The following is a 115,343-nucleotide window of genomic DNA, read 5'->3' as shown; positions in this document are numbered from 1 at the left end:
TTTTCATGTAACGAGGCTTTTTGAGAATCTGATGTAAATTGTTGATTATCTTTCATAAACTAGTACTCAGCAAAAGTTTGTAGCTTATCAGGATTAATAAATTCATGAGCCTGAGTCATTCGATTATCGTCTTGTTTGCTCTCGATAGCAGATAATTGATTATCACTTGATTCACCGTAAGGATTAATATTTGGTAAACCACCATTTATCACGCTGATAACTTCAAGTGCTTGTGAGTCCTTTAAGCGTTGTGCAAGCAAACATTCTTCTGCTTCTGTACTAGCCATAAATTGTGCTAATTGTAAAGAGCGAATTTTGTTATTACTACCATGATTTTGTTGCTGTTTTTTTAATTCAGTAGTTGCAATAATTATTTCTTTTTCAGAATGTCCTCTAAATAAAGGATAATATTCACTAATGCATTCAACCCAAATTCCTTGGACATAAGCATAGGCAATCCCAGCATTAAAAGGGTCATATCTAACATTAACTAAAGTTTTTTCTATTTGCGGGTCACGAAATGCGCTATGCCAATAGTATTTATTATCTATTTTTATTCCCTTTCCAATTTGAACTTTTGCTTTACCCTTTTTTGTTGTTGGTAAAGTGAGAATCCGGAAGTTCTCATCAAATGGAATCATTCGTCCATTACGGCAACCAAATTGCTTTATCCCGTAAGTAAAAGCTTCATCAGGGCTTTGACCTTGCAATGCTGGATGCTCAGTTGTATCGTAAATTGAGTAAGCCCATTCTGTTAAATGCATATATAAGAGTCCTAAAGTCCAAACAGAAAGATTTTTAGGATTTACAGATTTAGTCATTAATCTGACTTTTTTGGTAATTTGAGTATTACCTGCTAAGTTATACAAAAACTGAGTATTTGTTGTTCCAAATAATCTCTCACAAACACTACTAAATCGAGGCTTTGCTGGGGGTCGTCTTTTCAAAGTACATTCAAACATTGCTAGTAATGTTTCAAAGTAAGTACTGTAAAACTCCTTGCCATTATCAGTTACAATTGTTTGAGGTAGTCTTGAATGGCGTTGAACACAAATTCGCAATACCATCATGCAAGAACGATAAGATGGAGGGTCATAGCTGATATAAATTGCTAAAATTCTCCTTGTAAATGCATCTACTAATAAACTTAGCCAAGGCTTCCCTAGAACTTTTCCTGTTTTAGAGCATCTTAGTTCAATGTCCAACTCTGTATGGTCAATGTGAGCAATGTGAAAAGGGAAATCGCCATGTCTAGGTGTAGATAATTCTAGTTCCCAATAAAATTCTTCACTTTCATACGCTGCACGAGTCCCTGAACGTTTTTCTAATCTTGAATAAGTAGGACGTTTTTTTATTTCTGTTATAAAAGTTTTATAACTGGGAATTTGAGTATCACTAATTCCAGATTTTAAGCAAGTATTAACAAATGAAGAATAAACGGCTTGTTTACTTTTCTGCTTTTTATTTTCATACTCATCACTGATAAATTTTTCTAACAGTTCTATAATATGTTTGGGCAGTTTTCTATCTCGATTGCCTTTACGTTTGTCTAACGATATTAATCCCAAATAGCCATAACCGTACTTCTGTTCTGCTTGCCAGTAATTATGGAGCCAACGCCTCAAAGACCTTTCTTTTGGCGTACCAGTTGCTACTGATTGTTCATCTAAATAAGGTTTTAATAGACTAAAACGACGATTGGCTCCTATTAAATCATCAGTCGAAGCCTGTTTCAATATTTCTAATGCTTTTGCTCTTATTTGTGATTGATTTTTGATTTTATTTATTTTGATTTTACCGGAGTTTATCAAATCTGAGAACTCCGATATTTTGAGTTCTATAGTCTCAAACTCTTTCGCACTAAGTAAAAGATAATCTTGACCCACTAAGATAATATTTAAGCTTCTACCATCATAAAAGACTGACGTACCTGGCATTAAATCAATTACCGTGTCCGCAATTTTATCTAAATTTTCCGTCCTTTCAATTGCCTTCACAGAGTTTTCTATCACACGAGATTTAAAAACTCGACATTTCTCAGCTTCTACTAAGGTGTGTATGGTTAAATTTACATAGATCTCTTCTGCCGCTATTAGATTATAAATGTCATCTGCGTTCACACCTTTATAGTCCAATAACTCAGCTATGGAAATTCCTGGGTGCGCTTCTACTAGTGAAGTAATTATATTGTCGCGTTTTGGAATTATTAACGATAAATTACTTTTATAGTAATCTTCTAGAAATTCTAGATTCCGCTGTAATGTCCAGTTAATTCTTGCACTCGACCATAGTCGGAAGTAAAAACCAAACTGTTTGGCATATTCTGACCCTGGTGGTGATTGCCATTTATTATCATTACCAAATTGGTAACGATGAGGACTTTTTTGTGCCAACTTCTCTAATTCTGTTTCTGTTTTACACTCGACCCAGCCTGCACTTTGTGAGCTAATTACAAAAAAATCTGGAGTAATTATTACACCTAAATTACGCCCGGATGCCGAAAGATATTGAATTTTAAAAGGAGGTGGCTGGTCGTAATACTCTAAAACATCTTCTGAATGCTCTAACTGATAAATAAAAGGAAGCTCAACTTTATGCGATTCAAATTGAATTGTGGCACCCATCTTACGGCTTGGATAACGCCCTGAAACGTTTTTACAACGACTTCCAACGCTGCGAGATGGTAGAGTTTTGCGAATTCTTTCAATTTCCTGTCGAGCAGATGCACTCAGGCTCTGACTTATGCACCATTGGTTAAATTCTTCTTGTGTCATCATGGTTGCACCCCATCATTACACATATCAATTACAATAAGTCTATTTGCTCTACTATCTTGTATACATCCGTAGTGATGTAAATATGATGTAACTTATATAAAGTTAACCTTGCTGATAAACTGGTCAGCAGTTGATTTATAGATACTGGTAAACTGATAACGTGAGTAAAAGAATTAACGTTACTTTGCCCGACAGTGTTTTAGAGGATTTAGAAGCGTGGGCTGAATTTCAAGGACGCCCCACTGCCAATCTTGCAGCGTTTCTGATTGAAATGTCCATCAAATTAGCCAAACACAATGGGGAATTTCCTCAAAAGTCATCAATACGCACTTTCCCAGAGCAGTAAAAACCTTCCCGATTTTTACATAATCTTTCCTTAACCTTCTCCGCTCATCAATTACCCGTTTTTGATTGTAAATTCCTGTAAAAATGCGTGAAAATTTTTGATGACCAGGATAAAACCTTAACATATGCCTTTTCTATGCCAGTCAGTACTTTGTCTTAAAAGAAACTTAGGCATCACTGAATAAGGAAAAAATCTTTGCACTTGCGGACTCTTTATGGTTCCATTTTGCATTTAAGGACAAGTTATCCTTCTAAGGTTAGCAATTGAGAACGAAGCAGCAACGTAATGATAAGGGTTTTAGACATTTAAAGACTCAGTTATGCTTCCAGACCCAGACAAATTTTGGGTCTAGTGACATTACTTAACAATAAAATTGATTTTTTATACTTGAATGACCGTAATAGAACGTACCGCTTACCCTCGCTTTAAGTCACATCCCTCTGCGAAAGAGCTAGCTGAACTTTATACACCAACGGAATCAGAAATCAAGTTTGTTAAGTCTCGTGTTCGCACACCCGAAGGGTTACTTTGCTTCATGGTAATGTTTAAATCCTTCCAAAGGCTTGGGTATTTCCCGCATCCAGAGTACGTACCTGAAATAATTATTAGACATTTACGTTCGTATTTAAAGTTACGTGAATCGGTAAAAACCATTCCAACAGAACGCCAGCGACGTAATTACCAACAAGCAATACTTACGTATTTGGGAGTAAAAGCTTACGATAAGAAAGCTCAAAAATTAATAGCTATTGTTGTGGCTTCTGGCACTCTGAGATTAGATCACCCTGCTGATTTGATTAATATAGCTATCGAGGAATTAGTAAAAGAGCGGTATGAGTTACCATCATTTAATGCTCTTGACCGTTTGGTATGTCATGTACGTTCAGTTACTAACAATAGATTATTTTTAAAAGTCTCTAAAAGTTTATCTAGTGTTGAGCAAGCTTATTTAGACTCTTTGTTATTAGGAGAGACACCTGAATCAACGGCAACGCTTAACTTACTTAAATCTCCTCCTAAACGTGAGCAATTACTGTCAGAGCAGGAATGTTTGCAGGAACTTGATGATTATTGTAAACAATTAGGATTTCCTTCAAACAGTAGCGATTTTATTGAATATTTATGTAACGAATTAACGTCTGTAGCTAATTCAGCTGATAAATTGCTGTCTGATGGTAAGCAAGTAACCATTAGTAAAAACGGTGAACCTGTACTCAAAAAAATTCCACCTCTAGATAAACCAAAAGGAGTTGAGGAATTAGAAGAAGCAATCCGTCAAAAAATGCCAGAACGCGGTATTTTAGAAATTTTATGTAATGTTGAGCATTGGTTAAATTGGACGAGACATTTTGGACATTTGTCTGGAAGCGAAGCCAAGATGAAACAAGCAACAGAGCGTTATATTCTAACTACTTTTGGTTATGGATGTAATTTAGGACCAAATCAAACTGCCCGTCATACCAAAGGGGCCGTAACTTCTCACATGATTTCCTATACGAACCGTCGTCACATTACTTCCCAAACCTTGGAAGCAGGGGTTCGTGATATCATTAATGCTTACAACTTATTCAGTTTACCATCGATTTGGGGTACTGGTAAGAAAGCCGCTGCTGACGGTAGTAAGTTCGAGATTTACGAAAATAATTTAAATAGTGAGTACCACATTCGTTATGGTGGCTATGGTGGTATTGCATATCATCTTGTATCTGATAAATATATAGCTTTATTTACCCACTTTATTACTTGTGGCGTGTGGGAAGGTATATATTTTTTAGATGCGCTGGAGAAAAACACATCGGATATTCAACCTGATACTATAAGTGCAGATACTCAAGGACAGTCTACACCTATTTTTGGCTTATCTTTTCTTCTTGGTATAAACCTTAGACCAAGAATACGTAACTGGAAAGACTGTGCTTTCTTACGTCCAAGTAAAGATGCAACCTACAAATATATTGACCCTTTATTCAAAGGTGTAGTGAATTGGAATTTAATTAAAACCCATTGGCACGATATGATGCGAGTAGTGCTATCAATTTATAAAGGAAAGGTAATGCCTTCTGTATTGCTGCGGAGATTAAACAGCAGCAGTCGTAAAAATCGTCTTTATCAAGCATTTAAAGAATTAGGAATGGTAATAAGGACAATCTTTTTACTACATTATATTTCCGATATACCAATGCGTCGAGAGATAACTGCCTGCACAAATATTGTCGAAGAATATCATAGTTTCGTGAAGTGGTTATTTTTTGGGAAAGATGGGATAATAACAGAGAATGACCCTATTGAACAAGAAAAACGACTTAAATACCTTGATTTAATTGCTAGCGCTGTAATTTTACAAAATACCGTTGATATGTCATTGGCGATTCAAGCATTGATTACAGAAGGATACCCTGTAAATCATAGACTTGTCGCAGCCTTAAGTCCTTTTGGTACTCGGAATATCAAGCGTTACGGAGATTATGTAGTAAATCTACAAAACATTCCCCAACCATTGCAGCTTGCAATTAACTTACCTCCTGAAATCTTTAAAATTTAGACATAAAGCGCGGCTTTGAAGAACTCGCGCATCAATTCGCTTGACCCTATGTTTTTTCTAATAGCCGAAGTACTGGCTTTTACTAAAGAATTGAATCTCGGAAAACTGGGCATCTTTGAAGCTGTCAAAATCAGGGGAAATGCACTCGACGAAACTTGTTTGCCACAAATTGGCTTTACTCCAAGTAGTGTTGCTGAAATCGCAATTAATGAAGGTGCATCCCACGATATTGTTCATCCCTGTGAAATCGGAACCAGTAAGGTAAACATCTTCCCATTTAATAAAACGCCATTTCGTATGTCGGAAACTAGCGTTTTTCATCCGGGCACCACTAAAGTCAATATCAATACGGGAACCTTCTAGATTAATGCCACTGAGGTCAACACCTTTAAAAAAACCTTCATGCCTATCCTTGATGATATCAGTAGTAAAATCTCTCCGTCCAGCAGCATACAAGCTTAATAATTCCTCAGCATTTATACTCATTTATTAACCCTCTCATCTAATAGCACTGATATTACTCAATACTCTTGTCTACCTTGTTTACCCGTTCTGCCAAGATGTGCAAATGTTCTATAAAAGTCCCTAATTACTAAAACTTAAGCATAGCAAGGGTTTCAAGCCACTATTTCCGTTTTCGCGCGGATCTCGGCTCAACCTCCTGTAGAGCTTGGTGATAAAAATCAGCCTAATGAAGGGAAATATAAAGATGTTACCTTTGTCAATACTTGGGAGGAATTAGAGCCAATGCCTGAAGGTGAAGCTAGAGTTATGACCCGTCAATTCTTATATGTGGATGGTGTAGAAATAGAGGTATGTTTTAATACAAATGGTAAGCATTTTGTCAGGCACAATGTTTATTGGTGGATAATGCACGGCAGTAAAAATCCCGACCCACGTTATAACAACTTAGTAAAAAACTTACAGGATGCGGTAGATAGACTACCGACTATCAAATGGTCTGGCTATAGATTTAGATGTGAAACCATTGTTTTTAGCGAGGATGATGTAGAAGTTGAGAGCATACTACTCCCACTAGGAATGTTTGAAGATTTTATAAGGGAACTTATATCTTGCACCTGTAAGGGTAACCCGCAGAGCGGCAAATAAAGAGGTAAAAGTGTAACAAGGAGAAATGAAATAGGCTTAAGTACTATATTGTTATTAAATTATCTCAAAGTACTAGTGTTATTCCTAGTAACTGCTCAGAGAGCTATCAACTAATCTCTTTGAAAATACAAATGATAATCAACGAGAGGGGTAGAGGCAGCTCCCGACGGGAGCTGCCTCTACCCTCATCTTTGTGTTTAGCAATTACATAGGGGGAAAGTGGTCGCCGACGGCGACCACTTTCCCCCTGTTGGCGATTATCATTCTTTTTGAAAGGCTAACTTTTAATTTTTAGGAAAAGCGGTTGCATTTGCAATCTGCCACCAGAATATGAGAAAAAGGGCGTTGAAATCCATATAAATCAAGCAAGAACAATGGAAAAAATTCTTGCCCACGCCCAAAATTTAGTGTACACCCTATTGTCTTTGATGCCCTTCGGGTTCGCAGTCGCCTACGGAGGGAAACCCTCCTGCAGCGCTGTCTCACCGACCCAATACCAAAAAGACAATCTTGAAGCGATGTTTGGATTGTTTTTAGAAGCACAAGGCAATCCTTTGCCTGAACATTGTCAAACCAAATCTGCAAGTGCTTTAAGCCGTTTTTTGAATCAATACCGTTGGTCAACACGTACTGTCATTCGCACAGTTCGTCAGTACGTACTTCAACAAGTCTTATCCCATGTTTCCAAGGGTCGCAGACCTTGTTTACAGGTGATTATTGACCTGACCACCCTTGAAAAATGTGGCTTCTTTAAAGAACTTGAGCCTTTAATCTCTGTATATAACGGGAAACGTGGGTTACATTTGGTCGTGCTGTATTTGGTTGTTGGACAGTGGCGTATCCCTTGGAGTTTTCGTGTTTGGAGAGGTAAGGACACTACTTCCCCCGCACAACTAGGATTAAAGCTAGTCAAATGCTTGCCATTGAAATTAACCAGACACAATAGAAGTGATGATTTTAGCTGATACGGCCTTTGGAAGTGCAGAATTTCTCCATGCGATCCGCAGGCTGAAATATCATGCTATCACAGGTGTACGTGGCGATCGCCAATTAACCGATGGACGAACTTTGGCACGTCTACATCAAAAGGGTCAACAAGTGTGCTTTGTTGGTTTGAGATTTCCTGTCTCTGTTACGTGGTATTACCTCAAACGCGATAACGGCAAGCTTGAAAAACGCTTTGTCCTATCTACCAAACCCTTGAAAGCCAGCACTATCAGTTGGTGGGGTAAACGACGTTGGCAAATAGAGGGTTGGTTTAAAACTGCAAAACACCGTTTCGGTCTTCACCGTTTTGGTCAAGGTACTTTACTTGGTGTATATCGCTGGTTGGTGCTTTCGTTAATTGCCTACATTTTAGCCCATTGGGCTTACTTATCATTTGACGATCCCGATCTTCCCGATTGGGGACAAGCGGCTCAAACTGCACTTGAATTTATCTTTCCACAAATACTTGTGTCTCTACTTTTACTTGATATCGAACGTTTGGCTCCTCTTGCACGTAGTCATGGTTTTAACATCCATATTTCCAGGTGCAAGATATAAGTAGCCGTACAATTGGGAAGTTTTTTGAGTTCGGATAAATGAACTGAAGGTAACTCTAAGGGATTAATCGATGTCATTACACAAAATTCAAGAACGCTCGGGTTGCTACACCATGACAAATGACTGGTAGTCACTCTTACCTTATTGTTCCCAGCGCTCGGATGCGATCGCCAAGACGGTTTATTGTTTACTTCGCTCCAAGCAACGGGAACACGCTAGTTGAGGGAGTGAAGCTACTTGGAGCAAGTATGGGATGGTTGAGCGATGGCACGAAGTACCCGAAGGGGCGATCGCGGAGCTTATCGCCCGACTAAAGTTGAGTTCCAACAGAAATAATTGCAGTTGTGTACCAAACGTCATAGGGTATTGAAAAGGAAGCAGCCAAGTTGGTGGGGAGTGCCCACTTATGTACAACTGCTTTTTTCGTACTTGACTTTTGGCTATGACGCAACTGAGGATACTTGAAGCATATGAGTTTTACAGAAAGTTTATCTACAACGAAGAACTTATTAATTTATTGAGAGAATATAACATACGGATACCTGGAAGCATTTCGCCACAGATCTGGGAGTTGTTTGGTGCAATACTGACTGGAGATAGAGGTACTGGCACCTATGGAGCCGACCTTAGCAATTACGAGGTAAAATCTAGTATTGATGGTAACTCATTTGAGTACCAGTATCATTTGAGAACAGGTCGCGATAAGCTGTTGAAGGATATGACTGTAGATCATTTATTTGTGTCTTACAGTCGAGACTACAGAAACGTTACAGTTCGCCAACTTAGAGGAGATTTTCTGTCAGAAATTTTCCGAAGTTGGTTACCTGGTTTAGAAGAACGCTATGGCGCTCAAGAATCCAATCGACGATACCGCAAAAATATCAGCAACAGTACAGTGAAAACACACGGTCAAGTCGTTATGAGTATTCAAGATGGTGTGCTGATATTTCCCCAAGAGCAATTAAGCAGATCTTAATGAAGCTTTTATCGTATTATTTAATTCATCAAATAATGGATTTAGATAATTTGCAGCAATCCATTCAATGACCGGAACGCAAACAGCATCACCAAAGCCAAAGAGTATATTATTGAGTGAAATATTTTGAGGAATCAAATATTCGGATGCTCCCATAAGACGAGCGCTTTCACAAGCATTGATTAACCTAGCATCAAAACATCCAAAACCTGCCCTTACAATAATCTGACGAGCACTTCCTCCCTTGGGCGTTCGCAAACATCCAGCAATCCCATCAGTTCTTAGTTCTGCAGTTGATTGTTTAATCCCGGAGCGCACTCTCATGCGTCGAAAGACGGTTCCGTAAGACCAATTTTCGTTTTGCATCATGAAACGAATTTGGGCTTGATGACGCTCAAACATCTGATTGAACAAATACTCTGTTCGTTCTTTTACCCACCATTCCTCAGTTTCATCAACAATATCAGCTAGGTTGATTGTTCTTTGGGGTAAGTCTGGAAGATTGCGAAGGCTCCATTTAATTGTCGGATTAGAAGCAATAAAATCTTTGACTTTTTGAGGTCTTGCACCGTTTGACTTATTCATAATGTGCGACAACTCATCGCGAGTTTGTGATAAACCAAACAGATTACCTATGATAAATAAACGTACCCTGCTTTGCGGAACAAAATGGGCAGCATCGATGGCTAGGAGATCGACTGTATAACCAAGATTATTCAAAGCTTTTAACGCAAGGACTAAATCTTCTCCATGCCCAGAAGTTAGTAAACCTTCCACATTTTCAATAAGAATAAAAGGAGGAAGACCTATTGCCTGAAGTTTCCCCATTTCACCCAGGACTCGGACAAAGTCCCAGAATGTAGAAGATTCTCCAGAATGCAGCCCGTTCCTAGAACCTGCAACAGAGATGTTAGCACATGGGAAAGAGGCATGAGCTAAAGTTACTTTGGGGACTTCAGTTCCACTTATTTTTCTGATGTCTTTACAGTGATAGTGTCCGACTCCAAAATGCCCCTCGTACAAAAGGCGCTTCTCGTCGCTGCAGTCAAGGGCATATTTCACAAGCCATCCTTGGTTCATTAAACCCATTGTGACGAGACCAATTCCTGCAAAAAAGTCTGCTGCTGTTTTCTCAAGCTTCATTTGCTCTAGTCATCTAAAGAATTTTGAATGTAGAAAAAAGGTTATTTCGATGCTTTTGTGCCCAATTACCTTAACTAATTTAATTCCAATATCGGCATACTTACTACTTTTTCCTTGTTCTACTGCACTTACATTTGTTGGCTTAAACGAATGAATTGAGCAGCTTCGCTTGGCTTAAGCCACTAAGGTAGACATTGTCCAAGTCAGTTTTCCCAATTGCTTATTGTTTATATGACTCATTTGTTAGGGTCACAATTATAGTCATTTTGGCTGGAAAATCAAGAAAAGTCAAGGGTTGTCTTGTCTTCATACAATCGCATAATAAAATTTTCAAAAGCCAACATTATTTTTTAGGTAACGGTTATTTGAACAGGCACCGTAACGAAAACTTTCACGATCGCTTCCAATAATTTGACTTTTCGGTATATATCTCTTTCAAAGTGCTTTCTTACCTATTTGGTTATACTTCAATTTTTTTCACTTTCTATAGGCTAACGTGCTTGCATTCTCTACAGGCAGTATGTAACCTGGCAAATGTGAAGTTGAATTGGAGATTCGCTGAGCTTGATTTGTGTTTTAGTTAAACTAAACCTGTACTAAAGTCATAGAACTGGTGAATTAAAAAATAATTCACACTATCTTTAGCAAGGACTTAGTTTGATTGTCTTTCAATTGATGTTCTCTTTCAGTTGGAATTGAGATTGATAAATGGTATGTGACAACGTTATTTACACCCAGAAAACTCTTGCCGAAAGGTATGGTATATCGATCGCGGCTTTGCAGCGCTGGTATCCCTACGCGGGGATAGTGAAACCTCGCAAACGAGGCGGGTATTTTGATGCAGCGACAGTTGAAATTGCTGATATTTTCTATGTCGCTACAAAAATTAGACGGTTGACGTGCAAAGAGTATTTGCAACAGGTTATTCCTGCGGGTGGCTTGGATGCTTACTTGCAAAAAGTGAATGGGGTAACCCTGTATGACTTTTTGACCAAGCACATCGCCGAGTCAGAAAAAAACAACGTAATTGTTCGGGCGGTTATTAAGAGGATTGAGCGTAATGAAACATCTAAATCAACTAGCACAACAGTTGCAGGTGTCGCATGATGTCGTGCGGAATGTTTGTCAAATTTTGAATTTAGAAATTCAAGGTGACACGGTTGGCGAACAAGTGGAACAACAATTGCTTCAGTTAAAAACTGCTGCAACTTCTGAGGGGATGACCCTTGAAGAGGCTGCCCGTCATTTACTGGAGATGCGCTCCAGGCAAACCAGTGAAGGTGGAGAACATCGTTTTGATAAGCGCGAGTATATCAAACAGAGGTTCGGTGTAGACCCCGAACAAGCGGCGGCTGATAGCTTTGTCGGGATGCTTTACCGAGATGTTGATAAAGGTATTCAACTTGGAAACTTGCGTCATAAAGTTGTGCTGGAATCTTCCACTCTCGCTCTGGAAGAACTCATTTTCCACGGCGGTTGTGATGTAGAAAGTGGCTCAAATAAGGAGATTGCCGGTTACGACCAAGCGCAGGAGCGAATTCAGACTCGGATTGATAACGATTTTTTCGGCAAAATCAACTGGGGGGAACAGACTCATCCCCTACTAGTCGGTACATCGACACCGCAGCCGAAACGGTTGAAGTCCTCGCAGCAGAAAACCGAGCCATCTCCGAAGAAGTAGTGTCTCAAATGCTTGCAGTTTCTTACCGACTGCGTGACGAGAGCTTGCTCAATGCTCGTAAGACATCGACTTTAGCGGTTGGTATAAATTGTTTGAGTTTGGTAACTGGTACGGTAGTGGGGACATGGATAGCAGTTCCGCCAACTCAAGAAAAACAGCAGGTTTTGAGTATTCAACCTATCTTAATTGGTGTAGCTTTGGGTGAGTTTGTGGGTTTGGTTTTGGCACTAGTCATCATTTGGTTTAGCAAGGAGCAAACATGAGTGCAGCATTCGATTTTTTGATAAATACAGCCGGTGGATTGTTAATGAACCTGGGCGTGTGTAATCTCATAGCTTAGTCAAACGGAGTCAACCATAGCTACTTGTTTCCTCTCTCCTCTGTGAGCGCTCGACCTAGAATCAAGAACCGTAGGTTCAACCGGGTAGGCGTAGGATGGTAAGAGAGACAACGAGGCACTTACACAGCACCTGTAATAAGATTGGAGTACGGTTAGCCGCCGACCTTGCTTGCAATCTTATTACACCCCACCCTTAAGAGTTTGGCTTTTCCGACGGGTGCCAGCCTTCTCTACTGCGAGTGCTGGCTGTACAAATCTACGGGATAAAAATCTCAGCCCAATATTTCTGGCGGCGTTCAAAGCTGAACTTCCTCTGCGTCCTAGTATGGTAGCAAAGCACTTTCCACCACATTGGTAGGGCTGGCAGAATTCTAGGAGGCTGGGCTGGTAGTGATTGCCTCTCCATACTTCCACTCCATCGACAGCACAATGCCTACTTGTGTTTTTGGGGTTGACTCTCGCGGTCAAGATTGCATAGCGCTGATATGCAATACGACGCACATTATCAACTATCTTGCCCTTGAGCCAATAGGCACGTTTTTGATTGGAACGCTTTGAATACTTGCCGCGCTTAGGTCGGAGATTGCCAAGATGCTCAAACACGATGACTTTACAGCCATGACGATGTGCGAACTCGATTATCTCCGACGCTATCCTAAAGCCCTCGTTGCGTTCTCGACGAGATATTTTGGCAAATCTGGTACTAGCAAAGCCTTTTTCAACTCTGCCTGTTTGGTTCATCCTACGTGCAATCCTTCCCAAATCTCGCTTCCTACGACTGACATGGCTTACGTGACCTTTTACGGTCATACGGCTAACTTCGTGTACAACCCCGTTATCGTCGGACTCAAGAATGCTGCAAGTAGCGATGTGACCGTCTAAATCCAAATCAACAGAACAGATACGCAAATCTGACTGTTGAATGACGTTTTTCAGCCCTCCTGTTGCTGGTACGTACTTTTCTACAGTGAAGTCTAGATATGCCTTGCCATCCTTTAAAGTGACAGTTGGCGATGCCTTCTCCCATCCCGCTCCAAAGTCGTAGCCAAGATATTGGAACTTAATCCAAATCCAGGCATTATCTCTACGAACTTTAAGCATAATGCTATCGCCCGTATCTTCTTTCCACATACCAGCATAAAATACTGGGTTGAAGTTAAAAGAGCGCGGTTGTACAGGAGGACGATGGAAGAAGTGCCGTGGTGGTCTTGCTTTCCACTTATCATAATTGGTTTTCCACGACTTGTATGCACCGATTGCCTTCTTAATAGCAGCACGGCGAAAGTCGCATGGAGCATCAAAAGGTAGAGGATATTTAGCTTTTTCGCCTAATGTAAATCCTTCATACACTTTGTAATACTCGTTTACCATTACTGTACCTTCTGGATGGGTGGCGACAACAGCGAAGTAGAAGGAGACTAATTCGTTGAAAGCTACTTTTGTTTCATCCAAGTCAATGCCATCTCTGAGCAAGGTAAACCTAGCTGTTTTGGATTCAATTGAATAACCCTTCTTCCGTTTTAGCGCCATACTTTACTCTGCTGTTTCGACCTGCTAGCATAGTCTTAGTATACGATGGTATTCTATATTATGTCAACAAGTAAAGGCAAAAAAAGAACAAGAAATATACCAGTACTACATGAACAAGTAAAAGAGCAGCACTCTATAATGGTTACACCAGCAACTTGGAAAAAACTCCAAGCTTTAGCAATTGATGCTGACAAGAGTGTGAGTGAATACTTGGAAACCTTGATTAGAACAATTGACGGTGATTGACTCCGTTGTACTCCAAGATTTAGTTATCTGGTGTTATGTCGGGGATGGTAGGACAGTTAATGGGAGTGGGAGCGAGTCTTGCCTTACACCCAGTGCTGTTACTAACCGGGATAGTTGTGGGTGGTGCGGGAATTGCAATGGCACGACAAATTAACAAACGGCCTTGCTTATACGTAATTGTAGATAATACATAGGGGTGGGTTATGTTTACTCCTACTCCCGTGGGTCATAGAAAGCCGAGTCGAAAGAAAAAGTTAAATGCCACTTTGTGGACGGTTTGTTCGACTGTTGGAGCGCTCTCTGTCATTGCTTCAGTTGCTCTGATGGTAGGGTGGAGGCAGCAAATTCCCGGTAATTCTGTATCCGAGGTACAACAGGCAAAGGCGCAAGTGAGCCAAATACGCTTCTCGAATTTGGAAAAGCTGTCTCGGACTGACTACAACATGGACTATCTTTCAAGTTATACCTCAGTGGAGGGTATGCCCACACTCACGGGATGGCGACAGCTGGCGGCGGCGTTGTGGGGACAGCAGCTGCGAAGTGAGGTCTCCAAGATGCAGGCAGATGAGCGTTCGGGATTTTACCGCTTGCACTATATGCCAGCGCTGGAGATAGTGAAGTTTAATTCGCTAGATGTTTTACTAGAAGCAGCTTCTGGGAATAATACTTTCACTTTTGGTTACCGCAGAACTGACGGGACAAAAATTGAGGAAAAGATACCTTCTGGTGCGGCGGCTGTGTTGATTTTGGGCAAGCTTGAAGCCATTGATTATGCCCAGAACTTAGAATCTCAGCCCTCGGTGGATTTGAATCAAATGCTCGTTCAGATTAGAAATGCTCAAGAGCCTTATTCTTTAGCACAGGCGCAGTTATTGCGGGCGCGGGGATATCTAGATCCAGTCGAGCAGATGGCGCAAGTCGCAGAAATCCGAGAAAGGATAAAGCAACGGGAGGAGGAAAGGCGGATATACCTCCAGCAAATGAAGAAAAACCAAAGTAAACCAGTTCTCAATAAACAATCTGCCGACAAATCAAGGGGGTGATGTTATGTACGTTAAATTTGCTGCTGCAATAGTTTGTATAGCCTTGTGTTCGCTCAATGTTGTAGCGGCAGTCAAACGTACCCCCATTCGTACTACCCTTGAGGGTTCATCTCGCACCACTGTTGAGATGATGGCATCCCCCAATTCAGGCGTGCATTGGTCAAGTGCGGTTGTTTTTTTGGTCGGTTTTGCTTGTTTTTTAAGTTGGGGTATTAATGAGTACAACCAGCTCCTTGATGAGGAGAGTTTACCTGTCAATCCCTCTGTTGCACCGACTACTGATAGTGTTCGCCGATCGCCAACAGATGATGTCCTTGTCCCTCCAAGGGTTCCCTCATCTGCGAACAATCCTTCTAATGTTGTACAATTCCGTTCTCCCTCTGGAGCGCCGCTTTCTATAAGTTCTGAGTCAATTCCAGTTTCTGACACTGCATCTTCTGAAAAACCAGAATTATCTCCGGAAGAATTCTATTCTTACCTTCAAGGAGAAGATGTGTGGTCGGATGATACCAACCAATCCATGAGTTAATTCAAATTAAAACTATGAGCAATAACAAGCGCAGAGATTTTCATGTGGATTCTTCGGAAGGTGGAGCAATTGTTCCTGTTAACCGCCTTCAATCCATGCTTCAGCAAGTTCAACAACAAGGAGGTGTCACTCCATCTCAGCCATATTCCCCCCCAATGACGGTTGATTACACCAATACTCAGCCTGTTGAAGTTAGATATGTGAATGCTCCTACAAGCTATAAACCAAGGATTCCTCAAATTGAGATTCCTTATATAGAGACTTGGAAGGCGCACCGCTTGCACCCACAAAACCCTTGGAGGTTTGTTTGGTATCCAGTTTATTTTTTATCTGATGTTATTAAATCTCCTGTTGGAGTGGGTGCTGTAGGATTGTGGTTATTTGTGATGCTCCTTAACTTCTTGCTCAACGGGAGTTACACGGGACCGGGGTATGCGTCGGGCAAAAAGATAGAGGTAGTGCCGAAGGAAGCCCCACAGTTTGCACTTCCGGTTGTCAAGCAACTGGAATAATATGTGGGTACGAGTTATCTTCTGGTCGGTTTTTTTAATATGGATTGCTGATATCTTGCAACCGGGATATTTGCAATTCTACGATTTGCGGACAGCAGTAGGCTTAGTTCAGAAAGTCAAATTACCAGTTCATCCTACTGCTTTACCTGCTGTGACTCCCAGCACCGTTCCTACTGCAACTCCAACGGCTTGTCCGGAAGCTGGTAATGATTTTGAGGCAGTTCTCAGTGCAAAGAATGTTGGTTGCTGGCAGGATAAACTTTTCAATCAAACTCAGACTTTTAGGACGAAAAAAACTCGTGAAGGTGGCTAAATGCGTTTTGTGATTGAGTTTGACTCACAAAAGGAGGATGATAATCAAACAGTAGAATTACCTGTTGAGGCTGAAAGCACATCAGTTGATAATAGATCGCTCGTTAGAAAATATGCCGTTGTCACGAGTTTGCTTGTTGTTTGTATCGTTGTACAGCCAATATCTGTATTGATTGAATCGCAATCTGTGGTGCAGTCTATCCAAACTTTGGTCAATCGACGTTCTAGCAGTGGTGATTTGGCATCGCGGGTGTACCAAGCAATGCAGCGTAAAGGCTACCAAGTATCCCAAAACCCGGAAGAAGTTAATATTATCTATATTCGCGGTGCTGACGAATCTGGCAAACCAAATGGGAATCGCATTAACTCTTGGAGCGATCGCCGTCTAGTATTGCAGTTCCGTAATGGAAATCCAGCGATTGTCGGCAATTGGGCGGCGACAGTGAAGCCAGGACTGCCAGCGATTAAGAATCCTTTGAGGAAAACAGGCGCGGCGTTTATAGAACCCGGTCAATATCGAGCTTGGCGGTTTGGTACCCACTACGGGATATTTGGGCGAGTTGAGGAGGGATTAGTTCAGGTTGCTCCGGTGAAGTTTCGCCGGGATACCAATCGAGATGGTGATGTGAGTGGCGAACCGATACAGTCTGGAAGCATTGGGCTGAACCAGCATTCGGGAAGCAATCAGCCCTGGGTTGATAAGGCTTCCTATGCCTGTCTTGCAGGACAGTCGGAAAACGGACATCTTCGCGAGTTTATGCCTCAGGTGAAGTCTGACCGTCGTTACCGTCAGAATCCCAATCATATCTTTACAACAACAATTCTGGATGTCAGTGACTTGTAATGCGGTTGGTTATTGATTTTCGCGGTGGAGGGAATCACGGTGGAAAGCGGGTAAAGCCTCCTATTAATCGGAATTGGGGTTATGCGATCGCAACTTCGGTCTTAGTTGCAGCTATGGTGATTCCCCAGGTTTCTCAATGGGTTGAATCGCAGCAGTTGGTTAAATCTCTCTTAGGTGCTTTGCACAAACCAACTCAAACAAATGGCGATAACAAGGCTGTTTCTACCGATAGGTTTGTTTTTCCAACCGTGGCTGGTAGTCCCGTTACCTCAGAGTTTGGTTGGCGAGAGCGAAGCGCTGCGGCGAAGCGCCGAACGCATCCAATCACGGGACGGCGTAGTTTTCATGAGGGTATCGATTTTGGTGCGCCAATGGGTACGCCCATTTATGCAGCAGATTCGGGTCGGGTGGTGAGGGTAGGTGACAGGGGAGAGGGTTATGGAAATGCGGTTGTTATCCAACATCAAGGAAATATTTCCACTCTCTACGCTCATGCCAGCAAATTGTACGTGGTTGAAGGGCAACAGGTTGTGCGGGGACAGGCGATCGCAGCAGTAGGCAGTACGGGTTTTTCAACAGGACCACACTTGCACTTTGAAGTTCGGGTTAATGGCGTAGAACGGAACCCCCGCCCCTATTTGCAGAAGTATCTAGCAAAGCGTTGAGGAGAATCCAGAATTCAGAATTCAAAATTTAGAGCTTCTGCAAACTGAATTCTGACTCCTGAATTCTGACTACTTTCTTGGTAATCTTTCTATGCTCGGACGCATTTTGATTTCAGGTTCAATTGGTGCTGTTGGGTGTGTAGTTGTTTCTTATGGAGTGGCGTCATTACCATGTGAGTTAGCCTTTAAAGGTAAGGTTTGCCAAGTAAGTCATGTTAACAAGGCGCTTGATAGCTGGAAATTTGGATTTGTTGTTGGTGGTTTAGTGGGTTTGATTTGGAATCCTCGCTATCAATTGATATCCGGTTTTCAGCCAGTTCATGTGTCAGTTGCTTCTTTGATGACGTTGAGTTTTTATTTTTCAATTTCTCAAGGGACTGGTGTTTCTTCAGTCTCGTCAAAAGTCAGAGTTAGTACAAGTTCTTATTCACCAAGGTTGAGTGCTTTTTTAGCAACTATTCGCTGGGCAGAAACAGGAACGAGCGAGCCTGAAAGTTATCGCAAATTAGTCTTTAATGGAACTTTTGATGATTTTTCCACACATCCGCAAAAGAAACAGTGCGCTCCTATTAATGGGAAACGGGTTTGTTCAACGGCAGCTGGTGCATATCAAATGTTAAATAGAAGTTGGCAAGACTTGGCACCAAAGTTAAACTTGAAAGATTTTAGTCCAGCTTCTCAGGACAAGATGGCAATTGAGTATATTCGTCGTAATAACGCCTTAAATGATGTCGAAGCAGGAAGGTTTGATAGTGCTGTTTATAAAGTCAGAAAAGTTTGGGCATCGCTACCTAATAATAATTACGGACAAAATCCAAAATCAATTGACCAGTTAAGAAGTTACTATCAGCAACAACTGCAAAAGTATGAAAATAAAAGGAGTGAAAGCTGAAAGCTTATTATAACAGTCCTGTTTGATAGATTAAACTTATGAACCGCAAAGACGCAAAGAGCACGAAGAGAAGAGAGAAGAGAGAATTTTACAAATAATTTAGGACTGCTATATGACCACCCACTTAATTGAATCGTGAAAATCTCCGCTCTCTCTTTCCTCTGCGTTCTCTGCGTCCTCTGCGGTTCAAAAAAATTCATTTTGCCAAATATACAGGATTACTCTCATGTTAGTGCCATATAATGGTAACGATAATATTGAATATCAAAAACAACAGGTTTTGACGGCAATTGTACAAGCCAAACAAGATGGTTTGAGCAATGAAGAATTGGGTTTGAAAGTTGCGCCCATGGTGAGTGTAGTCCCTGGAGGGGTGGTATTTGACATCCCCAGATTGGACAGACAGTTTGCTTATTTCCGCAATTACGTTAGGTTTGACGGCGAAGCTGACATTTATTCCGTATCCATTCCCGGTGGTGTTGATGTGGATGGTACTTATGTTGAAATTCCTTTGTATAGCGATAACGTCACCCATATTCTTGGGGGAGGGCGAACTCGGGGAGGGAAGTCTCAGTTTGAGAAAGCAGCCATTTTGTATTTGGTACGGCGCTATCCACCATCGGTCGTGCGGTTGGCGCTTTCGGATGTCAAGCGCGTGACCTTTGGTAAATTTGATGGACTACCTCATCTTATTGCTCCAGTTGCACGAGATGCTGAGGCTACTGCCAACTTACTCGATTACTTGGTTGAAGAGATGGAATTGCGCTACCAAGAGTTTGAGCGCCACAGCAGTATCGAAACCATCGCTCAGTATAACTTGCGGTTTGCACCTGATATTGTCATGCCGCGATTGGTTTGTCTGATTGACGAGTGTTTTGACTTGCTTTCAGATGACAACTACTGCTCGCGCATTGAGAACGCGCTGATGAAGTTGCTGGCAAAAGCTGGTGGTGCGGGGATTCATGTCCTGTTGTACACGCAGCGACCTGACAAGAACGTCATCGACCCTTTGATTCGTTCAAACTTCCCAACCAAAACGGCTTTTGTAACAACCCGACCTGAAGATAGCTGTATTATCCTTGGAGACGACAAAGACAAGCGTGCTGTTTACTTGCTCGGATACGGGGATTTCTTGTATAAGACGACTGAGGTAGTACGACTTCAAGCATTGTATGTTGCTGATGATGAAGACCCCGAATACTTTCAGGAGTTACTTTTGTCAGCGAAAAACCAGAACGATCCTTATACTGCATGGGAGTCTCGACTGGATTTTGATGAATTTGTCGCTAGTTTGTATGGCGAGGGCAGCAGCCATGATAACGACAAGTCTAAGCCAACTGCTAGTTCTAAAACCAAGCAATCTCAGACGGATTTTGAGGGAAGTTTTAGTTTTAAGGTACAACTTGATGAGTCAGCAAGAAATTCAATTGTGAATTTGCATCGCAAAGGTTATCAACTCGATGAAATTGTCAAAGCTGTCTTTAATTTATCACGCCATGATGGGCGATCGTATAAGAAATTGAGAAACATTGTTGAGGAGTTTTTGAATAGATTGAAAGGAGGTGACGATAGTGATATATGAACTCAGAATGCCTTTACCTGCTACCATGAATGAAATTATCAATCGAGCGCGTTCCGGGTGGCAGGCAAGCAATCAACTGAAGAAGTATTGGACAAATTTAATTGGAAAATTTGTTTTTGAATGTGGATTTTGTCTGGATAGTGCCGTGTGGATTGAGTTTCATTGGTATCTCAAGAATTTTGGGCGAGATAGCGATAATGTAGCAGCGGCTGCCAAATTCATTATGGATGGGTTGGTTGCAGGACGGGCAATTCGTAACGACAACCTGACAGTTATCCAATCTCCTGTCATCCATTACTATCATCGCAGCCGTAATGATAGCGTGCTCTTGAGACTTTCACAATCCCCTGATTTTTTATTAGATAATTTGATTTTATCTAATCAGTTTTCTCAAAAGAGTTTGGAAAATTGCTGTCAAACGATTACAAAATTATTATCAAGTTAACGGGAGATTTACCCTTGAATAAGGCCGTTACTAGCGATAAGATGGAATTGTGCGGTAAACATTGGATTTTCATAAAGCGATCGCCTGATTTATGTGCAAGTTCGACCCTTGCTACCGCTCTTGGAAACTGAACTGTTTCCGAACCCGAAAACTAGCTTGTACAAAACTTATCAATTTTGAAAAAAGCTAAAAGAGTAGGGCAGTAGGTCAATAGTTTAGCTTCCAAAAATCCCTAAGAAGCCGGGACAATGCGTCGTCAAAGTGCATTGTTTATGGAGGGGTTATGTTAAAGAAACTGGTACATTTTTTGAAGAAAACTAACTTATTTTTTGGATGCCTGTCCTTAGTTGTTGTAGCTGGTGGTAGTCTCGTCACTGTCACAGGTTTTGGAGTATCGCATTTAGCAAAGGCTGGTGTTCCTGCCGACCGAGAATTTTGGGAACGGGTAACACACGCTGGTGTTGGAAGTATTGTTCTGGGACTTGTTGGTACAGTTACAACAACTGCAGTTGGTGCTTCTTTGAACAGTTTTGATGGGGAGAACAAGGAGGAGAAAAATCAAGAGTCGAGTCAGGTGACAGTCAGTCAGCTTTTGTCAGAATCTTCTGAAGATAGCCAGTCGATAAGTGAGGATACATCGGATAGTCGTAGGATTTACAGCTATCACATCATGAAGATTAATGGTCATCCTAACTTTTTGGAGGATGGGTTGGTACTTTGCCGAGTTGAAGCTCAAGAGCAGCAACTGCTTTATAACTTTATATCGCCTAGCCAACTAGACCAGCTTGCCACTATTTACGGCGAAATTTATGATGTGATTTCCAGACTTGTCGGCAAATGTTTCTCATCGTATCAACCTTTTCCTAAAGAGGCGTTGGATGAATACTTACAAATTCACCATCGTTATATCGAGGCGGTAGAAAGCAGTCATATAGGAGCTGAGTATTTGCAATCTTGCAAGGGTTGCTCTTATTTGTTTGCTGAAAATCACGTTGTCTGTGCGCCACAGCCTCTCGGTTGGTATGGAGTTGATTGTCCGGATAAGCGTTGGGTATCGCAAAGGGCATTACGTCCTTATGAGGATGATGCTGTTGTTGCAAAACTTAATTCCCGATTGGAGTTGTGTAATGTGATCAAACGCGATTGCACGATTTTAGTTCGCGATGAGTATACGAGCCGATGCTTTTCTTTCAACTTTGATGGTGTTTTGTACCCATCATCTGACAAGCTTACAGAACTTGATGATATGGCAAGTCTTGCGACTTACGTTGACTATTTTCGCCATCGAAAAATTGTTGAGTGCGATTATTCAACTTCAGATTACATTGACTGCTGGCGCTACGAATTGGCAAATACTAACGTGACGATTGATGTCACGGACAATCGGATTATTGTTCGTGAGGGTAAGTCATTAGGTAGTAAATTCCACGAGTTTCGACTGAATGGACAGCCGTTTAATGCGTATTCTTATGCGTGTCCACGTGATTTGAGGAATAACTACAACCTCGTTTCTTTGGTTGATTATTTGAAGCGTCGTTCTCACAAAAAAGAGGTGTCGTAATGTTGCGTAAGCTGTAGGATTTTGAAACATCTAATTGTATGACTGATTTCGGCTCTGAATATTTTAGAAGTGCTTTTCGCATAACGGTGGCAACAACCTCGCCTTTGTAAACCAATTCAAAAATTACTGGTTTCAAACAATCTAGTTGATTTAATTCACTGGGGCAATCTCACCTCCATCTCCATTTTTACTGGGGTGACGTAGAAAATTCATTCAGCACGGGGGCAATGTGCCCCCACTACTGGGTGGATTCTCTACAAAAACCACCCAATAGTAATTATTGGAGTCACCACAATGTTAGTCACATCTGATTTGATTTCTACTATCAACGATTTACTCTTTCCTGTTTTGTTGTTTGTGCTGAGTTTTTGTACGTTCTGCTACTTTTACAGTCCTGAAAGTTTTGATAAACCCGTTCCATATCATGATGCGAACTGTGTTGATAACTCTCTTCAGGATTTGGCTCAATTAGCAGATTTAGAAAATTCTGTTGCTACTGAACCACCTACTTTTATTTCTGATTCAATTGAGATGAGTACCTCAGAGTTGGAAACTAAAAATATCTGGGAAGAATCAACAGTACCTACAGTAAAATCGGAACAAACCAAAACAGTAGTCTTAGTCGATGTTGGCAGAGAAAAACAGTTGCTAACTGAATTAGGCACTCGCAAGCTGCGCTCTTTCTGTAAAGAGCGAAAGTTAAAGGGTTACTCTGTTGTTTACAACAAACACAGCCTGGATGGTTTGGTTGATTTTTTACTAGCCCGTGGGTTTACCTATTCACAAATTGTGGTTGATGTTGCATAGGGCTTAACCGATCCTTGTCCCGGCTCAATAAGGGATTTTCCATTGGAGGAAAGATAATGATATTGAGATACCAATACTATCGTGAGTTAATTGATAAATTGACTGACAGCAAGAATATTAACTTATATGGAAAAGAAGGAATTGGAAAGACTTACACTGTTAAGGAATGCCTGCTAAAAGATATTAAGTTACAAGCCGTGTATCTAAGTTTGGAGTATCCCTTTTATTTGGATAATCTTTTTGAAGCGATCGCCATGAGTTTTGGATTCTACTACTCTTTACAATGGAGTCAAGTGGTGAATTGTTTATCGCAAGGAACAAGCAGGCTTTTGGTACTGGATAATTTTGACAGATTGCACGAGACAAGTGAAAATTTTGCAGAGGACTTATCCAGGCTGAGGATGCTTGCTGAGCTTGAGAACTTCAGCTTACTAACGATTTCTCGCTTGCCTTTAAAATATTTTCACTTTGCCAGCTTTACTAACTGCTTTGAGGATTTTATAATGGATGGCTCAAACTGTTGGGTATTCTGATTGGTTGCGACTGGCACAGTTGCAAGTCAAGTTCTGCAATCTTTTTGTTATTCTCGACTATGGATTTTGTCAAATGAATAGTGGTGGGTTTTGTAGTACGGTATGGGCGATCGCAATCCGTTGCGTAGTCAAGTCTCCCCTCTGAAAATAAACCGTTTCGGTCGGGCAGAAATTTTAACTCCCGACCAAATTAATCTCTTATTTACAGAGGGCTTTGTCAAGCGACGCAATCGCGCATTATTTGGAATGTGCCTTTACACCGGTTGTCGCATTAACGGAGCTTGCACCTTGCACCTACATGATGTGTTTGGGGCAAGAGGCGTAAGGAAAGTGATAGTGTTCCAAGCGCCTAAGTAATGCGGATAATTGCTCTGCAATGACTTCGTCTTCTACCATCGGTCTATGAGTTTTTTTAGCATGGTCTCGATTTGTCTTTCGGTTACCTCCTAAGATGCACATTTTATAACCTTTATATAACAAGGATTTCAGTCAGTGAAGAAAAATGTGCATCTTTCATTTGTTGCTAGTGGCGATCGCCGCTAGTCGGAGGCTCAGATCTTGCACCTCTCCGTAGAAGCCTAGATTTAGTCAAAAGCAGCGCAATAAAGTTACATCACTTTTTTTGGCTTTTATCGGTAAAACAAGGGCTTTAGGCTTAGTACTGAGTATATAAATAATTTCAATTTTTCTTGGTGCAAGATATCAGTTACCGCTCATCGTAAATCACCCACAATCCCTTAATTACCCATCTTTCCTGAGTTTCACATGATTTCTCCTCAAGGCAAATATTACTTGAAAAGTTCTAAATAATTCTTTCTACATTTAGAGGTATTGACAAAATTGCCTTGCTTTTAATTTGTCACCAATAGCCACTAACTCTCGCGAACCACTTTGACTTTTCCCCATCCCATGAAAAGTCAGAATCTTTGTAACGAGTTACACTTGTAAGAGACAGTCAATTCAGAATTAGTAGTTATTCACAATATTTCTAAGAAATATGCCTAAACTTTTCAAAGATTATCTACTACCTCTGCTATTAGTATTTAGCAATGGTCTTTTAGCTTGGTTGATAAATCAATTACCTAGCAAACAAGATTTAAAAATTGAAAACCCCGTAATTCTTTTGCTGACAGGTACGTGTATAGTTGCCTGTTTCATACTGACTTTATTATCGGCTCAACCGCAAAATAACGCTTCGCAAACAAATTATAATTGGGTTGAAAGTCTTTTACCATTATTAGGAGGCTTTATCTTATACGGACTACTTAAAAATAAATTATTGTCCCAAGAACTTAGTACTATTGTTTCCTATATTGCCCTGTTTTTGGTCATTTTAGGAACTGTTATACCACCTATTATAGTATTACCAAAAAAATATAAAAAAAAATTAATATGGGTTCCTGCTTGCCTAAGTTTATTAATAACAGTTATTTTTTTAATTAGGCGCGAATTGCTAGCTTCAGTATTATGGTTATTTTTGACATTAACATTAACAATTTTTGCTTTTTTTGGTTCATTTGTTTATAATATAACTCATAAAGTTTTCCAAAAGTTATATAAAGAAATGAAAGCTAGTGAACAGTCATTGGCTAACTATATTTCCAGAAAAATGTTGATTAATACTTCTACATTTAAGCAAGAATACTATCAAAATTTAATTTATATCTGTCGTGATTTTCAAACACAAGGGTTAGATAAAGATCGTATTTTAAAATTGCATAAAGTCTTTGTGCCACTCAAGATAGCGGCTAAAGAAACTGCTAATATACGTAGTGCAATAATTTTAGAAGAGCAGATAAAAACCAGTAACTCTAGTCACAAGGAAATATGGAATTTTTTAGCGGCGAAAGGTAAGGATAACAAGCTAGTGTATCCTCGTATGGCAGTGCTAGGAGTACCAGGTTCAGGGAAAACTACACTTTTACGGCATTTAACTCTTTGTTTGGCAACAAACGAACAGCGAAAATTAGATCCTAAGATACCAAAACTAATTCCTGTGTTGTTGTATTTGAGAGATGTACGTCAGGAAATTGTAAAAAACCAACCACCTCTGGCAGATTTAATTACCCAACAAGTAAAGCAACAACGAAAAATTCAACCTCTTAATCCACCAGATAACTGGTTTAGCGAAAAATTAGGTGAAAATAAATGTTTGGTAATGCTGGATGGGTTGGATGAAGTGGCAGATGAAACCGAGCGCAGACTTGTTAGCACTTGGGTAGATGAACAAATGCGAGCATACCCTGATACGCCTTTTATACTAACTTCTCGACCATTTGGCTATAAAACTGCCCAGCTACAACAAGAGGTAATAGTCTTAGAGGTGCAGCCTTTCAGCCTCAAGCAAATGGAAGACTTTATTCATAACTGGTATTGTGAAACAGAAATTATGGCTCGTGCAGGAGAAAAAGACTTAGGAGTGCGGGAAGAAGCGAAAAAAAATGCTGATGATTTAATTAAGCGGATTAAGGATAGTAATTCCTTAGTATCGATGGCGCTAAATCCTTTGTTATTAACTATGATTGCCACTGTTCACCGTCGCGGTAGCGCTCTCCCAGGAAAAAGAGTTGAGCTTTACAAAGAAATTTGCCAGGTTTTACTAGAAAGGCGACAGAGATCTAAGAATATGCCTGATACACTCACAGCTTCTCAGAAGCAAGCTGTATTACAAGTACTGGCTTTGGGGTTAATGCAACAAAAAACCCGTGAGTTTAAGCTATCTGAGGGAATTGAACGTATAAAACACAAGTTGGCAGAAGTAGCAGGTCGTGGAGTAAATCCAGAAGATTTTATCAAAAAAATTTGCGATTTTAGTGCTTTATTAGTAGAAAAAGAGCTAAATATTTATGAATTTGCTCATTTAAGTTTTCAAGAATATCTAGCAGCATCTCAGATTAAAGAATTGAATATAGAACCTTTATTAATTAGAAATATTAATAATTCTTGGTGGTCTGAAACCATCCGTCTATATTCTGCTCAAACTAATGCTAGTAATTTGATTAGCCAAATTCTAGAAATGCCGGATTCATCAGTTGAAGCTATAGCACTTGCTTATGATTGCGTGAAAGAAGGATTAAGCGTAGATCCAGATGTTCGGCGAAAACTAGAAGATAAAATTGAAGCAGGTTTGGTATCTGATATTTCGGAAATTTTTAACTTAGCAGCTAGAGTTAAACTCTCATTGCGATTAAAGAAACTGCTACGTATTAATGATGGTGTGGAAATTGATAGCAGCTTGATAACTTGTGCAGAATATCAAATTCCTATTGCTGAGAGATGGGTAAAAATCATCGACTACGGTGAAAATGAGGGTATTTTAGAATGTCAAGTTTTACCTCCCAGTGATTGGTTAAGATTAGGTTTACCACAAAGAGATGTACGAAAAAAGATTATCATAACGCAAGCAAATAATGCACAAGCATTTTGTGAATGGTTAAATGATAAATATTCTTTATCAGGATTTAAATATAGATTACCAACCCAATCTGAAATACAGAATTACCCTACTAAAGAACCACTTGACAATTACTGGTACCAAGACTCAGCTCACAACCGTATTGTGAGCTTAATAGAAACAGAAGTTTTGGCAGGGATTAGGATTGTTAGAGAAAATTTGAAAGACAAAAATAATATAGAAGAATAGTACCAATTTGGCATCACACCTAATGCCCCAGGCACTCATCTATCTCACGGCTCAGAGGAGCGATCACCTCCCTCACTACCTCTGCCTCTGTCCTGCCAACTGGGCGATGCTTTTGATTTTCTCTGCCCACTCAATGGGGTATCCAAAAACGCAGTGCGATCTCTAAATTAAGCTTTTAAGGGCGAGCGCACCTATCTGTAAACAAATATTAAACACTGTGTAAATGTAATCTTATACTACATTTACAATGCTTATTTTTTCGTTGGACTTGTAGCACGAAAACACCCTGCTAGCGTATTTAACAATGTGCCAGTTGAAAGTGTGGGTTTATTTGCTTATATGTACTTGAAAACATATAAATCACCAAAAAGCTTATAGACTGTACGTTCGCTCATTTTGAAAGGAAGAGAGGAATTATAAAGTGCGACCACTTGGCATTTTTGCGATTTTTAGGAAATTCGTTGAAGTCCAGGATGAGAAAATTGTTGAGAAACTGAACAGCTGAGCGCAAACCAACATAAGCCCAAGTTAAGCGTTTCTGCTGTCCTAGTTGCGAAGCCTGACGAATCGCATTGATGACACTGAAAAAAAAGTATAAAATAAAATCGTAATTTATGAGTTTTTACTAGAGGGAAATATACTTATGGTTACAAACGCCTACAATGTGACAGGTAGTTTTGGTGAATTTACAACAGCGATTCAGAGCAGGTGGAATGAAGGATACGATCTAGTTGATGTTGAATACGGCGATGGTACTTGGTTTGGCGTTTTTCAAAACAAACCAGGTGGTAACGGTTATGACATCTCAGGTAGTCTTGGTGAATTTACAACAGCGATTCAGAACAGGTGGAGTCAAGGATATCACTTGGTTGATGTTGAATATGGCAATGGTACCTGGTTTGGCGTTTTTCAACAAGATTCTGGTGCTAATGCTTTTAACCCTGCAAGTAGTCTTAACGAACTTACAACAGCGATTCAGAGCAGGTGGAATGAAGGATACGATTTAGTTGATGTTGAATACGGCGATGGTACTTGGTTTGGCGTTTTTCAAAACAAACCAGGTGGTAACGGTTATGACATCTCAGGTAGTCTTGGTGAATTTACAACAGATATTAAGACTATGTGGGATCGAGGATCTGACTTAGTTGGTGTTGAATACGGTAATGGTAACTGGTTTGGGGTTTTTCAGGACACACCAAGTACTAATGCTTATTCCTCTGCACGTAACATTAATGACTTTACAACTGCTATTAAAAACCGTTGGGATGAAGGATATGAGTTAGTTGATGTCGGATATGGCGATGGTCTTTGGTTTGGGGTTTTTCTAGGAAGTACATCTTCTAATCTCCAATCTTCAGCAGTCAACTTGGTTACGACTCAACTTGAATTAGAAAGTTTAAAAAGTATAGTTTTAGCTTCACAGGATGTTTTAAAGGTGTGAAATTAATTCCCACTTTTTCCAAGTTAAATTGAATCTGGAACACTTAAGTCAATTGAAATTTGCAACACAGACCTGCAAAACAATTCAGAAACACAATTCTTCAACGTTAAAACTTAGACATCCCCAATCCCCAACCCTATACCTCTAAATCAGCCCCCATGCTTACCCACTGTACGTTCGCTCCCGAGCTCAGGGTGAGAGGAATTAATGCCTGACAGGGTAAGGTTTCAATACGATTGTGGATTTGCTAAAACCCAACCCGTGTATTACAGGGAAAAAGCTGAGTCAGCCTAACCGTGTACTACATGGGAGAAGGGAAATTAAGAGTTTCCATGTAATACACGGGCGGGATTGGTCGTAAACATCCCCTGAGTGTAATCCGCAAGTTACATTCTCTCCGTATTACACCGGAGATTCAATTTGAAATAGTGCTGTCGTACCCTGTATTACACAAAATTCCCTGTCTTGTGTATTGAGACAATAAAGTCTTACACTGGCGTAGCCCCCAAGCCTTAATCTTACGTTAGCCAAAAAAATGTACAAAGAAAATGATTAGCTGAACTGGAGAATAATTAGTTGAACTAGAGAATAATTAGCTGAACGAGAGCAGAGGTACGCGCTCGCGCTACAATATGACGGTTGTGTTTGCTACAGCCACAATCCACAAAGTTTTGCTGTAACACCAGTTCAAGTTTTTATTCTCCTAGCTCAAACTTATGTATGTAGAATAAAACTGCCGAGTCTAGGTAATTATTTTTGAGTGTGTCCTGAACTAGGGACGTAAAATTCGCGCTTTGGGAGCATCTTAAGTTCAGCTAACTATTCTCGTTGTACAAAAAACTGGATTGACAATAAAGTTTTACCAAGGGACGCTTGCCCATTCCTTTTTTGAGGAGCGAGCGTGACAATAAAGTTTTACACCAAGTTTTTGAAAATACTTTAATTGAAGGCCCATCATACAAAATCCAGTTGCAAACGTACCAAAGTATGGATGGTTTCAGTGTAGGACTTTATTGTCTTGTGTACGACTTTATTGTCTTGTGTAGAACTTTTTTGTTCTCATACATCTTGGTGTAACACCCGCACTGTAGAATTCCTTTTCCATGTATTACACGGAACACTTCATTTCCCTTTTTCCATGTATTACACCGTCACTCCCCTTCCCCCTTTCCCCACGTATTACACGGGTGGGGTTTTAGCCGATCCATAATTCCTTTGAAACCTTACCCAGTCAGACGTTAATTCTTCTCTCCCTGAGCTCGGGAGCGAACGTACAGTAAAGACGCCTTCGTTACCAAAGACCGATCGCACGCCCATCGGTCTCTACCCACAACTGGCATACGCCTTCGTCAAAGTCTTTTGTAGTACTAGTTCGTGTTGAGTCCAAACAACACAACCTATAAATAAATTCAATGCTCAACCATGTATTACACCGAAGAACTCGACGGCGCAAGTCCATGTAATACACCGTTAATCTCTGACCTCTTTTCGTGCGTATTACATGGTGTCACTACCATCAGATCCAGAATTAAGTTTTTGCCTTACCCAGTCAGGCTTTAATTCCTCTCACCCTTTAAAAATGAGCGAACGTACAGACATTAACCTGATGTTCTGCCGATTCATTCTCCACTTTGCACCCCCCCCCACTTCAGCAACAAAGTGTTCAAATTTGAATTATTTGTTAGATGACACTAATTCTCATAACTCTAGGAAATTGTCAGTCCTTAAAGAGTTTGCCAAGAAGGTAAAGCTGAGTGTTGGTAGCTACCACAAAGGGGAAAAAGCACATGAGGTAATTTCTCAATTAAAAGATGAAAGCAAACTACGATCGCTTACAGCATTACAACAAAAACTTAACCCCAGTATCGACACAGCTTACAAGTTTACGCGTTCTGGAGCGTCGGGAAAAGTATTAGATGCGATTCGCGCTTGTAGGTGACAACTCTCTCGATTAATCTTGTTTTATCTATTGGGGTTGCGCTTCCAAAATGCGTCCTATGCTTCTGGGTGACAGCACTGGTAACCCTCTTTTAGTAGCTTCCTCAGCTATTTGCATGTGGTAATGGTGCTTGGAACGGCTGAGTTTTCGGTTCTTGCTCCATTCACTGATTTCGACTATTTTGCTTACCTCTGTACTTTTGCACTTCTTTGGTCTGCCACTGTTTACCCCTAAAATCTCATTCGCTTTTGCGATCGCTGAATCCCAGTTTTCTGCCGTAATGGTACTGGATGTCCACTTTTTCTTCCAATTTGTTACTGTTTGCTGCGCTGTACCAAGTTTTTTTACTATATTTCTTTGATTTTCGCCATTATTAAGCTCTAGCAAGATTTTTGCTCTCTTGCTAATTTCATCGCTCCTACTGGCTGCTATATGCTCTAATGCCTGTTTTTCAATAGAATTTAATATTTGAAGGTGAGGCATTTCACTATTGACCCTTCTTTGCTCTATAATTTTGCCAAATAGAAAAAAGCATGATATGCTTTTTTCTAGTGTAATATGTTTCGGAAAATTACTCAAAGCCCTATTGTGAGTAGGACTTTGAGGGAAAAACAAGTCCACCCGTTACTTGAACGGGGCGGAGTCTTGTTTTGTCCATTCAATCAACTCAATACATCATACCATGACTACACCCAATTTCACACATCTTTCCACAGGTAGATGCTTTTTTTCTAGATACCAATATCTTATCTACCTCTTCAGTAGCATTAGCTTTCGATGCGTTAGTAATAATACTTTTCGTCGCCGGAAAATTCCGTCAATTGTTTTTCTGTCGTAGATAATTCTTCATCATCACAAAACTCAATTATTCTTTCGTGCTTTGATTTTTACTCATAGCTAAGAGCACTGTAAGTCTTATTGCCTAAGCATTCCTGTTTCTTAAGATGGATTTTCAAGACCTAAATTCATCTTTTTCAAATGATTGATACCCCGGCGTGTAAATATGTCTGAAACACCTAATCCGGAAACTATATATATCTCTCCCTCAGAATTGGTTGTTCATCCAAAGCTAATAGAAATATATGGTGAAAATGAAAATCGCCCTGCTTTAGAAAAAAGTATTTCTGAAAAAGGAATTCTTGAATCTTTAAAGGTTTCTGCACGTACTGGTGTAAATATTGTCTTGGCGGGTAAGTGTCGGTTGCAAATAGCTCGCCAGCTAGGATTTCCCGTTGTGAAGGTGGAATTTGTCAAGTCTAGTTCGCCTGAAGAAGATTTGAAGCTAGTACTTGATTTTAATCTTCACCGGGAAGGCGGGAAGACTCACTTCCAGAAATTTCATGAAGGACAGTACTGGGAGAACGTACTTCGTCCCCAGGCTAAAGAAAGACAACGGGAGAGAGGTCGTTGTTTGAATCAGTCAAAGTATTCAAATTTGAATACTTTGATAGATGCCAATAAATCTCAATTAAAAAAGGGTAAATCTGTGATTCAAGAGGTTTCGGAAAATCTAAATATAAGTGTTGGCAGTTATCATAAGGGGAAGAAAGTTTTTGATTTTATTTCTCAATTACGAAAACAGGAAAAATTTAAAGCGGCTGTTGCACTGGAGGGGGAGTTAAACCGGAGTATTGATGCTGCGTATAAGTTTGTTTGCGATGAAGACACCTGTAACCAAGTCATAAATCTGATTGAGGCGGATAGTTGTTGTAGTGTTGCAGACGGTATTGCTTGGGTACTCTGTGGGGAACGCAATTCCTTTAGAGGTTTTGATGTTGGACAGGTGGTGTTGCTCGCTACACCACCTGTCTCATTGAAGGCAAGCGTTATTTGCTACCTTGAAGCTGCCGTTCCCTTTTCATACTGTTCCAGCAAGCGCCCTATGCTTCTTGGCGATATACCTGAAACGATTCCTTTACGTACTGCTTCGGAAGCAATGAGCTCGTTTTTGGCATGTCGCGAGCGACAACTTCTCTCGTTCCACTTACTAATTTCGATAATTTTAGCAACTTCAGCCTCTTTGCACTTTCTGGGTCTCCCCGTACCCGTCCCCAGAATTTTTTCAACTTTGTCAAGTGCCTCTTCCCAAGTTTCTGCTTTTATGGTGCTTGAACTCCACTTCTTTTTCCATCCTACTATTGAGCCAAGACTGACTTCTAATTCCTTGCTTATTGCTGTAGTCGTTTCTCCAGCTTCCACTTTTAACAAGACTTTGGCTTTAGTGCTAATATGTCCGTTTCCTGTGGCTGCTATGTGTATAAGCGCCTCTCTCTCTATATCTGTTATTACTAGTGCTACTTTGGGAAGAGGCATTATCTTACCTACTCCATTTTTTTTCAAATTTTTGCCAAAAAATTAGAATCATGATATACTTTTTGAAAATGTTTACCACTTTGTATACTCAAGAGCTTGCACTAGCAAGCCCTCGAGCTACTAAACCACCCAACCTGTTCCAAGCAGGCTGGACAATTTTTTGGCATATAAAACAAACTGCTCCAATAATATCATGAATTTACCTACTTGTGTACGCTCTCTCTTTAATAGCTGCTTTCTACCCCCCTGTTGGTACTTAGCAAATCGTCCAAGTATACTCAGCCAGTTCGGAATCGATCTACATACATCTTTACAAAAGTTTGTTGATTTTTACGGTATTTGCGTAACAAGCAGATTATTTTTTGAACAAACTTAATACTTTCTTACGATTCTTAAGCTTTTCGTTTGACTTCAATTATCAAATGCTTGGCAGTAGGCACTTTGAGCATTTGATACATTAAGTTGCGATCTAAAGCAGAAGTTCATTTGTACTCAAGATTTGTCTTTAAGTATGCTTGTGCAAAAATATGCGTTGTCTAGATAATCGACAAATTTTACATATCCCTCCAAGTGAGTTGGTTGTTCATCAGAAGCTTATAGAAATTTATGGCGAAAATGAAAATCGCCCTAAATTGGAAGAGAGTATTAAGAAAGAGGGAATCATTACACCTCTTGAGGTTTCAATACGCACTCTTGTAAAAGTTGTACTTTCTGGTAAGTGTCGGTTGCAGATAGCCCTGTTGCTTGGTTTACCTACAGTTCCAGTTACGATTGGGGATTATGCTTCCTCAGAAGAGGAGATTGATATATTGTTCGCGTTGAATCTTCACCGTGAGGAAAAAACTCATTTTCAGAAGTTTGTTGAGGGTCAATATTTTGAGTCCGTACTGCGTCCCCAAGCAAAAGCTCGTCAAATTGAAGGTGCAAGTTATGCCCGTCAGGCTCTGCTTTTGTCAAATTTGACAAAAGCAGATGATGCAAATAATTCTCAAGAAGCAGGGCGGATAAATGTACGGGCTATTGTTGCTGATAATTTGCAAATCAGTACTGGAAGCTATTCTAAGGGCAAAAAAGTATTTGAGTTTATTTCTCAACTAACGGAAGAAGGCAAATTACGTTCAGCTTCAGCATTACAAAAAGAATTCAACCGTAGCATTGATGCAGCGTATAAATTTATTTGCGACGAGCGTCGGGGTGAAGTGTTAAAGGTCATTGAAAGTGGTGAGGTTTCGACGATTCGAGACGGTTTGGGTTTAGTTCGTCAAGGATTTCGCAATCCTTTTAGGGGGTTTGAAGTTGGGCAAGTATACCAATTTCAGAAGGAACAGCGATCGGGTCTGGGAAGGTTTGGTAGAGTGATCAAAATTACTAACGAGTTTATTGAGTTCGGTTTTCGGAATTTTAAAACTAACGATTTGGAGACTATCAGTCTCAGACCTCAAAACGTTGATGCCATATTACAGGAGGAACCCTCGACGCAAGAGAGAGAAAGAATATTTCAGTTGTTGCAAAAGTTCAAATCGATTTACCCGGTGCGAGTTGCACTCACTGAAATGCTAAATTTTCCTCATTTGATGCTGGAGGAGGAGCGGTATCTAGCATTTCTAGAAACTGGTCAGCTTGAAGAGATGATTGACCAGCGCAAAATTGAATTTGACATCTTATCTAAAAATGAATTGGCAGGGGATTTTTGTGCTGCATAGGAATGCTTTGTTAACCAAAGACGAATACAACTGGTGGCGTGGGGGTGCGCGGTGAGCAAGTTTATCCGCACCAACCTTGTTAATCCCTGTCCTGTGTGTGGGGATACTCGCGGGCGCTGCCGTCATCTGCCGAATAGCCCCGATACTGTATTGTGCATGACGGCGACAGATGCATATTCAGCACCCAAGGGCTGGAAATTTGTCAAACTTACCCGTGATGGGTTGTGGGGAATTGTACGGCGCGATACTGGTGATACTAATGAAGCTTCGAGACGCGAGTGGGCAGAACGTTGGCGTTTGTTACGAAGCGATCGCTTGCGACAAGAAAAAGCTCGCCATGCTGCAAGTCTGAGCGAAGAGGAGCGCGATCGCCACATTCGAGATGTTCTCGGACAACTACAGTTATGTCAAAAGCATGAATTCGATTTAAAACGCCGGGGACTGAGTGAAGAGTTAATCGTTGCAGGACAATTTAAATCTGTCAAGCAATGGCAAAAACTCGATAGGGAAGTTTCTCACCGCTTGGCAGGTGTTTCTCTTGGGGGACGTTCTTTGATTACCCCTCAATCTGGCTATCTTTGTCCTGTATGGAATCCAGAAGGACAAATTATTAGCTGGCAGTTGCGGGTTGGCAATATTGAAGTTGATGTCCCTAAATATTTTTGGGCATCCTCTCGGACAAAAAAACGCCCCACCGGACCAACGGCTCACTTGCCTAATGGCGAGTTACCTCTGACTTTTTGTACTCCTGTGATTCAGAATGAGTACACTCTCAACGAAAACGCTCCTATATCCTTTGCTTACATTGGATTGGCTGAAGGTATCCTCAAACCTTGGATTATTGCCCAAAAAAGAAATCAAATTACCATTGGTGCTGCCGGTGGTCACTTTGCCTCAAGCCCTGAAACTTTCAAGCGGTATCTAACTGCTGCAACCGAAAAGTTGGGCGGTACAAAAGATTTGCTCTTGTGGGCTGATGCAGGTGCCGTTCTCAATAAAAATGTGATGCGCCAATACCGAAGGACTCACGAGTTAATCAGGAGTTGGGGGTACACTCTGCTCGTGGCTTGGTGGGGTCAAGTTGATAAATATTGCGCTGATGGGGATGAGTACACAGGTGAATTTGAAATTTTGAGTTGGATGGAGTTTGAAAGTTTATCGCGCCATCCCCAACGCGTTTGGGATGATGTGAAAATTCAGTTAGCCCAAATCGAAAAGCTTTTACGCCCAAAGAGAGGTTTTCAGCGACGGGTCAAGAAATCGATTAGCAAGAAAGCTCCACAAGAAATATTAGTATACACGCACTCGGATTTACCAACTCCCGAAGAATACAAAAGATTGTTTTGCCCCAAGATTGTATATCTGGGAGATGAACGGGTCAGCCTTTGGCTGGAAGCTGTTGCAAAAGGTTGGCAACACATCTTAGATAAATCAACTCCAGGGTTGGGGAAATCTCATACAGCCGGAAGCATGACGCCACAGGAGTTTGGCAGCCGTCAACTTTGGTATCTTGCCATCGATCATCGCAATCCAACGACCATCGCGGTTGAAGCTAATTTTGTCGATTTACCCCCTCGCCATAGTGGTTTGAAGAGCGATCCGACTCGACTAACTCCCCTTGGACAGCCCTTTTTAGTCCACCCAAATGGAACTGAAAATGTGACTGCCCCTGGTAATTGTCATCGAGCAGGTACCTTCCGCGCATTGGCTGCAAAAAATCTTAACCATATTGAAGAATCTAACAACCCAATTTGTCTCTCGTGTCACCTGCTGAATGCCTGTCGTCACAGTACCGGTGAGGGGTTTGGCTATCGCTTTCGACGGCATTCTGTTCTTCAACAGAGCCAAGTTAGAGCGCATCCAGATAGTCTCCCGAACCCAGATGATTACCAATTTTCTGATTGTGGCATGATTTGGGATGAGGCTTCTGTTATAATGCGATCGCGTAAAAAAATTGAAGTTCGTCTGGGCGATTTCAATCGAACAGTGGGTGAGTTAGCTCTGAAAGCACCGGAGTTGTTTGCCAAACTCCACCCTCTTTTTGAGCGATTGAAGTTTCTTTTTTGTGGTGGGGAGTCGAAATCAAAAACTCCATCGTTCGCATCAGATATTCAACTCCCAAGTTGTAGTCGTTATGGTTATGATGATACGGCGATTCATCAACTCCTCGGTCAACCAGAAGATGATATTGCCCTACTTATTGATGAACTGGCGAGGGTCCTTGCTCCTGACTTGACGTTTTTAGCTCAAGGTGCAGACAGTATAGATACGACTGTCGGTACTGCAAGCGAACGTGCCACTTCCAGGCGAATCAATAAACTATTGCGCTCAACTGCTTACCAAGAGTCTCAACAAGCTCTCGAAGCAATCGCTCTGAATTGGTTGATTCCACTGCTGTCAGTATGGGGGAGACATATCCGTGGAGCATTACATTTTCATAAAGGAATATTGACGGTACATTTGGAAGAAACCCGCCATCGGGATGTCGCAAACGCAGCGCAGTTCAATATCTACTTGGACGCTACTATTGATGTCAGGTACCTTGCTCTGAAGTTAGGAATGGGGGTTGAAGATGTACTTGTTGTCGAGCAAGTGACCCCAAGCCATGAAAATTTGAAGGTGGTGCAGATCGCTAACATGGGTGTTTTGGGACGCGACAGGCGATCGTCTATGCACCACCGCCTAGATGCACTGCGCTCTGAGATTGAAGCCATGTCCCCTGGTGTGGCTTTTATCGAGCGCAAAAGTTTTGCTCTAGAAGGTGATGGTTACCATTTTCGCGATAGTAGAGGCGTGAATCGTTTTGCAAATGCTCCCGCTCTTTGTTCGATTGGTATACCTTATCCTAATATTGGCGATCTAGCAGCAGAGTATCAAGTTCTCACAGGTCATTCCGTTAATTTTAATTTACCTAGAGCGCTCGCAAAACTGAGTGATTCAACAACTCCTTCCCTGCTAGAAGATGACTCTAAGGTGTACCCAGAAGCAGGAGAACTTTGGAATTCTGGAGAAGAAATGACACCACTCGTCTTACACTCCCAACAGAGCCAGACTATAACCTTTGAAGAGTTTGTTGATAGCTTTGTGAGAGCAGAAATTATTCAAGAAGCGGGACGGTTGCGATCGCATTTACGTCCACTTAAGCAATTAGTTTACTATTTTGTAGGAGATTATGACTTAGAATTTTTATCCGAGGCAATGCCCGGTATAGCCTTGGAGCAAATCTCATCAGTAGAAGTTTCCCCCCAAGCAGGAACAAAAAATCAGCGAGCCATCTGGTTAGTTTCTCATTTATTTTCTACCTTGTTCAAACAGGGCAATAAGAAACCAAAGCAAAAAGAAATTGAAAACCTCTCGCTCTTAGAGAGCGAAGAAGGAGGAATTACTCAAGGAAGGGTGAGCCAAATAGGCAGACTATTTGGCGGTTGGTCAATTTTCGCCAAGTTAATTACCGAATTATTATCAATTTTTCTGGAATCTCATGAATCAGATATTACCGAATTTGATGAAGATGAACATTGGATAAAAGATGTTTATTTACCACTTCTTGTTCATGCAGGTGAAATTCCCAAAGTTGAAGCCGTCAAAGAAGTCATCGAACTTGTATCAGTTTATGGTTGGGAGACTTTTCGGAAAATACTAAAATCAGTTGCTTTCGATATTCAAGTCAAGATTTTTGAATATGTAGCATCAATGATTCCTGAGGATATCCTTTCAATTTTTGTTCGCCTAGGTCAAGAACTTCATTTAGATTCTTCTTAACAAAAAGAACTCTGGTGTCAGTCGCCAGAATTCAGAAATGTTGGTTAAGCGACTGGCGGACTCGTCTTGGGGTTTAAATCCCCACCCTACGGGTTCGCCAGTCGCCTACGGAGGGAGACCCTCCTGCAGCGCTGGCTCACCGTCTACACGGGAGCCAGTACTGTAGCCCGGTTTACCAACATAGGTATCTAGCGTTGTCTACAATTGCGCCAGGTAGGAATCCACATACTCAAGATTGCTGATTCCTGAATTCTGAATTCTTCTTCAATACCAAACTTAATCTAACAGCTAGTTGTTTGAAATTTTCAACATAAATATACAGTCAATACGATTCGGTTGATATCATCACCCACGTATGGTGACGCTACACAAGCTTGGTTCGTATGGTTCTGGGCTATCTTCGGCAAGAGTTTAACCGAACCGTATTGAGTGTATAGCCATGCAGCATTTATTTTTATATCTGCTGGTTATTTGTGTTGCCTGAAATTATATAAAAATATTATTCTTTTCAAGAAATATTTGTTTTTTTTCATTGATTATTTTTGATATTCAATTAAAGACAAAAAAATCAATTTTTATTACCAATAACATGAATAGTTTGGCTTTTCCAGCACCTATCTTATCTAAAGATTTCAGATTTGTTGTTTCAAAAATTTATCTCTCTAGAGTTTTTATTTGGATTTTGAACCTACATTGATATGCAAAAGCTTATACAGCAAGCTTAAAGCTCTAAAAACCCATTCAGAAATCAAACCGGGTTTTTATATTAGTTTTGTATTGATAAACTAAATTAACTAAATTAATATTTGAAAAATCAATTTTTCTTGAGGTTTTTGTACTCAAAACTCACAATGTAACGAGTTAGAAAAACACTAGGTATATGTCCTAAGTACAGCAGCTACCAACTGAGAACCGCTATATCTAGGCAAGGGGAGTTGCAAGCGATTGCCTCCCGGACACTATGCGACGCTGTACTGGTAAAACAAATACATATCAGCTCAATATTGGAATATAGGGGTATAAGTAGTATCGGAACAGAAAACCGGGTGAAGACGTATTACATGAAAATTACAGAAGTGTTCAAGCGCTGAAACTTTTGAATTCTCGTTAAGATATGACGAATGCGATTTCATGCATTGAGCTACTACACCCCTCAATAAAACCCTTATTGCATAAGGGTTTTAAGCTAAACACGGTTTTCTGTTCTAATGATACTTATACCCCAAAATCAAGTATTTCGGAGTCGGTCGCTCTAAACCTTGATAACTTCGTTGCCTAAATTTTTAATCAACCATGAAATAACTTGATGAAATTCTTTGGCTAACAGGCTTAACCGGATGTATTCGAGTAGGCTGGAGGAATCGTTTTTTCAACCTGACAAAGAGATTGACGATCGCTCAAATCTGGATGCGATCGCAAATAATCTTTTATCCACATACAACCAGAGTGCAATATCTGGTTACTATCTAAAACGCGATCGAGTTGCCAAAGAATCACAACATCATCTAACCCGGCAGATGCTAGGATTGCTCCTTGGTTCTGGGTAACGGGGTAAAAGGCAACATTCAATGCTCGTTGTTCGTGTCCTTCTAGAGTAGCGTGCAAGATGCCATCTAGCGACCAAAGTTTTACTTTATTATCCCAACCAGCAGAGGCTAAGACGGTGCCCCAGTTGTCGGGGAGTCCAGAATGGGGGGGAATGAAGGTGATACCATTTACCCGATCTGTGTGGGCGGGAATGGTGCGAATTAATTTACCGTCTAACGACCACAGTTTTATTGTCGTGTCTTCGCTGGCTGTAGCAACAAACTTTCCATCAGGACTAAAGGCGACATCCCAAATAGTCTCGTTATGACTTTTCAGGGTAAATTGCGGCTGAGATAGAAACTTCCCGTTTGCATTCCTGTGCCAGAGGCGAAGAAACGTATCTCGACCGCCGATCGCTAACCATTGGTTATCATGGCTAAATGTTCCAGCATTGAGGCGATCGCGGTTTTTAGGTAGGGACTCACTCAGGGTTTGGATGAAAGTGCCATCCTGCTTCCAGAGTTTGGCTGTGCCGTCCCAACTGATGGAAGCTATTTCTAGCCCGTCGGGACTAAACACCACATCCCGCACTGTTGCGTTATGGGCTGAGATCGTTTTTAAGGGTTTTCCCTGCATCGTCCATAAAGTCAAGGAACCATCATCGCTACCGGCGGCGATCGCTTTCCCATCTGGGCTGATATCCACTGACCAAACCTGTCCCGGTGGCGGGGTTAAGGTCTTGAGCAGTTGTCCGGCTCGATTCCACAGCTTAATGGTGCCATCAGCACTAGAGGAAACAATTGTTTGCCCATCAGGGCTAATCGGCGTGTGCCAAACAGAGGCACGATGACCCCGCAATACAGTGAGAATATCGCTTTGCCGCTGCCACAGCCGCACCAAGTTGTCTTCACCACCGGAAATCAAACGACGACCATCGGCACTGAAAGCTACTTCCCATGTACCGTTAATATGGGCATACAGGGTTTGATTGACAGTTCGATCGCTGTTCCAAAACTTAATTGTGTTATCCCAACCAGCTGAAGCGAGGGTTTGTCCATCGGGGCTAAAGGCGAGAGTCACCACGCTGCTGTCGTGTTCTGTGGCAGTTTCCAATAAAGCGCCAGTGACAGTCCACCAGATAACATTACCAATCCAGTCTCCAGCTACCAGAGTTTGTCCGTCAGGGCTGAAGGTGACGCTCATCAGACGGTTTTTACCTTTTTTGGATGCGATGGGATTATTCAGTGTCCGAATTTTCTTACCCTCTAGATTCCAGAGAATGAGAGTATTATCATCACTGACCGAGGCTAGGATGTTAGCATCAACAGGACTAAACGCCACCTTTGAAACTGCATGGCTGTGTCCCTTAAAAGTACGAATCAAGCTGCCGTCGATGCGCCAAAGTTTTACTGTCTTGTCGTTACTAGCCGAGGCAATCCATTGTCCGTTGGCACTGACGGCGAGCGATCGCACCCAATCTTGATGTCCGTTGAGTGTTTTAACCAGTGTACCGTCCAGCTTCCACAGTCGCACAGTGCCATCTTGCCCAGCCGAAATTAGTTTATCGCCTTTGGGAGTAAAGGTGACATCAAAGACTTCTCCTTTGTGACCACTAAGTACTTTTACCAATGTGCCATCGCTTTTCCACAAAGTAATCTTACCGTGTTGGTGAGCAGCAGCGATTGTCTGTCCGTCGGCAGTGATGGCAATACCCCGCACTTTTCCCTGTTTACCGTTTAGGCGGTTGCGTTCAATGACTTGAAAGGTGGCACGGCGCAATTCTCGATCTACCTTGGTAAGTAACTCAGCAGGCACATCCGCTAATTTGCTCAATCGAGTCTGGGCTTTGATGGCACTGACTAAAGCATCTAATCGATTCCCAGAGGCAAACTGAGCTTCCGAGACGTTAGCGATCGCTTCAATTTCTCGGAGAGTGGCTTGATGTCTTTGAGCGAAGGCATACATTCCCAAGAAACTGGCGACGACGAAAGCAATACTAACAGTCCCCAGTAACCACTTTTGCAAGCGACTGGCACGTTTTTCTTGTTGCAGTCGCTTTTCAACTTCTTGCAGTCGCCGGAATTCTTCTTGTCGTTTCAAATCATCTAAGTCGGTGCTGGTGCCAAACCACTTGACTACCTGTCCGCTTCCATCCTTGATGGGAATCGCCCGATTGAGAAACCAGCGATAGTTTCCCGCGACATCTTGTATTCTCAGTTGCACTTCATAGGGTGAGTTGGTTTCTAGGGAATGTTTCCAAGCGATAAGGCTATTGGGGCGATCTTCAGGATGAACCAAATCCAAGCTTTTCCAGTCCGTCACCGTTGAATGCGATCGCCCCAAAAAGGTACTTAAGTGCTGGTTAGTATAAGATAGTCTACCATCTGGCTCTACAATCCATACCATCTGGGGCATTGCTTCTGCTAGTTGCCGAAAGAACCTTTCGCTTTCTTGCTGCGCCGCAAATTGCCGCCGGATTTCTTGCTGTTCTGCATCCTGACTAGCGGCCAGAAATTGGTAATCTAAATCGCTGAGGCTTTTATTTTGCGCCCACTTTTGGGCATCAATTAGAGCTTGTCCCCGTAAAAGCCGGGATGTATCCTGTTTTTGAGAAGCAATCCAAGCTGATACTGTTTCATAGTAGGGACATAGTTGATTTAATTGTGCTTCTACCCATTCCCGATTAAAAACGTCTTGATATATGCGATTGCGGATTTGCAAATATCCTTGATATTTAACTACCAAACCAGAGAGCAGCAGTTCTATCTGTTCGCGACTGTCGTCGGCTGCTACGGGAATAGCTTGTAAAAGTTGCTGATAGATTCCGAGTAATCTACTAATGCGTTGAGTATTGTAAAGCAGGCGATTGCGAATTGTGCGTAAATGCTCTGGTTCGTCTTGAGATTCCCAATTGTTAATGATTTGCGATCGCACTAAACACTCTATCCAATCTGCTTCTTTACCTGGTGCAATTTCCAAAGGTAGGCTAGTTTTGCCGTTGTTACTTTCTAGATTCATCCCTTGGCTGTAATGCTGTTGCTTGGTTATTACCACCAACTGACATAATTTTTGCGTTAGAAATGGCTGTCCATTAGTCCAAGCAATAATTTCTTTAAATACCCTTTGGGGATTGTTCACAACTTGCTCTAATCCCACTACCAGAGGTTGAGCCTCTGCTAATGTAAACCCTTCTAAATTAATAGCAACACCAATATTAAAAGGTGTTTTGAGTTTATTTTGAATTAAATCAGAGGGAGTTGCAACTCCAAATAAAGCAAAACCCAGTCGTTCGTATTCAGGATTATGAACTCTTTGTTGATAACAAGCCCGAATCCACGCATAGAAATCATCTATGCCAAAGCTTAATTGCAGCAAGCTATCAATTTCATCAATGAAAATAAAAATCCGATTGTTACTCAGATTGACTAGCAAAATATCTTCAATAAAATTGCCCAAGCGTTGTATGAGTGAAAACTCAGTTTGTTCTTGCCACCAAGCTGCAAAATCGATTTTCTTAGCTAATCCAAAACTATGCAGCAAGCGGACAATTATCCCTTTATAAAATTGTGTTTGGGTGAGTTCTTGGCTATATATTTGCGTAATATCAATGTAAGCACAACTAAAGCCTTCATTTTGTAATCGTTGCTTGGTATGTACCAGTAGTGAAGATTTGCCTATTTGACGACAGTTAAATACATAGCAAAATTCCCCCGCTTTCAGGGCTGTATAAAGCTCAATATCTGCTTGTCTATTAACATAGTTAGCAGCATTAGCATTTAGACAACCACCAACTTTATAAATGCTTTTGTTCATAATAGCAAATCATAATTAGCTGAACTTTGTTTAATTACGACATCAGATATTTTTTAAAGAAGTATCGATATAATTGGCAACTAATTACCCATTTTTGTTGTTGCAATTGAATTAACCCCATATTTTCTAATTGGTAGGCAGTTAACATATCTAAATCGATATTTTTATCTTTTGTTAAAAAGATTTTCATAGTATCTAATAATTGGGTATTTTTTTGTAATTTATTTAATAAATTTTGTAAATGTTGACGATAAATTCCTACTTCTGTGATTGCTGTTTGCAAAATCTCTTCTAAGGTTAATTTATGATAGAGCAGGTGATAAAGAGTAATATTTAGTAATGCTGGATGTCCCCCGATTAATTCCATTAATTGCTGCATTTGCTTGTTTTGTTGCCAATCAATTCCATAGCGGTTGGCTAACTCAATTACTTGCTCAGAAGTAAATTCTGATAATTTCAATGGTAGCCCAATGTTAAAAGGAGATTGATTAATTTCAATAGAAAGATAAACATCTGTTGAATACACAATCACCAAACGCAGCTTTGTCCATACTTCATCCTGTTGCGCTTCTTCTTGCCACGAACGTAACAGAGGTAAAAATTCATTGGCTAGATCGGGATATTCAAAAATACACTGAACTTCGTCTAATACTAATAGTAAAGGTTTTTCTAAAGGTGCAAGCAAACATTCTTTTAGATAAAGAGTGCAGCTGAGTTTACTACCTATTTCTTCGTCCCAATGTTTATCGGCATTAAATTCTCTGCCTAATTGACGAGCAATACTAGCAGCTAACCATTGCATGAATAATTGAGGTTTTCGCAAAACATCAATATCAACTTGAGCGATATTGATTTTTGCAGTTTCATACCCTAACATTCTGGTATGAGCTACAATCCGCAACATTAGAGAAGTTTTACCCATGCCTCGACAACCTTGAATGCGAATGACGCATCCAGGTTGCGTAATTTCTTGATATGCTAGTTCTTCTAATGGAGGACGAGGAACATAGAATTTAGAATCTAAAGATAAAGGAGCGCAGGGATATTTTATATATTCACTAATCTTTGCTCCATCGTTGTAATCGCTCTGTTTGTTAAGTGTCATTTCACTCTTAATTTTTTCTTCACCGAGAAAGACGGAAACAATTTGAGATGGTGCAGTATTTGGTGTGATTGTTTGTTGTTCCCCCGACAATTCACTTTCTGGTAATAAATCTGCATTAACTGAATTTTCAGATAAATCTCGATCTATCAGTTGTCTATCTTCTGGCGAATATTCCCGCAGAAAATCCATATCATTGGCATCATAGAGGGTGTAGTCATCTTCATGCAACACTAAATCAAAAGCACTAAAGCAGATTCGCAGGGTACGCGGATCTATCCTCGAATTCAAAGACCATAAACGGCTTAAACTAGAGGTAGAAATTCCAATGCGATCGCCTAATTCTACTTGTGTAAAACGTTTACCTCCTCTTTTTTGTCTCTCTTCTTCCAAAATTGCAGTTTGCAATCTCTTCATCCCGACAGCAGTTAGAACTACTCCTCTTTTTCGCAGTGATTTATTTTTGTCTTCTTTCATTTCTAAATGAAAATTTTAACTTGTTTTCATATTAATTTTGCTTAAAAGTGGTTTCCAGCCTTAAGTGACGTATATGATGTTTTAATGGATGTAATCTAAATATTACCAGATATCTGCCACAGCTTAACTGATGTAAGTGAAGTTTTTGAACTGGGAAAAAATCAATTGATTTTTTAAGTAGGTCAACCAAAAAAAACGTAAAATAGATAGACTATAAAAATTAAGTGATAAGTGATGCCTAGCGCGTTAAAAATAATACTAACTGCGGAAGAAGACCTGACACTCAAAGAACTCAGCTATGCAGATAAAGTACCAGGGGGTAAATGAGCAATCGAACAGAAACTTACGCTAAGGAATTGATGAGCCGCTTTCAATACTGCGATAGCGTAAGCGCTAACGGCTGAAGCCGTATCGCCACGGATAACACTGTACCAATTGAAGTCTCTGAAATTTAGGAGCTTCAAACCCTTGCTGTACCGTATTAAATTGTTGCACCAAATAACTTAGACTTCAATTGGTACAGCTAAAACAAGCTTTTTCTCCGGATTTTAGTGAATGAGAGCGATTTTATTTCTGTAACTCTCTCACAGCAAGGTTTTCAAGCTGTGCGTGGCGGCAAAATCTCTCTTCGCTACTTTTACCCCTAAATGCCTATGTAAGTAAAAACAAGATTTGTATATAAAAATACAAAAAAAAATTAGCAAATGAAGTATTATATTGCACAATCCTGAGATTACCAAAACTACAGCCTATATAAGAGTGTTTTCAGGTAATTTGCCTGGAAGTAAGTTAACTGATTTATCTGCACTTGAGGTAAATAAGAAAACATGGGAAATTTGAAGCTGTCTAAAATATTGGCGTTGCTCAATCAGAACTATGAAATTCTAAAATTACTTTTTTTTCCTTCGTAACGATGTCTAAACTATGATTCGCCGTTAGCCAAACCCCAATTTACTAAACAAGCGTCTTGGTGTTGGTAAGTGCGCCCCTTGAAATTAGCCAGAATCTCAATGCAACCAATAAAAAGCTTGCGAATATTAGCCCCTACTATTGTGGGTTTATTAACTCTTACAGTCACTCATCCTGTTAACGCTCAAGCAGTGATTGACACTTTAGACAACGGTAATCTGAGTGTGACTGGTATGAGATCGGGAAGTGGCTGCACAGTCCTTTTTAACCCTCAAGGAGAGATCCTGCAACAAGGACGATCCTGTAGTTCAACAGAAATCCGTAAAGCCCAGGCCGCGATCGATAGCTACCTGCGGGAACAAGGCACATCTGACAGTGACAATGGCAGCTCGTCGGGCCAAAATCTGACGTTGATCTGCTATGGTGAAGGTCGCAAACCGACTGTCGCAAATCGCTATGGATATGAATGGAACGACCGCCGCCATCGCTATGAAGCAAGTAATCGCGTAGAGTTAACCACTGGCGACTTCGATTCCGAGGTTCAGGTCGAAATCCGTGGTTCACAGGGAAAAATCCATCTGACCGGAAAGCTTATCGCGCCGATCCATTCGGGCGGTGACAATGGATGGTGGCCGCTCTACGACCTTCAGGTCGCGCCCGATCGCATTACGGGAAAATACCGGATGAACGAGCTAAATAAACCGCGTGTCAATATCGACCGGCGCAGCGGCAGGATCGCCATAGATGGGATTGAAAAGTTTCGGGGCGAGTGCAACTCAGGCGATTGGGGCGGCAGCAGAACCCGATTCTAGCCTAGTACGCTATTGGGTTTGTAACAAACTTACCATCTTTTGAAGATGCAGCGGTGTTGGAGTTTTTCGAGAAGTCGTCCCGGAATCTGCTTCACCCCTGTTTAGCACCGCAAAAAGGAAAATTGTATGTCCCCCCTAAGACATGAAGCCCCTGTACCGGTTGAATATCGACTGTTTGGACTCGATCGTCGGCTCATTTGGCCGACGATGAGCGTTTATTTTGTGGTGTTTTTATGGTCGGGAGTCATGCCAGCTATCAACGAGGCTGTTCACAACAAGGAGGTTTTAGCAGGGACAGCTTATAATGTCGGCCCTGTAAGTTTTACGCCGACCCAAGGCTGGGTGATCGCTAAGACCCCATCCCCTGTCGGGAGGTCATCAAACGCAGTGGTCTTCAAAGATGGCGTCACGTTTAGCGTCAAAAGGGGTATCCGCCGAGGTATGTGCAAAATGGGACACGTTGTCAATAAATATTGCAGAGAATACTTAATGTCAACCGTCACTTTGTTAACTGTCAGCATCCCGCTATTAAGAGAGGGGGCTTTGGTTTCCACGCTTCCAGAGGTTTTTCGATGAAAATGTATTACAAACGAATTCTTGCTATCCTACCAATATTTGCATCTTTCGGATATTTAGGAACACCTGAATTGCTTGTTTCAGCACAGAACGTGCAATCTATTGCAAATCCTTTACTAATCTCTCAAAGAGAACGACGCTCTATACGAGCAGTATCAGGACCGGACGAGCAAGGACGTTGGCGGTTTAATAAACCAAGTGGTATCTCTGATGATGCTATGCGAGAACAGGGATGTGTTGATGTCGGGAGAAATAATGCCCAACGTTGGCGTTGTCCCAGTCAAAGAATTAAAGTATATACGAATGATAGAGACAGATATAATACATACGATCGAGGATGGAGTAGAAACAGACGCTCTATACAAGCAGTGTCAGGACCCGATGACCGAGGACGTTGGCGGTTTAATAAGCCAAATGGTATTTCTGATGATGCTATGCGAGAACAGGGATGTGTTGATGTCGGGAGAAATAATGCTCAGCGTTGGCGTTGTCCCAGTCAAAGAATTCGTGTGAGAGAAGGTCGATAGTCAAATTTATGCCTTCGGCACGCTTCGCGAACGGACGAGCCTACTCGTTCGCGGCTTTATTGACTCCTGCCTTGTTTCTTAACGACAAAACGATTTCTAGGAGCAATGTTGGCAAGTGCTATGGCATTTTCATTACTCCATGATGTTAATGTTTTCGGTGGTGTAACTCTACCCAGTATGTGTATTCAGCTCGTCTTAACCTTCTTGTTTGAATTCTTGTTTGCGCTACTCATGATTAAGCTTAACAATATTTTACCCCTAATCATTTTCCATTAAATACAGATCGTGGATAAAATTCAGCAATTACAACAATTTGTACGGTGGTTTTGGGAAGTAGCTAAACGCTACTGGGGATCTCAGGAGCGGTTTCGAGCATGGGGATTGTTAGCAGCAGCCGTTCTTTTTATCATCCTCGCTAACAACGTCGGTGCCTTACTGAATCGCTATCAGGGAGAGTTTACCACTGCCCTAACCAATAAGCAATTAGAGAATTTCCAGCATTCTCTGCTCCTATTCGGGGGAACGTTACTGGCGTTAATTATATTCTCGTTTTTTGAGAATTTTATTCAAATTAAACTGCAACTCTACTGGCGAGAGTGGTTGACCAAAGATTTCCTCGATCGCTATTTTGCCGATCGGGCTTTTTATCAAATTAATGGCAATAAGGCGATCGACAACCCAGATCAGCGTATTTCCGAAGATATCGAGTCTTTTATAAGCAGTTCCCTCACATATTCTCTTTCCCTCGGCAGTAATGCTCTGAATGGTTTTCTCTTTATCAATATTCTCTGGAGTATCAACCAAAACCTCGTTTTTGTCGCTATTCTAACGGCACTGGCTCAAACGTTGGTTAGTTTTTTCATCGGTCGGATTCTCACGCCGCTAAACTTCAAAAACCTGCAATATCAAGCTGACTTTCGCTATAGTTTAGTCCATGTGCGTAATAATAGCGAATCAATCGCTTTTTACAAAGGAGAGGAAGAGGAAGAAGAAATGGTTCAATCGAAGTTCTTCCGATTACTTGCCGTTCTCCATGCCAAAATCCTTCCTAGTAGTCTCTTAGATGCAATCAATACTAGTTTAAATTTTACTGTTTTGATTATTGCCTATCTCATTCTTGCCCCACAATATTTCGCAGGGCAGGTTACCTTTGGCGATGTGACTCGTTGTGTTCCCGCTTTTTTAACAATCGTGAGTGTTTTTAGTTGGTTCGCAAGATCTTTTGAAGGATTAACTCTTTTCGCTGCCGTCATCAAACGATTAGGAACTTTTTCCGATTATTTACACCAAAATCAACAACCTGCTCCTTCGCAATGTGTTATCGATACCTTAATCGAACCTCGTTTTGCCCTCAGTCACGTCACGGTAAAAACTCCCGATCAAAAACGGGTGCTAGTAAAAGATTTATCAGTAGAAGTTCCTAATAGTGAGGGAATTTTAGTGATGGGGGCTTCTGGTTCAGGGAAAAGCTCAATTTTGCGAGCAGTTGCGGGTTTATGGAATATGGGCGAAGGCTATATTTACCGTCCCAACACCGCCGAGATTTTATTTATTCCCCAACGTCCTTATATGGTTTTAGGTTCACTGAGAAATCAAATTCTCTATCCCCATACCAAGCGAGAAGTGAGTGATACAAAGCTACAGGAGGTTCTAGAACAGGTAAATTTGACTGATTTAGTTGCCCGTGTGGAGGGTCTTGACGTAGAACTCAATTGGGCAGATGTTTTGTCCTTAGGGGAACAGCAACGATTGGGGTTTGCTCGACTTTTCTTACATAATCCTCACTATGCAGTGTTAGATGAATCTACCAGTGCTTTAGATGTAGCCAATGAAAAACATCTTTATCATCAATTACGAGAGTCGAATATTACTTATATTAGTGTCGGTCATCGTCCTACTTTAATTCCTTATCATCAATTAATTGTGGAGATATTAGGACAGGGAAAATGGCGGTTTTTATCCCCCCATTTTCAAGAATTGTTCTAACAAGTATATGGTAGAGACTTTTGGGTAACGCATACTTAATTTCTGGAGATGTCTATTGGTTAATTCAACCCGTCTGTAGCACCTCTTTTAGGAGGAACTGACTGAAGTTGTGCTTTTGCCAAATCCGTGTTGGGGTATAAGTATCATTAGAACAGAAAACCGTGTTTAGCTTAAAACCCTTATGCAATAAGGATTTTATTGAGGGGTGTAGTAGCTCAATGCATGAAATCGCATTCGTCATATCTTAACGAGAATTCAAAAGTTTCAGCGCTTGAACACTTCTGTAATTTTCATGTAATACGTCTTCACCCGGTTTTCTGTTCCGATACTACTTATACCCCATTTTAGATGCATGGATTTTGCACTAATCTCTAATCCCTAGAGGGACAAAACGAAATAGTTTAAAAATATTTTGTAAGTGTTAACTAGCAAACGCACATTTCTGAAATAATATCAAATGTCATATTCTTTGTCATAACTTAGGAGTTTTATGGGAATGAAATCTTCAAATTCGTTTTTAGCGGTAGCACTGGCGATCGCTTCTTTAAGTTTTCCCGTATCCGTCAAAGCCGATACCGTGAATGCCCGTTGTGATGTGTTCCCAAAAGGAGAAGATCGCGCCACATCCTCTGGTCGGTGTACCTTTTCCCAACGTCAGGGTGCGGTTAGCATTCAACTGGAAAATGGTCGTAGCTATGACTTGCTCCCTGTGGGTAATCGACCCGGCAATTATCGCGATCGAAATGGTGATGCTGCCTATCGACAAGCTGGACTTGGCGATCGAGGACAGATTTATCGTCTCGCCAATGAGTCAATTTTTGTCTATTGGGATACATCTGCCAATCGACAAAACTCAGGGAACAGAAATGGTAGGGCTGCTGCTGGGCGTCAGCCTGAAGCGGGTACTACCGTCCCTCGGTTGAGTGATTTAGTGGGGGCAAGGGCAGGACAGGCAGAAAACGCAGTGAAAAAACGGGGCTATCGATGGGTCAAGAGTGATGATTCGGGCTACAGCTACTGGCTAGAAGGCAAAACCAACTACTGTGTAACAATCCAAACAGACCAAGGACGCTACCAATCGATTGTTTATACGGGCGGCCCAGAGGATTGTCAGAATTAGTTGTTATATATCTGGACAAACAATCCAATTTAGAGACTCATAGAAAATAAATTATCCCATTTCACGCCCATTAAAACGACTTTCTTTCCCCCTGCCCTCTAAGCGATGGAATATTTTTTAATAGGAAGTCCCTTAGAGGGCACTGAGAGGATGTATTAAGCTGAGAAAGCTGAAACCCTCATTCCTTGATTAAGGCACAATCAGTAGACCGAAAACTTTAGCCTCAATAATCACGATACATTTTTAACATGAAGCTTCAAAATTTGCTTTTAGCAGTCGCCACCGCGATCGCAAAATCGTAAAAAGCAGCATTCCTACTCTTGTGAGGAGCGATCGCAGTTTCAAGATGAAGGCACACTTTAACCCGTCGTCATGAAAAAATATCCAACACAGTGGATTGGCATCTCTGTGAGGACTAATTCACTGCTTCTCCCTATCATCATCAAGTACCTATGTTGTTAACCAATCGAGCCAGACTTTTCTATGGATCGCCCTTAAGCCACCCCCGCAACGCTGTGATAATCAGCATTTTTTTGGCTGTATTAATTGCCATCAGCGCGTCATCCCTTATCAAAGAATTCTCACCCGTTACCCCGGTTGGTTTCCAGGTCTTTTTCATGGCTCTGGCAGCGGCAATCTTACTGGCGCTTTTTCCCCTGGCAATTTTGTGGTTTCTCGACCGCCGCGAACCAGAGTCAAGATGGCTTTACTCGATCGCGGTGCTGTGGGGCGCTCTGATTGCCACCGGGTTAGCCCTTCCGCTTAACAACTACATATTCGCTGCTGTAGCTGGCTTTGTGAAAGTGCATCCTGATGTCCAGGCAATTTTTGGGGCGAAAGCCGGACTAATTTTGGGTGCTCCCATCGCAGGTCCGCTGGTGGAAGAAACCTCGAAAGGGCTGGGGGTGTTGCTGTTGTTCTGGCTGCTGCGGGCTGAATTTGATGATGTTCGAGATGGCTTTATCTACGGTGCGCTAGTAGGGCTTGGCTTCGACTTGTTTGAAGCCCCTTTGTACGTCCTAATAGGATACGTCCAAACTGGGGATGCACCCCTGTCTTTCCAGCTAGCGGATCGGTTTGCTCTGTTTGGGCTAGCAGGACATACGCTCTATACAGGGATGTTTGGCATGGGACTGGGGCTAGCTCGGCAAACCACCCGCCCCTGGTTGCGCTATGCGGCTCCTGTGGGGGGTTGGCTGTTGGGGTTTTCGGCACATTTTCTCAATAATAGTTTAGGTTTATTATTTTACCTGTACACCTTTCTAACAACTGGGAAGCCATTTCATGACGAATCCACTCCCGAAGCGGTTTCCAAGGTGACTGAACCCTTCTTCAGCTTGTGGGTCAGTCATAGTGCCTTGAGATTACTTGGCTTTTTCCCATTTTTTCTGGTTGTCGGGGTGATGCTGTGGCAGAGCGGCATTTGGGAACGGCAGGTGATTCGGGAAGAGTTGGCAGATGAGACTGAACCTGTGATTACAAGGGAAGAATACAAAGCGGTGAAGTCCGATCGCATTTTCAAAACTCGTCGCATTCAACATACAAATCGGCGCATCTCAGTAGCGATCGTCAAAGCCCAAAACGAACTTGCAATTCGTAAATGGAGGGTGAAGCAATCTGGACAACCTGTGGAGACCGATCCATTGGTCGTCTCTTGGCGAAACGAACTTGTGCGATTGCGAGGTTAGTGCATTGTTGATTCATTGCATGAGGTGGAATGGCACTCAAAATGAAATCAATGAACATAAAGGAATGGATTTCTCAAGTCACTCTGGCGAACGTGGCGCTATTATCAATTCCTTAGAGAGATGTGTTGAAGACAGATAAGTTTTTTATATTTATGTTTTTATTCCATCGATTCCGCCGATTAATCATTCGGTTTGTGCCGCTCGGTTTAACGACGATCTTGCTGGTGCTTGGCTCTTGTGCGATCGCCCAGAGCCAACTCCCCTCACTATCAGCATCGACTGCCAATGATTCCCTGAATCCTCCATCTACAGTTAGCCGCTATGGGGAGTATGAAACAGCTCCGATCCAATCGCCTTTAGATAAAAACAAATTGTTTGATGTCACTTCTCCCACGATTTTTAATCGCGATAAAGTCCCGTCCGGGAAACTCCCTGTTGAAGTCCGGGCACAAGAGGTGAATGAGCGGTTGTGGAGGGTTCTCAATCGAACCATCCGTGCTAAACAGACACCAATTGTCACCGTTGCTACCTTGAATAACCGACCCATCCTTGAAATTCGTAATGATAAATCCACCCGTCCTATTCGTTTGGTAACCGTAACAGAACCAGATGCCGACTTTAATGGCAAAACCCTGGACAATTTAGCCCAGGAATGGCAAAAGATTCTTCAAGATGAAATGGTTCGGTTCCAGCAGTTAGCGTCACCGAAAGCCATTGCTCAGCGTGTAGGACAGGCATTTCAAATCTTGCTGGGCTTGTTGATTGCTAGCGCTACGATCTGGTTTCTGAGACGAATGTTAACCCGTCAGCAACAAATCCTAGAAGCTCGTTATCAACAGCAACTAGCGGTGCTTGCAGAAGCGGAAAAAGCACAGAAATCAGAAGCAATCGCCTCATCAGAAACTACGGAAAGAGAAGAAATGAAAGCACGAGAAATTGCGGATTTGCGAGCGCAATTTTTGACAACTTTGCAACACCAATTTACTCTGAAGCGTCGATTAGACATTAACAAATTTATCAAATGGGCACTGTTTTGGATTTTCATTTTGATGTGGTACATCGGCATTGCTCGCATCATATCCACAGTCCCCCTATTGATGCGATGGACTCTTTACGTATGGGCAACACCACTCGAATTGATTGCGATTTGGTTTGGCATTAGTTTAGCCCTCCGCATCAGCACCAGTGCAATCGAGATCTTAATGCATTCGGTGAAAGCAAATCCCCTCCTCCCGTTTGGAGAAGTACAACGAATTGCTCTAAGAACTACAACGATCGCGTCCGCTTTAAAGGGATTCGTTAGTTTTGTTTTGGTGATAGTAGGAATTATTTGGACTCTCAGTTTATTCAATGTTCCAACCAGCTCAATTTTTGCGGGAGGCGCAATCATTGGTTTTGCGATTTCCTTTGGTTCCCAGAGCTTAGTGAAAGATCTCATCAACGGATGCTTGATTTTGGTGGAGGATCAGTTTGCCGTGGGCGATGTGATTCAAATTGGGGACAAGAGCGGACTGGTAGAAAATCTCAACCTACGAGTAACTCAGTTGCGGAATAACGAAGGTCAATTAATTACCATTCCTAATAGCAACATCACGAATGTCAGCAATCTAACCCGCCTCTGGTCACGGATAGACTTTTCTATTGTAGTTGCTTATGAAAATGACCCATTGTATGTCCTCGATGTTTTGCGGCAAATATCCAAGCAGCTGTATAGCGAACCTGAATGGCGCGAGATCCTGCCAGAGCTACCAGAAGTCCTGGGCATTGATGACCTCTCCCATACAGGAATGCTAGTGCGCGTTTGGATAAAAACGGCCCCAATGGAACAATGGCGCGTTGGACGAGAATTCCGTCTACGTGTTCGACAAGCTTTTGAAGCAAACAATATTCAGATTGGCATCCAATGAATTACTTACAACACGGGTTTGGCTGTCACCCAGTAGTTTGACCGGGTCTTTGCTGTTCTAAGTTGCTGTTGCGCTCAGGTGCGCCTTGCTCCTGGAGATAGGTATCGATCGCAGTTTGAGCTTTACCAATTTCTCTTGAACTAGGATGTAACATAAGCGTGGCGGAATTCCTTTTCCATGTATTACACCGTCACTCTCCCTCCATCCTTTACCGCGTATTACACGGGTTGGGTTTTAGCCGATCCATAATTCCTTTGAAACCTTACCCAGTCCGGTATTAATTCCTCTCTCCCTTCAATCAGGAGCAAACGTACAGTTAATACTTAATTTAATGAAAAAGTCAACTGTAATTTTCTTGTTCAGAAAGTAGCCATCTCTGAAAAAATGCCCGAAAGCTAGACACAGCTAGCTTTTTTAGACCATCTTGCTGGAAATTACACACAACTGGGCTCAACGTCGTAACTAACTCACTTTCGTTTCTTGGTAAGTTCTTGGAAACCAATAGTCATCTTTGCAGGAATAGTCGTAGTTTTTGTTGATGATTCTGACGACTTTTTCTCTTGTATCAGTGCTATCAAATAACTCTTTGGCTATTTTATACAAGGGATTGGTGATTATTCCCCGACAAAGTTTGATAGCAGTCCAATTGCCCAGTACAGCCCATTGCAGCCAGTAAAGTGTGGCAGTTTCAATAGTGACGGGTTTTATTCCCGACGGCTCATTTTTCTCTATCAGAAACTCGATATCGTGGTATGAAACTGGTTCTCCGCGTTTTTCTTCTGCCCTTATAAAGCTCAAAATTGTACTGAAGTTCTTACCAATGACTCCACATACCTGGTTGGCATCTAGAAAAAAATGATTTTTGGTTTGATACCATCTTGTATTTTTCTTATGTCGATAAATCTTGAGATTAATTCCGTTAATATTTATTGTTTTGTAGTTCTTGTCCATATATTCAGGTACTTCTTAGAGCAATGATGTATTTGATTTTAAATTTAGCTATTCTCATCATTTATGTCTAGTTAAATTTGTTGTTACTAATCAAGTAAATTTAACAAAAATTCTGTTAAAAATTATTGTTAATCATCTTGAATATAATTTTACATAATTTATCTGGATACTTGCAACCGCTAGAAAATAGATTGATGTTTTATCTTTCAACTAATGTTGATAAACATGAATTTTTGTTGATTGATTTTTAGACGGAGAAAGTTCATACTAGAAACCATCTAGCGAACAAACTAGTCAGGCTTGGATTGTAATGGATAAATACTGGCTACCTCGAAAGGTTATTTTTCAAGGTAACCCTATGAGGTTTTTAGATATCGATACGGGTATTGAGTTCCTAGCAGAAGATATATGCAATCTTGTTTGTCCTGGAATTATTGATAAAGGAACTAAATCTTTTATCGAAGCACTACCACTAAAACTACGCCGCTATCGTCCAATTATTGATGAGAATGGCACATTAAAGGAGGTTGATACTTTATGCTGGTTAGCACTTAAGTTTGTTTTTAATCTATTTGGTTATGAAAAACATCGGGAATTTGTGCGCTGGTTGCGTAAGGATGTTGTTTCTAGCGCTACTGCAGGTACAATCCTAACCGCTTCTAAAGCTCACATTGAGGATGGCATCATCTCTCCTGGAGAGAAAGTAGGTACTATTCGTCAGTCTTTAAACCAAACCATTGGTTTGAAAGATACTGAAGATTTTTCAGTTAAGAATGTGCCAGTTGCATCACGGTTACCAGCTTCTGAATTAATTGTAGCCAAGCTAAATTCCCTTCACTGGTTCAATGTTATTAACAATTGTCAGTTAGTTTCATTGTCAGAAATGTATTATGAGTCTCGGTTTTCTTTGGTAGGTGCTCCTCCGACGCTTGTACCTGCTATTCAAGATTATTCTTTGCGGGATGATTCTTTCAGTGCTGCACTTTTAGAAGCCACATATCTCAGTTTTTTGTACAAGCAAGTTTCTGTACCTTTATTTCATTCTGGAATTGATTTACAAAATCACTTGTTACGCAGGCGTTATCTAGATTGTTGTCAGTTAGCACTGGAAAATGACAACATATCTTACTCAGATTTATACTTCGCTTTTGTGACTGATGCTGACAACTTGTTTCTAGCGCAAGAACTGGATATTGCTCTCATATTTTCCTACCTTAAAAAGCATTTGAGTTTTCCCATTTTACGAATTTTGGAAGGAGGTATTTTTTTGCAAGCACTTGATTTATGCGGTTCTATAGGAACCCTAGATAGCCAAATAGTTTCATCTTTAAGGTTAGCTTACCTCAATTGGCTATCGATACTTTTGGAAGAAATCAACTCTTCTCATTAATATTCCATCCATTTGAAAATCTCATTTGACTGGCAAAGTGTATTGACTTTGCAAAGGTTTTTATGTCTCGTAGCAAGAATAATAAGGCTAAGAAAGTTATGTCTGACAACAACAATGCTTCAGCTAATACCAATGATAAAGCTCAAAGACGTTTAGTAATTATTACAGGTGATAAAGGGGGAGTGGGAAAAAGTACCTTTGCACGAGGTTTGTTACAGCTTTATGTGGATAAAGATATCAAATGCCTTGCTTATGAAGCCGATCAGCGAAACCCTCAGGTATCAAGACACTTTGGCAATAAATACGGTCCATTAGTTGACTATATAGACATCTTTCGCAGGGGAGGTGCAGATCGGTTACTTATTACAATAGAGAAGAAGCAAGATTATTCAAATTTCTTGTTGGATTTACCAGCCCAGTCTGGTGGCTTCTTTGAAGAGTTTGTGAAAGAAGTAGCTTTTTTTGAAACGTTAAAAGATATTAATTGTCGGGTGACTATGGTTTCAGTTATCAGTAGGGTACTTGATTCAGTTAATGTGTTGGAGAAGTTGTATCACTTTTGTCAAAAGCAAGTTGACTATGTTGTTGTAAAAAATCTGTTTCATGGTGAGGATCACAAGTTTGAACGTTATAATGATTCCGACTTTCGTCGCGACCACAAGGAGATATTAAATGAAATTGTTATGCCGGATTTGTTTTACATACCGTATGATTTTATTGATGTTCATGCCTTAACATTTGCTGATGCACAGACTCATCCCGGTTCCAATATTGCAATTAGAGCGAGAGTGAAATTTTGGTTGGCTGAATTTGAGGAAAAGGTAAAACCTCTCTCTAATTTATTCAATCTTGATATTCCGCCAACTCCAGGTATTTATAAAGAGATGGCTGAAGCAACCGAAAAACTCAGAAAAGAGCAGGAATCTCAAGCTGCTAAGGTTAAAGAAAGAATTCAGGAATCAGAACTCAGAAGCCAGGATGAATCTGAGCTTCCTGAATGTTGAATTGGTGATAAGCTTTTCTGTAGTTGCTGCACCAGTGGTAATCAGAGCAAGGCTTTGGTCACCGGATTTATACGTGGATAAAGCATAAGTTTCTACTAATTTACTGAGTTCATTCAAAGAAACATTCTGACTTCTGAATTCTGACTTCTGAATACTCCTTAAATGTTGAGAAAGCGTTTTGTGATTACAGTCGGGGATGCTCGTGTTGGTAAGTCTACTGCTTCCCGACTTTTACTCGATTTGTATGCCAAGTATAAACTGAACGTGCGGGCTTTTTATCACGGATATCGTAACAAGCTGTCAATGTATCAGACAGAAAATTTTAAAATTGACCGTTTGGGTTTTTCTAGGGGTGATTCTGATAGGTTGTTACTTGACTTAGAAATGTTCCCAAATACTGAAGTGCTTTTGACTGATATGCCAGGTCAAAACTTTCCTGAATTTAAAGCTTTTGAGAAGGATATTTCTCTCATAGAAAATCTTAACTGTTTGGGATATCGCGTTACGTTTCTCCATCCCATATCCCACCGGAAAGACTGCGTTGAAGATTATCTGAAGGAATTGTGTGACTATTTTGGTAATGAAGTTGATTATGCGATCGCCAAGAATCATTATTTTGGCGACCAATTTCCTTATTATGAGGGTAGCCAAATTCAAGCCAAAATCAAAAACCTAAACGGTTTGGAATTAGTTTTGTCTAATTTACATACCCAGTGCTATCAAAAAGTTGAAGATGCAGCTTTGCCTTACTCTAAAGCCGTGTTACCCGAATCTTCTCTTAATGTTATTGACCGTTCGATTGTATTTAACTGGATGGAGAATTTTTTAACTTCAATTACTTCTAACGACACGGCTTCTAATTATTTTGGCTTAAATATAAAACAGCTTCATTTCAAGCAGTTGAAATCTGCTTCAGCTTCTGTTAGCGTTTCAGAAACTCTTCAAACCAATTCTTTTAATCAACTGCCTTTTTCTCCTAACGAATCAGAAACAGAAAAATGGTAATTAGTATTTTTTGATACTTAAATTTGTTTGAGCTTGTTATTGTCTTATGGCTAATAATGATGTCGCAAAAAATGTCGAAAATGTTTTTTCAAACCTTGATGAAGCGAAAAAAGCAGAAATTATTAACTATGTGCTCCAACTGGGTATTCGACGTGATGACCCCTTGTTTAACCTTTATGCCGAGTTGGGTACTACCCAAATTATCTTAGAGAAATTACTGAGTAGGTTTAATGACATTGTTAACCAATGGACGAATATGGTAGACAATAAACTTAGGGATGCTTGTAGTATGGCTATTCAGCAACAAAAGACTGCGATCGCCGAAGTTGCAAAAGAGTTGCTCGAAAAAACTGACGGCGGTGGAAGGGCTTTACCTCAACTAGGGTTTGGTCTTAACAATTGGAATTTGGCTCAAATTGGGGGTGTATTGGGCTTTGTTCTGGCTTTGGGAACTGGGATTGGCATCTTCACTTACAAAACTGTTGCTGATACTGCTTTTTCTCAAGCTGTTGTCCAAACTCTGATTTTGAAGCCTGAAGACCAAAATCTATTAAATTGGGCTAAGTCTCAGGAAGGTCAACTAGCTCGTAAAATCTATCAGAAGAATGCTCCCATTATTAAGACGTGTCTTCAGAAAAAAGACGAAGGTTGCACAATTCTAGTTAATTAACTCGTTAAGCAGCTCGGCCAAGGTGGATAAAATTTTTCTTTCCTCTGTGCTCTCTGTGCCTCTGCGGTTAAATAAATGACTTTTTAACCACAGAGACGCAGAGAGCGCAGAGAGAAAAGCAGAGATTTTATCACTATGACACTAAGATTTATGAGTCACTTTGGTAGAACTACCTACTAAGCAGCCCAACCGTTGTAACTCGGATAACTTTTGTCTTGACTCTTTTGAGCCTGACGGTTTTGATTTTGTTGGTCATCCTTGCTGCTTCTGGTTTTCTTGCTTCTTCTGTAAGTAGGCTCTTGCTCAATTTTCAGATCTGCAAAAGTTAGGATTCCCAGACGGATAGCCTCGCGAATGGCGTTGAGCTTGTTATTGACTCCTAACTTAATAAATGAATTGTGCAGGTATGACCTAACCGTACCTTCTGAAACATACATGACGTTAGCGACTTCATCGTTCCTCATCCCAGCAGCAACGAGTCTGAGGGTTGTGAGTTCTTTGTCGGAGAATTCGCTTAACAGATTCATCTGCTTCTCTTGTGTCTCTTTCGACCTGAAGCTATCTACTAGGATGCGGTTGATGGTGGGGTCAATCCACGATTCATGGTTGTATGCTGCAAATATTGCTTCGAGGAATCTTTCTCCTACCTCTTCTTTGGGACTGTTTTTACAGTAGTAGCAGTCTGCGCCGTTAGCAATTGCAGCCTTAATCGAGTCGCGATCGCTCTTGGCAGTCATGACCACGATTCTTGCTGAGGAGTGAGTACGCTTGATAGCGCTAATTGCCTCTAGCCCACAAATATCAGGTAGTTCAATATTGAGAACTACCACATCTGGTTTTTGAGATGCGATTATGTCTAATCCCTCTTTTCCGTATTTGGCTCCCCATACTTGAAATTTCTGATTTTTAGACAAGATAGCGGTGGCACCAATTCTAGACATATTATCGTTCTCAATGATGACAACACTAATCATTTGCATCATCCTTAATCTGTCTTAGTTATTAGTAATCATACTTATAACATTTCTGTTTTGAAATGTTTGTACTTCTTTACATTACCTACATATTAGACTTCTAAATTAATGATTTTTTTATATTTAAAGAAAATTTTTAAAATCTCTCTAATTTTTATATTTATAATGAAGGACTAAAGTATGTAGGTGTTTTTTACTGTAGAGTTTATTTTAATAAAAATAAGTAAAATTATGGAGCTAAAGATAAATCTTTATGAAGATGGATAAAATTCTTGACTGGATAGAAAAAATCGTTGTTTGGGCATTGACAGGGCTATTAATATTTGTCGGGCTAGGTAGATTTCCACTTAGCCCGACAAGTCTTTTGGATTTTGCTGATTCGCTTTATTATTTTGCAGTAGCGATCGTTGTTTGTCCCAAGACTCCAATTGGTTTTTATAAACGGCTGTTACTCTGTTTTTTATCCTTTTTATACGGAGTCTGGATGAAACTAATTTAATGACAAGTAGTCAGAATTCAGGAGTCAGGAGTCAGAATGTCTAAGCAAAATTTAATAAGAATTCAGGAGTTATAAATCAGAATTGAATTAAAGAGTTTAAGTTTCGCATAAAACTTTAAATCTATAACTCCTGAATTCTGAATCCTGAATTCTGAATTCTTCCATCTAATCGAGTTCGCTATCCAACTCCTGATTTTGTACTTGTTGTTGGCTCTGTTCTCTGTAGACGCTAGTTCTCTCAAGTTGAGAAACCTGCCCGCGTGACTGGCTCTGGAATAGAGCTTTAAAACGTTCAAATTCTTCTTTTGTGAGGTTATTGACAATAATAGAATATTCTTTAGAGCTATTATCTTTTGATGCCAATAGCGCCTCTTCGTTTTCCTCTAGTTTGGAATAGTTTCTATCTAGGCTTAGTGTTTGGGTATCTTTTTCTAATTTGAGACTAGCTGTATACTCTTCTCCCTGATAAACAATTTTCTGGGACTCTTTATCTTGTTTACCAAAAGTGGTTATTCTATCTATAATTAACGGAATGACAAATTGCTGAATCTGAGGCTCGGTTACTAACGATTGTTTTTGATTCTCTATAGTTTCTTCTGCACTATTATTAGTACTATCATCATTTTTGTTAGATGAAGTATTTAGAATTTTTGGTTCAAAGGTTTTTTCTACAGTTGGAATAAGCTCATTGGTAGAGGATGGGTATTGATACTCTTGCTCCATAAAACTAATAGGTTCAATTTCTTGTGGGGTGACTTTTGCTTCTTCTTGTGTGACTTTGGCTACTTCACCTACTATCGAGCTAAGACCTGAAGCTGCTTCTGCTTGAGTTTCTTCGGCGATTTCCCGTTTTCCGTACTCTTCAATTTGCTCGTCAGTTACTTTTAGATAATCCATTATTTCTCTGACGACAGCGGCTTTTTGAGCTATACTCATTCCTTCTACTTCAATTGCGCCTAATTTTTCAATTAAGTCTTTCATTTGAGTTACCTCTCTACTAAATCCTGTTTAACCTTATGAAGTGAATTATCGATGCGGAAATTCATGAATTTAAAATCTTGCATCATTTCATCATTGATTTTATTGACTTGGGTTTTTCCTTCTCTAACATACAACAGTACATTGTCTTCCTTGTCCTTGATTAAGTAAGTTTTATCTTGAGCTTTGGTAGCAATTTGATATTTTTGAGTTTCTACAGACATGATGCCATTGACATCTTCTCGCCCGATTGTTTTAACAACACGTTGGGCAAGGCTTGTGATTTCGTTAATTTGTTCGAGTGCCTTGAGGTCTTTTTCCATCGCTGGAAAAATATTTTCAAGGCTAATGTTTTCTTTTACATATAGTTCAGTTACCTCCTGAATTCTCTTGAGATAATTTTCACCTTTACCGAGTTGTTCTGCAGCAATATACCAATCCTGAAGGTTCTGGACTGTATTAGCCTTCATTCGCTCGATAATTCTTTCCATTGCTCCAACCTGTTGTTTGGGGTTACTGGTTGGAGCATTAAGTACTGGTTCAATTGCTTCGACGGGCGATCGCTCTTCAACTCGATCTTTCTCCATCACCTTTGTATAGGCTTGTGCGAGCGCACGAATGTATGGTGATTGTAGTCCTTCTCCCTCCCAGAAGTTAGCTTTGGAACCCTCTGGGCTAACCTTGTAGCTACAATTTTCCAACCATTTGACCCCTCCCCGTTTTGTAACTGCCTCGACAAGCTTGGGATGTTGTTCAAACCGTGCTGTCAAGATTTCAGCCATTAACTGAACTCTGGGTTCCCCTAACGGTAAAGTTTCTTTATATGCGAAAAAGGCTTGTTCTGCCGATAAAAATGGCTGACCTTCTGGTTTTGATTGGGTGTAGGTTTCCAGTCCGTAGTTGCCGACTGGCATTGCTTTGTTATCGCGGAACGATACGGGATATTCCCCCTCGATAGTTCCTACCTGCTTGGATTTAACAGTCGTGCTGGTGAGCACAGCACCTAGTGGGTCGTTTCCTTGTGAGTTGAAGTTGATACCGGGAGCAACCCCTTTTGTTGTTTGAACCTTCTGTGAAGTAACAGCTGCATGACTGACGGGAATTTCTGTTACTTTAGTATTAATTGTATCACTTAAGTAGCTTTTTTTCCCTTGGTTTTGCTGATAAGCAAGTCCTATTTGTACAATTTCGGCAACAGCAGCTTGCAGTCCTGGTGCTTTGCTTTCTCGGTTACCAGCAACGTTAAGAACTTTAATGTGATTTGTTTCAACGAAATCACGCAATAATTGAGCTGCTGTAGGACGAGCATTGAGCGCAGTATCGAGCGGCACCTGTAAAACTGGCTTACCCATATTTTGGGCAGTTTGTACTGTGAAACGACTGCCAGGGCTATTTATATCGCCAAAGATGGCAGTACCATCAGCGTTGCGAATGTTTTCAACTGTTCGCTTGTTGTAAGATTCAACTGTGGTATTTCCTTTTTCCCCTTCGACAAGCCCATATTCTTGCAGGTTGGGATTTACGCCATTCTCAGTCATCCATCCGGCGGCGGCTGTACCTCCGGTAGGTAGTCCTAATGCTTTCGCGCCTTGGAGTCCTCCCATGTCAGCGCCAGTTTGCCCACCGCTAATAACTTTGATTGGTTGGGTTTGGACTTGTGGTGATGGGGGATTTGAAATAGTTGCTTGTTGTGATTTTTCGACTACATTGGTATAGGCTTCAGTGAGGGCGCGGATAAATGCTGATTCTTTACCTTTACCTTCCCACTGTTTGTCCTGGGCGTTGGTTATGTTAGTGCAGTTCTCTAACCACTCAGTTCCTCCTCGTTTGGCGATGGCATCAACTAACCGGGGATGCTGTTCGAGTTTAGCGTGAAGGACTTGTACCATCAGTTTGTATTCATTAGCTGATGGGTTTAGTGTAATCGCATAGCGTAGTCAAACGGAGTCAACCATAGCTACTTGTTTCTTCTCTCCTCTGTGAGCGCGTTGCCCAGAATCAAGAGTCTTTGACTCAACCAGGCAGGCGTAGGATGGTAGGAAAGATAGGAGGTACTTACACAGCACCTTTGGTAAGGTTGGAGTACAGTTAGCCACTGACTTTGCTTGCAACGTTACCAAACCCAACCCTTACGGGTAGAAGGCTTTTTCTTGAGGCTGCCTTGCGCTCTAAAACGAGCTTGGGCTGTACAAACTTACGGGCTAAGAACTTGAGCCCAATGTTACGTGCGGCGTTTAATCCCGAACTTCCGCGTTGACCTGTAACTGTGGCAAAGCATTTGCCACCATATTGGTAAGGTTGACAAAACTCTAATAGAGTAGGCAAGTAATGGTTGCCTCTCCAGACTTCTACTGAGTTGACAGCACACAACCGAGAAGTATCTTTAGGATTGACTCTGGCTGTGAGAATAGCGTACCGTTGGTAAGCAATTCGACGCACGTTCTCGACAATCTTTCCTTTGAGCCAGTAAGCACGTTTTTGGTTGGAACGACGTGAGTAAGAGCCGCGCTTGGGCAAGAGGCTTCCTAAGTGTTCAAACACAATGACTTTGCATCCATGACGGTTGGCAAACTCAATAATTTCGTTTGAGACTCGCAGTCCCTCGTGACGTTCTCGTCGAGATATCTTCTGGAATCTGTGAGAAGCAAAACCTTTGTCAACGCGGACAGTCTTTTTCATCGCACGCGCAACTTTTCCTAAATCACGCTTCCTAAGACGGACGTGCTTGGCGTGACCTTTTACAGTCATACGGCTAATTTCTGTCACCGAGCCGTTATCTTTGCTTTCTAGGATAGTGCAAGTAGCGATGTTTCCGTCTAAATCTAGGTCAACAGAGCAGATACGTAAATCTGAGTGTTGAATGACTGTTTTTAATCCTCCTGTTGCTGGTACGTATTTTTCTATAGTGAAATCTAGGTATACCTTGCCACCTTTTAAAGTGACTGTTGGTGATGCTTTTTCCCACAGATCTCCTATGTCATAGCTTTGATACTGGAACTTAATCCAGACCCAAGTGTTATTTCTACGTACTTTGAGCATGATGCTATCGCCCGTATCTTCCTTCCACATGCCAGCGTAAAAGACTGGGTTGAAGTTGAAAGAACGTGGTTGCACTGGGGGTCGGTGTTTTCTGTGCCGAGTATGTCTAGATTCCCACTTGTCGTAATGGGTTTTCCATGACTTGTAAGCACCAATAGCTTTTTTGATGGCAGCACGACGGAACACGCAGGGTGCATCCATTGGTATCGGGTATTGAGCAGAATGTCCTACCGTCAACCCTTCGTACACTTTGTAGTGTTCTTTTGTCTTGGATGTTCCTTCTGGGTGGGTGCAAACAACAGCGAAATAGAATGACACTAAATCGTTAAAGGCAGTCTTAGTTTCATCCAAATCAATACCGTCTCTCAGTAAGGTAAACCTAGCTGTCTTGGACTCAATTGAATAACCTTTTTTGCGTTCTAATGCCATAACTTAACTACGCTGTTTCGACCTATTACTATTATACACTCTTTCACTCCGGTTTTTCGCAGTCATTTAAAATTTTTTCCTTGTATTTTCTAAGAAAATAGAGCTTTGAGCTAAAGCAGTGCATGATAGCCATAAAGTCTTGCATTAATTCTTGGTGAGGACTTAACTCTGTTTTTCCCAGTACTGTAATCTTGCACCCATTGAGCTTGCAGAACCATTCCACGAAATCAAACCCAAACCTACACAACCTGTCTTTATGTCCTACAACTATCTGCGAGACTTCACCTTCATGCACTCTGTGCATCAATGCCATGAACTTTTTGCGTTTAAAGTTCATTCCTGAGCCTACCTCCCTAATTACTTCAGAATCTGGTGCGCGTCTAGATAACTCGATAACTTGAGTATCCAAATCATCTTTTTGAGATTGGGTGGATACCCGGCAATAAAGAACGGTCTTTTCTTGAGGTTTAGCCTGTACTCTGGATTCTAAGGAGGACACTAAATATCGTCTTTGTCCCCCTGGAGTACGGATATACTCTATTTTTCCTTCATCCGCCCAATTGGCAAGAGTTTTGGGATGATAGCCGTAAAGTTTTTGTGCTTGAATTGGTGAAAGATACTTCATGGAATAAAACATCGGTTTACTCCATGATACTCCAAGATTCAGCTATCTAATGTTACGTCCCTTTTGGTGGTGGAATGCGTGTTCGGCAGATGCATATGCTACACCTTCAGGTTTGACTGCATGGGTTTCTACTCCATACCTTCCTTTTGCTGCAACTGGGTTGTCATTAATTGAAACTTGGTAATCGTTCTGTAACTTGCCTTGTTCTTTAGCAAGTGCAGTGGCATTAGCAAGTGCTGCTCCCAACCCGTCTTTGGAGTCGGGGCTAATATTAATAGATGTGGCAGTTTCTTTTTGTACGGATGGGAACGGAACAATCTTGCCGTTGACGTAATCGCCTAGGGGTTCCATGAATAACCCATAGACTTTATTCTTATTCGCTTGGGTTTGGGTCAGTTCTTTAGGTGAATGCTTCTCCCAGTTTGCCCAGGCTTGCTGGTAAGATGGGTCTTGGATCGTTTGAGGAGTTATTTCGTACTGCTTACCCACCCGGAAAGCGACCTGTTCGCCATTCTTACCGACTGCGATGGCGCTGTCGCGCCCGCCTTCGGCTAACGCAATATCTCCCTCTTTGATGCCATAAGTTTTTTGGTAGTCTACACCCCTGGTGGTATGTACCCTACCGTACCCGCGCATGGCATCAATAGTTGTATTGACTGGTACTTTCGGAGGTTCGCCATGCAGATGTAGCGAGTAAACCATTGGTACTGGTTTTCCAGATATAGTAGGATTTTCTGGAATCTGGGGGTTTTGAGCACGGACAGTAGTCTGATTCCCAATAGAGATGATTTCTTGGACGCTTAGTTGCTCTGCAAGATGTGAAGATGTGTTGCGGGTAGCTTCTTTGAGGTTGGCGTAACTCCGATCTACTTTAATCTCTCCCCCCGGTGTCCACTCGTCAGCCTTAATGGTAAGGTCATCATTGGTATTGACTACTGCACGGGGGGGTTGGTTTGAGACGAGGAAGTTCTCAAACTTTTGACGAATGCTATTTTCTTTGCCCAAATCATTTTTAACCGACCAGATGTTAATCGACCATCTTCCGGCTTCAGTATTGATAGCAGCGTGTTCGTTCTTGCAGTTAAACCGCGTTACCGTACCCGACTCAAGTTTAAACTCCTGATAGGTTGCTGCCGTATTTTCTTCCTTGGTCCATATCATTTGTTCCTTAGCAGCACGGTATCCCCAATCAGAATTACCGATGTTAATGCTGCGGGCTTCAAAGGCGGCATAGGAATCATCGCGATGGTAGTTGATGCCAACACCGGGTTGTTCTGAGTAGGTTACTAAAACTATATCCGCATCAGGATATACCCGCTTGACCAGTTTCATCAATGCATCGTCCCGTACCGCTAATTTAAATCTAGAGAAATCTGGATAAATGAAGTTTGTCTACATCTACGAGTTTTTCTAGACCCAGACACAGCAACGGTTACTGCATCTTTTCCCATTGGAATCTCACCAATCTCGAATAGCTCCAGTTGAACTGGATTGAGCAAAAGTCCATCCCCACCTACAGAGTAAGTAGGGTGACAATTACTCGTAACCACTCGTGTCCTGTAAGGACGGGCATTAAAATATTGGTGCCTTTGAGTGCCTTTGACACTCTTGGCGATCTTACTCCATTGCGACCAAACGTGCTTTCCAATTGGATAGGCGGACTTGGAATGAAGTAAGTGATGAAGTTTTGGAAGCCTTTCTGAAAATCTTCTACCTCGACGTGCGATCGTAAATGCTGCTGATGATGCTGAATTCATACCATATTGGCTCATGAATTTGAGCATTCCGATCGTGCTGCTAAAAGCAGGATTTACTTTCTTATGATATATGCCAGATTTTGAGCAAGCTGCGTCCAAAGCTTCATTCCATTGGGAATAAGCAAATGATGAAAGCATTCGTGCATATTTTTTTCCTTTCTCTTTGAGTTGTTTCTTCTTTTCGGAAAAATCCAATTTCTCAGATGCAACTGGAAAATTATATTCAAGAGCTTTGAGTGCAATAAATGTGGCTGCATCTCGAAGAATAGCTTCTCTTTGATTTGAAGTTTTGGAATGTAAATCTAATTTGTAGTCGCCATATTCTAATAAATTACCTTGGACATCACATACTGCCCATCCAATGGAGTCAGCATTTAAGTCAACGCCAACATAACCAGATAGATATTCAGATGTGATTTCTGGAAGATTAATATCTGTGCTAGCGGCAACATACCAACAATTATCTTTCCAATAGAATCGAATAGTGACAGCACTACAACCAATCGCCCACTTCTCGGTTCCGTCTTTGGTCTTTACTTTATAGCAACGTTCTGAGATAGATTCAACCAGATCGTGTTTCCCATGTTTGAAGTTTAATCCGTCAATCCGAATGTAGTCGCCGCCCAATCTTTCTTCTAGCGCATAGGGAGTGCGGATAGAGAGAACAAAGCTATCCGTTTCTTCAAGATAATCAAATTGCGCTAGTTGGTTACCTCTTGACTCGTCCTTGCTGCCAACCAATACAAAGCTGTCAATGTCTGGTAATGTATACTTTGGCGATGTGGACTTCAAATGAACCAATTGTGATTGAAGTACATACAAACGTCGTTTCTTTTGATGTAAACCAAATTTCGCGTCTTGGAGTTGCGTTGTTTGACGCTGCTTGGCGTAAATGCTACACGCTTTTTTGATTTTGGTTTTACTGGTTTTAAATCCCTTTTTCGCGCTCCTACTCTTACTTATTAGCATATGTTCTTGTTTGGCAAAATCTTTAATTTGCTTAGAGCGTTTCTTGATGTCAGATTTTATCGACTTAATCTGACCTTCTAGGATTTTGATATGGTTGGCTCTGTTTTTGTTGGCATTAGTAACAATTCCTTGTACTTCAGTATAGATGGAATTGCTGTATCGCTTGTTTATATTGAATAAGCGTTGTAATTCTTTGTTGCAATCAAGCTGGCTTTTCTCAGCCAGAATCATTTCCAGGCAGTGATGGCGGGCAGAGTCAATTAGATTGGAGATAGCAAATAACTCTCCCCAATGCCAAAAGTCTATTTGGTCTGTATAGGTTTTAGTTTGCTCTGTTTTAATTAACTCTGCCACGCTTATCACCTCCTTACTTTGCTAAATGCGTCCTTAAATTGGATCACAGTTATCGCTATATTCAACGACTAAGTCACCAGAATTCACTTGAATATTTTGTCAAGATATCTCGTGCAGTTCTCTCATTAACTTAAGGTTTTTTCTACTACGGGAACCATAAAAATAATTCGTAATTCGTAATTCGTAATTGAAATTCATAATTACGAACTCCGAATTACGAATTATTCGGTTATGTCCTCCCTCTGTCGTCACAAACTCTAATTTTCCTGAATTCGTCCAATCCCTAACAGTTTCTACTCTTACTCCCTTAATTTTTGCGACTTCTCCTATCGCTAAATATTTTTTCATTTTCTAGAGATTTTGTTGTAGCTTCTATAGAATTATACAGCTTTCCCGGTATTTGTGTTTAGCTGATTCAAACCCCTGGCTTGAAGTCTTTTTCCTTCAAGTCCCATTTTGCCCCTACCCAAGCTACTTGCCTAAGAGGGGCGTAGTTGGATTTGTCTGACTCCAAGACTGGTTTGATATAATTTTCAAGGTGTTGACGCAGTTGTTCAACTTTTTCCGAGCTAATTTTACCCAGGATTTCGATCGCTTTGGTTTGGTCAGCTTGGCGTGAGTTGGGTAGTGATATTGGTTGGTTATGAATCTGTGCTTCTTCTAAATTTTGTTGATTTGGTTGGCTTTCGTTAAGAATTTTTGCACCTACTTGCGATTGAGAGACCGATGTGCTTATAAAGTCGTTGGGAAGAACTTTTTCCTCTCGTAAGGGTTTAGCAGGAGCTATCGGTACTGGTGTTTCTTCTCGATATAGTTCTCTTGGACGGGTTAGTAGTGCTTTTAGCGCTTGCTTGTACTCGCTATCCTCTGGAGTTTGATTTGATGGGAGCAGGCTCCTTTGAGTTTCGAGTTTTTGATTGAGTTCTGCGCTGAGTTGTTCGTAACGGTCAAAACCATCAATTTCACCAATGTTGATAGTTTCCCCAAGTAAAGTATTTAATTGTTCATTGAGTTCTTCTGGAATTTGGTCTTTACTGATGATAAACGTCCCTACATTTTTTTCAATGAAGTAGTGATTGTCTATTCCCTTTGATTCTAGCCAGGTATTTACAGCGATCGCATCTTGTGCGGGTACGACTAGTCCGATAGCTTCTTTCGTTTCTACTTGTGACCCATCTGCGGAACTATACTGTTGGTTTGGGTTATAGAAATATACAGTTTGTCCGGGAATAATTGGAATTAGTTGTGAAGGAGTGTCTGCACTTTTGATTTGACCACCAGCACGCTCAATGAACGTTTGTTTAAGTTCATGGCTCATGGTACTTTCATCAAGTATAAATATAGCCATCCCCTTTTTGGCTTCTAACCGAGTTTGTGACGCAGGAAGCTGCTCGTATGATACTCCTACTTTTTCAAGATAGTTTTTAGTTCTTTCCGCTAACTTTTCATCAACAGCCAATCCAATTAGCCCTACTAATTGTTGTTCCCTGTCTTGGAACATAATGGCAGGACGTTCGTTAATTTTATCGAGAATTTTATGACTTTTTTCCTCTTGCTCTCTCCTAAGAGGTTGTTCGCTACTGAAAAGCTGACTGCGTTTAATCCAGCGATCGGGATATTGTACGGTTTCTGGATTAATGGAGATTTTAGCAGTACTTTCATTACTGGTAATTTGTACTGGTAAAGTTGTTCTTTGTTGATTTTCGCGGATAATCTTTGCATCAATTAGTTTTTGTACCGTACTTTTTTCTTTTCTCACCCACTGCTTGGATATTTTACCCCTATTTAATTCAGCTTCGACTTGTTCGGTGTGTTGACCAATAACACCGAGCGATTGGTCGCCAATTTTGGCAATATAAACGTGCTTTTTGTCAAATGCTCTAACTAAAGTTTCTCTAAAATCCTGGTCGTTAATTTCTTGTTGTTTGTACCTTTGATTGGTAATATTGATTCGGAATAAATGACCATCAGTTGTTTTTGCTATGGCATAGGCATTTTGTCCGGTAGCGATCGCTTGAATTTTTAGCTGTAGTTGTTGTCCGTTTCCAGGTTTTTCTGCCAACCAACCTTGGGCGATACCTTCCTTGACAGATTCCTTATCGATATTACCTAATTTTTCTTGTTTGTTACCATTTTGAATATAAATACTGTAATCTTCTCGAATTAAGTTAACCCTTTCAATTGTTAACATAACAGGCTCATTGTTGAACCTTGGTGTGTTGCCAAACTTATTAACTTCACCGACTTTAAAGGTAAGTTCTGGTAATCCTGGTACTTTAGTGGTCACAGAAACTGTATAGACTTCCCCTTTTTCAATATTAGCAGCAGATGTAGTACCAATTGGTAGTCGGGCGTTATTCTGTTCGATATTACCGAATGTTTCGTAATGACCATCCTGGTTCTGTATTTCAATGACGCTTTTTCCATCTTCAGTTATATTAAACCGAATGTTTTGAGGGTTACTTTCATTGAATACTTCACTGTTACGGTTGAATGCTGTAATACTAAATCCGGTAAACTTAAGTGTATCTAACTGACTAATAATTTCTTGAGAAAATGCAGCAAATGCAAAATTAGAAACCTTATTTTGGCGATCGCTACCTTTTTCATGACTGCTTTCACGGGTTGTTGATACAGCCCAGGTAGCAGCAGCCATTGCCAGTTTCTGGTCTGAAGGAATCGAATTATAAAACTCTTCTGCTACTTGATAAGCTTTTTGGTAAAGAAGTTTAATCTGACCCTCACTCAGTTCTGGCTGGAAGGATATTTTGTGAGAAGTAAATTCCTGTCTGAGAGTAATTCCTATCTCTTCTAGTTTGTTTTCCTGCTCCTTAGCAAGCGTTCCTAATGCTCTAAATTTGGGTTTACCATTCTCTGTTTCATCGTTGATTTGAGCAGAGACAATATACTTGTGCGGGCGATTGCTGTTGCGCTTTTCTTCAGGTATGTCTGATAATTTCAGCGTGATTTTATTAGCTTTCCAAATCAATTCGTTATTATATTGAAGAAGGTTAGTGACACTGACGCGATCGCCATTAGTAAGGGTAATATTTGCTGACGGTCCTTTTTCTGTCTCTTTTTGTCTGGATAGCTGATTGGCTCGGTTAAAAAATTCATCAAATTCTTTTTTGGCAAGAGTTGCTTGCAAGCGCTGCTGGTTAGAAAATTCAACCCCCTTAAATAAATCTTGAAACTGGACGAGTTCCCGTGATTCGAGACGGGCTTTCTCAAAGTATTGGTTGGTTTTAGCAATGAGTAATTCAACAGGCGAATATCCCGTCGGTTGGATGGTGCTATCAACATAAACATCCTTCTTCTTGTCCCGAATGTAGTTGACTTCTCGGTGAAGAATCCGACTGTTGTTGCGGATAATCTCCATCTCTGGTTTTTTAGCACTTTTGAAGAGGTCAACCGCAATTTGGTTTTGAAATGCTGCCTCGGCAATCATTTCCCGGTACATCTTGGTGTTGACGCTCATTGCTTTGAAAGCGGTTTCTTGGTCAAGAGGTTCTTGTCCTGTGGTTTGGAGAAATTCCTCCATGTAGCCGCGATACTTGTCGGGGACTTCTTTACCTTCTATACCCTTGGACTTTGCCCAGGCTTCTGTCTCGAACAAATCTTCGTAGTGTTTGGCTACTGCTTGTACGTACTGAATTTGGTCTTTCTCACTGCCAAAGTTTTTCAGGATGGTAATTTCTGACTCTAGCGCCTCAATGGATGTCAGGTGATTGTTGATAACACCAACACTAATACCATCGCTCATGTGGATGGCGATTTCTTCAAACTCAGGCTGGCTACCATCTTCCCGATAAAAAGACTGTTTCTTGAGTTTGACGGTTGGGTCGTAAGTGTTTTCGGGTAAATTGCGTTCAAGAGCCTCTGCTGTAAGATTGGGGTACTTGCTCGCTGCAAGGAATCCAATGCAGTCACCGTCGTAGTCGCGTGCTTGGCGTTCCTGTTCGGACTCTTGGGGAAGGAGTTCTAGTTGGTAGCCGACTGACTGAAGTTCTTTAATATACTCATTAAGTTTGTTGGTAAAGTTGATTTTGTCTTTAGTTTCGAGCTTGCTAATATTTTTGTTTAGGTAATTTTCAATACCTTCTAATTGGAGATTTTTTCCTTGGACTTCGGGAAGGATAGATACAAGTTGTTTGTTGAGGCGGTTGTAGATGCGATCGCTTGTTTCGTCGGAGACAGCGATCGCACCTAAAAGGGGTTTGCCATCCGGTCCGAGTATATCTTCTACAAGTTTGTTTGTAGAGACACACAAACCGTTGGAGTTAAGGAAGGGGGAGCGGAAGTTGAGGACTTCTTCGGAATCTTGGTAATGAGGAATGCAAATTTCACCATTTTGCAGGTCTTTGGAGGGAATGACCATCGCCCGCTCAAATGTGAGGGTTTTACCGATAGCAATTTCCTTCCACTCATTTTGAACGAACCGGGCGAGTTCCCTCTGTACTTTCTCAGTTTCGAGAAGCTGTCCAACTCCTTGCAGGTCAGCTTTGATAAGTTTGTAAATGAACGAGTCAGTAGTTAGGCGATCTCGTAGTGTTTCTAGCTCTTCCGCTACTGTTGGGTCTTCTGCTGCTTGTTCTTCGAGTGTAGTTGCTTGTTCTTCTAGAAAAGCTTTGCGCTTCTCGTACTTTTCACAATAAAGTTGGGCAAGTCGCCTGGGGTCGTCTTGCGCTTCCTTAAGTTTTTTGGCTTCGAGTTCTAGCTGTTCGGTAAAATCCTGCAATCCATTGGGAAAAGAAGCAAGTAACTGTGAGATAGCTGTTTTACCCAGTTCGGACTGTGATTTCTCTCCCAACCATATATTTTGCCCGTACAGTCCGGGTTGAATTTGGGGCTTGGTTGGACCATTGGGGTTGTCCTTATCGGTTCCTTTAAATGCAGATAAGGGAAGAATGAGGTCAATTTTAGTTTGGTTACTGGGGTCTTGGTAGTTGAGAATCTGGTCGAGGTTGGCGGGGCGCAACGTACCTTTGCCAAAGCGGTACTTTGTATCATCTCCGTCTCGGTCAGTCCAGCCGAAGCGGTGCTGGATGACACGGTATCTCTCACCTTCCTGATGTCCGGTTAACTCGTGATATAACTGGGTTGAGATTTGTCCGTAGCAGTCCCCGGTGAGGCGATAAGCTTGGTCGTTATTGATAATGCCGCCATTTTCACCATTGCTATCATCAACAACGAGAACGTTTAACTCTTGGTTGATAGCATTTTTACACGAACCAAGGAAGATAGACCCGTAAGCGCCTCTATCTTTGTTATCGGGACAAAGTTGTCTAATTGTGTTAAGGCATTCTTCTGGGCCATAGAGTAATCGAGTCTTTGATGATAGTAATAACTTGTGTCCTTCAGGATGATTTTTTAGTTGAAGGGGCGTAGACTTTTCGTCCATATGCCCGAACGAAAAGTTGACTCCGGGAAAGAAATGTTCTAGTAGAGTGTTATTAAGTTCTTCTTTTAGTAATGAATCAGCGTTATTAGTATTACCATCTGTATGAATCCATTGATTTAATCTAGTATCAAAATGTTTAGCTTGAATTGTCATATATAAGAGTTCAACTTATAAATTTAAAATAAAATTTGGTATATTCACGCTAAAATTCCCTAGAATTAGATTATAGTTTTTCAGTTTTAATAATTGATTCAACAATTTTCCATTTTCTGCTAGCAAAAATTATGTATTATAAAGTACCTGTATATAAGCACAAGTCTTCAGCCAATCTCCTGTGTCATTGATTTTTTGCTCAGTTTGGATGAATAGAACGTATTTAAATATACTTTAATAGGAATTATTCTAGTTCTGAATAAAACAGAGCAGGTTTTGTTGATATTTATGAATTTATAAGCAGCTGCAGCGTGCCTTTCTCGTGCATATGTTCTAAAATATGTGAAAATATAACACCTCGGTTGCCACGTGAGTCACCGTAGTGATGGATTGCGACCAAGTTCCAGTCACTGTTGAAGCATGGTGCTCCAGACGAACCTTCGTCAGTGTTGGCTGAGTAGCTCACGTAGTAATGCCCAACCTGTTCGTATATGACCGATCCGATGCTGATCTTTAATGGTGCAGCTTTAGGGTGTTGGAGAATCACTAGTGGTTCTCCCTGTCCAAATGTATACTTATGCGGCGTTAACCACCCACGCGGCGGAGCCCCCTCTTGCCCACCTATAGGCTGTTCCCCAGGGGTGTTTCTAACACGCAACAATGCGTAGTCGAGTTCATTCTGTGGGCTGTAGTCAACTAGCCATTGGTCATCCCTGGCTAGGTAATACTTCTGTACCTTCGCTTCATCAGCAAGACCGCCTTTGTCCGTTTTGTAATCAAAGCGTAGCGTCACCATTCTACTTATGGATGGATTGTGATGGGCACTGCTGATCACGTGGTAGTTTGTCATTACCAAATCAACTCCGACGAGAAAACCAGTTCCTACTGTGATACCAGGGATTCGGATCTGGCATATTGCCAGTTCGCACATACCCATCCACTCGCGCCACTGTGCAACATTGTTAAACCGCACGGACTTCAGCACGAGGCGTTCAAATGCACCCTCCTCAGGTTCTACTGGTGCTAGCAGTAATTGCTCAGCTACCTCACGTAGCATGGCATTACGCGGTTTCTCATTGCGTGCCGCAATAATCAATTCTTCGGTGCGACCTTCAGATTCTGCCCACTGAATGAGGTAAAATACGTTCTCTGTAAGGTTCCTCCCACCTGCAATGGCGGCAAGGTTCTCATTGAGACCAAAGCGCACCATTTGAGTCAGGTTTTCCTCGCTTGGAAAGGCAGATAGCAATACATTTTGCAGATTTTTGTACTGAACCCTTGTCAACATCTGAACAATTTGCCTTAAGCTTGAAGTGTGTTTAACCTCGCAGACATTAATCGGTGAGAGTTGGTACTTCTTCATTGACCAAATCCGGAATAATTCACCATTAACCCGGTAGTTCTGGTAAATTTTGTCATGTACAGCGAAGCCGTGATAGCATAATGATTTTAAGCCCTCCTGGGCGTCAATTGTCAAATTGTTCACAGACTGAACCACAGTGTGAAGCGACTGCCAATCATTTGTGTTGCGCAGCACATAATAAACTTGTCGGCCTTCTTCGCCAATCATTGTCCACCACTTGTCCAAATTTTTTGCCTGGTAAACGTAAAATAGTTCTATTGCCTCCTTCACAGCATTAGGCGAGATTGGACTAAGACTAGATTTCACTAGCTGATTGAGGACGTACTTGAGAATAAACGGATGTCCCCCAGATTGCCTTCGTATCTCAGCGCATACTTCTGGCATCAGATCTGGTGCTTGGGAGAGCAATGCATCTACTCCTTCATCATCAAGAGGCTCAAGAAAATGGACATCGATCAAATCAAACAGTTGTGAGCCAGGTTCCTCAATATTTTGACGGCGACCTGAGCGAGTCACGACAAGGCAGACATAATCACGGACAGCACTACTGTTCACTAGTATACGCAGGTTATTGTAGAGCCTGCGTGCCCAGTTAAAACAATGGACTTCATCAATATCGTCAATCAGAAAAATGGCACATATTTGTCCGATAGTCCTTGCAGCGACCTCGGCAACTTCATTTATTGTAGCTTCTAGATGCTCCAAGCTAGTCGTTGTAAGGTTCTGCTGCTTATTTAGCGATAACCCCAGCGCCTGTAATGATTCGTGGTTTGCCACATTTGCTAGCGTGCTTGCTGTAACGCACAGCTTGTGATCCATAAGCCTAATAATATCCGATGACGATCCGGGTTCCTCCACCATTTCTTTAAGCGATAGATAAAGCGGGAGTGGCAGAAACCCAGTTGTCTCCACTTGCTGCATACGTTGCCAGAGTTCGTGCCCGATAACCTTCAAAATGCTCGTCTTGCCGAATAATCGCCCACCAATAATTCCCAACGATTTCCGGTCTGGAGAACAGATCTCCTCGACTCTTTGGTGAACGAAGCTCCATCTTCCGACAAAATCCTTTGGAAGTGCGTCTCTGGTAAAATCAAACGGATTGCTAGTCATAGCGCCTACTCCGGTATTCCTAATCGCACATGACGAATCCATTGACGGAACAGGTCAAAGGTGATTTTATAAGTTAATGGTGTTTGTTCAGGTGATTCAATCAAGTGGAGGATGTGGATCTGGTTGAGTGTAAACAGTGCAGAGCGATAGTTAACAGAATCATTGTCCATCACCAGCTGCGCTTCGGGAAGTGAACTGTCCGACTGTGCCAGTGCGAATAAAATTTGCTCATGAGCCCGTGCCGCCGATGCGCCCCAGAGTTGGTTGCTTGTAACCTCGTCCCACAGTTCTTTAAGAACTGCAGCATACTGCAAGTCGTAGATGTATCGGTGGATGGACTCCTCAATTGTTACCACTGACACCGGACCAGGCTGGCGGTTACGCTGTCGGTAGGCTAAGCTGCAAAGCTGGCGGGCGATCAGTGGGTGCCCACCACTTGCCTGTGCAACCAGTTCGGTTGCCCTGTCATCATAGGATAAGTCAATCTGTCCACCTATATTGCGCACCATCTGGATACAATCGTCTGGCAGCAGTGGTGGCAAATACTCCTCTTGCAATAGTTGAAAAAAGGGATTTTGCTGCTTCTCATGTCCCAGTCTGCTGACACGATTGATGGCTGGATCAAGTCCAGTTACCAAAAGAGCTAGCCCGTCATTTTCTTGTAGTAGCCCTCGCAATGTCCGCATTAAGATCAGGTAGCGTTCCAGTTTAGGTCCCATTGCGTAGAGAGGAGGCATCAGTAATTCGATTTCATCTAAGAAGATAGCGAGCCGTGCCTCCGATAAGTGATCCTCCAGTAATACGAGCGCTCGTTGTGTGGCATCGACAAATATCGCCGTTGTGTCACCACTATCGAAGTTAACGTTACTAAAATCCAGGTCGATATGTAGTCGGGTTCTAGCATCGGCGCTCCACTTGTCAAGTATACGTCGGTAGAAGGATGACACATCGATACCTGCCTGGAGATCTAGGTAAGCCGTGGGAAAGGGCATCTTCCGCTTAGGTAATGTGGAGATGTAACGCAAAAGCGAGCTTTTACCCATCTTTCGTAGTCCAAACAACCCGATCGGCTGCCCTTTAGCTAGTTGACTGACGAGTGCGTCGGCGAGTGCCTCCCGCCCAAAAAAGTTGAGTACGTCAAAAACTGGAGCCTTAGCATTGTAAGGATCGATACCTTGACCGAGAAAACGCTCTAAGTATCGTGTCAGGACAGTCTTTTCGTTCTTCTCTTTACCACTGACCTGGGCTTCATAGAGCATATTATGCGAGATTGGCATGATTGTGAACATTTGCTGCCGCAGTGTCGCAATCTGGAGCCAGGCGCTATCGCCAACCGTCTGATTGATCACAATGAATGCTTGCGTAATGTTACTGTCAACTGCTTGGGTGTCAGCATAAATGCGCAGGATATCCTCAGCTTCAAGCTGTTTACCCAACGCAAGTCGTGTATAGACTACCGACGCAATGCCCTTCTTTGTCCAAATTGGTAGTGTAGGTAAGCAGAGAAAGCTGGTAGTATCGCCACTTGTAGCGAGATCAAAACCTGCGGACTGAAAAAAATGCTGTATTTCGACGATGACCTGGTTGATTGAGCGCTTCACTTGGTCAACCTGTCGAGAGACCTCAGCAATGTGCAACTGCAACTGAGCTATCCTTGCCCGATCCCCCTGCGACTGCACCAGGTTTAATGCACGCTGATATTCTGTCAGCGCTTCATCCCAAGACTCCTGGGCTACGTAAAGATCACCAATATTACTGAGTGCGTTGGCTACAGCAACAACGTCGCTAATGCTTTGAGCAATACTTTGTGAGCGGCGGTAGTCGTCCAGCGCTGCTGACCAATCGCCATTGCTAGTGTACACACGACCACGGTTCAACAGTGTTGCAGCTACGCCGACAAGGTCATTGCGTTGCTCGTTAATTTTCAATGCTTCATCCAGGTAAAGTAGTGCATGTTCCCAATCAGCTTGTAACGCAGCGATAGCCCCTAGGTCGGACAGAACCACTGGGGCAAGCCTGCTATCGATCTCGCGGACAATCCTCAATGCCTGCTCAAGAACCTGCTTTGCCGCAGCTATATCATCGCTGTTCAACAAAATTGTGCTCTCATCAATAAATACCTGTGCAAGCCCGTTACGCTCACCAAGATCTTCGTAGATCCCCCTAGCCTGTTGCAATCGTTCTAAAGCACCATCAAATTTACCCTGGTCGCGCAATAGCTTCCCCAGATTCAAAAGAGTATCCGCCTCATCAGCACGGTTGCCCATTCTGCGTATAATACTTAGGCTGTTCTCAAGACTAACAAGCGCCTTCTCCCACCGACTTTGGTCACGATAGATATCGCCGATTTTGCTAAGTGTAGTTGCTTCGCCACTAAGATCGCCAATCAAGCGGCGGAGCGCAAGACTATCTTGATAAGCATTAAGCGCTTGAGGCAACTGACCACGCACTCGATAGACGCCAGCAATCCCATTAAGCGATTCAGCCTCGCCATGGGAGTTGTTTGTATGGCGTGCAATTTCCATGCTCTGCGTAAAATATTCGAGTGCCCTGTCATAGTTACCACTATCGGCAGCTAGGGTTCCTAGGCTGTTCAAGACATTAATCTTGTTTGCTGAGTCATCAATTTCCTCGAACAACTTGCGGCTACGTTCAAGGTAGGAGAGAGCCTGACGCGGTCTCTGTATGCGGTAGATACGACCAATGTTTAACGAGGCGGTTGCCTCAGCTGTCTTATCGCCTACAGCAATTGCCAGATCGATGGTTTGCTGAAATGTCCCCAGTGCCATCTCCATAGAACCAAGGTTGAACTGAGCTATACCAATGTTACACAAGCAAAGCAGTCTTCCAACAGTATCATCTGGTCCGATCTCCTGTAGCACTTGTTGGGACATTTGCAGCAGTTCAAGCCAGTACCCGCGTTGAATGAGATAACTATCTAATGCCTCAAGATAGGCAACCATTAAGTTTTTGTCCAACACGCAAGCAGTCTCCCAGCCACGACGAATCTGTAACTCAACTGTTTCAGTGATCCGCCAGTTGCCGTGCTGTGCCACACCTAGGTAATACTGAGCGTGGCGCAGGCGTGCTCCTTCCAGGTCTGGCGTTGTCTTTAGCAGGGCAAATCCATAAGTATGAGCAACTTCCGGTTGACCATACATTTGGTCATCACTAAAATGGATGATTAACTGTTGACGCTGCAACGTTAGCAGATCTCGCTCTACTAGGTATTGGCGCTGGTCTTCCCATACTGCCATTACACCTTCAATATCAAAGCGTGAGGGGTCAAACACAGCGAGCAGCCGGAAGCGGCGCTGTAACTCACTGCTTAATTGATTGTAAGCAGCCTGCAGGACTGGGTCTGTAGTAAACGTCTCAGTAAAGGATGGTGGTTCTAGCTTTGTTTGGTCGTTTGGTGTGGCATAAAGCAGTTGTTGCTCAATCTGCTCAAGCTCCTGCTCTAAATTCTCTATCAGATCTAGATTTTCCTCAAGCTGTCGCTCAAGCTGGAACTTTCTAGATACGTCGGTCTCAAAAACCAGAGTCCTTCGCAGTAAGCTAGTCTTTTCGTAGAATAGTTCGGCTTGCCTCCGCAGTTGATCGCGCTTTTGTTCAAGCAGTCGCCGTTGAGATTGGGATAGTACCGTATCTGATAAGGTAACTGACGATGTTGTCACTGGTGTTGCTGTTACTGCCTTATTGCCGATCCCAAGAATTTCGGCGATATATTTCAAATTGGAATTACCTGGATTCCCCGCTAGTGCTGAATTAAGAAGTGCCTCAATACGCCCTGAGGACTCAGCCCACTGGATTAAATAATAAACTATTTCATTTAGACTAGAGCCAGCAGCGATTGACTCCAAGTTCATATCTAGCCCGTAGCGCACCATAGAATCTAGCCTTGTGAGGCTGGGAAATGCGCTCAATAACGCATCATGTAGCTGTTTTCGTTGTGCTCCGGTTAATTTCATGTGTTGATTATAAACAAATTACATAGTTGTCAGCAAAGTTAACATCCGGATGATAATTCTACCCAAATTGTATCTTTCCTTTTTTGATCAGCGGATCTTTACGCAACTTCCAGAGCGCAACTGCATAATTAGTTTGCAAATAACGCCCGGAAAAATGCAATCCAACCACTTTGCCTAACTCAAGGTCAACTAGGCACGAGCCGGAGTTACCACCTAGTGTTGAACAGTCGTGGGTCAGCAACGGTTGTGCCTCTTTAACACCTGTGATAACTCCTGGCTGTAAACGCTTAATATTAAAGATATTCATAAAGATGCGGCGTATCTCGTCAGGATCATTACGATGTCCATCCCATGCAGGGAAGCCCACGACATACGCTATGCGATTACATATGTTAATCGGTAGGTCAGCGGCAACAATTAGTGGCTTTGCAGCATACCCACCTTGTCTAGAGATAGGTTCAGTTCTGAAGAGTGCTAGATCGAATGTATCGTGAATACCAATAATATCAGTGAGTTCAAACTCTGCGGACTGGTTACTGTTTAATTCTTCAGTGTAATTTATACAGGCGGCAACACCAGGCTCAAATATCCACTTGCCAAGCTGCTCCTGACGGGAAAATTCCACAGCAACGTGTCGATTGGTCATTACGACATCCTCAGCGACTAAGAAGCCAGTGCCCACCCAATCCTTGGATGGATGCCCTGTTAGCTCAATACGACCAACGCTAGAGAAGACAGATTCAATCGCAGTGCGGTATTGCTCCAAAATCTCCCAACCTTGAGGAGGTGGGAAAAATTGTCCGTTCTGGATTAAAATGGCCGGTCTTCCAACCAGTAGTACGAGTGCTTCTAGCCCAGAGACTTCGATTGAATCTAGGGTGGTATCTGCGCCCGAATGCTGTACTTTTTTAACGGCACGCATTCCCATATCAACCAACTCTGCACTTTGTTGAAGGATACGAGACTGAATGCTGTCAGACTTTAGTGCTTCTGGACCACTAGCTGAAGATGCTAGCATCGCATTGCGAAAGAGAGGTTCCTCTACTGGAAATGCTCGCTCCAGTATTATTTCTGGTTCCTGCTCAATATACTGCTGCAATTTTGAAAGGTTAGGCAAACGGCGCAGCGCTTCTGCTACTCTATTTCGAGATTCCATGGATACTCCTTACAAGATCATTATGGTAGTTGGCATCAGGCATTGTAAAACATAAGCTCTATGAATTAGGGTAGGTTTATTTAATGTTCCGCCTTTAAAAAACTCCTATGTTATTGGAGATAGAAAGCTATACGAACAGTATATACAATGGGAACTGATTAATAATGTTGAGTCCACAACACCCAAAATTGTTTGGCGATTATTAATAGCTACTAAGGATAACTTTTATATCTTACCAGCCATACCCAATAGTGAAGCTGCTAAAAAGTGTACCCCGATTGTTATGCTTGTCAAACAAATGTCACAATCAGCTAATAATTCTTAGTCCAGAAGTATCTGAGTAGGTTGTGTTGCAATCCAAATTCCACACTCTAAACTGTCAGATGCCAAAGAAATATCTGTATTTAGTACATGAGAACTAAAATAAGCTTGGACAGGGTGGTTTCAAAAAAGTTGGTTTCATGGATTACGAAGAGCAGATTTAATCAGATGCTCAATTCTATTAGGTGTTGGGGGTTCAATTCTTAATTGCACAGGAACCGCTGCTTAAGGATGACTTTCAGATGTTCTAAATTTATTTCAGTAGCCAAAACGAAAAACGAAAGTCAACATCACCTTTAGGAAGGTATTATTCAGTTTCTCCAGGAGTGAATCCGCTATCTACTTATTAGCTTGTAAAGTATTTTTCTCCCTCATTTGGTCGTCTGGTAATTTCGCCTATACTCTTGCCATCACAATCAACCCAAATGGTCGCATATCGTTCAGTTCTATGAAACCCTGTAAACTCTAAATTTTTTCCTGGAAACTGAGCTTTAAACCATTCTTTGGCTGACTCTTCAGTATCAAAAGTTCTGGTTTTTACTTCCTCTTTTGTTTTATGCCAATTACTATCATCGATAAAATCACAAACGTAATGAGGCATATATCTATTCTCTTTTTTATAGTGTGCTTGGTTTATTTATTATTATCTCATATGTCAATGTAAGTAACTTTTACAAACTGTTACTGTAAGAATCCAGCATCCAGGAGTCAGAAGTCAGAATCTAGAAGGAATTTAGTATGTTTGTTATATTTATTCATCAAATTTTCTCCCGATTCTTTAATTATTCTGACTCCTGATTTCTGACGGATGTATTCTTACCTGTTACTTATAAAAGCTGAGTTGGAGATGCTCAGTTTATATAAAAATTAGGTGTGATGGCAGAAGCTCCCCCAATCGGATGATTTTCCACCATTTGATTCATCAGGGCTTGACTTAGAGTGCGCTCTAAGTTCTAAGGTGAAACTATGCTTCTCTCGGTGAGTCCCATGCAAACCCTGACGATTCAACAGGTTGCCCAGCAAACGGGCTTAACGGTTCACACACTGCGGTACTACGAACGCAATGGCTTACTGGAGCCAATCGATCGCGCTAGCAGTGGGCATCGTCGCTATTCGGCAGAAGACATTGCCCGCATCAAGTTTCTGACTCGCTTGCGGGCGACCGGAATGCCAATTCGGCAGATGCAGGAATTTGCCCGACTGTTTCGAGAGCGACCAGAGGCAATTGGCGATCGCCGCAAGCTGCTAGAAGCCCACGAGCAACAGGTACAGGCACACATTCAAGAACTGACTCGCAACCTGGAAGTGATTCAGTGGAAAGTTAGCTATTACAAGAGCTTGGAAGCCCGTCAGCAGACGGACTCAACTTATTCCTATTCAGAAGCAAACGAACGCCAGGAATGTCTGGCGGCAGGACAAGCTTTCATGTTGGAACGTGCTCTGCAACAGGTAGATACCGAAGCAGAAGTTGAACCTCAACCCCACGAAGCGTCTCCTTCCTTGCATGAGAGCAGATTTCAATCATAACGCTGAATGTCCTCACTCTAGATCGTAAGCATTCAGCTTCACCCATTGAGGTGTCTGTAAACGGCATACCTCACTGGTTGGCTTTGCACTGAAATTAACCTTCACAACAATGGAGAATTCACAATGAATCTGCAAAACAAAGTCGCTTTGGTGACAGGTGGAAGTTCGGGGATTGGGCGATCGACCGCGCTTCTGTTTGCCAAACGGGGAGCAAAGGTGGTAGTGGCTGCCCGCCGAGAATCCGAGGGACAAGCTGTAGTTGACCAAATTCGACAGTTGGGAGGAGAAGCCAGTTTTGTCAAAACCGATGTGTTGCAACCCGTTGAGATCGAGACGCTGATTCATAAAACGGTTTCGCTGTATGGTCAGTTAGATTACGCCTTCAACAATGCTGGAACCGAAGGTGCATTTGCCCCGATAACGCAACTGACTGAGGCGAACTGGGATCGAACCATTGATACCAACTTAAAAGCCGTCTGGCTGTGTCTGAAATACGAGATGGAGCAGATGATTCGCCAAGGAACTGGGGGAGCCATTGTCAACACCTCATCCTGGTTGGCTAAAGGAGGACTGCCCGGTTCCACCATTTATTCAGCTAGCAAAGGTGGCTTGGACGGCATGGTGCGAGCAGCGGCGCTGGAGTGTGCCCAACATGGGATTCGCGTCAACAACGTCAATCCCGGCATCATCGATACGGAAATGTTTCGTCGCTTTGGCAATCCTGACGATCCCAATGATGTAGTCGTGAAAACCTTTACCCAGCACATTCCAATGAAGCGATTGGGCGAATCAGAAGAAGTGGCAGAAGCGGTAGTCTGGCTTTGCTCCGATGCTGCGGCTTACATCACAGGACAGACGATCGCTGTTGATGGCGGCTTTGCCATTCCTGGTTTTCGCAGTTCTTGAATCGGCTAGAAGCAAGACCTGACAGAAATAACTAACTAATACTGAAATACAAAGCGCAAAGGTTGGCAAGAATTGGTTCATTACACACATTAGGAGAAACTATGAATGACTCTCTACTGACGATCGTTGCTCGTATTAAAGCAAAACTTGGAATGGAAGACCGAATGCGGCAAGACTTACTGGGTTTGCTTGCGCCCACTCGTGCAGAGTCGGGTTGCATCACCTTTGACTTATTGAAAGACGTAAATGAGCCAACGGTTTTTGTGCTGTACGAAAACTGGAAAGATCGGGCAGCTCTCGATGCTCACTTTGAGCAGCCTTACGTGAAACAGGTTTTGCAAGCTTATGAGGAGACGTTGGCGGAACCGATCGAGGTTTTGTCTCTGAAAAAAATTGAACCATCATGACTGCGATTTGTGGGAATGGTAAATATTCCTTAATTTGGACAGTTTTATCGCCCCAGCTTCCATAAAGCCAAAAGTAATGCTGGCTAGAGATTACAGATTATTTGCAGTTTTGAACGCATGAGTTTTTATACTGATGCCGATCTGCATAGAGGTAGCTTGACGTTTGGTAAATACTAGCATTTAATCTATCCTGAGTTGACTGTTTGTGGAAACCCAGGATATTACTACTGCTCAATTCCCCAATTAATTCGCGATCTATTTATTAGCGCTTGTTGGGTAAAGACGCGCAGGCTTTCAATCTGCTCGATTTCGTTTGTTGTTAGTTGGGTTGGTATCTCTTCATGCCACTTACCATTATGATAGCGGGTTTGCATCACAGGAATATCATCTCCATGACGGCAAACAGTCAGGACGTTTCCATCCAAGCTTGCGCTCAACTCTCGTCCGTTGATACGGTAACTATTAGTAACAAGCATATAGTTAGTTATAACAGTGACCAAATCTTTGATATTGCTTTGTAGGGGAGCCACAGGTGTAGGCGGATCTGCCACAGTGGGTACTTCTGCATCGCGATTGCGCGGAGCGCAGACGCTTGAAGGCGTTTCGCTTGAGGAGAAGCGACTAGCGTTGTGGGTAGAGGAGTCATTGATGAGCGATGGTTGTTCCTCTGTTAGGGAAATTGCACCATTATCTGCACTCAACTTTTGTTCTCCTCTTGATTTCTCCTTGAACCGCGACACTTTCTCTTCAACCTCAGCTATTTTCACTTGAGTTGGTTGCCTCAATTCTTCCAATGGTGGTGGCAGTTCCTCCTTAACCTCAGTTTCCACTCGCGATGGAGTATTTTGACTGAGCGATGATGACAGTTCGGTAGAGGGCTGTTTTTCGTTCAGCTGTTCGGGTTTTACTTTCTTCTTGACTGAGGTTTTTGCCGCAGCCAACTCTTTTTCCAATGTTGGTGTTGTTAAACCCTTTTCAAGGAAATTACTAAGTATGTTTTTACTATCAAAGAGATTGATATTGCTGTCAGCATCACCATTGCTATCGCTCGTACTGCTGTTAGTAGCTTTATTGCTATAGGAGTATTCTGCATAGCTTGAATCTGTGTTGTTTATGCAGTTAATTGCTTTTGTTTTGGCTTGTTGAATGACTTGCTTATCTCTGTCGCGATCGTATGTAACTCTATACTCTGATTGCAGTTTATTCCAACTGTAGGGTTTGTAAACTTGATAACCAGCAATTTTGACATTGTTATGGATGTAGGTAAAGCCAAGTAGTTCATCTCCCCTCATCTTGGGTAATACTGCAATATTGTTTTCCTCTAGCCGTTGAATGAAAGTAGAGACGCTGGGGCTATCTTGAATAGCTTCCCCTATTGCTTCCCGAATCATCTCCTTACTCGTTGGGGTTTTGTGCTTGCTGTTAATTGCTTTAATACTTTTTGAGCGGTTGGGACTTGTAGATGCAGTAATTCCGTACTCTTGTTCTAACTTTAAGGCGACAGCTTCATTCGTCGTTGATGTAACTTCTAACCCCAATTGAGCTGCAATTCGTCTAGTTGACACCTGGGAATTGAAATAGTCGTAGGAATCATTGACTAAGCTACCGTCTAACCGAATACGTGAAGCTATTATGTGCAGGTGTTCGTGGTTGCGATCGCTATGTCTAACTGCAACGTACTGGCTTATTCCCTTGGGCGAATTATCTTTCGGTAAATACCCCATATCCTTGAGATATTCTTTCGCCACATAACTGTACTGACTATCGGATAAATGTTCGTGATAGTTATCCCGATGGACAATTGAAATAATAAGGTGAGCGCACTGTAGTTTGACTGCTTTGTTCGAGTATTTGGTATTAAGGAACTGTTGGTTAAACTCATCCGGGGTTGTTCCTGTCATGTTGGTACTTATAATTGCAGCACCATCTTTCCCCAGAACGTACTGAAGCGTGTTAAGGAAATTAGGCTTTTTGTAGATGACTGGAATCACGTTTTACTGTTACTTTATTTACCCATACTGCTTTCTGGCAATTCACTTGGTTTGTCCTCACCCGTGCTCATCCGAAATGCAGCATTAATACACAAATCAATTTGTGCGATCGCCTGACGAACAGTATCTAACATCTGCTCGTTGCTTGCTTCAGAAGCTAGGTGAGACAGCATCATCAGTTCACTTTTGACCATACCTGCATGACCTCGAACAGCTATCAAATCAGGTGATGGCTGACAATACAACGATCGTCTGAGCGCACAATCTCGAATATACTGCGCTACTTTGACTCCACAGGAAAAAGCTTTACTCTCGATAGTAGTTTTTTCTTCGTCTGACAGTACGATTTCGACCCGATGCGACCTTTTCATCTGTGCGACTTTACACTTATCAATATTCTCCTGTCGATATTTTGACTTTTACTCAGAAGAATTGCCTACGGGTGTGTATAAAGATTTGATGATTTTTACTAGCAGTTATTTAAAAATTTACGCTAGTTGAAGAATGCAGAATTCAGAATCAATTAGTTAAAGGGTTCGCTACCTTCAATTCTGAATTCTTTTTTGTCATACTATTGTCAATAATTTTGCTTATTGAGAATTTTTTGAACTTTCCTGAATTGAAAGTTACCGGATTACGACATACCTTGTCACTAATATTGAAAAGTAGAATGCCCTACCTCAGTCAGTACTGCTTTGGACTAGTTTGATTGCAGGAAAACCTAGATATAGAAGGATTTTCAGCCATTTTAGGGTGGGTCTGAGGTTGGGAATTGAAGGTGTCATTAAGGTTTAACTAAGGTGACACTTAGGTTAAACTTAACTTTTCCAATTAGGGATAATTGTCGTATAAAAAGAGTAAATAGAAACATTATTTTAATTAAAAATTAGAGGATTTTGAGAATAATGGTGACACTTAAGTTGCACTAAGGTTTAACTAAGGTGTCACATTACTGCTACTAATACTTAAAAGTAGCAAAAAATACAATTAAAGACTTAAATATTAAGTATGCCGATAGGTTAAGCGTATTTGGGTGCCTGAAATTAAAACGATACTATTTGATTGGAATACTGCAGGATTGGATAAATCTCGTCCTGCACAAACCGTACAAATGGACAGTCTATACACAACTGAAAGCATATTTTCCGCAAAGTAAACACAGTAAGAAAGGTAATTCATACGCAACTCCGATAATCAGCGCACTGTTAAGCGAGCCAATAATGTGTTTGTATGCTATGACCTCAAAGAAAAATAAGCACTGTGCAACATAGTATTAGCAGGCTACAAGCGGTTCAGTGCTAATGTCCTAGTTGCAAAGGCAACCGACGTACCCCATACTCTTTACCAGTAGAATGTTTTCGTCAAGCGAACGAAAAAGGTAAACTTAAATTATTTACAAAATAAAAAACTTTTCTGTACATTCACTTACTTACTATCATTACCTGGGTTTTTATCAAATAAAAATTATGAATATGCCAATCTAGTATTTCTACAGTTTAGGTTTCTGTCAAAGTTGAATAAACTGATATATTAGTTAACTTCAAAAATAACTCAATTATGTTTAAGGAAGGATTTAGAAAACGAGCACAAGAGAGCCTGCGTTATGCGATAGAAGAATATGAAAGTTCTTGTAAGTATTTACAGAATGCCGCTGAAAGTCTTTATCAAACACGAGTAACACGTGGACGACTGGTTATTCAATTATGCGAAAATTATATTAATACTTTAAAAAAGTCTCCAATAGAATTAATCCAAGCAGTTGAGAGACTAAAATTTCAAATAAAAGAAATTACAGGAACAGACTTGGAGTTAACTAATGTAGATCCAAGTATCACGGCAGGGTCTACTGCTGGAGCAGGCGTTATGGCGGGCGTAGGGGTTGCCAGTTTTGGACCGACAGCAGCAATGGCATTTGCAACTACTTTTGGAACAGCATCAACAGGTACTGCGATCTCCGCTCTTTCTGGTGCGGCTGCTACCAATGCTGCTTTAGCTTGGTTAGGAGGTGGTGCAGTAGTAGCAGGCGGTGGTGGTATGGCAGCTGGAAATGCTTTACTAGCGTTAGCTGGACCGATTGGCTGGACAATTGGAGGTGTAGCTGTAGTAGGTAGTGGACTTTGGTTAAACGAGGAGAATAAGAAAATTGGCAGAGAAGCCTATAAACGTGCTATGGAAATTGAAGAGTGGACAACTAAAGTTAACACTGCAAAGACAGAAGTCGGTCTTATTGAAGAGCAAACTGTCAAACTCGCGAATCTTATTCACAGCGAATTGGAAAATATTAAGCAGAACGCTCCTCATGATTACCAAAACTTTAACCCATATCTAAAACAACAACTGGCAACTGTAATCAACTCTATCAATTCGCTCTCGCAGTCACTTCAAAAAACAGTAGACATTAAATGGTAAATATTAAAGGCAGCATTATTTATATTTATAATGCTGCTAATCCTTAGGTATGGAAAATATAGAAAATAAACATCAAACAACTCAATTTATTGCTGCAATTGTAGCAGAGGATAATCTGCGCCGAGCAGAACAGCTAGCGGCGAAACTTAGTCAGCAAGACCAAGCATTTTTTGAGGCGATCGCAGCGGTTGATAGAGTTCGTGATTTTATAGAATGTCCTGAAAATATTTTAGGAAATACAAGCACAAAACATGGTGAAATTGCAGAGCAAGTAGAAGTAGGTATCCGTAATGCTAAATCGCTCTTGCAATCCACCTCCACTCATGCCACATTTGAAGGTGTGAGTAGAACAGCACCAGAAGATTATTTAATTGATGGGGTTAAAGTACAGTCTAAGTTTATCAACGGGGCTGGAAATACTCTAGATCGCGTTCTCGATCACATGAAGAAATATGAAAACTTTGGTAGAGACGGATCGTATTACCATATTCCAAAAGACCAATATGAAACTATTCAAAAAATTTTGAAAGGTGAACAGGTTGAAGGACTAACAAGCCGTAATGCTCAAACAATACAAGAAAAGGCTCAAGAGATAGAGCAACTTTCTGGTCATTCTTTTAGTCAAACGGTTAAATCTGCCTCATCTAACTATGAAGATATACAACTTGGTAAAGTGAACGATACGCTAAAGCAACATGAGAAAGAATTAAAAAGAGAAAACGAAAAAATAAAAGACAGAATACAGACCGAATCTCAACCAGGTTTTGCTGATTTTACAAAAGTTGCCGTTAAAGGCGCAGTTATCGGAGGTAGTATTCGATTTGCAACTAAGCTTTACGCTAAGTATAAAGAAGGTAAAAATGTTTTCAAAGGCGAGTTAACAGTTGAAGATTGGAAGGAAATTGGATTTGAAACTGTTGAAGGGGCTGGGCTTAGTGGAATATCAGCAACAGCAATTTACGGGTTAACCAATTTTGCGAATATGTCTGCCCCTCTAGCTGGTGCTTTTGTTAGCGCGAGTATGGAAATTGCTAGCTTGCTTAGTAGTTTGAGTAGAGGGGAAATAACTTCTCATGAATTTGTTGAGTTGAGTTTATTTGCTTGTGCAGACTCAGCGATTGTTGGAGCTGGAGCGACTATTGGACAAGCGCTCATTCCAGTTCCCCTTATAGGGGCAGTTATTGGTGCGATCGCAGGTCGAATGGTTTCAGGTTTCTGTAAAAAGTTTTTCAAAAACAATACTCTACTTGTTCAGCAGGTAGAGCAATACTACCAGCAGTCACTTGCTACAATTAACCAAGTTGATCGGGCAGTAGTTGCTAATCTAATTGCTACGTATGAAAAACTAGGGAATTTAGCTGAAGCAGCTTTTGACCCCAACTTAAACCTTAAGCTAAGATTGCAAGCTAGTATCCAATTAGCTGAAGCGTATAATGTTCCTGATTCCAAGATTATCCATAATTTGGATGAGCTTGACTTGTTCATGCTTAGCTGAGATAAAAGCTTTTTAATTTATGCTAAATGGAAGATATGAGGAACCTGTGAAGCGAAGCGATGCTCGCCCTAATCAGCACGAGGAGTTTGAATCTTCAAAAACATGGCACGAATATTAAAATTGCGGGTAAAACCGAATGAGGGCGAATTATATAGTTAAAGATGTTGCAGGGTCTACAACTGAGGGACTATCAAAAACGGGCGAGCGCTCCCATTGTGGCAAATCTGTAATTGATAACTAGCAACTTGGGTTAATAGAACTAATTAGCGGCTTTTGAATCAGACCCGCTGATGACAATGGTTGGCGATCGCGCTAAAACATGGGTAGACTAGTTGTTTACCTCATAAATGATTTCTGGGTAAAACTTTATATAAAAATGCGAGTTTCTTCGGTAGGGATTACCGAAAAAACTTAATAGACTGAAAACAGCCTTTCAGATAAAAAAAATGGACATTATTACAAATATTAATGAAGCAGCTACGTTTGCAACAGTAGGTGCCGTTGTGGGTGTTACTGTTTATCACAGTGTTGGGGGAGCGGGTTTAGCAATTGGCGGAACTGCTTACGGTGTTGGTTTGGTTGCGTTCGCTGGCACTGGTGCAGTTGTTGGTTTAGCTGCGTATGGTGTGAAAAAATCGGTTTTTGGATAATTTATAACTTTATGGAAGAAAAATGATAAATATTTTGGATATTTACAACCTAGGTTGTAAATTAGTTGAAGATACGCGACACAAGCCGAAGCAATATTTAGGTGAAGTTGTCATATATGACAACAAAAATTGTAGATGGAAAATAAAACTTCGTTCTACGGGAACACGTGGACGTTACTTAAAGCTTTCATCACAAAATTGCAAGGAGTTAAGAGCATCTGCGGACGGGTATAAATCGTACTTACAAATGACGTCTTCTGAATGGGAAGTGCTTTACCGATTAGCTCATGGTGTAGAAGATGTTCAAGGGCGTGCTCAACAGATTTTAAACAGATTAATCGGACAAGACTGAGCGATCGCGCTCCTTAAACCCCACACCCAACACTGATTGGGCAGTGGGGTATTTTGCAATGGTGGCAATCAAAACACAGCGACCGAATCCGGTATTATTTTTGGCTGAAATGCGTATAAGGAGTAGATTGTGGGGAGATGAGCTTATTTCGTTGCACCTTTAGATTAAAAATACTAATTCTTCCTTGCGTTAAATTTACAATCAAACTCTTCCTTCCTGAATGAGGATATCAATTTCTTTGCAGGCATCTTCAATAAGCCGATCTTTATGATTTTGACTGTAATTGACTACGGAAACCTGTTTTACAAAAGGTATTTCATTTCCTTCTGAATTAAGAAGCTTAAAGTCTAAACGAGAATTACTACTAACGGGTAGTGAATATATTTTTATTTTTATGCCTTTATATGTAATTATTTCTGCCATTTTCTTCGTTTTATTTTTCCCGTGATTTAATAATAACGAATAAATACCTTTAAGGCTACTGACACTGAGACTGCTGCTATGAATGGTGTCCACAGTCTAAAAAGCGTTGTAAGGTATGGACGCCAGAAAGTTTCATCTACTAGATTTATTCGTGAAGAATCGGGAGCGGTAGGGGTGGGTGTTGGGAGTAGGGAAGCAACTGGAATTAATCTTTGGCCTCCTGTAGAATGTTGTAGATATTTTTCTATAAGTTTGTAGTTTCCTAGTAAATTGTCACAGAGTTTGAAAAATGAGCTGATCTGGACGGCAGTGCAAGGAAATACAAGAAGCTCTAGTTGGTGCTTTTCCTACAAAATCATCATTAGAGAAAATGCTGTCGTTTGAATTAGATGAGAACCTAAATGCGATCGCAGGAGAAGGAAATTTACATGGCGATCGCAAGAAGACTGCGTTGTTCGGCGCTCCCCGCCAAGTAGCGTACTGGATCGGCGAAAGGGATGTAGAGACCGTTTTCAAAATGGGTGAAAGTTTGGTCTAGTGCCTGTTCTGTACTGGGTTCAAATTCAGCGGGTAACCATTGGGTTACCAAAGCATCCATCAAAAACTACCCTCCTCCAGATGCGATCGCGCAGCGTCGTTGAATCAGCTGCGGAGGGTCGCACGGTGTTGGAGGTTGATAAAAGTGGTTCCGCCTGAAAAAAAATGAAGCGATTTCGGATCGCTTGAAATATATAGGATTGGAGCAATGGCTACTGATATACTCTTTTCCATAATTACTGATGATGTTCTCCTACCAGATACGCTGACAGGAGGTGGGGACAGCCTGTTATTTATTTTAGAAATCCCATCTCTAAAATATTTTTGGGGGGTGGGTCTGGCTCGCGCAATGATTCAAGCATCAAAAATTTACCGGATTATGACATACCTTGTCACTAACATTGACTAGTAGAATGACCCCACCCCAGTCAGTACTGCTTTTGACGAGTCAGAGTGCTGGAAAATCTAGATATAGAAAGACTTTCAGCCATTTTAGTGAGGGAGACGACGTTGGGAATTGAAAATGTCACTAAGGTTTAATAATGGTGACAGTTAGGTTAAACTTAACTACTCCAGTTAGGGATAATTATTGTATTAAAAAACTAAATTGAAATAGTTTTTTAGGTAAAAATTAGAGAATTTTTAACAGTTAGGTGACATTTAAGTTGCACTAAGGTTTAACTAAGGTGTCACATTACTGCTACCAGTAGGTTAAAGTAGTGAAAGTCACAAATTAATACGTAATTTTTTATTAAATCGATAGACTAACCGTATTTAGTATGGGTATTGATTTGATAAATAGCAATTCTTTGTTGGGGATTAACCTTCTACTGGATAAAATTCTTTTGCCATTTAAATGAACAAGTGATTATGACTAGGAAACAGGATACAAATTCAGTGCTAAGGATCATTAGGAAAAAGAACTCGCGCCAGGGACAATTACTCGAATACTTGAAGGTACGAAAGGAGGGAGGAAGCGATTTGGCGATGATAGCAATTACTTCTTACTACCTGCCAGATTGTTTGTATGATTCGGGTGTGAGGGGAGTTGAACTGCAACGGGCGGTTGTGGATGCGATCGCGCAGTTGGAAGCACAGATATTGAAGCTCAAGTACAATTATGGGATGGGGCAATTTCCCCAAGTGGTCGTCATAAACCCGATTGGAGGGGTGTCCGATCTGGGACTTGATTCGACTCAAATAAGTAGTGTGGCGAATGTCAATCCTAATCCCGCAGTTTCGTTTTTTGGTAATGAGGCGACAACTGCGACTGTTAGTACTGCCAAGGTAAATCCGGAGTCAGTAGAGATGGTTTCTCTGAAGGAGGAATCTTTTTTGGAGGAAGATTTAGACGATGATGACGGTTTTTTTGATGATGATTCTGATGTGATACTACCTGGAAGTATTGAAGGGGATGCAGGATTTCGATTGGCATAGAACAAAATCAACAATCCTGCATAACCGTATGAGTTGAGTATGAACTTTTTTTTAAATCAATGTAATGCTGCTGTAAAGAAGGTTTCTGGCTATACCGGAATAATATTTGTAGCAGTTAGATTGTAAGAAATAGTACAAGACTCAAAAAAAATGAAGATATGGCTAAGACGGCTAGCAAAACTGAAGTTAAAAAAATAGTTTTGACTTTAGATATGGGTGGGAGCAAAACCAAGGCGATCGTTCAGGAATATTCAGCGATGTTACCGACAGTTTTGCTTTTAGACTCAGAAGTTGCTGATGTAGGTAAGGCTTCAGTTGAAACAGTTGAACCCGAAGGGTTGCCGGAAAACCGAGCTTGGGTGGGAATACGGGGTGAATATTACGCTTTGGGAGAACTTGCCCGCCGTCGATTTGGGGGTATATCGCAACTTAAGGAACTCAAGTACCAACTAGCAGTACCTAAGGTGTGCGGTGTCATTTGGCTTGCTAAAGAGAAGTTGAACTTGGGCAATGATGTTAGTGTTTACCTGAGTATTCTGCTACCACCGGGAGAGGTTAGCGATAAGGAACAGTTAGAAACCCGTTTGAAGGAAACATTTAGGGGGTTTGAAACACCATCAGGCAAGATGCGGGTGAAGATGCTTTATTGTAATATTTCTTCTGAAGGGAGTGGTTTATTCTTCCACCGTAAGCGTACTTTGAGTGAAGTTTTTCCTTCGATGTACGTCATGCTTGGTTATCGTAACGCCAGTGTTTTTACTGTTCGAGATGGTGTTGCTGGTGTAGGAGTCACCAGTAATTTTGGAATGTTTTGGTTGGTTAATAATTTTGTTTCTAAGACCTCAGGGCTAACCCCAGATAATTCAAATATTGTCGAGGTATTGGTGGAAGCAGGCGTTAGTTGCGATCCCCTCGTGCTTCAAAAACTCTCACGCAAGCGCAAACGCGAAGACATTCAACTTGATGGTGAGATGATGTCCAAGGCTTTATTGCTTGCTAGAGATGAGTATTCGCGTGCTATTGTGAGGTGGTTGCGCTCAAAAATGGATGAGGATGTTAAAGAGTTGGTATTTTGTGGTGGGACTGCCGATTACATTCGTTCAGAGATAGACACTTACTTTCAGAACCAAGGGATTAAGCTCTCTTGGCACGCTGATATAACTCTACCCGATGAGATTTCTGCTGGTATGGGTAATCGCATGGCTGATGTCTATGCGCTGCACCAGTATATGATTATCCAGTTTGATAAGCTAACAGGTTACGAGCGTTCCAACTCATCATTACCTACTCAACCAATTCAAACTCAATCAACTACAGCTAGTTTGTCTGAGGGCACAAAACAACAGTACGGTTTTGAGTTTCCCACTCGTCCCCCCCACTTTATAACTGTTAACGAGAAAGTCTAGTTTGAGCGCAAACAATCAATCAGCGCAACCGTAGCGCTGATTGGTTTCTCCTGCGATCGTAATAGCAAAGAGCATGAAAATGTCATAGCCCTTCGATACCAATGGCACTTGAGAGATGCTTTCGGATGTTAAGATATGCCAAAGATTCTCAATAACTTTGCAGTTTTTTGCAGATTGGGAATAACTTCTTATTCTCTCCATTATTTTTCCCCACGGGTTATAAAGTTTTGTAGAGTGCGGATTTCTGTAGATAATAGAGCAAGCGATTACGGAGTACGGCTGTATCGCGTTGTTGATAGTATTTGTGTTGAGTACCGATCGCATGAGGAATGCAAATTATGCAGCTACAGCGATTCGACAGCATCGAGGAATTCTGGCATTGCGCTCAGACTTACTTACTCCAGCATGAGATAGAAAATAATGTTTTACTCAGTATTTGTTATACCTTATTGCACAATCGTGAACGTTATTCAGATAAGCCTTATCTAGCAATTGTCCAGACAAGCGACGAGATTTTAGCTGTTGCCATCCGAACTCCTCCACACAAATTGCTACTATCCAAGACCAAAAACTTGGCAGCCTTGACATTAATTGCTCAAAATTTGCAACATCAAAAGCTACTACCGGGAGTTATGGGATTAGTACCAGAGGTAGAAAGATTCTCGCATACCTGGCAGACGCTGACCGGACAATCCTATCAAAGGTCAGTAGAAACCAAGATTTACCAATTAACAGAGGTGCTAAGAGTTGCCACTGCCAACGGGCATCTTCGCCCCGCAACTGAAGGCGATCGTTCTGTTTTGATAAAGTGGCTGGGTGCATTTCTAGAAGCGATTGGGAAGGAAGTCAATGAACATATTGAACGCGAGGTAGATAATAGGTTGAAACAGCAAAATACTTATTTATGGGAAGATAGCGCTCCCGTTTCACTTGTGTCTTGTAAACAAGTTTTACCAAAGGTGGGTCGGATCAACTTAGTCTATACACCACCAGAGTATCGCCGCAAAGGATATGCTTCTGCTTGTGTGGCAACATTAAGTCAAAAACTACTAGACCGGGGATGCAGTTATTGTTTGCTAATAGCAGACGTTGCAAATTCCACAGCCAACCATATTTATCAAGCAATTGGCTATCGCCCCATCTGCGATTGGCACGAATACTCATTCCTCAAGAAGGAGCAAACATAACATGAAAAGGAAAATTTCACACAGCTTTAACCCAATTGGTAGGGATTCTTAGGTAAAACGGTCGAGTGTAAAGATTGAAGGTTCAGGTTTTAAAGTGTAGAAATACTTGAGGAACAACCTAAATTTTTACTCCGTCGTTGATAACCAAAACTTAGCATTTAAATTATGCTGAATGTCTCTAAAGTGATTGCTTGGACTTTAATAAATTTAATTTTTTACAGTGTCAGTCTATCAACATTCTTAAAACTTGCCTTAGCTGGGGAACCAATTATGGATAGAAACTGCGGCTATCATGTGAGAACACCAGCAGTAGTTCATAAAATACCACCACAAGACCGAGCTAGAATCTTGCTGACATCTCCCTTTGAAGTGAACAATCAAAAATATGCTCTACAACTCCTGAAATTTCCCGACTCTACAGGTGTTTTATGTCTTTGGAAACCGAATGCTCGACTCCCACAAAGATTAGGAGACGTGTCGATTATTCAAGAAAAGGTGATTGAAAAAATTGAAAAAGATGCTTCTCGACCAGCAACTTATATAGTTACAGTCAGAAGCGAGAAAGCTGAAGATATATTAAGAACAATTTATAGATTAAACCTAACTAATCCCAATCAACCAAAGGTGACACCGTTACTTAGAGTGTACAAAAATTAGACGGGTATTTTTGTCTGTAGATGCAGAGTTTATCCTCAGTGGGGATACTGAGTTACGAGTCATTACCAGCCAGAAGTTTAACCTCAGTACAGGTTGGAAAACTGAAACTTCGTCTAAACCTTCTCTATTGCTGTAATATTAGTATTGAAAGCTTTATCGCTCAACAATTTGGTAACCTATAGTCATTCACAACTCCCAATCCAGCGTAAAACCCTCATCAGCATCAACAGATTCAATTTGGGTGTCAATTGGGGTACGAGTTGACTCATCCACAATAGTCTGATTTGGTTCTATGGGGGTTGGATGGGGGTTAACTACAGCAGACTGTACTGGTAATACACCCTGCTTAAACGCAAAGTAGCAATCTACAATAAAGTATAGCGTTTCCAGGTAACTTTTACCCAATCGTTGCGATTCTGCAAAGATACGCTCGCGGTAGCTGTCTTTGATTCGGACTTTTTCTGGGGTTTTATCTTGCTGAGAAACCATAACTATAATTCGTAATTCGTAATCAAGAGTTCATCAATTACACACCATCAGTAAATCCGCTTGCAGAGGAGGAACTAGCAATGGTTTTAGCCATTTGTAAAAGTCCATAGGAATTCGCCTCTACAGGGTTGTCGAGAATTTCAAACCCGTTCTGCACGAGCAGTTTTTTAAATCCAGGCAGCAAGCAACCGCCTCCAATCGCCCAAATGTCATCTCCTTGGTGTTTTGCTTCAAGGGCGAGATTGACTGGTTTTTTCAAATAGCTTTCGTACCAATCCTTCAAACACGCAGTGTATACGTCTTTGATATCGATATCGCGGCTGTACTTGGTATGTCCCATTTCAAGACAAAAGCGAATTTTCGATAAATCGCCAAGCTTCCCACCGTTGAGAGGTTTCATCTTCTTGGCAATCTCACCGATAAGAGCTTCCACTCCTGCGGCGTAGGGGGTATGAACTTCTCTTTTCCCCTGAAAGTAACGAGAATAAAGCGTTGTCCCGTTCCCAAAATCAACGACAGTTAATTTTTTGGGGAGCTTTCGTCCAAAGAGCGCACCCATACCTTCAGGCACGACTTTGAGAACCTCTACCCTGACATCAGAAAGTTTACCAGCAAGCATCGGTTGGTATTCACCATTGAGCACTTTTAGCAAATCATCAGTTAAAGCAATATCGTGCAAACTCACAACCAGCTTTAAGTGCCAAGTCTTGCGATGTGGAAGATGAGCCAACGCACCCAATAAAGTGATAAGGGCGTTGTTGACTTTGTTAGCGTTATTGTCCGTGTTCCGCTCGAAGTAATACCCAGTACGGAAAGCCGACTCCCCTACAGTATAGGCGTTGCCGTTATAGACTACCCGACCTGGTACATCCTCCATGTCTTCTCGTGAAATGTAACTGGGAATTCGCACGACATCAAAACCATCGACCAACAATTTGACGCTGCCATAGCCGTTGTCGAAACCGGCACAAAAAATTTTTTGATTCGCGTGAATGTTTTTAGAAGTCATAGGGGTTATATGGGGTACAAAGCCTCAATGATTATAATATACCCTAAAAAGCACCTATGTATACCCTTTATAGGGGTTAATTTCTAGTAAAAACTGATGGGATACGCTTAGCCCCTATATATACCCCAATATCGCTGAAACTATTGTTGGTGCTAATAAAGAAAATTATTGTTATAGAATTGTAAATTTTTTTCTAAAACAGAGCCATAGTGTTCTAGCAAAAAGCTTTTCCCTCTACTAAGATAATACTGGCAACAGTTAAATTGTAAGCAATAGTAGAGATTATTTAAACGCTCGTGTATCTCCAAGACGAAGGAGCCAGAACTCATAATTGATCGGTTGAGAATTCAAACGCGTAACCGATCGTTGACCACTCTACAGTGCATCATGGGGGACTTAACCCATTACTTATCACCCAGTTGCTTCACTTCAACGGAATTCTGGCGACTGACGTCACGAGTTCTTGTGAAAAAAAGAAAATGGCTGCGTATGCAACCACTTGCTATTATCTAACCGCCAACGTTATTGATTACGCAGCAGTTTTTCTTAGAATCCCAGGTTCCTCCCAAAGCTTCACAATCGCTTTTACCTCCTGAGAGTTTTTGGCAGATACTTCCGTCTCCTCTGACTACATGTTGTGACCTGCAATCATAAATGTCAAAACCTGCAATCAAGATTTTTTCAAACCAGAATTATTTGCAACTGAAATTACGTCTCAACCAGGATTATTTGCTTTTGAACCAGGATTATTTGCAACTGAACCTGCAATCATGCAAACAAACCAGGATTAACTGCAACTAGACTTGTGTTCAGAAACTCATGGAGCTACCGAATAAATTTACTTTGAATTTTTTACCGACTTTCTTGACCACACAACAGGTAGTAGATGGTTGATTCAGTCTAAAAATCGGCAGTAAAATAAAGGGTAGTTTATTTTACTGCTAGTTGCATTTAATTCTGGTCTTTGACGAAATCACTATGTTGACAATTCGGGGGAATTTTTTTGAGTAAGCTGCTAAACTACCGTTTGGTGCGACTTTTGGCTAGTTGCAAATAATCCTGGTTCAAGTAGATGATTGCAGGTTCAGTTGCAAATAATCCTGGTTCATTTGCAGCTAATTCTGGTTTGGTCACTCCCTTAGTTGCAAATAATCCTGGCTGAAAAATGTCTTGATTGCTGGTTTAAGCATTTATAATTGCAGGTCGCAACAACTACACCGCATTGTCCCGCTTCTGAGGAGAACCCAATCACTGTACCGCCGATCGCAACTAATGCAGCAATACCAAGGATTGTGCGAAACATAATTTCTATCTCCTATACAGTTGATTCGCAATTTCTGTGCGTCGGCGTTGGTATAGAACTGGTTTTCAGCACGAGTTATCTGTCAGAAGCGTTGTAGATATGGATTGGTTAAAGAGAGAAAAATAAGGGAAGCTACAGTCTTCTCCCCTTGTTTAATGGCTATTGCGTTACGGAAAGTATTTGTTCATTTTCATAAGGAATTTCATCTATCACTTTGGAGTCATCAACAGGGCTAATTTCCTCCATTTCCGCATACTTTTGTGCCAATTTCTTACGGATTTCCCATGATTTACGGTTGTAAGCCAAAAGTTCCTCCAAACCCATGTTGAACTTAGTTTTTGCGAAAGTTAGCAATTGTTCTGTGGTGTAACGACGTTCTTCAGAAGTTCCGAAACAGATTTCAAACTGAGTTTTGAAAGCTTTCCAGTCGAAATTGTCAGACCCTAATTGTCGTTGCGATTCTTTACCATAGAGGTCACGAATTGAATAGAAAATTGCGTTGTATTTCCGCACATCGAATGACTCAACTTTGAATTGCTCCATTGCAGAATCGTCGATGGTTACAACTTGGGTTTTAGTAGATTTAGCAGCCATAATTTCTCCTATGTGGCTTATTGACTTCATTTATTTGGGGTGTTAACCCCTGTAAAGAAGAAAAATCTCACCCAATAACGAGCGAGATTTCTGAGACGAATGAGTTAATAATTTAGGATTAGTTAATACCACAACAAGCCTCTTGTTTACCTTCGCTTATCTAAACTATAGAAGCTACAAAGTAAGTAAAATCAAGGTTCATTGTCTTAGAAATTTTCTACATCGATACTTGCTTCCTTTGCCTACAAGCTTTCAATCGTTGTGGAAATGCCTCAAGAAACCTTCTATAACAATTGAAAACGGATTCATTGTTGTTATGGAAGATGATTTATGAGTTATAGATAACTGAAAGGAAGTGATGAGATAAATTGTGGGGTGACGACGATTTCGCCTCTAACCAGTACTTGCTGTAAGCAAGTGAGGGAATGGGGTGGATGAGGATCTGCTAATTTCAGATTTTTGTGCATAGTCCAGTTCTCCTTTTTATTGGTTTAACTTTTTTCACATTAACTACTTTGTTTGTCACTCCTGGGTAGTCTTTTAATTTCACTCCTGTCCCAAGATTTTGCATTCCTACCACTTCATATACAGCATTCTCAAACATGACAAAATCTTTGGAGTTGTAACGATATCGAGACTTTTTAATACGTCTTTGACCTTTTGACACTTTACGTTGGCGATACACTCTTAAATTCTCACCATTTTTATTTTTGTTACGAATTCTTCGACCACTACTCAGTTCACTTCCAGATTTTATAGAACCATCTCTACTATCAATATATTTAGCATCATAGAATTGCTCCATTGAACGCTTGTTCCGTCTAATTTGTTCTAGCATCAAAGGTTCTATTCTTTCTTGAGTTGTTCCACCAGCAATTACAAACGCATCATTATGATGGGATTTCTCTATGTTAAAATCTCTCCTGACTCCTTTGGTAATATAGCCATAAGTTGAACTATACTCACCTTCATTCGTTAATCGCCATCGGACTGTTGACATGAAAGTTTCACCTTTGAATGGTTTGAGTTTGGGTTGCCATCCAAATAAAAAACCATTTTTTGTATGATTTTTTGGAGTATGACATTTATCGCAAAGAGTAATGAGGTTTGCTGGTCTATCTGTTCTATCTTCTTTCCAGAATCCAATGTGATGTACCTGCAAGATGGGATTTATAGATTTATTTTTACAGTTGGGATTCTGGCACTTGTGTCCATCTCTATGAAGAATGTATTCTCGAAGATTATCAAAACCATATTGTTCACCTTGTTGATAACCAACTCCTTCAATGGAAGCATCTTTTATTTTTTGAATGTTAAAGCTAGCCACTTCTATTACAATCTTTTTGACAGGGACAATCTCAACAATGCGTTTAATTAATTTATGATGTGTATCTAATTTATGTTGAATGCTAGGAGCCAACCATTTATCTTTTCGTCTACGATTATTAAATCTTGGAGCACGATACCGTTTTCTATTACGGCGTTGACGGCGATATGACAAACGCTCTTTTAAGCACTTGGAAATTCCTTGCAGCATCTCGACTTCACCACCAATTAACTCCTCTTTTTCATTGACTACACTGTAGCCAATATTGGAATATCCAGCATCTATCCCCAAATTTCCAGGTTGAGTATAACCACTGGAACCATAAATTAATTGAATGGCAAAAGGGTCACGACGATAAATTCTTGCTTTACCTTCTTTTAAAAGCAACCGAGCTTTTCGTGGAGAAGTTGGCATTAATGGGCGTTCATGTTTGTTGACAACGTAAACTTTCATGATTTGTATTCCTAATAAATAGGTAATCGTCTTTCGACGTAGTTTTCTTCGCCAATGTTTATCAAGGTTTTGTGCCAACAACACTTTCCCTCTCTCCGCAGGAATGTTTAATCACTGGTCGCAGTGTTTGGAACTAGAAAACGGTTTGCCAAACCTACATCCCAAAGTGCCTATGTATTCTTGATAAACGTAGTAACTCTGGCTTAACGAGTTACTAAGGCTAATGACGTACCTCTAATTTCTTAGAAGTCCACACTTCCGCAAGCGGAAGTGTGTGGAGTCGTCACAGATAGTAGTGGGTTCCTAGCAAACCTTCATATTCCCAAGTATCTGGATATCCTTTTTCTTCATTACCTTCGATATGTTTGCCAAAATAGTAAGCGATATGGTTACTGTTCCAGTACCAGCTACCATCTGTTCGGCGACAAATTTTGGTTTCTAACCATTGGCTGGTGCGGACTACCAATCCTCCATCGACGAATTGAATAGCTGGTTTAAAGGTATTTCCAGATGCGTTGGATATCCAGACGCCGCAAACTTGAAAGTGAAATTTCATATTGGCAGTTTCTCTATTTATAATTTCTCCAGTTGCGGCGTTAGCCAGAGTCTATCTCCTTTCCAATACTTACATTTTTCAGGCGTTTACTCTTCTTCCAGTTGCATCTCTAGAGCGTTATCTTCAACTAGACTCTCACCCTCGAAAGAGATTTTTGTCCCCGCTAAAAGTTTTTCTATTTGGGTAAGAGCTTTCACTAATTCTTTGAGTTCTCTAGGTTTATCCCAAATATTGCTATCTTTAACAGCTTTGTTTAATCGACTTAATCTACTGCTAACTTCTTTTTTAGACGGTAGAGGTTTTTCTTTTTTCTTTGGCTCATCTAGTAGAGCGTTTTCTACCAACTCCTTAATTTTAGACAAAGACAGTTTTTCACCAATTGCTTGTTTTAATACTTCAGCCCGTTTCTCATCATTTTTGATTTTAGATATTGCCAGAGCTTTAGTATATTCCAGTTCTCCCCTTGACAAGACTTCCTTGATATCGTCCTTAAGCTTGAGTACGGGAAGTCGATTGGACACGAACGACTGCCAGGTTATTTTTCCTAATTTAGAAAATAACTCTTGTACGGTAAGGCTTTCGGAACTCCCCATAACGTTATGGGGTACTTTGCCCTTTTCTTCGTCTTGCATTCTGTAAAGAATAGAAACAACTTCTTCAGTTTCATAATCTAACAAGAGAGCAAGTAGTTCCAAGATGGCAGTCGTTTCCTCATAAACGTTAAGGTCTTCTCTCTGAAGGTTTTCGACTAAACGAATGCGGTTGGCTGCGGTGTCGTCACATTCAATGATGTTGACGGCTATATTTTCTAGTTTCGCAATTTGACAAGCCCTGAGACGCCGTTCGCCTGCTATGAGTTCGTAAGTGTTATCTCCAATAGGTCTAACAACTATTGGTTCTAGCAGTCCTACTTCCTTAATACTATTAGCAAGGGATTCAAGTTTTTCAGTGTCAAAGTAGCGCCGGGGTTGGGATTCTGGAAGAACGATCTGTTCGATGGGTAAGGTAGCCTGTGGTGTGGGGTTGGCTTCGGTTTGCCCGAATAAATCATCCAAACCGGACATTCTTTCTATTGTGCGATCGCTCATAATTTAGAGATATGATTTGCTATTTCTTGGAGGATTTTGACTGCAGGGTGACTTTTTTTGTAAAGTGCAAGTGGTACGTGTGCTTGGGTGGCATCTGGGAAGGCAGTCGATTTGGGAATGGGGGTAGTAATATGTATTCGTCCTTGCACTTGTTTTTTTACCTCCTCCAGGATACCCGTGTCTTGTAAATTTCGCCCATCATACATTGTTGGAACGATACAGGCAATCTCTAATTTTTGATGCCCTCCTTTTTTGATTCGGGCAATTGTTCCTAGTAAGTCGCTTGTACCGAGGTAACACTTATATTGTGTTTGCAAAGGTATTATGACATGGGTCGCTGCCATGAGGCTCATAACGCTTAGTAAGCCTAAAGAGGGGGGACAGTCGATAAGAATATAGTCAAATTGGTCTAGTATGTCGTCGAGTACAAGTTTTAGTCGCATTCGGTTATCGACTGTCATGTCTTGCATTATCTCTCGTTCGGTACCAGCTAAGTCTTTATTGGTAGGAATTATATGCATCCCATGAATTGAGTTATCCCATATGTGTAGGGGCGCACGCTCGGTAATAGCACCATAAATATTTTGCTCATGAGTGAGTTTTTCTCTGCCGAGTCCCATGAAGGCTGTGAGCGATGCTTGCGGGTCCATATCCACAAGGAGTACCCGATGTTTTTGGCTAAGGTGGTAGCCCAAGTTGTGAGTTATACTTGTTTTTCCCACTCCGCCTGACTGATTGACAGTAGCGATTATTTTGGTCATATCAATGTACATGGGTAATGTAGTTCTTAAGTAGGTAATGTAGTTCTTAAGTAGGTAATGTGGATCTATTGTAGGTAATGTAGTTCTTAAGTAACTGTCATAAGCTCTGAAAACCGTTAAGGCATGGGAGTATTATAATCTCGGAGTGTAGCTTCATTACACAAGCGTGTTATTACCAATTCCTATAATGTTTGATAAATTTCCCCAAAAGATAGGCATTTTTGACGTTTATATTCGTTACAAACAGGATAGTCTAGTTACCAAATGTTATGAATTTTAGCTTCGGAGAATAAATTTTTCTTGAGTTTATTAGTGGTGACTATTAGAATCTGATTATTTTATTGTAAATTAGAAATTAGCAAGCATTGCTCAAAGCAGAATAATTAGCTCACATTTCTTACAAGTTAAGCGACTGTATTCACCGGAATCTTTACTGAGAATACATTTTGAGCATTTTTGGTGAGTCAGATTTTGGTGAGCGTGTGAAACGCAGAAATCTAAGTTTTACAAAACGTTGAGAAACGTTGTGATAAATCCGGGTTAGCTTTTAGGTGTTGAATTCCCAAAAAAATGTGAGGAATGTCAGTTTTTGTTTTTCCAGGATACATGAGTGTGATTTGGAAAAACACCGGAAAATAAAGTTTGATAAAAAGAGCTTCTATGTGCTCAAGTTAAATATTTAATAGTTCAGCTATTTCTGTCAACTGACAATTTCAGATCTAGTTCTGTAGAGAGGCAAATATAATGGCTCACAGTACTCACTCGACAACTTCTTCAGTTATAGAAAAACGTCTAAAACAAGGTAGAGGTCAAGGGCGTGGTGCCGACTATAAACCGTGGCTGACGATTCAAGATGTCAGTTCGATTGGTTTAAGCAAAAGGATCTTGGGAATCACAACGCGGAGAAGACATGAGTTTTTCAGTCAAATCGAAAGCAATTATTTTTATATCTTAGATTGGGCAAAAAATGTCACGGATATAAGAGAACAATACCCAATGCTGCCATTATCAGAAACTTTAGAAATTGCGGCAAATATTGGTGTGGCTCACCCAATCTTACCAAAAACTAAAGAACCGATTGTGATGACTACGGACTTTTACATAGAAGTTCAACAAAATCTGGGTGTTTGCTATCAAGCTCGCACAGTTAAACCGGAAAATCAACTGGATGATAAACGAACCATAGAGAAGTTAGAGATCGAACGTCAATATTGGGAGCGAAGAAATATTAGCTGGGGGATTGTAACTGAACATGATATTCCTCTAGAAGTAGTGAAAAATCTTAAATGGATACGTGTTGGCGTTGATTGGGATGCACTCGGATTGTCAAAAGACTCAGTCAAACAAGCCAAAAAACTTTTAAGTCAATATTTGACTCAAAGTCAGGACACATTAACTGACATTTGTTCGAGGTGTGATGTCGAACATGGTTTGAAAACAGGTGGCAGCTTAGCAATTGTTAGAAATATGTTGCAAACACGAGAATTAATAGTTGATTTACATCAACCAATTCACTCTAGAAAAAAACTTATAATTATTAAAACTCAATTTTAACAACCATAGGTTGCTCAATATAACTAGACTTGCCGAGCGCAACTGAGGTGATTTGTATGCTATCAGTTAACCAAATAATTTGTTGGCACAATGATAATAAACTAGACAGAGTTATTTATATTGATTGGCTAAATTGTTATATAGTAACTATCGATATTAATAATTCTAAGGCTCAACCAATTATTCACAGATATCAAGAAATAGAGTCAGCAATAGATGGCGAGCAAGCTAGCTTATTAAACTCAGACCCTTACGCGAAATATTTGATGACTGATAGCGAACTGTCTACTATTCAATGTCAGTATAGAGACAATGCTTGGAAGGCGGTTTCTTTAATTATTAATTATGGTTCATCAATCTTTGAGCCACATGAACGAAGTCGAGTCATTAAGGAAGTGTCAGAACTTTGCGGGCGTTCAGAACCAACTATCCGTAAAGATTTACGAAGATATTGGCAAGGAGGACAAATTAAAAATGCTCTGATTCCTAGATTTGATAGTCGTCGAGGTCAAGAACTGTCAAATCCTATTTCTTCATATTTGCCTCAGATTTTAAACTCTCTTTATAAATATGCTTTCTCAATATTAATCTCTCTAAAAGAAAATATCTTTTGGAGTAACGAGAATTTCCAAGAATTTGCTTTGGCGTACAAAATATTGACCATTAGTCATCATCCTAAACGAGGTCGTCCGAGTTCCCTTTCATATGCAGTAGGGAAAAAGCTAGGGATTAATATTACGATTGAAATCCGAGAAAAGTTTCGGAAAGGGATCAAACTATTTTATGAAAATAGACAAAAAATGCCTCTAACAAAAGCTTATCAAAAAACTCTGGAAAAGTTCTTTAATAAAGGTTATAAATTATCAGATGGCATTTTAGTTCCTAATTTACCATTAGCAGAAGAACTCCCAAGTTTCGACCAGTTTAAATATTGGTATGAAAAAGATTATGACATTAATAAAAAACTGATAGCGCGTGAAGGTCAGATAAAATACAATCTTGTCCACAGGGCAGTTTTAGGTAATTCAACCCAAATGGCTTTTGGACCTGGTGCTTTATTTCAAATAGATTGCACAATTGCGGATTTATATTTAGTCAGTAAAATCAATCGAAACTGGATTATTGGTAGACCAACTCTTTACTTGGTTATTGATGTTTTTAGCAGACTGATTGTTGGATTTGCGGTAACTTTAGAACCACCGAGCTGGCTGGGGGCAATGTTAGCTTTGGAGAATACAATAACAGATAAAGTTGAGTTTTGTAAAAATTGGGGGATTGAAATTACAGAATACGAATGGCCAAGTCATCATTTGCCAGCAGAGATTATTGCAGATAGAGGTGAGTTCAAAAGTTATAAAGCAAATAATCTTTCAGATTCGTTAGGTATAGAAATCAATAATACTCCTCCATATAGAGCAGATTTTAAAGGCATTATTGAACGAAGTTTTCGCTATTTTAATGATGAGATAATCCACTGGCTGCCTGGTTCTGTCAAGCATTTACCCTCAAGAGGCGAGAGAGATTACCGTCTAGATGGAGTTTTAACGACTGATGCGTTTAGAAAATTAATGATTCTTTTTATCCTTGACCATAATAATGAAAATCTTTTGATTTAGTTATTAAGTTTAGTTTCAAGACCAGTTCTAACAATGATAGTAAGATTTTTTGAGGAGAAATAGTATGGCTTCATATCCAATAAATGAATTCATGATTGAAGATGAACTTGAGCTTTATCCAGTCAATATATGGCATTGGGGAGTAAAAAATAACTACCAATGTTTTCTTCATTGGCAAGACTCACAAATCATCCGAATGAATCTTTTACCAACAGAAACAGCTTTTGTTACTCGTGACTGTATCTCTTTTAAAAAGCTACATTATACCTGTGACTTAGCGGTACGGGAACAATGGTTTGTTGAAGCCAAAAATCGAGGCGGTTGGAAGATTACTGTTGCTTATGACCCAAGAGTAGTTGATAACATCTACATCCGTTTGTATCCAGGTAAAAAAATGGCCGAGTGCTACTTGCTAGATATTGACCACAAGTTTTTAGGATGCGAATGGACAGAGGTTTGTGACTATTACAGACGAATGAACGAGAAAAAACAAGCTCTCAGAACGCGCAAAATTCAGTCGCGAGCAAAACTCAATGCTACTGCTCAAGAAATTCTAAAACTTGAAACATCCCAGACAGAAAAAGTCAGTAATGGTCATAGTAAACGTTCAAGACTTAACGATATGCGTTTACACCGCTCTGCTGAACGTACTGTTGAAAGGAAAGAACAAGCTTGGGACTTAACGCAAAGCTCGGCTGATTCGCAATCAACACTTCATATCCCTTATGAGGTAGTTGTTCAACCACTTTCTTTAGATGATGGTTATGTAGCGCCCCATCAAGCCACTGAAAAATTACGGAAATCTCGTCAAATAAAACTAAACAATGACACCCAGTAAAAAGCAACAAGATAAACGCATCTTAGTTTTTAGAGGTGAGAAAGTAGAAGCATCTTATCACGAAGAAATATCTATTTATAGTGGGAATCCGTGTATTGAGGCATTACCTTTAATTAAAACAGAAGATGAAGTGATAGATAGTTTAGAATTTTATCCACCCTTTAATGAAAAAGAACGGAATTTCCCATCCCATCTGCGTTTACATCTGACCCAGGTTGTACTGGATATATTTGTCCCTATGAACTTTCATCTTGATTTAGAACAGCGTTTTTCCCGCATGATTCGCATAGGATATAAAGCTCGTAATCCAGTTAATAAGATGTTTTGGCAAGATGTTAAAGGGAAAGTAGAAACGATGCGGTCTGCAAAAAAAACTAGTTTCGGTCAGCGTTCTCTTGCTACAGGTTTTACGATACTGGGCATCAGCGGGGTTGGTAAGTCTACCGCCGTTCAGGAGATTTTAAATCTTTATCCACAAGTGATTTATCATAATCGTTATGGCGGTCAAAATTTGACATTAACACAACTAGTCTGGCTGATATTAGAATGTCCTGCTGATGGTTCAATCAAGGGGTTATGCCTCAATTTTTTTCAAGCCTTAGATGATATTTTATCAACTAATTATTATGAAAAATACGCCGGAAATGGTCGGAGGACAGTCAATGAAATGATGCCTTATATGGCTTTAGCCGCCTCCAATATTCATCTAGGTGTCCTTGTAATTGACGAGATTCAAAGACTCACAAAGTTAAATATTGGAGGCTATGAAAAAATGCTAGATTTTTTCGGTCAGTTAATTAATACAATTGGTATACCAGTTGTTTTGGTAGGGACTTATAAGGCTTGGTCAATTTTAGGGAGTGAATTTCGCCAAATTCGTCGTGGTACAGGACAAGGAGATTTTGTTTGGGACAGAATGCAACCTGAGGACGAAGATTGGCAATTATTGGTTGAAGCGCTTTGGGCTTACCAGTATGTCCAACATCCTTGTAAATTAACTAAAGAATTAAGTAATGCTCTTTACTACGAATGTCAAGGAATTACGCATTTCGCTATTATATTATTTATGCTGGCGCAAGTGAGGGCAATTACCACTGGTGTAGAAAAAATTACGGTAGGTATTATTAAATCAGTTGCCAAAGACTGCTTACGCACGGCCAGAAAAATTTTAAATGCTCTCAAGTCCGGCAATCTGGAAGATTTGAAAAATTGTGAGGATGTACTAGCAATCGATCTAGAAAAATTTATCTGTGAAGAACAAGATAAACTTCTAGATGAAAATGTAGAAAACCAAGAAATAAAAGAAGCTCCATCTCAAATCCCCAATTTTGATATTAAGCAATCGATTACTGACGAGCCAAATATTTCTAATTCTTCAAATATTAAGAATCGAAAAAAATCTCAATCTGAATTTAAAACCCTGACAGAAAAAGGTGGTTTATTAGAAATACTAGATAAAGCTCAAACTCGCGGGATTTCAGGTTATCAAGCTTTTAAAGAAGCTGGTTATATTTTGGCTGCAACTGAACATTTGGATGAAGTGGACGAGGTAACGGAAGTATGATTATCTTTTTTCCAGACCCCTACCCAGACGAACTGCTTTACAGTGTTTGTGCCAGATACACAGATATAGCTGCATACCCTGGTAGTAGCTCTGCAAATCAAGAACTATTTGGCAGCAGAAGTAAAGTTGCTAGTGTTGACCTACCAATAAATCTTGGTTACTTAGTAGCTAACTTACCTGCAGGACATCAATATACAGAAGACCAGATAATTGATGAAAATACACTACTACCTTTTTATACTCCATTTTGTCCAGCAGAGCGAATTAGCTCTGCGCGGATTGATATGAAATATTCTCACAGTCCCCAAATTTACGGGCGTTTGGGTATTTTCAGTCAGCATCTACCTCAATGGCTACAGTTTTGTCCTCTTTGTGTAGAAAGTGATAGACAAAAATTTGGTGAGCCTTACTGGCATCGTTTACATCAAGTACCAGGTGTAAAAGTTTGCCCTATTCATAATGTTTTTCTAGAACAAAGTACAGCATCAGTACGTAAAGAACGCCAGTGTTGGGAGTTTATCAGTGCCTCGAGGGTAATTAAAACAACTCAGCCACGTCTACTTAAACAACAAGAACCATCTCATCAAAAATTCCTAAAAATTGCTGGTGATATAGCTTGGTTATTGTCGCAACGAAACCTCATATTCTCAAAAAATGAATTCCGTAATCGTTACCTTCACTTGTTAGCTAAACAGGGATTTGCTACTTATAAAGGATATGTTTATTTCCCTGTACTCATGGATGCTTTTACCAATTTTTATTCAACACAAATTTTACAAGACATCAACTGTAATTTGAACTCAAATAGCTATAATAACTGGCTTATGAACATTATTCGCTCGCCTTTAAGTAAAGCGCAAAATCCCTTACATCATTTACTACTTATACAGTTTTTAGGCTATAATGCCTCTGATTTTTTCCAATTACCGAGTGAGTTTTATCTTTTTGGAAAAGGTCCCTGGCTCTGCTTAAATCGTGCTAGTGACCACTATCAACAGCCTGTAGTTCAAAAGTGTCATATCAAGTATTTTAGTGGGCGAAAACCTGTAGCAACTTTTTCGTGTACGTGTGGTTTTGTATATTCTCGTCGTGGTCCTGATGAAAGTGATGAGGATAAGTATAAAATTGGTCGCCTTATCTCTTATGGACACGTATGGCTAGAGCGTCTTACAAAACTCTGGCTAGATCCAACAATTAGTATTCTTAAAATTGCACGCGAGTTAGGAGTAATTTATCAAACTGTAAAGTTCCACGCCCTAGCGTTGGGTTTACCATTTCCCAGGTCTGAATTGAATTTAAAACTTTTTCAATCTTCACAGCAACTAAATGATTATAATATGAATCAAAGGCTAACTAAATCCACAACTAAAGAGAACCATCGTCTTCATTGGTTAGAAGCAATAGAGAAGTATCCAGAAGCTAGCCGAACTATATTACAAGATAAATTTTTTGTTTTATATCGGTGGTTGCAAGCTAATGATAGTGAATGGCTTAATGCTCACTTACCACCAACGCAACGTTTTTTTAAACATAAGGGAGTAGCGCGAGTTGATTGGTCAAATCGCGATATTGAGCTAGAAATTGCAGTTCGCTCTTCCGCATCGTGTTTAAAAAATTCGACTGGTAGACCGATATGGCTCACAAAAACAGCCATTACTAAAAAAATTGGTATTAGAAAGCTATTGAGCGATCATCAAGACAAACTACCACTGACAGTAAAAGCTTTAGATGAACTAGTCGAAACTCAGCCAGAATATGCTGTACGTCGTCTTTGGTGGGCAACTAATTGTTTTCTAGAAGAAAATATATGTCCAACAAGAGTGCAGTTGCTGCTACGCGCTTCCCTAAAACCTGCTACTGTCGCTCTACCTCTGGTTAAAGCTGAAATCGATAAAGCTTTAGACCTATTCTCACGTGTTAACACTTAATCTCATGTTTAGGCTATCACTCTTACAAAATTAGTATTTATCAACCCGTTTCTAGAACAGATTTACTGTGTGACAGTTAAAAACCCAATTCCTTGTGCTTTCAAATACTTGTATTGAAAAAGGACTCGCTCTTTTAGAAACTTAAATAACTTTACAAAATAACGGTGACGATAGAGTAAAGGTTTCAAGTATTTCCAGTTAAGAACCTAATTCCCCGCGTACAGCTGTAGATTCGGAAATTAATGCTGAAAACTGATATTCTATCCGTGTTTGCTAATTTGTTACTTTTTTGTAGGCAATGTGATTGTAAGTGACGGAAAATCAAGCATTTTTAGTCCCTGTTTCCGTTTTCGTCCATATCTCGGCTTAACCTCGTGTTCGGCAATGACTGTTGAGGTTTTGCCAATGCGGTGTGAGAACTCTGGATTTGCCAGCATAGTTGTTTGGAATTCGGCTTCTTTGTTTTCTGAAAAGAACTCAAGAAAGTCACTGCCGTCGGGGTTAGGCGTTTTGTAGTTAGAGACAACTGCTACCCAAGATTTATCCTTTTGGTTAACTGCTTCTTTAGGCTCAAGGGATGGAGTAAAGGTAGGTTGGAATACACCTAAGCGATGAAACTCTGGGCATTTTTCGGCTACAGTTGTACCAGTAAACCGGGCGAATGCAACCTCAAGTTCGCGTTGGAATTGCTTGTAAGCCTCGCCAAATCTTGATGATGCAACACCTTTAATTGACAGAACAATTGGTACTGAGTGCAAGTTCTCGTTGTTTTCATCGACAAGTTGTAACAAGTAAAACCGTCTTAATACTGCTGTATCCTTACCAAGTGCTTGGTACATTTCATACCCATCAGGCGATTCATACACCCCAACAATTTTGCCGTCATCACGCTGTTCGATATATCTGGGAGAGACATCAAGAATGTGCATTCTGGGCGATCGCAACAAGACTCCCATCTCTGGTAAACCACTGGAGAAGGTATGCTTGTGTTCAGGGTAAGGTCCAAGCCAGTTGATGGTTGCTAAATGCTTCTCCTTAATGAATAGTCCGACTTTTTCTGGTTCCATGTGATTAATCACTTGGCAGATGCAGATGTTGCTAATTGGCGCGTTATACTCAGGATTTGCAAACTTAGAAATGTTAGATTTACGTTTTAGAATGTCATCTTTATTTTCGTTGGTTTCATTAGCTTGAGGAGTTTCTGAGGCTACTGTTGTGGTATCTTCAGTAGTAGAGATAGGCTTTGTTTGATTTCTTGCCATAATTTTAATTAATTAAAATCAATATGAGTATGCGTAGCAACAAAGCTGTGGTTAAAAATTAAAGTCGTCTGTTAGAAGACGACTTTTAAGATTTATTGAGTTGTTGGCTATTTATGTAAAAGGTTATGGATTGGCGTCCCTGTCTTACCTAATCTCTTCTTCTATGGGCGAGAGTTTACAATAATGTCATCACAAAGATGGCGGTCGCTGTTCTTCTCATCAAGGATGGCTGGATAGTTACCTGATGGGGCAGGGTGAACGCATCTAAAAATCAAAGCAGGGGAGGCAGGGG

At 41.0% G+C, this 115,343-nt stretch carries 95 protein-coding genes and 3 pseudogenes (1 of these 98 running past the window's edge); 60 read left to right on the top strand and 38 right to left on the bottom strand.

Annotated features, from left to right (window positions below):
• Both F7734_RS04470 and F7734_RS04465 read right to left on the bottom strand, forming a co-directional pair.
• Positions 1 to 56, bottom strand: partial view of an AAA family ATPase gene (locus tag F7734_RS04470; RefSeq protein ID WP_243146678.1) — the 5' portion only. 541 nt of this gene lie to the left of the window's left edge; only the first 56 of its 597 coding nucleotides appear in the window; its start codon is at positions 54 to 56; the stop codon falls past the left edge of the window.
• A 3-nt stretch (positions 57 to 59) separates the two neighbouring features.
• Positions 60 to 2,777 carry a DDE-type integrase/transposase/recombinase gene (locus F7734_RS04465; protein WP_155743564.1) on the bottom strand — a complete coding sequence of 906 codons (2,718 nt, stop codon included), beginning with the start codon at positions 2,775 to 2,777 and terminating at the stop codon, positions 60 to 62.
• Positions 2,778 to 2,937: 160 nt separating this feature from the next.
• Between F7734_RS04465 and F7734_RS04460 the strand changes: the two genes are divergently transcribed.
• Positions 2,938 to 3,123 carry a hypothetical protein gene (locus F7734_RS04460; protein WP_017742461.1) on the top strand — a complete coding sequence of 62 codons (186 nt, stop codon included), beginning with the start codon at positions 2,938 to 2,940 and terminating at the stop codon, positions 3,121 to 3,123.
• 391 nt (positions 3,124 to 3,514) lie between these two features.
• Complete coding sequence (locus F7734_RS04455; RefSeq protein ID WP_155743563.1) at positions 3,515 to 5,665, top strand: Tn3 family transposase; 2,151 nt, start codon at positions 3,515 to 3,517, stop codon at positions 5,663 to 5,665.
• Between the two features lie 57 nt (positions 5,666 to 5,722).
• Here the strand turns inward: F7734_RS04455 and F7734_RS04450 are convergent, their stop codons facing one another.
• Positions 5,723 to 6,151 (bottom strand): pentapeptide repeat-containing protein, encoded by a 429-nt coding sequence (locus F7734_RS04450; protein WP_155743562.1) that lies wholly within the window; start codon positions 6,149 to 6,151, stop codon positions 5,723 to 5,725.
• A 261-nt stretch (positions 6,152 to 6,412) separates the two neighbouring features.
• Between F7734_RS04450 and F7734_RS04445 the strand changes: the two genes are divergently transcribed.
• From F7734_RS04445 to F7734_RS04430, 4 genes and pseudogenes are all read left to right on the top strand, one after another.
• Positions 6,413 to 6,775, top strand: coding sequence for a hypothetical protein (locus F7734_RS04445; RefSeq protein ID WP_207714011.1), 363 nt, complete (start codon positions 6,413 to 6,415; stop codon positions 6,773 to 6,775).
• A gap of 374 nt (positions 6,776 to 7,149) precedes the next feature.
• A pseudogene (locus tag F7734_RS04440) lies at positions 7,150 to 8,263 on the top strand (transposase); the annotation flags it as partial.
• Between the two features lie 176 nt (positions 8,264 to 8,439).
• The gene (locus F7734_RS04435) at positions 8,440 to 8,634 is read left to right on the top strand and encodes a hypothetical protein (RefSeq protein WP_155743561.1); all 195 of its coding nucleotides are present in this window, start codon (positions 8,440 to 8,442) and stop codon (positions 8,632 to 8,634) included.
• 128 nt (positions 8,635 to 8,762) lie between these two features.
• Positions 8,763 to 9,296, top strand: coding sequence for a hypothetical protein (locus F7734_RS04430; RefSeq protein WP_155743560.1), 534 nt, complete (start codon positions 8,763 to 8,765; stop codon positions 9,294 to 9,296).
• Here the strand turns inward: F7734_RS04430 and dcm are convergent.
• Positions 9,282 to 10,439 carry a DNA (cytosine-5-)-methyltransferase gene (gene dcm, locus F7734_RS04425; RefSeq protein WP_155743559.1) on the bottom strand — a complete coding sequence of 386 codons (1,158 nt, stop codon included), beginning with the start codon at positions 10,437 to 10,439 and terminating at the stop codon, positions 9,282 to 9,284. The genes F7734_RS04430 and dcm overlap by 15 nt on opposite strands.
• Before the next feature lie 708 nt (positions 10,440 to 11,147).
• Here dcm and F7734_RS04420 point away from each other — a divergent pair.
• The 3 genes from F7734_RS04420 to F7734_RS04410 are packed head-to-tail and all read left to right on the top strand — an operon-like array spanning position 11,148 to position 12,383.
• Positions 11,148 to 11,546, top strand: coding sequence for a hypothetical protein (locus tag F7734_RS04420; protein ID WP_155743558.1), 399 nt, complete (start codon positions 11,148 to 11,150; stop codon positions 11,544 to 11,546).
• The gene (locus tag F7734_RS04415; protein ID WP_207714010.1) at positions 11,500 to 12,120 is read left to right on the top strand and encodes a hypothetical protein; all 621 of its coding nucleotides are present in this window, start codon (positions 11,500 to 11,502) and stop codon (positions 12,118 to 12,120) included. Before F7734_RS04420 ends, F7734_RS04415 begins: the two co-directional genes overlap by 47 nt.
• Before the next feature lie 8 nt (positions 12,121 to 12,128).
• Positions 12,129 to 12,383, top strand: a complete 255-nt coding sequence (locus tag F7734_RS04410) for a hypothetical protein (RefSeq protein ID WP_155743557.1) — start codon at positions 12,129 to 12,131, stop codon at positions 12,381 to 12,383.
• 257 nt (positions 12,384 to 12,640) lie between these two features.
• Here F7734_RS04410 and F7734_RS04405 read toward each other — a convergent pair whose 3' ends face one another.
• Positions 12,641 to 13,990 carry a hypothetical protein gene (locus F7734_RS04405; RefSeq protein WP_155743556.1) on the bottom strand — a complete coding sequence of 450 codons (1,350 nt, stop codon included), beginning with the start codon at positions 13,988 to 13,990 and terminating at the stop codon, positions 12,641 to 12,643.
• Positions 13,991 to 14,050: 60 nt separating this feature from the next.
• Between F7734_RS04405 and F7734_RS04400 the strand changes: the two genes are divergently transcribed.
• The 15 genes and pseudogenes from F7734_RS04400 (at position 14,051) to F7734_RS04335 (ending at position 24,106) form a co-directional block, all read left to right on the top strand.
• Positions 14,051 to 14,236, top strand: a complete 186-nt coding sequence (locus F7734_RS04400) for a hypothetical protein (RefSeq protein ID WP_155743555.1) — start codon at positions 14,051 to 14,053, stop codon at positions 14,234 to 14,236.
• Positions 14,237 to 14,271: 35 nt separating this feature from the next.
• Positions 14,272 to 14,430: pseudogene (locus F7734_RS60540) on the top strand (hypothetical protein); the annotation flags it as partial.
• 9 nt (positions 14,431 to 14,439) lie between these two features.
• Positions 14,440 to 15,279 (top strand): phage terminase large subunit family protein, encoded by an 840-nt coding sequence (locus tag F7734_RS04395; RefSeq protein ID WP_155743554.1) that lies wholly within the window; start codon positions 14,440 to 14,442, stop codon positions 15,277 to 15,279.
• A 4-nt stretch (positions 15,280 to 15,283) separates the two neighbouring features.
• Positions 15,284 to 15,808 carry a hypothetical protein gene (locus F7734_RS04390; protein WP_155743553.1) on the top strand — a complete coding sequence of 175 codons (525 nt, stop codon included), beginning with the start codon at positions 15,284 to 15,286 and terminating at the stop codon, positions 15,806 to 15,808.
• 14 nt (positions 15,809 to 15,822) lie between these two features.
• A complete protein-coding gene (locus tag F7734_RS04385; RefSeq protein ID WP_155743552.1) occupies positions 15,823 to 16,320 on the top strand; it encodes a hypothetical protein in 498 nt (165 codons plus the stop codon).
• A gap of 1 nt (position 16,321) precedes the next feature.
• The gene (locus tag F7734_RS04380; protein WP_155743551.1) at positions 16,322 to 16,633 is read left to right on the top strand and encodes a hypothetical protein; all 312 of its coding nucleotides are present in this window, start codon (positions 16,322 to 16,324) and stop codon (positions 16,631 to 16,633) included.
• Positions 16,634 to 17,476 carry a hypothetical protein gene (locus tag F7734_RS04375; RefSeq protein WP_155743550.1) on the top strand — a complete coding sequence of 281 codons (843 nt, stop codon included), beginning with the start codon at positions 16,634 to 16,636 and terminating at the stop codon, positions 17,474 to 17,476.
• On the top strand, positions 17,476 to 18,141 hold the full coding sequence (locus tag F7734_RS04370) for a M23 family metallopeptidase (RefSeq protein WP_155743549.1): 666 nt from the start codon (positions 17,476 to 17,478) through the stop codon (positions 18,139 to 18,141). The genes F7734_RS04375 and F7734_RS04370 overlap by 1 nt, the downstream gene beginning before the upstream one ends.
• 91 nt (positions 18,142 to 18,232) lie before the next feature.
• On the top strand, positions 18,233 to 19,033 hold the full coding sequence (locus F7734_RS04365; protein ID WP_155743548.1) for a glycoside hydrolase family protein: 801 nt from the start codon (positions 18,233 to 18,235) through the stop codon (positions 19,031 to 19,033).
• A 226-nt stretch (positions 19,034 to 19,259) separates the two neighbouring features.
• A complete protein-coding gene (locus F7734_RS04360) occupies positions 19,260 to 20,615 on the top strand; it encodes an FtsK/SpoIIIE domain-containing protein (RefSeq protein ID WP_243146677.1) in 1,356 nt (451 codons plus the stop codon).
• The gene (locus F7734_RS04355) at positions 20,605 to 21,060 is read left to right on the top strand and encodes a hypothetical protein (RefSeq protein ID WP_347566126.1); all 456 of its coding nucleotides are present in this window, start codon (positions 20,605 to 20,607) and stop codon (positions 21,058 to 21,060) included. The genes F7734_RS04360 and F7734_RS04355 overlap by 11 nt, the downstream gene beginning before the upstream one ends.
• Before the next feature lie 283 nt (positions 21,061 to 21,343).
• Positions 21,344 to 22,621: a hypothetical protein gene (locus F7734_RS04350; RefSeq protein ID WP_155743547.1), complete on the top strand. Its 1,278-nt coding sequence runs from the start codon at positions 21,344 to 21,346 to the stop codon at positions 22,619 to 22,621.
• A 294-nt stretch (positions 22,622 to 22,915) separates the two neighbouring features.
• Positions 22,916 to 23,428: a hypothetical protein gene (locus tag F7734_RS04345; protein WP_155743546.1), complete on the top strand. Its 513-nt coding sequence runs from the start codon at positions 22,916 to 22,918 to the stop codon at positions 23,426 to 23,428.
• 56 nt (positions 23,429 to 23,484) lie between these two features.
• On the top strand, positions 23,485 to 23,961 hold the full coding sequence (locus F7734_RS04340; RefSeq protein ID WP_155743545.1) for an ATP-binding protein: 477 nt from the start codon (positions 23,485 to 23,487) through the stop codon (positions 23,959 to 23,961).
• Positions 23,936 to 24,106: a hypothetical protein gene (locus tag F7734_RS04335; RefSeq protein ID WP_155743544.1), complete on the top strand. Its 171-nt coding sequence runs from the start codon at positions 23,936 to 23,938 to the stop codon at positions 24,104 to 24,106. Before F7734_RS04340 ends, F7734_RS04335 begins: the two co-directional genes overlap by 26 nt.
• Before the next feature lie 149 nt (positions 24,107 to 24,255).
• Here the strand turns inward: F7734_RS04335 and F7734_RS04330 are convergent, their stop codons facing one another.
• Positions 24,256 to 24,420, bottom strand: a complete 165-nt coding sequence (locus F7734_RS04330) for a hypothetical protein (protein ID WP_155743543.1) — start codon at positions 24,418 to 24,420, stop codon at positions 24,256 to 24,258.
• 538 nt (positions 24,421 to 24,958) lie between these two features.
• Between F7734_RS04330 and F7734_RS04325 the strand changes: the two genes are divergently transcribed.
• From F7734_RS04325 to F7734_RS04315, 3 genes are all read left to right on the top strand, one after another.
• Positions 24,959 to 27,604, top strand: a complete 2,646-nt coding sequence (locus F7734_RS04325; RefSeq protein ID WP_155743542.1) for an NACHT domain-containing protein — start codon at positions 24,959 to 24,961, stop codon at positions 27,602 to 27,604.
• A 643-nt stretch (positions 27,605 to 28,247) separates the two neighbouring features.
• The gene (locus F7734_RS04320) at positions 28,248 to 29,045 is read left to right on the top strand and encodes a hypothetical protein (RefSeq protein WP_155743541.1); all 798 of its coding nucleotides are present in this window, start codon (positions 28,248 to 28,250) and stop codon (positions 29,043 to 29,045) included.
• A gap of 1,579 nt (positions 29,046 to 30,624) precedes the next feature.
• Complete coding sequence (locus F7734_RS04315) at positions 30,625 to 30,984, top strand: hypothetical protein (RefSeq protein ID WP_155743540.1); 360 nt, start codon at positions 30,625 to 30,627, stop codon at positions 30,982 to 30,984.
• A 27-nt stretch (positions 30,985 to 31,011) separates the two neighbouring features.
• On the opposite strand, the gene F7734_RS04310 is transcribed toward F7734_RS04315, so the two are convergent.
• A complete protein-coding gene (locus tag F7734_RS04310; RefSeq protein WP_155743539.1) occupies positions 31,012 to 31,467 on the bottom strand; it encodes a helix-turn-helix domain-containing protein in 456 nt (151 codons plus the stop codon).
• Positions 31,468 to 31,987: 520 nt separating this feature from the next.
• Here F7734_RS04310 and F7734_RS63065 point away from each other — a divergent pair.
• The 3 genes from F7734_RS63065 (at position 31,988) to F7734_RS04295 (ending at position 38,762) form a co-directional block, all read left to right on the top strand.
• Positions 31,988 to 33,343 carry a hypothetical protein gene (locus F7734_RS63065; RefSeq protein WP_243146676.1) on the top strand — a complete coding sequence of 452 codons (1,356 nt, stop codon included), beginning with the start codon at positions 31,988 to 31,990 and terminating at the stop codon, positions 33,341 to 33,343.
• 481 nt (positions 33,344 to 33,824) lie between these two features.
• Complete coding sequence (locus F7734_RS04300) at positions 33,825 to 35,000, top strand: ParB N-terminal domain-containing protein (RefSeq protein ID WP_155743538.1); 1,176 nt, start codon at positions 33,825 to 33,827, stop codon at positions 34,998 to 35,000.
• A 51-nt stretch (positions 35,001 to 35,051) separates the two neighbouring features.
• The gene (locus tag F7734_RS04295) at positions 35,052 to 38,762 is read left to right on the top strand and encodes a hypothetical protein (protein ID WP_347566125.1); all 3,711 of its coding nucleotides are present in this window, start codon (positions 35,052 to 35,054) and stop codon (positions 38,760 to 38,762) included.
• Positions 38,763 to 40,091: 1,329 nt separating this feature from the next.
• Here the strand turns inward: F7734_RS04295 and F7734_RS04290 are convergent.
• Together F7734_RS04290 and F7734_RS04285 are read right to left on the bottom strand one after the other, a co-directional pair.
• Complete coding sequence (locus F7734_RS04290; RefSeq protein ID WP_155743537.1) at positions 40,092 to 44,102, bottom strand: AAA-like domain-containing protein; 4,011 nt, start codon at positions 44,100 to 44,102, stop codon at positions 40,092 to 40,094.
• A 34-nt stretch (positions 44,103 to 44,136) separates the two neighbouring features.
• Positions 44,137 to 45,681, bottom strand: coding sequence for an AAA-like domain-containing protein (locus tag F7734_RS04285; protein ID WP_155743536.1), 1,545 nt, complete (start codon positions 45,679 to 45,681; stop codon positions 44,137 to 44,139).
• A gap of 1,010 nt (positions 45,682 to 46,691) precedes the next feature.
• Between F7734_RS04285 and F7734_RS61700 the strand changes: the two genes are divergently transcribed.
• The 4 genes from F7734_RS61700 to F7734_RS04260 all read left to right on the top strand — a co-directional run bounded on the left by F7734_RS61700 (position 46,692) and on the right by F7734_RS04260 (position 51,611).
• On the top strand, positions 46,692 to 47,402 hold the full coding sequence (locus F7734_RS61700; protein WP_207714009.1) for a hypothetical protein: 711 nt from the start codon (positions 46,692 to 46,694) through the stop codon (positions 47,400 to 47,402).
• 572 nt (positions 47,403 to 47,974) lie between these two features.
• Positions 47,975 to 48,505: a hypothetical protein gene (locus F7734_RS04275; protein ID WP_137986191.1), complete on the top strand. Its 531-nt coding sequence runs from the start codon at positions 47,975 to 47,977 to the stop codon at positions 48,503 to 48,505.
• Positions 48,506 to 48,790: 285 nt separating this feature from the next.
• Positions 48,791 to 50,491: an ATP-binding cassette domain-containing protein gene (locus F7734_RS04265; RefSeq protein WP_155743534.1), complete on the top strand. Its 1,701-nt coding sequence runs from the start codon at positions 48,791 to 48,793 to the stop codon at positions 50,489 to 50,491.
• A 496-nt stretch (positions 50,492 to 50,987) separates the two neighbouring features.
• On the top strand, positions 50,988 to 51,611 hold the full coding sequence (locus F7734_RS04260) for a hypothetical protein (protein WP_155743533.1): 624 nt from the start codon (positions 50,988 to 50,990) through the stop codon (positions 51,609 to 51,611).
• A 481-nt stretch (positions 51,612 to 52,092) separates the two neighbouring features.
• On the opposite strand, the gene F7734_RS61695 is transcribed toward F7734_RS04260, so the two are convergent.
• On the bottom strand, positions 52,093 to 52,230 hold the full coding sequence (locus F7734_RS61695) for a hypothetical protein (protein WP_207714007.1): 138 nt from the start codon (positions 52,228 to 52,230) through the stop codon (positions 52,093 to 52,095).
• Between F7734_RS61695 and F7734_RS04255 the strand changes: the two genes are divergently transcribed.
• Both F7734_RS04255 and F7734_RS04250 read left to right on the top strand, forming a co-directional pair.
• Positions 52,229 to 53,299: a PrsW family intramembrane metalloprotease gene (locus F7734_RS04255; RefSeq protein WP_207714006.1), complete on the top strand. Its 1,071-nt coding sequence runs from the start codon at positions 52,229 to 52,231 to the stop codon at positions 53,297 to 53,299. The genes F7734_RS61695 and F7734_RS04255 overlap by 2 nt on opposite strands.
• A 152-nt stretch (positions 53,300 to 53,451) precedes the next feature.
• Entirely contained in the window at positions 53,452 to 55,206 is a 1,755-nt protein-coding gene (locus F7734_RS04250) for a mechanosensitive ion channel family protein (protein WP_155743531.1), read from the top strand.
• A gap of 25 nt (positions 55,207 to 55,231) precedes the next feature.
• On the opposite strand, the gene F7734_RS65065 is transcribed toward F7734_RS04250, so the two are convergent.
• Together F7734_RS65065 and F7734_RS04245 are read right to left on the bottom strand one after the other, a co-directional pair.
• Positions 55,232 to 55,360 (bottom strand): hypothetical protein, encoded by a 129-nt coding sequence (locus F7734_RS65065; protein ID WP_279239659.1) that lies wholly within the window; start codon positions 55,358 to 55,360, stop codon positions 55,232 to 55,234.
• 308 nt (positions 55,361 to 55,668) lie between these two features.
• On the bottom strand, positions 55,669 to 56,157 hold the full coding sequence (locus tag F7734_RS04245; protein ID WP_155743530.1) for a hypothetical protein: 489 nt from the start codon (positions 56,155 to 56,157) through the stop codon (positions 55,669 to 55,671).
• A gap of 358 nt (positions 56,158 to 56,515) precedes the next feature.
• On the opposite strand from F7734_RS04245, the gene F7734_RS04240 reads away from it, so the two are divergent.
• The 4 genes from F7734_RS04240 to F7734_RS04225 all read left to right on the top strand — a co-directional run bounded on the left by F7734_RS04240 (position 56,516) and on the right by F7734_RS04225 (position 60,226).
• The gene (locus F7734_RS04240; RefSeq protein WP_155743529.1) at positions 56,516 to 57,547 is read left to right on the top strand and encodes a hypothetical protein; all 1,032 of its coding nucleotides are present in this window, start codon (positions 56,516 to 56,518) and stop codon (positions 57,545 to 57,547) included.
• Between the two features lie 62 nt (positions 57,548 to 57,609).
• Complete coding sequence (locus F7734_RS04235) at positions 57,610 to 58,551, top strand: chromosome partitioning protein ParA (protein WP_166481723.1); 942 nt, start codon at positions 57,610 to 57,612, stop codon at positions 58,549 to 58,551.
• 162 nt (positions 58,552 to 58,713) lie between these two features.
• Positions 58,714 to 59,556, top strand: a complete 843-nt coding sequence (locus F7734_RS04230) for a hypothetical protein (protein WP_207714005.1) — start codon at positions 58,714 to 58,716, stop codon at positions 59,554 to 59,556.
• 46 nt (positions 59,557 to 59,602) lie between these two features.
• The gene (locus F7734_RS04225) at positions 59,603 to 60,226 is read left to right on the top strand and encodes a DUF6753 family protein (protein ID WP_155743528.1); all 624 of its coding nucleotides are present in this window, start codon (positions 59,603 to 59,605) and stop codon (positions 60,224 to 60,226) included.
• Between the two features lie 176 nt (positions 60,227 to 60,402).
• Here the strand turns inward: F7734_RS04225 and F7734_RS04220 are convergent, their stop codons facing one another.
• Entirely contained in the window at positions 60,403 to 61,209 is an 807-nt protein-coding gene (locus tag F7734_RS04220) for a response regulator transcription factor (RefSeq protein ID WP_243146675.1), read from the bottom strand.
• 244 nt (positions 61,210 to 61,453) lie between these two features.
• Here F7734_RS04220 and F7734_RS04215 point away from each other — a divergent pair, with 244 nt between their 5' ends.
• Positions 61,454 to 61,699 (top strand): hypothetical protein, encoded by a 246-nt coding sequence (locus F7734_RS04215; protein WP_155743527.1) that lies wholly within the window; start codon positions 61,454 to 61,456, stop codon positions 61,697 to 61,699.
• Between the two features lie 165 nt (positions 61,700 to 61,864).
• Here the strand turns inward: F7734_RS04215 and F7734_RS04210 are convergent, their stop codons facing one another.
• From F7734_RS04210 to F7734_RS04155, 11 genes are all read right to left on the bottom strand, one after another.
• On the bottom strand, positions 61,865 to 62,680 hold the full coding sequence (locus F7734_RS04210) for a hypothetical protein (RefSeq protein ID WP_155743526.1): 816 nt from the start codon (positions 62,678 to 62,680) through the stop codon (positions 61,865 to 61,867).
• 5 nt (positions 62,681 to 62,685) lie between these two features.
• Positions 62,686 to 64,566, bottom strand: a complete 1,881-nt coding sequence (locus F7734_RS04205; protein ID WP_243146674.1) for a putative molybdenum carrier protein — start codon at positions 64,564 to 64,566, stop codon at positions 62,686 to 62,688.
• Between the two features lie 199 nt (positions 64,567 to 64,765).
• Positions 64,766 to 66,145, bottom strand: a complete 1,380-nt coding sequence (locus F7734_RS04200) for a hypothetical protein (RefSeq protein ID WP_155743525.1) — start codon at positions 66,143 to 66,145, stop codon at positions 64,766 to 64,768.
• A 43-nt stretch (positions 66,146 to 66,188) separates the two neighbouring features.
• The gene (locus F7734_RS04195) at positions 66,189 to 66,782 is read right to left on the bottom strand and encodes an IS607 family transposase (protein WP_243146673.1); all 594 of its coding nucleotides are present in this window, start codon (positions 66,780 to 66,782) and stop codon (positions 66,189 to 66,191) included.
• A gap of 30 nt (positions 66,783 to 66,812) precedes the next feature.
• A complete protein-coding gene (locus tag F7734_RS04190) occupies positions 66,813 to 68,102 on the bottom strand; it encodes a hypothetical protein (protein ID WP_243146672.1) in 1,290 nt (429 codons plus the stop codon).
• A 20-nt stretch (positions 68,103 to 68,122) separates the two neighbouring features.
• Complete coding sequence (locus tag F7734_RS04185; RefSeq protein WP_155743524.1) at positions 68,123 to 69,850, bottom strand: hypothetical protein; 1,728 nt, start codon at positions 69,848 to 69,850, stop codon at positions 68,123 to 68,125.
• Positions 69,851 to 70,265: 415 nt separating this feature from the next.
• Positions 70,266 to 75,404, bottom strand: coding sequence for a hypothetical protein (locus tag F7734_RS04175; protein ID WP_243146671.1), 5,139 nt, complete (start codon positions 75,402 to 75,404; stop codon positions 70,266 to 70,268).
• 286 nt (positions 75,405 to 75,690) lie between these two features.
• Positions 75,691 to 77,877: an effector-associated domain EAD1-containing protein gene (locus tag F7734_RS04170; RefSeq protein WP_166481722.1), complete on the bottom strand. Its 2,187-nt coding sequence runs from the start codon at positions 77,875 to 77,877 to the stop codon at positions 75,691 to 75,693.
• 5 nt (positions 77,878 to 77,882) lie between these two features.
• Positions 77,883 to 81,848 carry a tetratricopeptide repeat protein gene (locus tag F7734_RS04165; protein WP_155743521.1) on the bottom strand — a complete coding sequence of 1,322 codons (3,966 nt, stop codon included), beginning with the start codon at positions 81,846 to 81,848 and terminating at the stop codon, positions 77,883 to 77,885.
• A gap of 58 nt (positions 81,849 to 81,906) precedes the next feature.
• Positions 81,907 to 83,004, bottom strand: a complete 1,098-nt coding sequence (locus tag F7734_RS04160) for a serine protease (RefSeq protein WP_155743520.1) — start codon at positions 83,002 to 83,004, stop codon at positions 81,907 to 81,909.
• Between the two features lie 667 nt (positions 83,005 to 83,671).
• A complete protein-coding gene (locus tag F7734_RS04155) occupies positions 83,672 to 83,926 on the bottom strand; it encodes a hypothetical protein (protein WP_155743519.1) in 255 nt (84 codons plus the stop codon).
• A gap of 365 nt (positions 83,927 to 84,291) precedes the next feature.
• Here F7734_RS04155 and F7734_RS04150 point away from each other — a divergent pair, with 365 nt between their 5' ends.
• The 3 genes from F7734_RS04150 to F7734_RS04140 all read left to right on the top strand — a co-directional run bounded on the left by F7734_RS04150 (position 84,292) and on the right by F7734_RS04140 (position 86,165).
• Complete coding sequence (locus F7734_RS04150) at positions 84,292 to 84,852, top strand: MerR family transcriptional regulator (protein ID WP_243146670.1); 561 nt, start codon at positions 84,292 to 84,294, stop codon at positions 84,850 to 84,852.
• Between the two features lie 123 nt (positions 84,853 to 84,975).
• The gene (locus F7734_RS04145) at positions 84,976 to 85,758 is read left to right on the top strand and encodes a glucose 1-dehydrogenase (RefSeq protein WP_155743518.1); all 783 of its coding nucleotides are present in this window, start codon (positions 84,976 to 84,978) and stop codon (positions 85,756 to 85,758) included.
• Positions 85,759 to 85,859: 101 nt separating this feature from the next.
• Positions 85,860 to 86,165, top strand: a complete 306-nt coding sequence (locus F7734_RS04140; protein WP_155743517.1) for a putative quinol monooxygenase — start codon at positions 85,860 to 85,862, stop codon at positions 86,163 to 86,165.
• 224 nt (positions 86,166 to 86,389) lie between these two features.
• On the opposite strand, the gene F7734_RS04135 is transcribed toward F7734_RS04140, so the two are convergent.
• Together F7734_RS04135 and F7734_RS04130 are read right to left on the bottom strand one after the other, a co-directional pair.
• Complete coding sequence (locus F7734_RS04135; RefSeq protein ID WP_166481721.1) at positions 86,390 to 88,156, bottom strand: relaxase/mobilization nuclease domain-containing protein; 1,767 nt, start codon at positions 88,154 to 88,156, stop codon at positions 86,390 to 86,392.
• A gap of 14 nt (positions 88,157 to 88,170) precedes the next feature.
• Positions 88,171 to 88,527 (bottom strand): MobB protein, encoded by a 357-nt coding sequence (locus tag F7734_RS04130; RefSeq protein ID WP_155743516.1) that lies wholly within the window; start codon positions 88,525 to 88,527, stop codon positions 88,171 to 88,173.
• Between the two features lie 1,186 nt (positions 88,528 to 89,713).
• On the opposite strand from F7734_RS04130, the gene F7734_RS61690 reads away from it, so the two are divergent.
• The 4 genes from F7734_RS61690 to F7734_RS04110 all read left to right on the top strand — a co-directional run bounded on the left by F7734_RS61690 (position 89,714) and on the right by F7734_RS04110 (position 93,062).
• Entirely contained in the window at positions 89,714 to 90,565 is an 852-nt protein-coding gene (locus tag F7734_RS61690; protein WP_207714004.1) for a hypothetical protein, read from the top strand.
• Between the two features lie 49 nt (positions 90,566 to 90,614).
• Complete coding sequence (locus F7734_RS04120) at positions 90,615 to 92,060, top strand: hypothetical protein (RefSeq protein WP_155743515.1); 1,446 nt, start codon at positions 90,615 to 90,617, stop codon at positions 92,058 to 92,060.
• A 446-nt stretch (positions 92,061 to 92,506) separates the two neighbouring features.
• A complete protein-coding gene (locus F7734_RS04115; protein WP_155743514.1) occupies positions 92,507 to 92,710 on the top strand; it encodes a hypothetical protein in 204 nt (67 codons plus the stop codon).
• A gap of 22 nt (positions 92,711 to 92,732) precedes the next feature.
• Entirely contained in the window at positions 92,733 to 93,062 is a 330-nt protein-coding gene (locus tag F7734_RS04110; protein WP_155743513.1) for a hypothetical protein, read from the top strand.
• A 201-nt stretch (positions 93,063 to 93,263) separates the two neighbouring features.
• On the opposite strand, the gene F7734_RS04105 is transcribed toward F7734_RS04110, so the two are convergent.
• Positions 93,264 to 93,485, bottom strand: a complete 222-nt coding sequence (locus F7734_RS04105) for a hypothetical protein (protein WP_207714003.1) — start codon at positions 93,483 to 93,485, stop codon at positions 93,264 to 93,266.
• 310 nt (positions 93,486 to 93,795) lie between these two features.
• Between F7734_RS04105 and F7734_RS65060 the strand changes: the two are divergent.
• Positions 93,796 to 93,900, top strand: a pseudogene (locus F7734_RS65060) (effector-associated domain EAD1-containing protein); the annotation flags it as partial.
• Between the two features lie 9 nt (positions 93,901 to 93,909).
• Here F7734_RS65060 and F7734_RS04100 read toward each other — a convergent pair.
• Complete coding sequence (locus F7734_RS04100) at positions 93,910 to 94,086, bottom strand: hypothetical protein (protein ID WP_155743511.1); 177 nt, start codon at positions 94,084 to 94,086, stop codon at positions 93,910 to 93,912.
• A gap of 144 nt (positions 94,087 to 94,230) precedes the next feature.
• Between F7734_RS04100 and F7734_RS04095 the strand changes: the two genes are divergently transcribed.
• The 3 genes from F7734_RS04095 to F7734_RS04085 all read left to right on the top strand — a co-directional run bounded on the left by F7734_RS04095 (position 94,231) and on the right by F7734_RS04085 (position 96,865).
• Positions 94,231 to 94,431, top strand: coding sequence for a hypothetical protein (locus F7734_RS04095; RefSeq protein ID WP_155743510.1), 201 nt, complete (start codon positions 94,231 to 94,233; stop codon positions 94,429 to 94,431).
• 488 nt (positions 94,432 to 94,919) lie between these two features.
• Entirely contained in the window at positions 94,920 to 95,459 is a 540-nt protein-coding gene (locus F7734_RS04090) for a hypothetical protein (RefSeq protein WP_155743509.1), read from the top strand.
• Positions 95,460 to 95,617: 158 nt separating this feature from the next.
• Positions 95,618 to 96,865 carry a ParM/StbA family protein gene (locus F7734_RS04085; RefSeq protein ID WP_155743508.1) on the top strand — a complete coding sequence of 416 codons (1,248 nt, stop codon included), beginning with the start codon at positions 95,618 to 95,620 and terminating at the stop codon, positions 96,863 to 96,865.
• Between the two features lie 15 nt (positions 96,866 to 96,880).
• Here the strand turns inward: F7734_RS04085 and F7734_RS04080 are convergent, their stop codons facing one another.
• Positions 96,881 to 97,066: a hypothetical protein gene (locus F7734_RS04080; protein ID WP_155743507.1), complete on the bottom strand. Its 186-nt coding sequence runs from the start codon at positions 97,064 to 97,066 to the stop codon at positions 96,881 to 96,883.
• Between the two features lie 137 nt (positions 97,067 to 97,203).
• Between F7734_RS04080 and F7734_RS04075 the strand changes: the two genes are divergently transcribed.
• From F7734_RS04075 to F7734_RS65055, 3 genes are all read left to right on the top strand, one after another.
• Positions 97,204 to 98,052: a GNAT family N-acetyltransferase gene (locus F7734_RS04075; RefSeq protein WP_155743506.1), complete on the top strand. Its 849-nt coding sequence runs from the start codon at positions 97,204 to 97,206 to the stop codon at positions 98,050 to 98,052.
• 165 nt (positions 98,053 to 98,217) lie between these two features.
• A complete protein-coding gene (locus tag F7734_RS04070; RefSeq protein WP_155743505.1) occupies positions 98,218 to 98,709 on the top strand; it encodes a hypothetical protein in 492 nt (163 codons plus the stop codon).
• A gap of 10 nt (positions 98,710 to 98,719) precedes the next feature.
• Positions 98,720 to 98,845, top strand: coding sequence for a hypothetical protein (locus tag F7734_RS65055; RefSeq protein WP_279239658.1), 126 nt, complete (start codon positions 98,720 to 98,722; stop codon positions 98,843 to 98,845).
• 50 nt (positions 98,846 to 98,895) lie between these two features.
• Here the strand turns inward: F7734_RS65055 and F7734_RS04065 are convergent, their stop codons facing one another.
• From F7734_RS04065 to F7734_RS04030, 8 genes are all read right to left on the bottom strand, one after another.
• Positions 98,896 to 99,198: a hypothetical protein gene (locus F7734_RS04065; protein WP_155743504.1), complete on the bottom strand. Its 303-nt coding sequence runs from the start codon at positions 99,196 to 99,198 to the stop codon at positions 98,896 to 98,898.
• Positions 99,199 to 99,235: 37 nt separating this feature from the next.
• Positions 99,236 to 100,207, bottom strand: coding sequence for a ParM/StbA family protein (locus F7734_RS04060; RefSeq protein WP_155743503.1), 972 nt, complete (start codon positions 100,205 to 100,207; stop codon positions 99,236 to 99,238).
• 1,138 nt (positions 100,208 to 101,345) lie between these two features.
• Positions 101,346 to 101,510: a hypothetical protein gene (locus tag F7734_RS04055; protein WP_155743502.1), complete on the bottom strand. Its 165-nt coding sequence runs from the start codon at positions 101,508 to 101,510 to the stop codon at positions 101,346 to 101,348.
• A gap of 159 nt (positions 101,511 to 101,669) precedes the next feature.
• Entirely contained in the window at positions 101,670 to 102,104 is a 435-nt protein-coding gene (locus F7734_RS04050) for a hypothetical protein (protein ID WP_155743501.1), read from the bottom strand.
• A 451-nt stretch (positions 102,105 to 102,555) separates the two neighbouring features.
• Positions 102,556 to 103,968 (bottom strand): RNA-guided endonuclease IscB, encoded by a 1,413-nt coding sequence (gene iscB / locus F7734_RS04045; RefSeq protein WP_347566124.1) that lies wholly within the window; start codon positions 103,966 to 103,968, stop codon positions 102,556 to 102,558.
• Between the two features lie 199 nt (positions 103,969 to 104,167).
• Positions 104,168 to 104,440, bottom strand: a complete 273-nt coding sequence (locus F7734_RS04040) for a hypothetical protein (protein WP_155743500.1) — start codon at positions 104,438 to 104,440, stop codon at positions 104,168 to 104,170.
• 86 nt (positions 104,441 to 104,526) lie between these two features.
• Complete coding sequence (locus F7734_RS04035; RefSeq protein WP_155743499.1) at positions 104,527 to 105,528, bottom strand: ParB/RepB/Spo0J family partition protein; 1,002 nt, start codon at positions 105,526 to 105,528, stop codon at positions 104,527 to 104,529.
• A complete protein-coding gene (locus F7734_RS04030; RefSeq protein WP_243146669.1) occupies positions 105,525 to 106,289 on the bottom strand; it encodes a ParA family protein in 765 nt (254 codons plus the stop codon). Before F7734_RS04030 ends, F7734_RS04035 begins: the two co-directional genes overlap by 4 nt.
• Positions 106,290 to 107,033: 744 nt before the next feature.
• On the opposite strand from F7734_RS04030, the gene F7734_RS04025 reads away from it, so the two are divergent.
• The 5 genes from F7734_RS04025 to F7734_RS04005 all read left to right on the top strand — a co-directional run bounded on the left by F7734_RS04025 (position 107,034) and on the right by F7734_RS04005 (position 113,789).
• Positions 107,034 to 107,843 (top strand): TnsA endonuclease N-terminal domain-containing protein, encoded by an 810-nt coding sequence (locus F7734_RS04025; protein ID WP_155743497.1) that lies wholly within the window; start codon positions 107,034 to 107,036, stop codon positions 107,841 to 107,843.
• Positions 107,844 to 107,899: 56 nt separating this feature from the next.
• Entirely contained in the window at positions 107,900 to 109,459 is a 1,560-nt protein-coding gene (locus tag F7734_RS04020) for a DDE-type integrase/transposase/recombinase (RefSeq protein WP_155743496.1), read from the top strand.
• Positions 109,460 to 109,523: 64 nt separating this feature from the next.
• Positions 109,524 to 110,297, top strand: a complete 774-nt coding sequence (locus F7734_RS04015) for a Mu transposase C-terminal domain-containing protein (protein ID WP_155743495.1) — start codon at positions 109,524 to 109,526, stop codon at positions 110,295 to 110,297.
• Positions 110,284 to 111,861 (top strand): ATP-binding protein, encoded by a 1,578-nt coding sequence (locus F7734_RS04010; protein WP_155743494.1) that lies wholly within the window; start codon positions 110,284 to 110,286, stop codon positions 111,859 to 111,861. Before F7734_RS04015 ends, F7734_RS04010 begins: the two co-directional genes overlap by 14 nt.
• Positions 111,858 to 113,789 carry a TnsD family Tn7-like transposition protein gene (locus tag F7734_RS04005; RefSeq protein ID WP_155743493.1) on the top strand — a complete coding sequence of 644 codons (1,932 nt, stop codon included), beginning with the start codon at positions 111,858 to 111,860 and terminating at the stop codon, positions 113,787 to 113,789. Before F7734_RS04010 ends, F7734_RS04005 begins: the two co-directional genes overlap by 4 nt.
• Before the next feature lie 281 nt (positions 113,790 to 114,070).
• Here F7734_RS04005 and F7734_RS04000 read toward each other — a convergent pair whose 3' ends face one another.
• Positions 114,071 to 115,051, bottom strand: coding sequence for a DUF5895 domain-containing protein (locus tag F7734_RS04000; protein WP_243146668.1), 981 nt, complete (start codon positions 115,049 to 115,051; stop codon positions 114,071 to 114,073).
• Positions 115,052 to 115,343 lie beyond the last annotated feature (292 nt).

The organism is Scytonema sp. UIC 10036, assembly GCF_009725235.1.
Note: the sequence above shows the minus strand (reverse complement) of the source record. Positions and strands in the feature narration are given on the sequence as shown.

Coding starts and splice junctions, on each gene's coding strand:
- F7734_RS04465 (WP_155743564.1), bottom strand. CDS start 2,777: ATGATGACACAAGAAGAATTTAACCAATGGTGCATAAGTCAGAGCCTG.
- F7734_RS04455 (WP_155743563.1), top strand. CDS start 3,515: ATGACCGTAATAGAACGTACCGCTTACCCTCGCTTTAAGTCACATCCC.
- F7734_RS04450 (WP_155743562.1), bottom strand. CDS start 6,151: ATGAGTATAAATGCTGAGGAATTATTAAGCTTGTATGCTGCTGGACGG.
- F7734_RS04445 (WP_207714011.1), top strand. CDS start 6,413: ATGCCTGAAGGTGAAGCTAGAGTTATGACCCGTCAATTCTTATATGTG.
- F7734_RS04435 (WP_155743561.1), top strand. CDS start 8,440: ATGACTGGTAGTCACTCTTACCTTATTGTTCCCAGCGCTCGGATGCGA.
- F7734_RS04430 (WP_155743560.1), top strand. CDS start 8,763: ATGACGCAACTGAGGATACTTGAAGCATATGAGTTTTACAGAAAGTTT.
- dcm (WP_155743559.1), bottom strand. CDS start 10,439: ATGAAGCTTGAGAAAACAGCAGCAGACTTTTTTGCAGGAATTGGTCTC.
- F7734_RS04420 (WP_155743558.1), top strand. CDS start 11,148: ATGGTATGTGACAACGTTATTTACACCCAGAAAACTCTTGCCGAAAGG.
- F7734_RS04415 (WP_207714010.1), top strand. CDS start 11,500: ATGAAACATCTAAATCAACTAGCACAACAGTTGCAGGTGTCGCATGAT.
- F7734_RS04410 (WP_155743557.1), top strand. CDS start 12,129: ATGCTTGCAGTTTCTTACCGACTGCGTGACGAGAGCTTGCTCAATGCT.
- F7734_RS04405 (WP_155743556.1), bottom strand. CDS start 13,990: ATGGCGCTAAAACGGAAGAAGGGTTATTCAATTGAATCCAAAACAGCT.
- F7734_RS04400 (WP_155743555.1), top strand. CDS start 14,051: ATGTCAACAAGTAAAGGCAAAAAAAGAACAAGAAATATACCAGTACTA.
- F7734_RS04395 (WP_155743554.1), top strand. CDS start 14,440: ATGTTTACTCCTACTCCCGTGGGTCATAGAAAGCCGAGTCGAAAGAAA.
- F7734_RS04390 (WP_155743553.1), top strand. CDS start 15,284: ATGTACGTTAAATTTGCTGCTGCAATAGTTTGTATAGCCTTGTGTTCG.
- F7734_RS04385 (WP_155743552.1), top strand. CDS start 15,823: ATGAGCAATAACAAGCGCAGAGATTTTCATGTGGATTCTTCGGAAGGT.
- F7734_RS04380 (WP_155743551.1), top strand. CDS start 16,322: ATGTGGGTACGAGTTATCTTCTGGTCGGTTTTTTTAATATGGATTGCT.
- F7734_RS04375 (WP_155743550.1), top strand. CDS start 16,634: ATGCGTTTTGTGATTGAGTTTGACTCACAAAAGGAGGATGATAATCAA.
- F7734_RS04370 (WP_155743549.1), top strand. CDS start 17,476: ATGCGGTTGGTTATTGATTTTCGCGGTGGAGGGAATCACGGTGGAAAG.
- F7734_RS04365 (WP_155743548.1), top strand. CDS start 18,233: ATGCTCGGACGCATTTTGATTTCAGGTTCAATTGGTGCTGTTGGGTGT.
- F7734_RS04360 (WP_243146677.1), top strand. CDS start 19,260: ATGTTAGTGCCATATAATGGTAACGATAATATTGAATATCAAAAACAA.
- F7734_RS04350 (WP_155743547.1), top strand. CDS start 21,344: ATGTTAAAGAAACTGGTACATTTTTTGAAGAAAACTAACTTATTTTTT.
- F7734_RS04345 (WP_155743546.1), top strand. CDS start 22,916: ATGTTAGTCACATCTGATTTGATTTCTACTATCAACGATTTACTCTTT.
- F7734_RS04340 (WP_155743545.1), top strand. CDS start 23,485: ATGATATTGAGATACCAATACTATCGTGAGTTAATTGATAAATTGACT.
- F7734_RS04335 (WP_155743544.1), top strand. CDS start 23,936: ATGGCTCAAACTGTTGGGTATTCTGATTGGTTGCGACTGGCACAGTTG.
- F7734_RS04330 (WP_155743543.1), bottom strand. CDS start 24,420: ATGTGCATCTTAGGAGGTAACCGAAAGACAAATCGAGACCATGCTAAA.
- F7734_RS04325 (WP_155743542.1), top strand. CDS start 24,959: ATGCCTAAACTTTTCAAAGATTATCTACTACCTCTGCTATTAGTATTT.
- F7734_RS04320 (WP_155743541.1), top strand. CDS start 28,248: ATGGTTACAAACGCCTACAATGTGACAGGTAGTTTTGGTGAATTTACA.
- F7734_RS04315 (WP_155743540.1), top strand. CDS start 30,625: ATGAGCGAACGTACAGACATTAACCTGATGTTCTGCCGATTCATTCTC.
- F7734_RS04310 (WP_155743539.1), bottom strand. CDS start 31,467: ATGCCTCACCTTCAAATATTAAATTCTATTGAAAAACAGGCATTAGAG.
- F7734_RS63065 (WP_243146676.1), top strand. CDS start 31,988: ATGTCTGAAACACCTAATCCGGAAACTATATATATCTCTCCCTCAGAA.
- F7734_RS04300 (WP_155743538.1), top strand. CDS start 33,825: ATGCGTTGTCTAGATAATCGACAAATTTTACATATCCCTCCAAGTGAG.
- F7734_RS04290 (WP_155743537.1), bottom strand. CDS start 44,102: ATGAACAAAAGCATTTATAAAGTTGGTGGTTGTCTAAATGCTAATGCT.
- F7734_RS04285 (WP_155743536.1), bottom strand. CDS start 45,681: ATGAAAGAAGACAAAAATAAATCACTGCGAAAAAGAGGAGTAGTTCTA.
- F7734_RS61700 (WP_207714009.1), top strand. CDS start 46,692: ATGCAACCAATAAAAAGCTTGCGAATATTAGCCCCTACTATTGTGGGT.
- F7734_RS04275 (WP_137986191.1), top strand. CDS start 47,975: ATGAAAATGTATTACAAACGAATTCTTGCTATCCTACCAATATTTGCA.
- F7734_RS04260 (WP_155743533.1), top strand. CDS start 50,988: ATGAAATCTTCAAATTCGTTTTTAGCGGTAGCACTGGCGATCGCTTCT.
- F7734_RS04255 (WP_207714006.1), top strand. CDS start 52,229: ATGGCTCTGGCAGCGGCAATCTTACTGGCGCTTTTTCCCCTGGCAATT.
- F7734_RS61695 (WP_207714007.1), bottom strand. CDS start 52,230: ATGAAAAAGACCTGGAAACCAACCGGGGTAACGGGTGAGAATTCTTTG.
- F7734_RS04250 (WP_155743531.1), top strand. CDS start 53,452: ATGTTTTTATTCCATCGATTCCGCCGATTAATCATTCGGTTTGTGCCG.
- F7734_RS65065 (WP_279239659.1), bottom strand. CDS start 55,360: ATGTTACATCCTAGTTCAAGAGAAATTGGTAAAGCTCAAACTGCGATC.
- F7734_RS04245 (WP_155743530.1), bottom strand. CDS start 56,157: ATGGACAAGAACTACAAAACAATAAATATTAACGGAATTAATCTCAAG.
- F7734_RS04240 (WP_155743529.1), top strand. CDS start 56,516: ATGAGGTTTTTAGATATCGATACGGGTATTGAGTTCCTAGCAGAAGAT.
- F7734_RS04235 (WP_166481723.1), top strand. CDS start 57,610: ATGTCTCGTAGCAAGAATAATAAGGCTAAGAAAGTTATGTCTGACAAC.
- F7734_RS04230 (WP_207714005.1), top strand. CDS start 58,714: ATGTTGAGAAAGCGTTTTGTGATTACAGTCGGGGATGCTCGTGTTGGT.
- F7734_RS04225 (WP_155743528.1), top strand. CDS start 59,603: ATGGCTAATAATGATGTCGCAAAAAATGTCGAAAATGTTTTTTCAAAC.
- F7734_RS04220 (WP_243146675.1), bottom strand. CDS start 61,209: ATGATGCAAATGATTAGTGTTGTCATCATTGAGAACGATAATATGTCT.
- F7734_RS04215 (WP_155743527.1), top strand. CDS start 61,454: ATGAAGATGGATAAAATTCTTGACTGGATAGAAAAAATCGTTGTTTGG.
- F7734_RS04210 (WP_155743526.1), bottom strand. CDS start 62,680: ATGAAAGACTTAATTGAAAAATTAGGCGCAATTGAAGTAGAAGGAATG.
- F7734_RS04205 (WP_243146674.1), bottom strand. CDS start 64,566: ATGGTACAAGTCCTTCACGCTAAACTCGAACAGCATCCCCGGTTAGTT.
- F7734_RS04200 (WP_155743525.1), bottom strand. CDS start 66,145: ATGGCATTAGAACGCAAAAAAGGTTATTCAATTGAGTCCAAGACAGCT.
- F7734_RS04195 (WP_243146673.1), bottom strand. CDS start 66,782: ATGTTTTATTCCATGAAGTATCTTTCACCAATTCAAGCACAAAAACTT.
- F7734_RS04190 (WP_243146672.1), bottom strand. CDS start 68,102: ATGAAACTGGTCAAGCGGGTATATCCTGATGCGGATATAGTTTTAGTA.
- F7734_RS04175 (WP_243146671.1), bottom strand. CDS start 75,404: ATGACAATTCAAGCTAAACATTTTGATACTAGATTAAATCAATGGATT.
- F7734_RS04170 (WP_166481722.1), bottom strand. CDS start 77,877: ATGACTAGCAATCCGTTTGATTTTACCAGAGACGCACTTCCAAAGGAT.
- F7734_RS04165 (WP_155743521.1), bottom strand. CDS start 81,848: ATGAAATTAACCGGAGCACAACGAAAACAGCTACATGATGCGTTATTG.
- F7734_RS04160 (WP_155743520.1), bottom strand. CDS start 83,004: ATGGAATCTCGAAATAGAGTAGCAGAAGCGCTGCGCCGTTTGCCTAAC.
- F7734_RS04155 (WP_155743519.1), bottom strand. CDS start 83,926: ATGCCTCATTACGTTTGTGATTTTATCGATGATAGTAATTGGCATAAA.
- F7734_RS04150 (WP_243146670.1), top strand. CDS start 84,292: ATGCTTCTCTCGGTGAGTCCCATGCAAACCCTGACGATTCAACAGGTT.
- F7734_RS04145 (WP_155743518.1), top strand. CDS start 84,976: ATGAATCTGCAAAACAAAGTCGCTTTGGTGACAGGTGGAAGTTCGGGG.
- F7734_RS04140 (WP_155743517.1), top strand. CDS start 85,860: ATGAATGACTCTCTACTGACGATCGTTGCTCGTATTAAAGCAAAACTT.
- F7734_RS04130 (WP_155743516.1), bottom strand. CDS start 88,527: ATGAAAAGGTCGCATCGGGTCGAAATCGTACTGTCAGACGAAGAAAAA.
- F7734_RS61690 (WP_207714004.1), top strand. CDS start 89,714: ATGTTTAAGGAAGGATTTAGAAAACGAGCACAAGAGAGCCTGCGTTAT.
- F7734_RS04120 (WP_155743515.1), top strand. CDS start 90,615: ATGGAAAATATAGAAAATAAACATCAAACAACTCAATTTATTGCTGCA.
- F7734_RS04115 (WP_155743514.1), top strand. CDS start 92,507: ATGGACATTATTACAAATATTAATGAAGCAGCTACGTTTGCAACAGTA.
- F7734_RS04110 (WP_155743513.1), top strand. CDS start 92,733: ATGATAAATATTTTGGATATTTACAACCTAGGTTGTAAATTAGTTGAA.
- F7734_RS04105 (WP_207714003.1), bottom strand. CDS start 93,485: ATGGCAGAAATAATTACATATAAAGGCATAAAAATAAAAATATATTCA.
- F7734_RS04095 (WP_155743510.1), top strand. CDS start 94,231: ATGGCTACTGATATACTCTTTTCCATAATTACTGATGATGTTCTCCTA.
- F7734_RS04085 (WP_155743508.1), top strand. CDS start 95,618: ATGGCTAAGACGGCTAGCAAAACTGAAGTTAAAAAAATAGTTTTGACT.
- F7734_RS04080 (WP_155743507.1), bottom strand. CDS start 97,066: ATGGAGAGAATAAGAAGTTATTCCCAATCTGCAAAAAACTGCAAAGTT.
- F7734_RS04075 (WP_155743506.1), top strand. CDS start 97,204: ATGCAGCTACAGCGATTCGACAGCATCGAGGAATTCTGGCATTGCGCT.
- F7734_RS04070 (WP_155743505.1), top strand. CDS start 98,218: ATGCTGAATGTCTCTAAAGTGATTGCTTGGACTTTAATAAATTTAATT.
- F7734_RS04065 (WP_155743504.1), bottom strand. CDS start 99,198: ATGGTTTCTCAGCAAGATAAAACCCCAGAAAAAGTCCGAATCAAAGAC.
- F7734_RS04060 (WP_155743503.1), bottom strand. CDS start 100,207: ATGACTTCTAAAAACATTCACGCGAATCAAAAAATTTTTTGTGCCGGT.
- F7734_RS04055 (WP_155743502.1), bottom strand. CDS start 101,510: ATGTTTCGCACAATCCTTGGTATTGCTGCATTAGTTGCGATCGGCGGT.
- F7734_RS04050 (WP_155743501.1), bottom strand. CDS start 102,104: ATGGCTGCTAAATCTACTAAAACCCAAGTTGTAACCATCGACGATTCT.
- F7734_RS04040 (WP_155743500.1), bottom strand. CDS start 104,440: ATGAAATTTCACTTTCAAGTTTGCGGCGTCTGGATATCCAACGCATCT.
- F7734_RS04035 (WP_155743499.1), bottom strand. CDS start 105,528: ATGAGCGATCGCACAATAGAAAGAATGTCCGGTTTGGATGATTTATTC.
- F7734_RS04030 (WP_243146669.1), bottom strand. CDS start 106,289: ATGACCAAAATAATCGCTACTGTCAATCAGTCAGGCGGAGTGGGAAAA.
- F7734_RS04025 (WP_155743497.1), top strand. CDS start 107,034: ATGGCTCACAGTACTCACTCGACAACTTCTTCAGTTATAGAAAAACGT.
- F7734_RS04020 (WP_155743496.1), top strand. CDS start 107,900: ATGCTATCAGTTAACCAAATAATTTGTTGGCACAATGATAATAAACTA.
- F7734_RS04015 (WP_155743495.1), top strand. CDS start 109,524: ATGGCTTCATATCCAATAAATGAATTCATGATTGAAGATGAACTTGAG.
- F7734_RS04010 (WP_155743494.1), top strand. CDS start 110,284: ATGACACCCAGTAAAAAGCAACAAGATAAACGCATCTTAGTTTTTAGA.
- F7734_RS04005 (WP_155743493.1), top strand. CDS start 111,858: ATGATTATCTTTTTTCCAGACCCCTACCCAGACGAACTGCTTTACAGT.
- F7734_RS04000 (WP_243146668.1), bottom strand. CDS start 115,051: ATGGCAAGAAATCAAACAAAGCCTATCTCTACTACTGAAGATACCACA.